Annotated in this window: 100 protein-coding genes and 1 tRNA gene; 52 read left to right on the top strand and 49 right to left on the bottom strand. The window is 62.7% G+C overall.

Annotation, left to right across the window (positions count from 1 at the left end; genetic code table 11):
- Window positions 1-143: 143 nt before the first annotated feature.
- The 3 genes from PJK54_RS06380 to PJK54_RS06370 form a co-directional block, all read right to left on the bottom strand.
- On the bottom strand, window positions 144-1,973 hold the full coding sequence (locus tag PJK54_RS06380) for a SulP family inorganic anion transporter (RefSeq protein ID WP_271302494.1): 1,830 nt from the start codon (window positions 1,971-1,973) through the stop codon (window positions 144-146).
- Window positions 1,966-3,279 (bottom strand): NAD(P)/FAD-dependent oxidoreductase, encoded by a 1,314-nt coding sequence (locus PJK54_RS06375; RefSeq protein WP_271302493.1) that lies wholly within the window; start codon window positions 3,277-3,279, stop codon window positions 1,966-1,968. Before PJK54_RS06375 ends, PJK54_RS06380 begins: the two co-directional genes overlap by 8 nt.
- Before the next feature lie 79 nt (window positions 3,280-3,358).
- Window positions 3,359-4,237: an MBL fold metallo-hydrolase gene (locus PJK54_RS06370; RefSeq protein ID WP_084208568.1), complete on the bottom strand. Its 879-nt coding sequence runs from the start codon at window positions 4,235-4,237 to the stop codon at window positions 3,359-3,361.
- Between the two features lie 233 nt (window positions 4,238-4,470).
- Here PJK54_RS06370 and PJK54_RS06365 point away from each other — a divergent pair, with 233 nt between their 5' ends.
- From PJK54_RS06365 to PJK54_RS06315, 11 genes are all read left to right on the top strand, one after another.
- Window positions 4,471-5,943, top strand: a complete 1,473-nt coding sequence (locus tag PJK54_RS06365; RefSeq protein WP_271302492.1) for a sugar porter family MFS transporter — start codon at window positions 4,471-4,473, stop codon at window positions 5,941-5,943.
- A 388-nt stretch (window positions 5,944-6,331) separates the two neighbouring features.
- A complete protein-coding gene (locus PJK54_RS06360) occupies window positions 6,332-7,333 on the top strand; it encodes a substrate-binding domain-containing protein (protein WP_191237092.1) in 1,002 nt (333 codons plus the stop codon).
- Window positions 7,334-7,388: 55 nt separating this feature from the next.
- The gene (locus tag PJK54_RS06355; protein WP_271302491.1) at window positions 7,389-8,657 is read left to right on the top strand and encodes an extracellular solute-binding protein; all 1,269 of its coding nucleotides are present in this window, start codon (window positions 7,389-7,391) and stop codon (window positions 8,655-8,657) included.
- A gap of 196 nt (window positions 8,658-8,853) precedes the next feature.
- Window positions 8,854-9,702: a carbohydrate ABC transporter permease gene (locus tag PJK54_RS06350; protein WP_271302490.1), complete on the top strand. Its 849-nt coding sequence runs from the start codon at window positions 8,854-8,856 to the stop codon at window positions 9,700-9,702.
- The gene (locus PJK54_RS06345; RefSeq protein ID WP_218015162.1) at window positions 9,702-10,607 is read left to right on the top strand and encodes a carbohydrate ABC transporter permease; all 906 of its coding nucleotides are present in this window, start codon (window positions 9,702-9,704) and stop codon (window positions 10,605-10,607) included. The genes PJK54_RS06350 and PJK54_RS06345 overlap by 1 nt, the downstream gene beginning before the upstream one ends.
- A gap of 87 nt (window positions 10,608-10,694) precedes the next feature.
- Window positions 10,695-11,720, top strand: coding sequence for an ABC transporter ATP-binding protein (locus PJK54_RS06340; RefSeq protein WP_271302489.1), 1,026 nt, complete (start codon window positions 10,695-10,697; stop codon window positions 11,718-11,720).
- A gap of 109 nt (window positions 11,721-11,829) precedes the next feature.
- Window positions 11,830-13,173 carry an MGH1-like glycoside hydrolase domain-containing protein gene (locus tag PJK54_RS06335; RefSeq protein ID WP_271302488.1) on the top strand — a complete coding sequence of 448 codons (1,344 nt, stop codon included), beginning with the start codon at window positions 11,830-11,832 and terminating at the stop codon, window positions 13,171-13,173.
- Window positions 13,173-14,471 carry an AGE family epimerase/isomerase gene (locus PJK54_RS06330; protein WP_333781909.1) on the top strand — a complete coding sequence of 433 codons (1,299 nt, stop codon included), beginning with the start codon at window positions 13,173-13,175 and terminating at the stop codon, window positions 14,469-14,471. The genes PJK54_RS06335 and PJK54_RS06330 overlap by 1 nt, the downstream gene beginning before the upstream one ends.
- Window positions 14,472-14,819: 348 nt before the next feature.
- Window positions 14,820-16,115 carry a DUF3100 domain-containing protein gene (locus tag PJK54_RS06325; RefSeq protein ID WP_271302487.1) on the top strand — a complete coding sequence of 432 codons (1,296 nt, stop codon included), beginning with the start codon at window positions 14,820-14,822 and terminating at the stop codon, window positions 16,113-16,115.
- Window positions 16,116-16,199: 84 nt separating this feature from the next.
- Complete coding sequence (locus PJK54_RS06320) at window positions 16,200-17,360, top strand: M20 aminoacylase family protein (protein WP_271302486.1); 1,161 nt, start codon at window positions 16,200-16,202, stop codon at window positions 17,358-17,360.
- Between the two features lie 119 nt (window positions 17,361-17,479).
- Window positions 17,480-18,562: an NAD(P)-dependent oxidoreductase gene (locus PJK54_RS06315; protein ID WP_271302485.1), complete on the top strand. Its 1,083-nt coding sequence runs from the start codon at window positions 17,480-17,482 to the stop codon at window positions 18,560-18,562.
- A 50-nt stretch (window positions 18,563-18,612) separates the two neighbouring features.
- On the opposite strand, the gene PJK54_RS06310 is transcribed toward PJK54_RS06315, so the two are convergent.
- Window positions 18,613-19,533 carry a LysR family transcriptional regulator gene (locus PJK54_RS06310; RefSeq protein ID WP_077375953.1) on the bottom strand — a complete coding sequence of 307 codons (921 nt, stop codon included), beginning with the start codon at window positions 19,531-19,533 and terminating at the stop codon, window positions 18,613-18,615.
- A 440-nt stretch (window positions 19,534-19,973) separates the two neighbouring features.
- Here PJK54_RS06310 and arfB point away from each other — a divergent pair, with 440 nt between their 5' ends.
- The 4 genes from arfB to PJK54_RS06290 all read left to right on the top strand — a co-directional run bounded on the left by arfB (window position 19,974) and on the right by PJK54_RS06290 (window position 21,938).
- The gene (gene arfB, locus PJK54_RS06305) at window positions 19,974-20,387 is read left to right on the top strand and encodes an alternative ribosome rescue aminoacyl-tRNA hydrolase ArfB (RefSeq protein WP_077375950.1); all 414 of its coding nucleotides are present in this window, start codon (window positions 19,974-19,976) and stop codon (window positions 20,385-20,387) included.
- Between the two features lie 105 nt (window positions 20,388-20,492).
- On the top strand, window positions 20,493-21,200 hold the full coding sequence (locus PJK54_RS06300) for an SIMPL domain-containing protein (RefSeq protein ID WP_136939380.1): 708 nt from the start codon (window positions 20,493-20,495) through the stop codon (window positions 21,198-21,200).
- A gap of 73 nt (window positions 21,201-21,273) precedes the next feature.
- On the top strand, window positions 21,274-21,576 hold the full coding sequence (locus tag PJK54_RS06295) for a winged helix-turn-helix domain-containing protein (RefSeq protein ID WP_077375943.1): 303 nt from the start codon (window positions 21,274-21,276) through the stop codon (window positions 21,574-21,576).
- A gap of 83 nt (window positions 21,577-21,659) precedes the next feature.
- Window positions 21,660-21,938, top strand: a complete 279-nt coding sequence (locus PJK54_RS06290; RefSeq protein ID WP_271302484.1) for a hypothetical protein — start codon at window positions 21,660-21,662, stop codon at window positions 21,936-21,938.
- A gap of 101 nt (window positions 21,939-22,039) precedes the next feature.
- On the opposite strand, the gene PJK54_RS06285 is transcribed toward PJK54_RS06290, so the two are convergent.
- From PJK54_RS06285 to PJK54_RS06275, 3 genes are all read right to left on the bottom strand, one after another.
- Window positions 22,040-22,375, bottom strand: coding sequence for a hypothetical protein (locus tag PJK54_RS06285; protein WP_084208556.1), 336 nt, complete (start codon window positions 22,373-22,375; stop codon window positions 22,040-22,042).
- A 349-nt stretch (window positions 22,376-22,724) separates the two neighbouring features.
- Window positions 22,725-23,141 (bottom strand): DUF1090 family protein, encoded by a 417-nt coding sequence (locus PJK54_RS06280; protein WP_271302483.1) that lies wholly within the window; start codon window positions 23,139-23,141, stop codon window positions 22,725-22,727.
- Window positions 23,142-23,573: 432 nt separating this feature from the next.
- A tRNA-Pro gene (locus PJK54_RS06275) sits at window positions 23,574-23,650 on the bottom strand.
- Between the two features lie 211 nt (window positions 23,651-23,861).
- Here PJK54_RS06275 and PJK54_RS06270 point away from each other — a divergent pair.
- Both PJK54_RS06270 and PJK54_RS06265 read left to right on the top strand, forming a co-directional pair.
- Window positions 23,862-24,137, top strand: a complete 276-nt coding sequence (locus PJK54_RS06270; RefSeq protein WP_271302482.1) for a hypothetical protein — start codon at window positions 23,862-23,864, stop codon at window positions 24,135-24,137.
- Between the two features lie 318 nt (window positions 24,138-24,455).
- Window positions 24,456-25,559 (top strand): GGDEF domain-containing protein, encoded by a 1,104-nt coding sequence (locus PJK54_RS06265; protein WP_271302481.1) that lies wholly within the window; start codon window positions 24,456-24,458, stop codon window positions 25,557-25,559.
- Between the two features lie 192 nt (window positions 25,560-25,751).
- Here the strand turns inward: PJK54_RS06265 and PJK54_RS06260 are convergent, their stop codons facing one another.
- The 4 genes from PJK54_RS06260 to PJK54_RS06245 all read right to left on the bottom strand — a co-directional run bounded on the left by PJK54_RS06260 (window position 25,752) and on the right by PJK54_RS06245 (window position 31,020).
- Complete coding sequence (locus PJK54_RS06260; protein ID WP_077375924.1) at window positions 25,752-26,291, bottom strand: YaeQ family protein; 540 nt, start codon at window positions 26,289-26,291, stop codon at window positions 25,752-25,754.
- Window positions 26,292-26,451: 160 nt separating this feature from the next.
- The gene (gene mtnK, locus PJK54_RS06255; RefSeq protein WP_271302480.1) at window positions 26,452-27,702 is read right to left on the bottom strand and encodes an S-methyl-5-thioribose kinase; all 1,251 of its coding nucleotides are present in this window, start codon (window positions 27,700-27,702) and stop codon (window positions 26,452-26,454) included.
- A 213-nt stretch (window positions 27,703-27,915) separates the two neighbouring features.
- Window positions 27,916-29,343, bottom strand: coding sequence for a cardiolipin synthase (gene cls, locus PJK54_RS06250; protein ID WP_077375918.1), 1,428 nt, complete (start codon window positions 29,341-29,343; stop codon window positions 27,916-27,918).
- 171 nt (window positions 29,344-29,514) lie between these two features.
- Window positions 29,515-31,020 (bottom strand): fumarate hydratase, encoded by a 1,506-nt coding sequence (locus PJK54_RS06245; protein ID WP_077375915.1) that lies wholly within the window; start codon window positions 31,018-31,020, stop codon window positions 29,515-29,517.
- Window positions 31,021-31,396: 376 nt separating this feature from the next.
- On the opposite strand from PJK54_RS06245, the gene PJK54_RS06240 reads away from it, so the two are divergent.
- Together PJK54_RS06240 and PJK54_RS06235 are read left to right on the top strand one after the other, a co-directional pair.
- Window positions 31,397-32,245: an N-acetylmuramoyl-L-alanine amidase gene (locus tag PJK54_RS06240; RefSeq protein WP_271302479.1), complete on the top strand. Its 849-nt coding sequence runs from the start codon at window positions 31,397-31,399 to the stop codon at window positions 32,243-32,245.
- A 207-nt stretch (window positions 32,246-32,452) separates the two neighbouring features.
- Window positions 32,453-32,812, top strand: coding sequence for a hypothetical protein (locus PJK54_RS06235; RefSeq protein ID WP_136939375.1), 360 nt, complete (start codon window positions 32,453-32,455; stop codon window positions 32,810-32,812).
- A 127-nt stretch (window positions 32,813-32,939) separates the two neighbouring features.
- Here the strand turns inward: PJK54_RS06235 and PJK54_RS06230 are convergent, their stop codons facing one another.
- From PJK54_RS06230 to PJK54_RS06195, 8 genes are all read right to left on the bottom strand, one after another.
- Window positions 32,940-33,641 (bottom strand): ABC transporter ATP-binding protein, encoded by a 702-nt coding sequence (locus PJK54_RS06230; protein ID WP_084209692.1) that lies wholly within the window; start codon window positions 33,639-33,641, stop codon window positions 32,940-32,942.
- 74 nt (window positions 33,642-33,715) lie between these two features.
- Window positions 33,716-34,471: a high-affinity branched-chain amino acid ABC transporter ATP-binding protein LivG gene (livG, locus tag PJK54_RS06225; RefSeq protein WP_084209691.1), complete on the bottom strand. Its 756-nt coding sequence runs from the start codon at window positions 34,469-34,471 to the stop codon at window positions 33,716-33,718.
- Window positions 34,472-34,553: 82 nt separating this feature from the next.
- The gene (locus tag PJK54_RS06220; RefSeq protein WP_077375907.1) at window positions 34,554-35,879 is read right to left on the bottom strand and encodes a high-affinity branched-chain amino acid ABC transporter permease LivM; all 1,326 of its coding nucleotides are present in this window, start codon (window positions 35,877-35,879) and stop codon (window positions 34,554-34,556) included.
- Window positions 35,879-36,799 carry a high-affinity branched-chain amino acid ABC transporter permease LivH gene (gene livH / locus PJK54_RS06215; protein WP_043336883.1) on the bottom strand — a complete coding sequence of 307 codons (921 nt, stop codon included), beginning with the start codon at window positions 36,797-36,799 and terminating at the stop codon, window positions 35,879-35,881. Before livH ends, PJK54_RS06220 begins: the two co-directional genes overlap by 1 nt.
- Window positions 36,800-37,059: 260 nt before the next feature.
- A complete protein-coding gene (locus PJK54_RS06210) occupies window positions 37,060-38,160 on the bottom strand; it encodes a branched-chain amino acid ABC transporter substrate-binding protein (RefSeq protein ID WP_442870673.1) in 1,101 nt (366 codons plus the stop codon).
- 654 nt (window positions 38,161-38,814) lie between these two features.
- Window positions 38,815-40,842: an excinuclease ABC subunit UvrB gene (gene uvrB, locus PJK54_RS06205; protein ID WP_077375901.1), complete on the bottom strand. Its 2,028-nt coding sequence runs from the start codon at window positions 40,840-40,842 to the stop codon at window positions 38,815-38,817.
- A gap of 74 nt (window positions 40,843-40,916) precedes the next feature.
- Window positions 40,917-41,351, bottom strand: a complete 435-nt coding sequence (locus PJK54_RS06200; protein ID WP_077375898.1) for an OsmC family protein — start codon at window positions 41,349-41,351, stop codon at window positions 40,917-40,919.
- A gap of 62 nt (window positions 41,352-41,413) precedes the next feature.
- Window positions 41,414-41,605 (bottom strand): hypothetical protein, encoded by a 192-nt coding sequence (locus tag PJK54_RS06195; RefSeq protein WP_077375895.1) that lies wholly within the window; start codon window positions 41,603-41,605, stop codon window positions 41,414-41,416.
- A gap of 272 nt (window positions 41,606-41,877) precedes the next feature.
- Here PJK54_RS06195 and ygfZ point away from each other — a divergent pair, with 272 nt between their 5' ends.
- Window positions 41,878-42,951, top strand: coding sequence for a CAF17-like 4Fe-4S cluster assembly/insertion protein YgfZ (gene ygfZ / locus PJK54_RS06190; protein ID WP_271302477.1), 1,074 nt, complete (start codon window positions 41,878-41,880; stop codon window positions 42,949-42,951).
- A 241-nt stretch (window positions 42,952-43,192) separates the two neighbouring features.
- On the opposite strand, the gene PJK54_RS06185 is transcribed toward ygfZ, so the two are convergent.
- From PJK54_RS06185 to PJK54_RS06165, 5 genes are all read right to left on the bottom strand, one after another.
- Complete coding sequence (locus PJK54_RS06185) at window positions 43,193-45,961, bottom strand: EAL domain-containing protein (protein WP_271302476.1); 2,769 nt, start codon at window positions 45,959-45,961, stop codon at window positions 43,193-43,195.
- A 121-nt stretch (window positions 45,962-46,082) separates the two neighbouring features.
- The gene (locus PJK54_RS06180) at window positions 46,083-46,850 is read right to left on the bottom strand and encodes a TatD family hydrolase (RefSeq protein ID WP_271302475.1); all 768 of its coding nucleotides are present in this window, start codon (window positions 46,848-46,850) and stop codon (window positions 46,083-46,085) included.
- A gap of 135 nt (window positions 46,851-46,985) precedes the next feature.
- Complete coding sequence (gene mscL / locus PJK54_RS06175; RefSeq protein ID WP_077375883.1) at window positions 46,986-47,468, bottom strand: large conductance mechanosensitive channel protein MscL; 483 nt, start codon at window positions 47,466-47,468, stop codon at window positions 46,986-46,988.
- Window positions 47,469-47,783: 315 nt separating this feature from the next.
- Window positions 47,784-49,373 (bottom strand): peptide chain release factor 3, encoded by a 1,590-nt coding sequence (locus PJK54_RS06170; protein ID WP_077375880.1) that lies wholly within the window; start codon window positions 49,371-49,373, stop codon window positions 47,784-47,786.
- Window positions 49,374-49,507: 134 nt separating this feature from the next.
- The gene (locus tag PJK54_RS06165) at window positions 49,508-49,975 is read right to left on the bottom strand and encodes a MerR family DNA-binding protein (protein ID WP_240499718.1); all 468 of its coding nucleotides are present in this window, start codon (window positions 49,973-49,975) and stop codon (window positions 49,508-49,510) included.
- Window positions 49,976-50,097: 122 nt separating this feature from the next.
- Between PJK54_RS06165 and PJK54_RS06160 the strand changes: the two genes are divergently transcribed.
- Window positions 50,098-50,883 carry a cation transporter gene (locus tag PJK54_RS06160; RefSeq protein WP_271302474.1) on the top strand — a complete coding sequence of 262 codons (786 nt, stop codon included), beginning with the start codon at window positions 50,098-50,100 and terminating at the stop codon, window positions 50,881-50,883.
- Between the two features lie 139 nt (window positions 50,884-51,022).
- On the opposite strand, the gene maiA is transcribed toward PJK54_RS06160, so the two are convergent.
- From maiA to hmgA, 3 genes are all read right to left on the bottom strand, one after another.
- A complete protein-coding gene (gene maiA / locus PJK54_RS06155; protein ID WP_271302599.1) occupies window positions 51,023-51,673 on the bottom strand; it encodes a maleylacetoacetate isomerase in 651 nt (216 codons plus the stop codon).
- Between the two features lie 145 nt (window positions 51,674-51,818).
- The gene (locus tag PJK54_RS06150) at window positions 51,819-52,838 is read right to left on the bottom strand and encodes a fumarylacetoacetate hydrolase family protein (RefSeq protein WP_271302473.1); all 1,020 of its coding nucleotides are present in this window, start codon (window positions 52,836-52,838) and stop codon (window positions 51,819-51,821) included.
- A 75-nt stretch (window positions 52,839-52,913) separates the two neighbouring features.
- Window positions 52,914-54,227, bottom strand: a complete 1,314-nt coding sequence (gene hmgA, locus PJK54_RS06145; RefSeq protein WP_271302472.1) for a homogentisate 1,2-dioxygenase — start codon at window positions 54,225-54,227, stop codon at window positions 52,914-52,916.
- 247 nt (window positions 54,228-54,474) lie between these two features.
- Here hmgA and PJK54_RS06140 point away from each other — a divergent pair, with 247 nt between their 5' ends.
- From PJK54_RS06140 to PJK54_RS06120, 5 genes are all read left to right on the top strand, one after another.
- Complete coding sequence (locus tag PJK54_RS06140; protein WP_271302471.1) at window positions 54,475-54,993, top strand: MarR family winged helix-turn-helix transcriptional regulator; 519 nt, start codon at window positions 54,475-54,477, stop codon at window positions 54,991-54,993.
- Window positions 54,994-55,110: 117 nt separating this feature from the next.
- Window positions 55,111-55,278: a DUF2256 domain-containing protein gene (locus PJK54_RS06135; protein WP_077375858.1), complete on the top strand. Its 168-nt coding sequence runs from the start codon at window positions 55,111-55,113 to the stop codon at window positions 55,276-55,278.
- The gene (locus PJK54_RS06130) at window positions 55,265-56,833 is read left to right on the top strand and encodes a DASH family cryptochrome (protein WP_271302470.1); all 1,569 of its coding nucleotides are present in this window, start codon (window positions 55,265-55,267) and stop codon (window positions 56,831-56,833) included. Before PJK54_RS06135 ends, PJK54_RS06130 begins: the two co-directional genes overlap by 14 nt.
- Window positions 56,834-56,946: 113 nt before the next feature.
- Window positions 56,947-58,218: an ATP-binding protein gene (locus tag PJK54_RS06125; RefSeq protein ID WP_084208537.1), complete on the top strand. Its 1,272-nt coding sequence runs from the start codon at window positions 56,947-56,949 to the stop codon at window positions 58,216-58,218.
- A gap of 31 nt (window positions 58,219-58,249) precedes the next feature.
- A complete protein-coding gene (locus PJK54_RS06120) occupies window positions 58,250-58,786 on the top strand; it encodes a response regulator transcription factor (RefSeq protein WP_371861073.1) in 537 nt (178 codons plus the stop codon).
- Here PJK54_RS06120 and PJK54_RS06115 read toward each other — a convergent pair.
- From PJK54_RS06115 to PJK54_RS06085, 7 genes are all read right to left on the bottom strand, one after another.
- Entirely contained in the window at window positions 58,783-59,571 is a 789-nt protein-coding gene (locus PJK54_RS06115) for an enoyl-CoA hydratase-related protein (RefSeq protein ID WP_271302469.1), read from the bottom strand. The genes PJK54_RS06120 and PJK54_RS06115 overlap by 4 nt on opposite strands.
- A gap of 304 nt (window positions 59,572-59,875) precedes the next feature.
- Window positions 59,876-60,649: a 3-hydroxybutyrate dehydrogenase gene (locus PJK54_RS06110; RefSeq protein WP_271302468.1), complete on the bottom strand. Its 774-nt coding sequence runs from the start codon at window positions 60,647-60,649 to the stop codon at window positions 59,876-59,878.
- 245 nt (window positions 60,650-60,894) lie between these two features.
- A complete protein-coding gene (locus tag PJK54_RS06105; RefSeq protein ID WP_271302467.1) occupies window positions 60,895-62,322 on the bottom strand; it encodes an ATP-binding protein in 1,428 nt (475 codons plus the stop codon).
- Entirely contained in the window at window positions 62,319-62,981 is a 663-nt protein-coding gene (locus PJK54_RS06100) for a response regulator (RefSeq protein WP_077375836.1), read from the bottom strand. The genes PJK54_RS06105 and PJK54_RS06100 overlap by 4 nt, the downstream gene beginning before the upstream one ends.
- Window positions 62,982-63,078: 97 nt before the next feature.
- Complete coding sequence (locus PJK54_RS06095) at window positions 63,079-63,963, bottom strand: hypothetical protein (protein ID WP_084208533.1); 885 nt, start codon at window positions 63,961-63,963, stop codon at window positions 63,079-63,081.
- Window positions 63,964-64,126: 163 nt separating this feature from the next.
- Entirely contained in the window at window positions 64,127-64,855 is a 729-nt protein-coding gene (locus PJK54_RS06090) for an LrgB family protein (protein ID WP_084208532.1), read from the bottom strand.
- Window positions 64,852-65,346, bottom strand: coding sequence for a CidA/LrgA family protein (locus tag PJK54_RS06085; protein WP_084208531.1), 495 nt, complete (start codon window positions 65,344-65,346; stop codon window positions 64,852-64,854). Before PJK54_RS06085 ends, PJK54_RS06090 begins: the two co-directional genes overlap by 4 nt.
- 255 nt (window positions 65,347-65,601) lie before the next feature.
- Between PJK54_RS06085 and PJK54_RS06080 the strand changes: the two genes are divergently transcribed.
- On the top strand, window positions 65,602-68,778 hold the full coding sequence (locus tag PJK54_RS06080) for an EAL domain-containing protein (protein WP_271302466.1): 3,177 nt from the start codon (window positions 65,602-65,604) through the stop codon (window positions 68,776-68,778).
- Window positions 68,779-68,962: 184 nt separating this feature from the next.
- Here the strand turns inward: PJK54_RS06080 and PJK54_RS06075 are convergent, their stop codons facing one another.
- A complete protein-coding gene (locus PJK54_RS06075; protein ID WP_271302465.1) occupies window positions 68,963-69,403 on the bottom strand; it encodes an arsenate reductase/protein-tyrosine-phosphatase family protein in 441 nt (146 codons plus the stop codon).
- 345 nt (window positions 69,404-69,748) lie between these two features.
- Here PJK54_RS06075 and PJK54_RS06070 point away from each other — a divergent pair, with 345 nt between their 5' ends.
- Window positions 69,749-71,131: an NAD-dependent succinate-semialdehyde dehydrogenase gene (locus PJK54_RS06070; protein WP_271302464.1), complete on the top strand. Its 1,383-nt coding sequence runs from the start codon at window positions 69,749-69,751 to the stop codon at window positions 71,129-71,131.
- Window positions 71,132-71,318: 187 nt separating this feature from the next.
- Here PJK54_RS06070 and PJK54_RS06065 read toward each other — a convergent pair whose 3' ends face one another.
- A complete protein-coding gene (locus PJK54_RS06065; protein ID WP_240704330.1) occupies window positions 71,319-72,158 on the bottom strand; it encodes a cation diffusion facilitator family transporter in 840 nt (279 codons plus the stop codon).
- A gap of 362 nt (window positions 72,159-72,520) precedes the next feature.
- On the opposite strand from PJK54_RS06065, the gene PJK54_RS06060 reads away from it, so the two are divergent.
- The 3 genes from PJK54_RS06060 to PJK54_RS06050 all read left to right on the top strand — a co-directional run bounded on the left by PJK54_RS06060 (window position 72,521) and on the right by PJK54_RS06050 (window position 75,321).
- The gene (locus PJK54_RS06060; protein ID WP_271302463.1) at window positions 72,521-73,450 is read left to right on the top strand and encodes a DMT family transporter; all 930 of its coding nucleotides are present in this window, start codon (window positions 72,521-72,523) and stop codon (window positions 73,448-73,450) included.
- Window positions 73,451-73,544: 94 nt separating this feature from the next.
- Entirely contained in the window at window positions 73,545-74,651 is a 1,107-nt protein-coding gene (locus PJK54_RS06055; RefSeq protein ID WP_271302462.1) for an endonuclease/exonuclease/phosphatase family protein, read from the top strand.
- A gap of 169 nt (window positions 74,652-74,820) precedes the next feature.
- The gene (locus PJK54_RS06050; protein ID WP_077377281.1) at window positions 74,821-75,321 is read left to right on the top strand and encodes a DUF1456 family protein; all 501 of its coding nucleotides are present in this window, start codon (window positions 74,821-74,823) and stop codon (window positions 75,319-75,321) included.
- A 107-nt stretch (window positions 75,322-75,428) separates the two neighbouring features.
- Here the strand turns inward: PJK54_RS06050 and PJK54_RS06045 are convergent, their stop codons facing one another.
- Both PJK54_RS06045 and PJK54_RS06040 read right to left on the bottom strand, forming a co-directional pair.
- Window positions 75,429-76,292: a PA4780 family RIO1-like protein kinase gene (locus tag PJK54_RS06045; protein ID WP_084208521.1), complete on the bottom strand. Its 864-nt coding sequence runs from the start codon at window positions 76,290-76,292 to the stop codon at window positions 75,429-75,431.
- Between the two features lie 150 nt (window positions 76,293-76,442).
- On the bottom strand, window positions 76,443-77,513 hold the full coding sequence (locus tag PJK54_RS06040; RefSeq protein WP_077375804.1) for an NAD(P)-dependent alcohol dehydrogenase: 1,071 nt from the start codon (window positions 77,511-77,513) through the stop codon (window positions 76,443-76,445).
- 18 nt (window positions 77,514-77,531) lie between these two features.
- Here PJK54_RS06040 and PJK54_RS17870 point away from each other — a divergent pair, with 18 nt between their 5' ends.
- The 3 genes from PJK54_RS17870 to PJK54_RS06025 all read left to right on the top strand — a co-directional run bounded on the left by PJK54_RS17870 (window position 77,532) and on the right by PJK54_RS06025 (window position 80,393).
- Window positions 77,532-77,966, top strand: a complete 435-nt coding sequence (locus PJK54_RS17870) for a hypothetical protein (protein WP_271302461.1) — start codon at window positions 77,532-77,534, stop codon at window positions 77,964-77,966.
- 404 nt (window positions 77,967-78,370) lie between these two features.
- Window positions 78,371-78,865, top strand: a complete 495-nt coding sequence (locus PJK54_RS06030) for a LabA-like NYN domain-containing protein (protein WP_271302460.1) — start codon at window positions 78,371-78,373, stop codon at window positions 78,863-78,865.
- Between the two features lie 175 nt (window positions 78,866-79,040).
- Window positions 79,041-80,393, top strand: a complete 1,353-nt coding sequence (locus tag PJK54_RS06025) for an MFS transporter (RefSeq protein ID WP_271302459.1) — start codon at window positions 79,041-79,043, stop codon at window positions 80,391-80,393.
- A gap of 195 nt (window positions 80,394-80,588) precedes the next feature.
- Here the strand turns inward: PJK54_RS06025 and PJK54_RS06020 are convergent, their stop codons facing one another.
- A complete protein-coding gene (locus tag PJK54_RS06020; RefSeq protein WP_271302458.1) occupies window positions 80,589-81,359 on the bottom strand; it encodes a UTRA domain-containing protein in 771 nt (256 codons plus the stop codon).
- A 567-nt stretch (window positions 81,360-81,926) separates the two neighbouring features.
- Between PJK54_RS06020 and PJK54_RS06015 the strand changes: the two genes are divergently transcribed.
- From PJK54_RS06015 to PJK54_RS05985, 7 genes are all read left to right on the top strand, one after another.
- Window positions 81,927-83,015, top strand: a complete 1,089-nt coding sequence (locus PJK54_RS06015) for an ABC transporter substrate-binding protein (protein ID WP_240704327.1) — start codon at window positions 81,927-81,929, stop codon at window positions 83,013-83,015.
- 92 nt (window positions 83,016-83,107) lie between these two features.
- Window positions 83,108-83,932 carry an alkaline phosphatase family protein gene (locus tag PJK54_RS06010; RefSeq protein ID WP_084208519.1) on the top strand — a complete coding sequence of 275 codons (825 nt, stop codon included), beginning with the start codon at window positions 83,108-83,110 and terminating at the stop codon, window positions 83,930-83,932.
- Window positions 83,932-84,780 (top strand): ABC transporter permease, encoded by an 849-nt coding sequence (locus PJK54_RS06005; RefSeq protein ID WP_271302598.1) that lies wholly within the window; start codon window positions 83,932-83,934, stop codon window positions 84,778-84,780. Before PJK54_RS06010 ends, PJK54_RS06005 begins: the two co-directional genes overlap by 1 nt.
- On the top strand, window positions 84,764-85,729 hold the full coding sequence (locus tag PJK54_RS06000) for an ABC transporter permease (RefSeq protein WP_271302457.1): 966 nt from the start codon (window positions 84,764-84,766) through the stop codon (window positions 85,727-85,729). Before PJK54_RS06005 ends, PJK54_RS06000 begins: the two co-directional genes overlap by 17 nt.
- A complete protein-coding gene (locus tag PJK54_RS05995; protein ID WP_077375785.1) occupies window positions 85,729-86,928 on the top strand; it encodes an ABC transporter ATP-binding protein in 1,200 nt (399 codons plus the stop codon). Before PJK54_RS06000 ends, PJK54_RS05995 begins: the two co-directional genes overlap by 1 nt.
- Before the next feature lie 7 nt (window positions 86,929-86,935).
- On the top strand, window positions 86,936-87,637 hold the full coding sequence (locus PJK54_RS05990; protein ID WP_271302456.1) for an HAD family hydrolase: 702 nt from the start codon (window positions 86,936-86,938) through the stop codon (window positions 87,635-87,637).
- 91 nt (window positions 87,638-87,728) lie between these two features.
- Entirely contained in the window at window positions 87,729-88,985 is a 1,257-nt protein-coding gene (locus PJK54_RS05985; protein WP_191237134.1) for a GAK system CofD-like protein, read from the top strand.
- A gap of 118 nt (window positions 88,986-89,103) precedes the next feature.
- On the opposite strand, the gene chrA is transcribed toward PJK54_RS05985, so the two are convergent.
- From chrA to PJK54_RS05965, 4 genes are all read right to left on the bottom strand, one after another.
- A complete protein-coding gene (gene chrA / locus PJK54_RS05980) occupies window positions 89,104-90,327 on the bottom strand; it encodes a chromate efflux transporter (protein ID WP_271302455.1) in 1,224 nt (407 codons plus the stop codon).
- 154 nt (window positions 90,328-90,481) lie between these two features.
- Window positions 90,482-91,801 (bottom strand): organoarsenical effux MFS transporter ArsJ, encoded by a 1,320-nt coding sequence (gene arsJ, locus PJK54_RS05975; RefSeq protein WP_271302454.1) that lies wholly within the window; start codon window positions 91,799-91,801, stop codon window positions 90,482-90,484.
- A gap of 1 nt (window position 91,802) precedes the next feature.
- Window positions 91,803-92,906 carry an ArsJ-associated glyceraldehyde-3-phosphate dehydrogenase gene (locus PJK54_RS05970; protein ID WP_271302453.1) on the bottom strand — a complete coding sequence of 368 codons (1,104 nt, stop codon included), beginning with the start codon at window positions 92,904-92,906 and terminating at the stop codon, window positions 91,803-91,805.
- 104 nt (window positions 92,907-93,010) lie between these two features.
- Window positions 93,011-93,460, bottom strand: coding sequence for an ArsR family transcriptional regulator (locus PJK54_RS05965; RefSeq protein ID WP_271302452.1), 450 nt, complete (start codon window positions 93,458-93,460; stop codon window positions 93,011-93,013).
- Window positions 93,461-93,850: 390 nt separating this feature from the next.
- On the opposite strand from PJK54_RS05965, the gene trxA reads away from it, so the two are divergent.
- The 6 genes from trxA (at window position 93,851) to dkgB (ending at window position 99,968) form a co-directional block, all read left to right on the top strand.
- A complete protein-coding gene (trxA, locus tag PJK54_RS05960; protein ID WP_077375765.1) occupies window positions 93,851-94,174 on the top strand; it encodes a thioredoxin in 324 nt (107 codons plus the stop codon).
- A gap of 192 nt (window positions 94,175-94,366) precedes the next feature.
- Window positions 94,367-95,485: an L-dopachrome tautomerase-related protein gene (locus PJK54_RS05955; protein WP_271302451.1), complete on the top strand. Its 1,119-nt coding sequence runs from the start codon at window positions 94,367-94,369 to the stop codon at window positions 95,483-95,485.
- 212 nt (window positions 95,486-95,697) lie between these two features.
- Window positions 95,698-96,879: an MFS transporter gene (locus PJK54_RS05950; protein ID WP_024952175.1), complete on the top strand. Its 1,182-nt coding sequence runs from the start codon at window positions 95,698-95,700 to the stop codon at window positions 96,877-96,879.
- A gap of 108 nt (window positions 96,880-96,987) precedes the next feature.
- Window positions 96,988-97,902, top strand: coding sequence for a TIGR03571 family LLM class oxidoreductase (locus PJK54_RS05945; RefSeq protein WP_271302450.1), 915 nt, complete (start codon window positions 96,988-96,990; stop codon window positions 97,900-97,902).
- Window positions 97,903-97,975: 73 nt separating this feature from the next.
- Complete coding sequence (locus PJK54_RS05940) at window positions 97,976-98,986, top strand: alcohol dehydrogenase catalytic domain-containing protein (RefSeq protein WP_271302449.1); 1,011 nt, start codon at window positions 97,976-97,978, stop codon at window positions 98,984-98,986.
- A 175-nt stretch (window positions 98,987-99,161) separates the two neighbouring features.
- Window positions 99,162-99,968 (top strand): 2,5-didehydrogluconate reductase DkgB, encoded by an 807-nt coding sequence (gene dkgB, locus PJK54_RS05935; protein ID WP_141392489.1) that lies wholly within the window; start codon window positions 99,162-99,164, stop codon window positions 99,966-99,968.
- Window positions 99,969-100,090: 122 nt separating this feature from the next.
- Here dkgB and cydC read toward each other — a convergent pair whose 3' ends face one another.
- From cydC to PJK54_RS05905, 6 genes are all read right to left on the bottom strand, one after another.
- Entirely contained in the window at window positions 100,091-101,806 is a 1,716-nt protein-coding gene (cydC, locus tag PJK54_RS05930; RefSeq protein ID WP_271302448.1) for a thiol reductant ABC exporter subunit CydC, read from the bottom strand.
- The gene (gene cydD / locus PJK54_RS05925) at window positions 101,787-103,436 is read right to left on the bottom strand and encodes a thiol reductant ABC exporter subunit CydD (RefSeq protein ID WP_271302597.1); all 1,650 of its coding nucleotides are present in this window, start codon (window positions 103,434-103,436) and stop codon (window positions 101,787-101,789) included. Before cydD ends, cydC begins: the two co-directional genes overlap by 20 nt.
- Window positions 103,391-103,582, bottom strand: coding sequence for a hypothetical protein (locus tag PJK54_RS17865; protein ID WP_442870672.1), 192 nt, complete (start codon window positions 103,580-103,582; stop codon window positions 103,391-103,393). Before PJK54_RS17865 ends, cydD begins: the two co-directional genes overlap by 46 nt.
- Before the next feature lie 26 nt (window positions 103,583-103,608).
- Window positions 103,609-104,607 (bottom strand): cytochrome d ubiquinol oxidase subunit II, encoded by a 999-nt coding sequence (gene cydB, locus PJK54_RS05915; protein WP_077375744.1) that lies wholly within the window; start codon window positions 104,605-104,607, stop codon window positions 103,609-103,611.
- A gap of 4 nt (window positions 104,608-104,611) precedes the next feature.
- The gene (locus PJK54_RS05910) at window positions 104,612-106,018 is read right to left on the bottom strand and encodes a cytochrome ubiquinol oxidase subunit I (protein ID WP_271302446.1); all 1,407 of its coding nucleotides are present in this window, start codon (window positions 106,016-106,018) and stop codon (window positions 104,612-104,614) included.
- A 626-nt stretch (window positions 106,019-106,644) separates the two neighbouring features.
- Window positions 106,645-107,928 (bottom strand): pyridoxal phosphate-dependent aminotransferase, encoded by a 1,284-nt coding sequence (locus PJK54_RS05905; protein WP_240499708.1) that lies wholly within the window; start codon window positions 107,926-107,928, stop codon window positions 106,645-106,647.
- Window positions 107,929-108,453: 525 nt separating this feature from the next.
- Between PJK54_RS05905 and PJK54_RS05900 the strand changes: the two genes are divergently transcribed.
- The 5 genes from PJK54_RS05900 (at window position 108,454) to PJK54_RS05880 (ending at window position 114,812) form a co-directional block, all read left to right on the top strand.
- Window positions 108,454-110,646, top strand: a complete 2,193-nt coding sequence (locus PJK54_RS05900) for a TonB-dependent siderophore receptor (protein WP_271302445.1) — start codon at window positions 108,454-108,456, stop codon at window positions 110,644-110,646.
- A 129-nt stretch (window positions 110,647-110,775) separates the two neighbouring features.
- Window positions 110,776-111,840 (top strand): iron-siderophore ABC transporter substrate-binding protein, encoded by a 1,065-nt coding sequence (locus PJK54_RS05895; protein WP_271302444.1) that lies wholly within the window; start codon window positions 110,776-110,778, stop codon window positions 111,838-111,840.
- A complete protein-coding gene (locus PJK54_RS05890; RefSeq protein WP_271302443.1) occupies window positions 111,800-112,852 on the top strand; it encodes a FecCD family ABC transporter permease in 1,053 nt (350 codons plus the stop codon). The genes PJK54_RS05895 and PJK54_RS05890 overlap by 41 nt, the downstream gene beginning before the upstream one ends.
- Window positions 112,849-114,006 carry a FecCD family ABC transporter permease gene (locus tag PJK54_RS05885; RefSeq protein ID WP_271302442.1) on the top strand — a complete coding sequence of 386 codons (1,158 nt, stop codon included), beginning with the start codon at window positions 112,849-112,851 and terminating at the stop codon, window positions 114,004-114,006. The genes PJK54_RS05890 and PJK54_RS05885 overlap by 4 nt, the downstream gene beginning before the upstream one ends.
- Entirely contained in the window at window positions 114,003-114,812 is an 810-nt protein-coding gene (locus PJK54_RS05880; RefSeq protein ID WP_271302441.1) for an ABC transporter ATP-binding protein, read from the top strand. Before PJK54_RS05885 ends, PJK54_RS05880 begins: the two co-directional genes overlap by 4 nt.
- Window positions 114,813-115,343 lie beyond the last annotated feature (531 nt).

Here is a 115,343-nt window from a genome sequence, read left to right as displayed (position 1 = left end):
GAGCGTCTTGCCTGATCAGATGACGAAAACGCCCCGCCTCGGCAATCCCCGAGGCGGGGCGTTTTCATTCACCTTTTTACTTCACCACTTTTCCTTTACGGCTTCCCTTCACGGCTTTCCCATGAAACCAGCGCCTGCTCCTATCAGCCGGCCGCCGCCGTCTGGCTGACCCCATCCCGTGCGCAGCACTGGCCACAATGGCTGCCGTGGATGCTCAGCGCCTGCCAGGCATCGAAGGTGCTCAGATAGATCTCGCCGCCGAGATTGACCGGCAGTTCAGAGCGCTTGAGGCGGTCCATCACCGGGCCCTTCACTTCGCTCAGATGCAGCGACACCCCGGCTGCCGTCAGGCGTTCATTGATGACCTCCAGGCTTTCCAGCGCGGAGGCATCGATCAGGTTGACCGCCTGGCAGGCCAGCACCAGATGCCTGAGCGACGGCTGCTGTGCCACCAACGCCAGCACGGTGTCTTCCAGATAGCGCGCATTGGCGAAATACAGGCTCTCATCGATGCGCAGTATCGCCAGCTCCGGGTCGGTCTCGACCTCATGTCGCTCGACATTGCGAAAGTGCTCACTGCCCGGCACGCGTCCGACCAGCGCACTGTGCGGCTGGCTGGTGCGCTTGAGATAGAGCCCCAGTGACACGAGGATGCCGACGATGATGCCGCTCTCCACCCCCTGCACGAGGGTGATGATCAGCGTGATCATCAGGGCCGCCCCATCGCCCTTCGAGTAGCGGAAGGTGCGCCTGATTGCCGCGAGGTCGATCAGACTGCTGGTGGCGACGATGATGATGGCCGCCAGCGTCGCGCGTGGCAGCCACGCCAGCCAGTCCGTCAACCACAGACTGGCGAGCAGAATGCCGATGGCCGTGAAGGCCCCCGCCAGTGGCGTGGCCGCCCCGGCATCGAAGTTGACCACCGAGCGCGACAGCCCGCCCGAGATCGGCATGCCGCCGCTGACGCCTGCACCCATGTTGGAGAGCCCCAGCGCGATCAGCTCCTTGTCGGGGTCGATGCGCTGACGCCGACGCGCGGCGAGAGTCTGCGCCAGTGCCAGCGACTCGACGAAGCCGACCACGCTGATCAACAGCGCCGACACCAGCAGTCCCGACCAGTCATTGCTGACAAGGGACGGCAGGCTCAGGGTGGGCAAGCCGCCGGGCACGCTGCCGACCAGTGCCATACCCTGCTCGCCAAGCCGCAGGCCCCAGGCCAGCAGACTGGACAGGATGACGGCGAGGATCGGCGTGGTCTTGCACAGCATGCCCGCCGCGCTCTCGCGCATCCCGAGGGCCATCAGGCCCTGCTTGAGATGACGACGCGCCAGCGTCAGGGCGGCCCAGCAGCCCAGCCCGAGGGCCAGTGTCGGCCAATGCACGCCGGCCCCTTGCGGCAATGACAGCCACGACTCCCCCATCTCGAGCAGATTGCCGCCACTCAGGCGCAGGCCGCTCATGGGCCCGAGCTGGCTGGCGATGATCAGGACACCGGAGGCCGTCATGAACCCGGAGATCACCGGGTGGCTGATGAAATTCACCAGCGCCCCCAACCGCAACAGCCCCATCGCCACCAGCATGGCCCCGGAGATGAGCGCCAGCAGCAGCGCAGCGGCGAGCATCTCGGGCGTCGAGAGCGCGGCACCATCGGCACCGCTCATGCCTGCGATGGCGGACGCCGTCATCAACGAGATGATCGCCACCGGCCCGACAGCCAGCGTGCTGCTGGTGCCGAACAGCGCATACAGCACCAGCGGCAACATGCTGGCATACAGGCCGACCTGCGCCGGCAGCCCCGCCAGCAGCGCATAGGCGAGTGCCTGCGGCACCAGCATGACACTGACGATCACCGCCGCCAGCAGATCTCGCCCAAGACTCTGGCGATCATACTGGGCAAGCCAACCCGCCAGCGGCAGCCAGCGGGCCAGCGCGCCGCGCGAGCGTGCGTTGGTCAGCTCGGGCGGCTCAGACATCGCGTGACGCCGGACGCGCCAGCCACTCATGGCCCTTGAGCATCAGGTTCCAGTAGATGAACGGCAGGCCACGTGCCTTGAGCTGCCAGGCCAGACGCGTCGGGCGGGTACCGTCATTGAGCCACTTGGGGAAGGTCGGCTGCAGCTCACCGCCGTAGCCGAATTCCGCCAGCACGATGCGTCCGTTCTCCACCGTCAGCGGGCAGGAGCCATAGCCACGATAGCCCACCGCCAGCGAGTCGCCGGCCAGGGTCGCGAGCAGATTCTCCACCACCACCGGCGCCTGCTTGCGCACGGCCGCGGCGGTCTTGGCGTTCGAGGTGCCGCTGATATCTCCCAGACCGAAGATGTCGGGATGGGTGATGTGCTGCAGGGTCTCGGGTTCAAGCTCCAGCCAGCCAGCGGCGTTGGCAAGCCCCGAGTCCTTGATCAAGGCCGGCGCCTTCTGGGGCGGTACCACATGCAGCATGTCGAAGGACTGCTCGACGATCTGCGGCTCACCGCCTTCCTCGGCCGCCGCCACCTCGAAGCGCGCCGTCTGCGCTTCCCCATCCACGGCGATCAGACGCTGATGGAACTGCACCTCGATGCCATAGCCCTTCACGGCCTCTTCCAGCGCAGGCACATAGGCCGGCACGCCGAACATCACGCCCCCGGCGTTGTGGAAGGTGACCTCCAGCTGACCGAGCACATCTTCACGCTGCCAGTGATCGCAGGACAGATACATCGCCTTCTGGGGGGCGCCCGCACACTTGATCGGCATCGGTGGCTGGGTGAACAGCGCACGACCGCTGCGCAGGGACTGCACCAGCTGCCAGGTGTAAGGCGCGAGATCATAGCGGTAATTGGAGGTGACGCCATTCTTGCCCAGGGTCTCTTCGAGGCCTTCGATGGCTGCCCAGTCCAGCTCAAGCCCGATGGCCACCACCAGACGCTCATAGCGAAGCTTGCGCCCATCCCCCAGCGTGACCTCATGCGCATCCGCGTCGATGCCCACCACGGACTCGCGATACCAGTGCACGCCCTTGGGCATCACCGTGGACATCGACCGGCGAGTGGACTCCGGGGTGAAGATCCCGCCGCCGACCATCGTCCAGCCCGGCTGGTAGCTGTGCTGCTCCGATGGCTCGACGATGGCGATATCCATGCCGGCCTGACGCTTGAGCAGGCTGGCTGCCACGGCAATCCCGCCGGCCCCTCCTCCCAGAATCACCACCTTGTGAGCATTGGGGGGCACCGTGACGGTCGTCTCGCCCCTGGTTGCTGGTGACGGTGATGAGACTGAATCGCTGGCGGGATTGTTCATCCGTGACTCCTTGAAAAGAAAATTGGCATAGACACGTAAGAAGTCTACGTCATTTATTTACCTGTGCAGGCGGCGAGGGTCAGAAACGATTGAGCGGAATCTTGAGATAAGCCTGATCATTGGCGTCCTCAGGCGGCATCTGGCCGGCCCGCATGTTGACCTGGACCGCCGGCAGCATCAGGCGCGGCATGCCAAGCCCGGCATCGCGCTTCGAACGCATGGCCACGAAGGCCGCTTCATCAATCCCGGTGTGCACGTGGATATTGTGCTGGCGCTGCTCCCCGACCGTGGTCTCACAACAGAAGCCCTCGCGCCCTTCGGCGGAATAGTCGTGACACAGATACAGGCGGGTGCTGTCAGGCAGAGCCAGTACCTTGTGGATCGAGCGGTACAGGGTGCGCGCATCACCGCCGGGGAAATCACAGCGCGCGGTGCCGTAATCGGGCATGAACAGCGTATCGCCGACGAAGACGGCGTCACCGATCACATAGCTCACGCAGGCCGGCGTATGGCCCGGCGTATGCAGCACGCGGCATTCAAGCCCGCCGATGGCCAGGCTGTCGCCCTCTTCCAGCAAGCGGTCGAACTGACGTCCGTCACGCGCGAACCCCGCCTCGGCCGCGAAGATGTCCGCAAAGATGTCCTGCACCTCACGGATACGTGCCCCGATCGCCAGCTGGCAATCAAGCTTGTCTTTCAGGTAGGCGGCGGCCGACAGGTGGTCGGCATGGACGTGGGTCTCGAGAATCCATTCCACCTCCAGCGACTCGTCCGCGATGTGGGCCAGCAGGGCATCCGCCGACTGCGTGGTGGTGCGGGCTGCGGGGTAATCGAAATCCAGTACCGGATCAATGATCGCGCAACGCCGGGAGTGCGGGTCACGCACCAGATGCGTGAAGGTATTGCTGTCTTCGTCGAAGAAGCTCTCGACATGGGGCTGCAGTGTCGGGGTTGCCATCCTTCGGCCTCCTGAGTCAATCAAGGGTGAATGGACCTCAGCCTACGCCTGTCCGGGCGCGAACGCAAAAATAGAATAACGATAAAACCATTTGGAATAACGGTAGCTCCTAATTGATAACCTATTGATATCAGACATCAAAAAAGGCACGTGACGGTGCCTCGGATATCGCCAGGCGCGCCTCTCACCCTAAGGTATAGCGGATAAACGATATCGCTCACGTTAGGCTATTATTGTCAGGTGACACGATTCACCTATACACTCTTGAACGATTAACCTCCGCGAATCGCTGTCTTTCCTTCACGCCTCATTGGATGAGCTACGCCATGCCACGCATTCTTCAATGGTCGATCACGGTCGCTCTCGCCGGCTTCCTGTTCGGCTTCGATACCGCTGTCATCTCAGGTGCGGACACCTCTCTGCAGAGCCAGTGGGGTCTCAGCGACCTCATGCACGGCCTGGTCATCATGTCGATGGCACTGTGGGGCACGGTCATCGGCGCCATCTTCGGCAACTGGCCGACAGATCACTTCGGCCGCCGCGCGACCCTGATCGGGATCGGGATCCTCTATCTGGTCTCGGCGCTGGGCTCGGCGCTGGCCACCGACCCCTACCTGTTCTCGTTCTTCCGCCTGCTGGGGGGTCTGGGTGTCGGCGCGTCCTCCGTGGCTGCGCCCATCTACATCTCCGAGATCGCCCCCCGCGAGCGCCGGGGCGCGCTGGTCGGGCTCTACCAGTTCAACGTGGTATTCGGGATCGTGATCGCCTTCGTCTCCAACTACTTCATCGGCTTCATGGACGGCGAGAACTGGCGCTGGATGCTGGGGGTGGAAGCCGTGCCGGCCGCGCTCTACCTGCTGATGATCTGCAAGGTACCGCGCAGCCCGCGCTGGTTGATCCTCAAGCGCAATGACGAGGCGGCCGCCGCCGAGATCATCCGACTGATCAACCCCAAGGCCGACATCGCCGAGGAAATCGCCATCATCCGTGGCACGGAAAGCGAGGAAAGTGCCAAGCAGCACACCCGCCTGTTCGCCTGGCGCTATCGTCTGCCGATCCTGTTCGCCTTCCTGATCGCGGCCTTCAATCAGCTCTCCGGCATCAACTTCATCATCTACTACGCGCCGCGCATTCTGGCCGAGGCGCAGCTGGAATCGAGCGCCGCCCTGCTCTCGACGGCCGGGATCGGGGTCATCAATCTGGTCTTCACCATGCTGGGGATGTCACTGATCGACAAGCTGGGCCGCCGTACCCTGATCCTGATCGGCTCGGCCGGCTATCTACTGTCGCTGTGCCTGATCGCCTGGGCCTTCCATCTCGAGGACTTCTCCGCCATGGGCGGCTATGGCGTGCCGGTGCTGCTGGGCGTGTTCATCGCGGCGCATGCCATGAGTCAGGGCACGGTGATCTGGGTGTTCATCTCCGAGATCTTCCCCAACAAGGTACGCGCCATGGGCCAGTCCTTCGGCAGCTCCGTACACTGGATCTTCGCGGCCCTGATCGCGTTGCTGATGCCGACCATCCTCAGCCAGTTCAGCGGTGGGCCGGTGTTCGCCTTCTTCGCCTTCATGATGCTGCTGCAGCTGATCTTCGTGCTGTTCTTCATGCCCGAGACCAAGGGTGTCTCGCTTGAGGAGCTTCAGGGCCGCCTGGTTCGTCCCACCCGACGCGAGCAGGCCGCAGCGCTCGAACCCCAGAGCCGCTGACCCCGCGACGGCCCGCCTCTCGGCTGACACATGCCATCCCCACGACGCCCCGCTCTGCGGGGCGTTCTCGTTGCTGCCCTCTTGATTGCCCTCTTGATTGCCCTCTTGATTGCCCTCTTGGTTGCCCTCTTCAGCTCCCTCGTCAGTACCTTCTTCAGCCCCTTTGAGTAACCGGTTCACGATGTCGTGAAACGTTCAATCAGCGTGTCATCAGCGCCAACGCAACAGTCAGGCGCAACGTCTGAAAATTACGAATCATTACCGACATATCCTTTGGTATCGAAAGCATTGCGGGGGCGCCAAATTTAGTGAAATGATCCATCCGAAACGTTTCGGAAGATGCTTTCCAGCGATTTCACGCCCAGACACCTTGCCAGAGGCCTGCACCATGCCACCGAAGATCACGCTGAAATATCTCGCCACTGAACTGGGGCTCTCGGTGACCACCGTCTCTCGCGCCCTGGGGGGGTTCGAGGATGTCAGCGTAGCGACGCGTGAACGAGTCCAGGCCTTCGCCAACGACGTGGGCTATCAACCCAACCAGAGCGCACGCCGACTGAAGACCGGCCGCACCTCCTCGGTGGGCTACATCATGAACGGCGCCCAGGGCGACTTTCGTGACCAGTTCAACACCCGCCTGCTGGTGGCGCTGGGGCAGGCACTGCACGATGCCGCACCGGAGCACGACCTCATCGTCACCACGGTGCCGGAAGACCGCGACGAGCTGGAGACCTACAAGCGTTTCATCGATGGCGGCAAGGTGGACTCCTTCGTGGTGGCGCGTACCTGCATCCAGGACCCGCGCGTCGATTTCCTGCTCGACAGCGGTGTCCCCTTCGTCACCCACGGTCGCACCGGCCGCGCCGACGAGCACGACTGGGTCGACATCAATGCCGCCGATGGTTTCCTGCGCGCCACTCGCCATCTGATCCAGCAGGGACATCGCAACATCCTGTTCCTCAACTTCTTCAGCGATCTCTATACCGCGGTGGAGCGTGAGACCGGCTATCTGCAGGCCATGCGCGAGGCCAGCCTCGCCCCCAGCTCGCGCCATTGCCCCCACGGTTACGCCAGCGCCTATCAGGTCGCCAGAGAGGTGCTGGCGAGTGCCGATGCCCCCACCGCCTTCGTGTGTGCCAGCGACATCTTCGCCTACGGGGTGATGGAAGCCGTCAGCGAGAGCGGGCGGGCGCCCGGCCGGGATATCGCCATCATCGGGGCGGACAACCTGCCACCGCTGATGTACCAGCAGCCCAGCCTGAGCACGCTGGACATCTCCTTCGAGACCGTAAGCCAGGCGCTGATCGAGCTGGTACTGGCCCCGCGAGAGGGTGTGCCACGCCACCGCTGTTTCGATTACGAGCTTCTGCTGCGCGATACCACTGGCTGACGCGCCGCCCGTGAACGCTGCCTCTTCATCCCACTACCCGCCCCGGGAGACACCCATGCGCAAGATGCCGACCGCCCTCGCCGTGATGGCACTGTTGGGCAGCACCTCCGCCCTCGCTGACCTCACCTTCTTCAGCACCCAGGCAAGGCCGCTGGAAGAAGCCCAGCAGATGCGCGAGATCGCCCTGGCACCCTACGCCGAGTCCATCGATTACATGCCGCAGGAAACCGGTACCTTCCTGTCACGACTGGAGGCGGAGAAGTCGAGTCCCGAAGGCGCGCTGGACCTGCTCGGCGGCCTGCATGGCGAGCTGGGCTCGCTGACGCCCGGCATTCTCGCGCCACTGGATACGCTGGCAAGCACGCTCAAGGACAAGGGCATCAGCGAGCAATACCTGACGCTGGGCAAGCTGGGCGGCGAGCAGCAGCGCTACATCCCCTGGATGCAGGCCACCTACATCATGGCGGCCAATCGCAAGGCGCTGCCCTACCTGCCCGAAGGCGCGGATCTCGAGGCACTGAGCTATGACGAGCTGCTGGCCTGGGGGCGCAATCTCGAGACCGCCACCGGCCAGCCCAAGCTGGGCTTCCCGGCCGGTCGCAAGGGGCTGATCCACCGCTTCCTGGAAGGCTATCTCTACCCGTCCTTCACCCATTCGGTGGTGCGCGAGTTCCGCAGCGCCGATGCCGTGGCCATGTGGCAGAAGTTCCGCGAGATCTGGGCGGTGACCAATCCACGCTCCACCGCCTACGGCTTCATGCAGGAACCGCTGCTCAATGGTGAGGTATGGGTGGCGTTCGATCACACCGCGCGCCTCAAGGATGCCTTCAACAAGCGTCCCGATGACTTCGTGGCCTTCCCGGCACCGGCAGGCCCCAGCGGTCGCGGCTACATGCCGGTGGTGGCAGGGCTGGCGATGCCGGCCAATGCCTCCGACCCCGCAGCCAGTCGCAAGCTGATCCGCTATCTGATGACGCCCGAGGCCCAGATTCGCACCCTGCGCGCCACCAACTTCTTCCCCGTGGTCACCGCTGAATTGCCCGATGATCTGCCCGCCAGCATTCGCATGTCCGGCAAGGCGGTGGCGACACAGTCTTCCGCCGAGGATGCCGTGCTCTCGCTGCTGCCCAGCGGCCTGGGGCAACAGGCGGGCCTGTTCAACAAGATCTACCGCGATGCCTTCGTGCAGATCGTGCTGCGCGACGCCGACATCGAGGAGACGCTGGATATTCTCGCGCCGCGCCTGCAGACGCTGATCGACACCGCAGGGGCCAGCTGCTGGCTGCCGGACACGCCCAGCGACGGCCCCTGCCCGGTCAAGTAATTCGCTCACTCGAGCCGTCGCTCGACAGCACCGACAGAACGCAACACTCGCAACACTCGCAACACTTGCAACACAAGCAGCAGCAACGGCACCCCTCGACGGGTCGCCATGACGGTACGCCAACCCCTGTCATGCCGACCCGGTGCCACGAAACCCTTCCGACACGCCATCACAACAACGTCAAAGGTGAGCAAAGATGAAGCACGATCGCTGGCTACCTTATTACCTGATCGCCCCCAGCCTGCTGTTCATGGGCGCCTTCTTCCTCTACCCCTTTCTGGAGATCTTCGCCCAGGCCTTCACCCAGCCTGACGGCGGCGTGAGCCTCGCCAACTTCACGCGCATCTATCAGGACTTCAATTTCTGGCCCTCGCTCAAGAACACCCTGCTGCTCACCGGTGTCGTGGTGCCGGTCCAGCTGGTGCTGGCCATCGGCATGGCGCTGATGGTCACAAAGATGAACAAGGGGCGCGACAGCATCCTCTACATCTGGACCATCCCGCTGGGCATCTCCGATCTGGCCGCCGGCATCATCTGGCTGGCGATCCTGGAGCAGTTCGGGTTTCTCAACAGCTTCTTGAGCGCGGTCAGCGTGATCGATGCGCCAACCTCGTGGCTCAACTATCAGAACGCCTTCGCGCTGTTCCTGGCGGTGGTGGTCGCGGAAATCTGGCGCGGCACCGCCATCGTGCTGGTGATCCTGGTGTCGGGCATGGGGCTGATCCCCAAGGAATATGACGAGGCTGGTCAGGTGTTCGGCGCCAGCTACTGGCAGCGCCTGTGGAAGATCACCCTGCCGATGCTGCGCCCGAGCATCCAGTCGGCACTGATCCTGCGCACCCTGCTGGCACTGGAAGTCTTCGCAGTGGTGATGATGTTGGGCGGCAGCGACATGCCGGTACTGATGAGCGAGACCTTCGACTGGCAGTTCCTCTATCAGCAGACCGGCGCCGCCTCCGCCTACGCGGTGTTGATCATGCTGATCTCGGTGATCATCACCGGCTGCTACCTCAAGTTCCTCAACGTTCCGAAGGAGGCACGCTGATGAAATCCACGACATCCGAGGCCATCATGCCGGCTCCCGTGTCTTCTCGTTCCGATTCCCAGGCCCCGGCGCAGGCGCAGAGCGCACACAAGCCACGCCGTCATGACATGGCTTGGAAATGGCTGTTCCGTGCCGGTGTCGCGATTCTGGTGCTGTGGGTGCTGGTGCCCATCGCCCTGCTGATGCTCAACAGTGTCAGCACCCCGGAACAGATCAGCGGCTGGCCCAAGACCCTGACCCCGGCGCTGAGCTTCGAGACCCTCGACTTCTTCTGGCACTACCAGGGCGTGATCAGTGCGCTGGGCAACTCGCTGCTGGCCGCCGCCTTCACGATGGTGATCGCCATCGTGCTCGGCGCTCCCGCCGGATATGCGCTGGCCCGCTTCGTGTTTCCGGGCATGAACGCCTTTCGTCTGGTCATCATCCTGTCGCGGGCCTTCCCGATGCCGCTGCTGGCGCTGCCGCTGGCCGTCATCTTCATCCAGGTGGGCATCGATGACTCCATCCTGGGTCTGGCGATGGTCCACGCCACCCTGGCACTGCCCTTCGCGGTGCTGATCACCTCGAGCCTGTTCATGGGCATTCCGGTGGAACTCGAGGAAGCCGCCTGGCTGATGGGGTGCAATCGTTGGCAGGCCTTCCGCCGCGTGGTGCTGCCGCTGGCCGCGCCGGGCATCACCGCCTCTGCGGTATTCGCCTTCGTGATCTCGTGGAACGAGGTGTTCGCCTCGGCGATTCTCACCGTCGAGAACCGCACCCTGACGGCCTTTCTGGTCCAGAGCCTTTCCGAGTCGCCCGCCGAGATCAAATACGCCGGCGGCCTGATCCTGGTCGTCCCGGCGCTGCTGTTCCTGTTCGCGATCCGCAAGTACCTGTTCAGCATGTGGGGCATTTCCAACCGCTAGCGTACGGCCCTTCAACCGGCCAATGCATGACGACGGCTGTCACCTGTCCATCCAGCGCCGTCGCTCACGATTACAAGGAGTCCGACCATGTCAGCCATCCAGATCAGTGCCGTACGCAAGCAGTTCGGCAAGCAGGAAATCCTCAAGTCCATCGATCTCGAGATCCGTGACAAGGAATTCACCGTGCTGCTTGGCCCGTCCGGCTGCGGCAAGTCCACCCTGCTGCGCATCATCGCGGGGCTGGAGTACGAGAGCAGCGGCTCGATCCGCATCGGCGAGCGTGAGATCACCTCACTGGCACCGCGGGATCGCCGCATCGCGATGGTGTTCCAGAACTACGCCGTCTTCCCGCACATGACGGTGGCGGAGAACATCGCCTTCGGCCTGCGCGTGCGCAAGGACAGCGAAGCGCACATCCAGCGCAAGGTGAAGGAAACCGCCGAGCTGATGCACATCGAGGACCGTCTGGATCACTACTCCGGCCAGCTCTCCGGCGGTCAGCGTCAGCGGGTCGCGGTCGCGCGTGCCCTGGCGATGGAACCGGAAGTGCTGCTGATGGATGAGCCGCTCTCGAATCTGGATGCGCTGCTGCGCCTGGAGATGCGCGCCGAGCTCAAGACCATCCTCGCCGCCTCCGACACCACCACCATCTACGTGACCCATGATCAGGTCGAGGCCATGAGCCTGGCCGACCGCATCGCGGTCATGAAGGGGGGCCAGATCGAGCAGTACGCGCCGCCCTCCGAGATCTACCACTACCCGGCGACCGAATTCGTCGGCAGTTTCATTGGCAATCCACCGATGAACTTCATCGCCCCGGATGCACGCTGGCACCAGGCCGCTCCGGCTACCAGCCAGATCCACAGGTGCGGTATCCGCCCCGAGGACTTCGAGGTGCGTTTCGAGCCCACCGAGGACTTCGCGCCGGTCCGTGTGCTGGTCACGGAGCTGCTGGGCTCCCACAAGCAGCTGACTGCTCGCTTCGGGGACGAGATGCTGCGCGTCAACGTACCGAGTGACCTGGAGATCGCCAATGGCAGTGACATCCACATCAGGCCGCTGGCCGAGAAGATGCGCTTCTATGACCACAGCGGCCAGCTGATGTCGGCGTGAGGCGTGTTGATCCTCTTCGACCCGACATTTGACCCCGAGCCTTTGATTGCGAACCTTTGATCCAGAACCTTTGATTTCGAACCTGTCATCCCGAACGGAGCCGACTTACATGAATGCCAAGCTCGACGCGCTCAGCGCTCACGACGTTCTCAAGCTCAACGATCTGGGCGGCTACACCGTCCCCACGCGTGGCCTCTACCCCTTCCAGTGGAACTGGGATGCCGCCATCACCGCGCTGGGCTGGCTGGCCGCCGGTGACGAGGCACGCGCCTGGCGTGAGATCGAGCGTCTGCTGGAAGGCCAGTGGGACAACGGCATGGTGCCGCACATCGTCTTCCACGGTGACGCGGAAACCTACTTCCCGGGGCCGGAAGTCTGGGGCGTTAAGCGCAGCCCGGCGACCAGCGCCATCTCCCAGCCACCGGTGCTGGCCAGCGTCATGAAGCTGCTGTTCGAGGAAGGCCGTGACCACCGGCTTGCCGAGGAGAAACTGGCCGCCACCCTGCCTGGCGTCATCCGCTATCACCTGTGGTTCTACCGCGACCGTGATCCGGAACATACCGGCCGCGTGTGCAGCTATCACCCCTGGGAGTCCGGCATGGACAACAGCCCCCAGTGGGATGGCCCGCTGGCTGGCGTGCCGCCGGTCGATGCCGAATACGTGCGTCGCGATACGGGGCTGGTCGACCCGTCCGAGCGCCCGCACAAGTACGAATATGATCGTTACATCTATCTGGTGAAGTTCTTCCAGGAGAACGAGCACGACGCCGAGGTGCTGTATCGCGACTGCCCGTACCGCGTCGAGGACATCAGCCTGATCTCCATCCTGCACCGTGGCACGCGCGACCTGATCGCGCTGTGCGAAGAGGATGCCGCCGGGCTTGGCCTGGTCAACACCCACGGCGAGGCGCTTTACAGCCTCAAGCAGTCGCTGGCGCGCACCGAGGAAGGCGTGCAGGCGCTGTGGAGCGATGAGCTGGGCTGCTTCCTGAGCCGCGATGCGCGCGCCAACGTGCTGCTTGAGCACGTCACCACCGCCGGTATCCTGCCGCTGTTCGCCGGGGTCGCCAGCGGTGCCCAGGCGCAGCGCATGGGCGGCTTGCTCGAGGACTGGCTGGAACAGGCGCCCTTCGGTGTCGCCTCCACCCACCCGGCCAGCACCCGCTTCGAACCCAAGCGCTACTGGCGCGGGCCGAGCTGGCTGCACATCAACTGGATGCTGGCCATCGGCTGTGAGGAATATGGCATGTCCCGCGAGGCCGACCGGATCAAGCAGGCCAGCCAGCAGTGCATCGCGGCGGCAGGCTACTATGAATACTTCAATTCGGTGACCGGCGAAGGCTGTGGCGGTCGCGACTTCTCCTGGACGGCAGCGATGGACCTCTACTGGCTCAACCCGCTGGAGAGCTTCACTGCCAGCAAGGCGGCGTCCGGCGTCGAGGAGGTCTCCTGATGACTCAGCACGCCTCTCAGCAAACTTCTCAGCAACAGCCTCAACAAGCCTCTCCACTGGCGCAGGCGCCGCAGAAGGCACCGCTGACACGGCAGGCAGTGCCGCCCATGCCGGCAACGTTCGCCAGCCGCGGCTTTCTGGACACGCATATCCGCTCGATCATGGACTTCTATCTGCCGCGCGCGGTGGATCAGGAACGCGGCGGCTACTTCCAGGCGTATCGTGATGACGGCAGCGTGTATGCACCCGCAGCGCGTCATCTGGTCAGCAGCACGCGGATGATCTTCAACTTCGCGATGGAATATCTGCGCACCGGTGACCAGACGTGTCTGGCCGCGACCCGTCATGGCATCGATTATCTGCGCGAGGTGCATCTCGATCCGCAGACCGGTGGTTACCTGTGGTCGCTGAGCGAGCAAGGCGAGGCGGATCATACCAACCAGTGCTACGGACTGGCCTTCGTGATGCTGGCCTACGCGACGGCCTGGCGCGCCGGTATCGAGGAGGCCCGCGGCTGGCTGGACGAGACCCACGCCCTGATGGAGCAGCATTTCTGGTCGGAGCATCACGGTCTGTACGCCGATGAAGCCAGTGCCGACTGGCAGACACTGTCTGACTACCGTGGCCAGAACGCCAACATGCACGCCTGTGAAGCCATGCTGGCCGCCTTTGAAGCCACGAATGACGAACGCTATCTGGAGCGGGCCATGACCCTGGCCCGCAACATCTGCCAGCGTCAGGCCGCCAAGGCCGATGGCCTGATCTGGGAGCATTACGATCGCGACTGGAACGTCGACTGGGACTACAACCGCGACGACCCCAAGAACCTCTACCGCCCGTGGGGCTTCCAGCCGGGCCACCTGACCGAATGGGCCAAGCTGCTGCTGCTGCTCAAGCGTCACCGCGATGACGACTGGCTGCTGCCGACCGCGAAGCGTCTGTTCGATACCGCGATGGATCTGGCCTGGGACGGCGAACGTGGTGGGCTCTACTACGGCTTCGCGCCGGATGGCACCATCTGCGACGACGAGAAGTACTTCTGGGTGCAGGCCGAGAGCCTGGTGGCCGCAGCGCTGCTGAACGAGGCCACCGGCGAGTCGCACTACGCCGAGTGGTATGAACGCCTGTGGGGCTACGCCTGGCAGCACTTCATCGACCATCGCTACGGCGCCTGGTATCGCCTGCTGAATGCCGACAACCAACGCTTCGATGATCTCAAGAGCTCGCCCGGGGCCAAGTGTGACTACCACAGCCTCGGCGCCTGCCATGAGCTGCTGCGCGTGATCACGGACGACTGAGCCCTGTCGCACTGCGACTGCACCACCCGACACCTCGCCCTGTGCGGGGTGTCCTCGTATGAGGAGAGCCTTCTCTACCCATCGCCGTCCGCCAGCATGCTCTATTTATTCGCACACCTATCATGTTTCTTTAGCGCGCCGCTCGTGACAATACTGAAACCCGCTGATCGCTCCACCAGAGGGCGACAGGCTCGGGGTCTCCCCGAGGCGGTGCCCGTGTCTGAGACGTCGTCACGACACAAGCGCGCACTGGACAGGAAGGCGCCTCACAAGTCGTTGCTATTCAAGCAGTTCTTACAAAAGAAGTTACTACACAAGAAGTCACTACAATAACAAGCGGAGTCCCACATGCCCCTCGCTCAACTCCTGGACTGGCGGTTGCATCTGCTGGTCGTGGTGCTATCTCTCGGCGCCGAACTGATCGGTATCCTCAAGTTCCCCCTCGGCCCCGGCACCCTGCTGCTGTTGCCCCTGTTCTATGCCTTCATTGCGGCCGTGCTGTGCAATCCGCACCTGTTCAGCGGCACGAAACGTGTCATCCCGCCGGTGATCAGCGCGGCGGCAGGGCCGGTCATCCTGCTGTCGATCATGCCGTTCATCGCCCGCTTCGGCTCCACCATCGGCCCGGCCATCGAGCAACTGATCTCGGCAGGTCCGGCGCTGATCCTGCAGGAGCTGGGCAATCTGGGCACCATGCTGATCGCGATGCCGATCGCGGTCGTGGTGCTCAAGATGGGCCGTGAGGCGATCGGCGCGACCTACTCCATCGCGCGGGAACCCAATATCGCGATCATCTCCGACAAATACGGCCTCAAGGGCCCGGAAGGTGTCGGCGTGATGGGCGTCTATGTGGTGGGTACCATGTTTGGCACCCTGTGGTTCGCGCTGATGGCGGGCTACCTGACCTCACTGGATATCTTCGACCCGCGTGCGCTGGCCATGGCCTGCGGTGTCGGCAGTGGCAGCATGGTGGCGGCGTGTTCCGGCGCCATCGCCGGTGCCCTGCCGGAGATGGGCGAGGAGCTGTTGGCCTTCGCCGGCGCCAGCAACCTGCTGACCTATGCCACCGGCCTCTACGTGTCCCTGTTCATCGCCCTGCCGGTCGCCGAGCGCCTGTTCACCTTCTTCAGCCGCAAGCGGGCCGGTGACAATGGCGCCATGAATGACGAGGAAGCCACGCTTGCCTCCGAGGCGCTGGCCGAAGATCGCCCGGAGAACCAGCTGGGCAAGACGGCACTGGTGGTCGCGGCCGTCTGCGTGGTCGGCTGGGTGGTCAACACCATCAACGGTGCCAGCCTGATCGACGCCGCCCCCGGCATGCTGATCCTCTACGTGATGACCATGCTCGGCCTTGGCGTCGCACGCCTGATGCCCTTCTATCTGCCGGCCATCGCCTGGGTGTCACTGGTCAGCATTCTGATGACACTGCCATGGTTCCCGGGCAGCGGCTGGATCACCGAGCAGCTGAGCTTCGTCAACTTCCTCGCCATCGTCACGCCGGTACTCGGCTACGCGGGTCTGGCGCTGAGCAAGCGCGAGTTCAGCATGTTCCGCCAGGCTGGCTGGAAGCTGGTGATCATCTCGCTGCTGGTCTTCACAGGCACCTATATCGGCTCGGCGGTCGTGGCTCAGGCACTGCTCTGATCACACGGGCTTCGCACGTTGCTCAACCCTTCTCAACACATTCAAGCCGGCACTCCAGGGTGCCGGTTTCCACAGGAATTCAGCATGCAACTACCCGAGAACATCGACGAGGCACTGCTGCGCAGCTGGCGTCATGAGTTTCATCAGCATCCCGAGACGGCCTTCGAGGAGCACCGCACCTCGGCGCGCGTCGCCGAGATCCTGCGTGCGGCGGGTCTCGAGGTCACCACCGGACTTGCCGAGACCGGCGTGGTGGCGGTGCTGGATGGCAATCTGGGGCCGGGACGTACCATCGGTCTGCGTGCCGACATGGACGCGCTGGATGTCACCGAGGCCAACGCCGTCTCACATTGCTCGCACACACCCGGCAAGATGCATGCCTGTGGCCACGACGGCCATACCACCATGCTGCTGGGCGCGGCCTGTACGCTGGCGCGTGATCCGGACTTCGCCGGGCGCGTGGTGTTCGTGTTCCAGCCCGCCGAGGAAAACGAAGGCGGCGGACGCCGCATGGTCGAGGATGGCCTGTTCGAGCAGTTCCCGATGGAGGCCATCTACGGCCTGCACAACTGGCCGGGACTGGCGCTGGGCGAAGCCGCCGTGCATGACGAGGCGGTGATGGCGGCCTTCGATGTCTTCACCCTGACCTTGAACGGTCATGGCTGTCATGCGGCCATGCCGCATCTGGGCAAGGACACCATCCTGGCGGCCTGCCAGCTGGTGACCCAGCTTCAGGGGCTGATCAGCCGCGAGACGCCGGCCCACAAGACCGCGATTCTCAGCATCACCCAGTTCCATGCCGGCGATGCCTTCAACGTGATGCCGGAAGTGGTCGAGCTGCGTGGCACTCTGCGCTGTTTCGACCCGGCACTGCGGGCGCACCTGCAGCAGCGCTTCCATGATGCCGTCGATGCCATGGCGACCTTCCATGGCCTCAAGGTCGAGTTCGACTATCAGCCACGCTACCCGGCGACCCTCAATACTCCGGGACACGCCGAACGCTGTGCCAATGTCCTGGCGCAACTGCCCGGCATCCAGAAGGTCCATCGCGATCTGCCACCCTCCATGGCCTCGGAAGACTTCGCCTATCTGCTGCAAGAGTGCCCCGGCGCCTATATCTGGCTGGGCAACGGCGAGGACAGCGCCTCACTGCACAACCCCAACTACGACTTCAACGACGCTGCCACCCCCATCGGGGTCAGCTATTGGACGTCACTGGTGCGCGAGTTGCTGACGCGCGATTGATGGCCACATGCCCTTGGCGGCAAGCGCGATGCGGATGACGTCGCCAGGCGCGGCGTTGAACTTGATCAAGGACCATCGCAATCTACACAGTGTCATGACTCTGGTGAGGAAGGAGCGACATGAAAATCAGCGTGATCGGCAGGGAAGCCATTGGCGCACGGAGCCGTACGGCGCTCTCAAGGGCAGGGTTTGAGGTGGCGGGCGAAGTGGCAGACCAGGTGACGGATCAAGCGACGGACGAAGTGGCAGACAAGGTGACGGCCGAGACGGTGGAGCAACGCTGCCACGCGCCTCATGAGCAGAGCGAGGCCGAGCGGTGGTTCGATACGCATGCACGGCCGCGTGAGCGATTCACCAGCGAGGTCTACCTGCTGGCGCTGGCAACCTCCCAACAGGTGCAGAAGGTACTGACCGGCAAGGAAGGCCTGCTGCGACTGGCACCGCCGGGCAGTGTCATCGTCGATCTCTGCCGGGGCGATGTAAACATCAGCCGTGAGCTGGCCGTGCAGACCCGGCTGGCTGGCCATCACTGGCTGGAAGCGGCTTCCAGTCGCGACCCTCGCGATGAGAGCGAAGGCCATCTCACGCTGCTGGTCGGCGGTGATGACGCCACCGTGCAACGCATGACGCCCCTGCTCGAGGCCATCGCTACCCGGCACCTGCACGTCGGGGATGCCGGCTGTGGGCATGCGGCCGTGCTGGCCAATGACTATCTCCACGCCGCCCATCTCATCACCACGGCAGAGGCGATCGCGATGGCCTATCGCGCCGGGGTGCGGCCTCACGCCTGCATCGATGCCATCAATCTGGGGGCCGGCCGCAGCGCCGTCAGCGAGGTGAATTTCCCGCGCTGGGTGCTGCCGGGAGATTATGATTCCGGTATCTCCACCGGTGCCCTGCGCCGCGATCTGCGCCTGGCGCGCAGCTACGTGACCACTCTCAAGCTGCCTTCCGGGCTGATGAAGGCGGTCTTCGATCGCTGGCAACCACCCGAACTGTGCCCGGCGGATGAAGATGACATCCATCATCTGTGTGATCGCTGGCTCAGTGATATTCCCGCTCAACTGCGTCACACCTCATCACCTGCCACCGACGCCCCGAGCACGCCGACCGACGCCGGGGCGCCTCGCTCATCAGGTCGCGATGCCTCGGCGCCGGGCAGGGTGACGGATGGCTCCCGGCCGCCTGCCGAAAAAGCCTGAGCCCACCCCCATCGTGGGCTGACGCGTCTTATCTTCGCCCCCCGACAGGCCTACTCCTGACGGGGGCCACTGAAGGCCGTGATCCAGCGCTCCAGGTGGCGCAGAAGTTGCAGACTGGCCCGTGGCATGCGCCGTCCGATCCGCGTGATGATGTGGGCGCGTGCCTGGCGAAAGGCGCTGCATTCCACATCACGAGCGATCAATACGCCCTCCTCCAGCTCGCGCGCAGCCGCGAAGGCCGGCAGCAGCGTGATGCACAGCTCCGAGCGTGCGGCCTGCTTGAGCACTTCCATGGAATTGGTCTGCATCACCATGTGGGGACGTACGCCCGCGTCACGAAAGCCGTCATCCATCAGCTGACGCACTCCATGGGTGGGGCCCCACAACGCCATGGGATGCGCTGCCACCTCTTCCAGGGTCAGCGCGTGGTTCACCGCCGCCAGCGGATGCTCCGGGGACATCATCGCCACCAGCGGTTGTGGGCTTGAATGCCAGAAGCGCAATTGAGGGTGCACGCGTTCGTGGTACATCAGGCCGATATCCGCCTCATCCTCGACCACACGGTCGATGATGCTCTGCATGCTGCCGGTATTGACCTTGAGGGTGATCCCCGGGTACTGCGATCGGAAGGCGCGCAGGGGGATGTTGACGAGATCGCCTACGAAGCCTTCGCCGATGATCAGGCGAATCTCGCCGGTTTCCAGCCGCTGGTAGGCATCCAGACGCTCACCGAAGCTTTGATCCAACTGTTCGCGCTGCTGAATGTAGTCCAGCAGCATCTCGCCCACTCGTGTCGGCTGTACGCCATCACGGGTTCGCTCGATGAGCGTGGCGGCCATCGCCTCTTCCAGCAATCCGATCTGGCGACTGACCGCTGACGGCGCGATATCCAGACGAGCGGCGGCCTGCCGGATCGACCCCGCTTCAATGGTGACCTGAAAATAGACGAGGCGTTGATGCGGAATATCCATGAGTGAACGCTGCGCAAGAGGTTGAACTGAGGCCAGACATCCCGCATGTCCATGACCCTACGGAGAAACGTCTCGAGGGCCACGACCCGATGCCTTGACGTCGCGGGGACTGGAAAGCACGCTCGAGAAGAGCGCTTGACACGAGAAGGACTCACGTGGATGCAGAGGCCGGCTATCAGCCGCCCGGCGGTCAGCGACTCCTGCCTCACTACGCAACAGCGTACCAGATACATGCCCGAGAAAGCGGAGTGAGTGTCGCCTGCCGTGATATCTTCGCAACCAGATTGTGCCAGACGAGGATATTCCCCTCTCGGCTGACTCTGTCGGCCGACTCTGCCGGCCGACACTCGGGTGATTCTGAAGCCCGACGTTGATTGCGGTAACATGACCCCACGGCCGCGACAGATTCGATGCGGCTCCCCACGACAAGGAGATATGCCATGTTGACCATCTCCAGTTCGGTGACACTGGCGGATTGGGAAATCGACCTCACCCAGATTCGTGCTCAGGGCAATGGCGGCCAGAACGTCAACAAGGTGGCGTCAGCCGTCCACCTGCGGTTTGACGTGCAACGCTCCACCCTGCCCTCGTTCTACAAGGAACGCCTGATGCAGTTGTCGGATCAACGCATCAGCAAGGACGGCATCATCATCATCAAGGCCCAGAGCCATCGCACCCTTGAACTCAACAAGGAAGATGCTCTGGCACGCCTCAAGGCGCTGATCCTCGATGCCGTCAAGGTACAGAAGGCACGCCGCGCCACTCGCCCCAGCAAGGGCGCCAAACGGCGGCGAGTCGACAGCAAGACTCGCAAGGGCAAGATCAAGGCGATGCGCGGCAAGGTTCAGGACTGATCCGGCGCCCACGGCGGATCGACACATTCAGCGCTGATCGGCAGGCTCGAGGCTTGATCAGACAGGCTCGGCAACGGGCCTTTCACCTCTCAAGGAAGATGTGACATGCGCACTCTCGCAAGCTCACTGGTATTGGGCGGCCTGCTGGCCGTGGGGATGGTCTGGAGTGGCAGCTATCTCAAGGAAGCGGCACAGGTCTGGGAGGCGTCCAACCGGGTGGTGACGGTCAAGGGCCTGGCGGAGCGCGACGTCAAGGCAGACCTGGCTCTCTGGCCACTGCATTTCAGCGTCAATGCCAACCACCTGTCCGACCTGCACGAGGCGCTGGCTGACGATGAACGCAAGATTCGCGACTTTCTCACCGCACGCGGCTTCCCGCCCGAGCAGATCAGCGTGACGTCACCGCAGGTAACCGACCTGCATGCCAATAGCTACAACGCCCAGCGCCCTGACGAGCGCTACCGCGCCGAGGCCACGGTACTGGTGCGCTCGCCCGAGGTGGATCTCGTCAAGCAGAGCGCTTCCCGTACCGGCGAACTGGTGCGTGAAGGCATTCTGCTGTCGGCGGACTATGCCTACCGCACCGAATTCCTGTTCACGGGGCTTGCCGCTCTCAAGCCGGAGATGATCGCGGCAGCCACCGCGGATGCACGGCGTGCCGCGCAACAGTTCGCCGAGGATTCCGGCAGCCAGGTGGGGCATATCAAGCATGCAAGCCAGGGCTATTTCTCGATCTCGGATCTCGACAGCTATACCCCCGACATCAAGCAGGTCAGGGTCGTCACCACCATCGACTACACGCTCAGTCACTGACCTCCCGGCGGGCGGGCGATCGCCCTCGCCGCTCCTTATCGCCTTTTATGATTTCCTCGACAGCGGAGCCTGCATGTCCGACACCGTTCTCAGCAAGACCCAGACCAGCTTCTATCGTCGCCTGTTCGTGGCGCATCTCATCGCCCACGAGATCGCCAGCGTGCCGGACATCATCGAGGCCACCGGCATGCCGAGGCGCACCGCCCAGGACACCATCTCGGCACTTGCCGAACTCGAGATTGTCTGTGAATTCCAGCATGCGGAAGGTCAACGTCACAACATCGGTCACTACGTGATTCGGGACTGGGGGCCAATCAATGCCCAATGGGTCGCCGACAACGCCGCACGACTGCAACGAGTGCTGGGCTACGCGTGATTGATCGCCGCGCGCGATTCGATGCACTGCTGACGCTGGGCGTCTGCACGATATGGCAGAGTCATTCTGGAGGGAGTTGAGACATGTTGACGGCGGACATCTGGACAAGCGCTCTCGAGCACGCCGTCATCGCCGTGATCATCCAGCTGATGCTCTGGCCAGTCTTCACGCTGTGGTCGTCTGGCGCCATTGCGGTCGCCATCTTTCTGGGCCGGGAAATTGCCCAGAACGAGTACAAGGGGGGTGGCCCCAAGGCAGTGGCCTGGGATCATGGCCTGGACGTGGCCCTGCCGCTGGTGTCATGCGTGATCTGCGCGACACTGGTGCAGGCTGCAAGACATTGGCGCAGGCGCTCTGCCTGAGCCGGAACGGCTGTGTCAGCCCCGCCTCGATACCGCTGCCCCGGCATCGAGTCATCCTGCCTGTACCGCAATTCCCATGTGCACGTCTGAGGCACGCACTCTCAGCCAGAGTACGCCACTGGGGATACCTCGACCTGACGCTTCCTGCGTCGGATCGGGTGCTGCGCACGACTCTTGAGATACTCCGCCAGCGTCTTCGGCTCGATGCTGGGATGCTGATATACGTAATCCTCCGTGATGATCGACAGGAATTCGGCACTGCGTGCCCCCGCGACCTCTATCCCCAGCACGAAGTCCTGTCCCTGATGCACCTCGAACAGAAAGTTGGGGGCTTGCGCCGCACAGGTCCTTGCCACGTAGCCATCCCCCAGACTTTCCTTGAGGATGGAACGCTCCGGGTTGAACCGACTCTCCATGTAAATGTTAACCGTTTTCATTCTCACCTCCCTTGAAGGCAAGCCAGTATATACTAGAAATCTAATACTCACAGCATCAAGAAAGCCATGCGAGCATGACCCGGCCTCGCAGATCGAGCCTTTCTTGATCTTGATCAATAATCGCAATAACTCAGCAATATCAATATGTTGAAACGATATAACACGACCGGATGCAAGCCCTGACCCACTCTCGCTCACCGTATCAGATGCTCATGTCCTTTCATCTCGCGACAAAAGAAGAGGCCAACCGAACTCTCGGCTGGCCTCTATCTGGACTCTGGTCGGGACACTGGCGGACGAGGACGTCAAACCGGCTCATGTCTCTCTCATGTCTCTCTTATGACAACGATCAAAGACTTCCATTGCCAGCCAATTCACCTCTCGCCTCGCTCAGTGCTTTCTGGGCTTCCGTCAATTTCTTCTCTTTCTTGTCCTTGTCACCATCCGACAAGGCGTCTTCCAGCTCCTGTCGACGCTCCCCGACCTCCTCCTCCCTTTCGCGGATCTCCTGCTCTCTTTCCTTGTGCAAGGTGGATTCATCACAGCCATTTTTCACAGCCGCGAGCGCTTTCTTCAAGCCTTCCACCTTATGGGCATTTCCCTGCGCATTGGCATCCTCCAGCTCCTGCTTGATCGAATCTGCCTTGTCCTGACAACCAGTCACGAGTTCTGGAGAGGCCGCGGACACGGAAGATGCCAAGGCACTCAGCCCCATGGCAATCAATGGCAATGCGATAGCTCGGCCGAGGGTAGCGTCTCTGGACATGATCTTTTCCTGGGTGGGGGGTCTCGACCCACCAGTACCGTAATCGCTAATAGAAGACAAGCGAGAAGCACTGTCACGAGTTGACTGACAGCCAGCCATTGCACCTGGAAACCACAGAACCTGGAGACCGGCATCCATGCCCGTGCACCGATAGCCCCTTGAACCAGCAAAAGATCGTCAGCAAGCGAGCAAGGACGAAATCATGACAATAAAGTAGAACGGCAGGACGCGAGGACGAGAGCAGAAGGATAGCGCTCGAGAAAGGACAACGGACCATGAGCGCTGGCAGCGCTCTGAAAGAACGCAAAGAAGCCAGCTCAATGAGCTGGCTTCTTTGCAACGATGACCGAATGAACTGGGATCATATAGGGATCATCGTTCGGAATTCAGAGGCTTTCAAGCGAATGAAAATCTTCTGAACCCCTTCAATTCTGGTCGGGACGACAGGATTCGAACCTGCGACCTCTGCAACCCCATTGCAGCGCGCTACCAAGCTGCGCCACGTCCCGACTTCGTCCTTGAAAGGCTTCCCCCTCAAGACGAGACGTAATGTACCGCATTGATCTCAAAAAGAAAAGCCCGATATGAACATTTCTTGTCATTCGTCGCGCAAGCGCGTGACTCGCGACCCGTGACACTCCGGAAAAGATTGAATTCTCCCATGGGACGAACCATGTTCTAGTCATGACCCCATCAGTACCACTTGATAGGAAGGATGACATGGCGAACGTTCATTTCACTCTCACGACGCACCTGAAGAACGGGCAAACCGTCAGCGGCGACCCGATCAAGGTCAGTGCCAGTAGCACGCCGCAAACGGGCAACACGATACAGAAAGGGGACTGGCCGGCACTGGACGCCCTGTCACCCAACTTCCCCGTCACCGTCACGAAAGTGGAAGAAGATGATGACGGCAACACCCTCGTGGCACTTACCGAGTCGGACAAGCCTGACCCCTCGGACCCGGACAGCTATCACTATACGCCGTGGAAATAGCCTCGGACAGGCAGCCACACGAGAAAAGATGCATCGGCCAGCCATTGGCAGTATCGTCCAAACAGCATGAGGACTATCTCATGAAAGCCGAGCCTGTCGCCGGGCCACTGCTGCCCTGCCGCCTGTCATCGAGGAAGGCGGCCCCTGAGGCGATGGTGAGTCACGCTCCCCGCACAGGCGAGAAACGTTGGGGCACAGTGAAACCGGAAACGGCTTTCCTCGAGTAGGCTGACACTGAACAACGACCAACGTCACATGAGCCTTCATCATCAGCCGATGCCTGAAGCATCCGACTGGCCCAATGACCGTCGAGGTACCATGACTCGTCTTGCAAAAATGGTAGGCACCAGCTGGCGCTGGTTGGTTGGCGAGAATGGCTCCGCACGACAGATTCTGCACCACGGGTTTCTGGTATCCGCCGTTTTTATCGGCCTGTTTTCCGCTGTCTTCAACTATCTGATGAAGCTGACGGTCCCCGCGTACAGCGTGGCGCTTGCCGTCATCAGTCTGATGGTCATGGTGATGTGGTATCGCTCACGTTTCCACGGGGAGTTCAGCCGCATGTCCTGGCTGTTCTGCACGCTGGTGACCTTCGTGATGCTGCCGGGCAACTGGGTCTTCAATCACGGCGCCTCGGGCCCGACACTGCTGTTCTATCTCATGGCCGCCGCCTACGTGCTGGGGGTTCTCCCGCCGGACCGTCTGCGTCGTGGCGTCATCATCAGCGGCCTGATGCTGATGCCCTGGATTCTGCTGTGGGGGGAGATGGCCAACCCGCAACTGGTCTCCTCCTACGCGAGTACCGCGATGCGCAGCCTGGACATGGGGGTCAGCTATACCCTGGCGTTCGGACTGCTGAGCCTCGTGATCGCCGGTTATGCCAAGCGCATTCGAGAGGAGCGTGATCTGGCTCGCGCCTATGCAAAGAAGCTTGAACGCCTGAGCCGACTGGACAGTCTGACCGGACTCTACAATCACCGCACCATCCATGAACACGCCGAACACCACCTCAGCGGACGCGACATCAGCTGTCTGCTGATCTGTGATCTGGATCACTTCAAGCAGATCAATGATGCCCACGGCCACCCCTACGGCGACCAGGTCCTGGCGCACTTCTCGATGCACATCCAGACGTTGAGCCGAGAATACTCAGGCAAGGCCGGGCGTTATGGGGGAGAGGAATTCATGATCCTGCTGCCGGGCAATCTTGCCGTGGCCCGAGAATTCGATCGCCAGTTGCGTGAAAGCTGTGAGGCGTCTCCCCTGGCCCACGGCGTGATCCGTTTCAGTACCGGGGTCAGTGAACGGCGCCATCCGGATACCCTCAGCAGCTGGGTACAACGCAGCGACGAGGCGCTCTACCACGCCAAGGCCAGCGGCCGTGATCAACTCATCGTCGATCACGACATCAGCATGGTGTGAGGCCAGGTTTCTCCGGCAGTCAGACTTGCCTGCGTTGCAAGCCGTCCGCCACGATTCGCCCCCTACGATTTATCCCCTACGATTCGCCCTCTACGAGACAGCCCCCGCATATCAAGATTTGCGGGGGCTGTCTCGTGGTATCTGACCTGAAGGTTCAGGGGCAGTCAGCCAATGCCGCGAACGGCATGCCGCTCAGCGCTCCCCTTTCAGCCACTCCAGATTGATCTCGTGCTGACCATTGTCATCTGTGATGAAGATGGTGCCCTCGGAGATCATCATGGTCCACTTGATGTTGCGTGGCAGGGATTCGGTGATGGCGTCCAGTGCGCCCTCAGGAACCGCGGCAATGCTAAGATTGGACAATCCAGCCACTGCCGGCACCACCTTGGTTTCCCAGACGCGCAGGCTACCGTAGGCGAGCAGCGAGGTGCGCTCGGTGCGGCGCGAACACCAGGTCAGGCGCTCGGCATCCGGCTGGCCCACCTCGATCCAGTGCAGCACGCGGCCATCCAGACTCTTCTCCCACAGCGCCGGTTCATCGACGTCTGACAGACCACGCCCGAATGCGATGTTCTCGCTGTACCACAGCGCATGGCCCAACAGGCGAACACACAGACGCAGCTCGGTTTCAGAGGGGTGACGGGCAACGGTAAAACGCAGGGTCTCGTAGACACCACGATCAAGGTCGGTCAGCGAGAGATCAACCTTGTAAGGCGTGGAAGACAGGGCCATGAAAGTCTCTTATTGAAAAGCGGATGCTCAGCAGGATATCTCCCGCCAGCGACCCACGCAGCCAGGACAAGCCTGACTGCGTGGCGATGAAAGCGCAGAGTCTACCCTAGCCGGCGCCGCAACGCTTGTGACGAGCGTCAAAGCCCTGACGCCGCATGCCTCACCCCAGCAGACGCGCGACCACGCCATCCGCCGCCGCGAGGTCTTCCAGCGACTCACGCGCAAGGATGAGCTCACGCCCGAGTGCCAGGGCACGGCGCTCGGCACGCGCCCGCACGGCATCATCGTTGATCGACTCAAGCTCCAGCACGTGCGCAAGCCCGATGGTGCGACGAATCAACTCACAGCCCGCATAACCCAACGCATCACGCAGGATACGGCTCAGCAATCGTTCCGCCACCCCGGGTGCCGCGAAGCTGGCATCCGACGTGTGGGCGGCCTGCTCACGATACTCGCGGGCAAAGCTTTCCCAACTGGCGACCGCCTGGGCACGCAACTGCGCCACGTAGTCACGCCTGTCGCCCTCCTCACCCTCGAGTTCGGTATGCGCGCAGGCTGCCAGCCACAGCGCCGCCAGCCAGCTGCCGATATCGAAGCCCGCCGGACCGAAGAAGCCGAATTCCGGGTCGATGACCTTGGTACTGTCTTCACGCACGAAGATCGATCCCGCATGCAGGTCGCCATGCAGCAGTGCTTCGGGCGCGGACAGGAAGTGCTGCTTGAGCTCCGCCACTTCCACTTTGAGTGCCGCGTCCTGCCACAGGGCTTCGGCATCCGCGCGCAGCGCCGGATTGATGCTGTTGCGCTCGTGATCGCAGAAAGGATCCACGAAGAACAGGTCTTCGGTGATCTTGCATTGATCGGGATTGGTGAAGCGCGCGACGCGCGCCTTCTTGTCGTGGGCATCGAGTGCCAGATCACTGCTGCGATAGAGCGTCGTGGCCAGAAAATGCCCCATCTGCTGACCCAGCTGCGGCAGTGACGCACGCTCCAGGAAGGCGTGTCGCAGATTGCGGTGATCGCCGATATCTTCCATCACGATCGCCGAGCGGGCTTCCTCGAAGTGATAGAGCGCCGGCACCAGTTCAGGCGCGCAACCGGCCTCGAACTGCAGCGTCTCGGCCTCGATGCGCACCCGCACCAGCGACAGCGGCCAGCTTTCGCCGATGATGCGCACCCAGGGCAGCCCCTGCTTGACGATCACCGAGGTTGAGCGGTCCGGCGTGCAGACGCGATAGACATAGTTGATGTTGCCATCGCCGATCTCCTCGACCTGAAGCTCACTGGCCATAGTGAAGGCAGGCAACTGATCGCCGACATGCAGGCGTGCAAAGGCGATCACATCCGCGTCATCGCGAAATTGATACTCGATGGAAGGTGCCTGGCTGGCGTGAGGGTCTTGAACGGTCATGGCAGGTCTCAGCGCGGAATCATGAAGCCGCCGTCCTAGATGCCCTCGCCAATGCATGGCGAGAGAAGCATCCAGGCTCTCAGTTTATTCTAAAAAGAAATAAACAGGCGATCAGTTATAGCGAGAAGATGCCTGTAATGGCCACGAATGACAAGACCTGCCGAGTGAGTTTCGTTCAACTCGGCAGGCGGCAGGTTCATGCAGTGCGCGGGGTCACTGGATCGGGGCCAGCAGATAGGCCGCCCGCGACACCAGCTTGCGCCACATGGGCCGCGCCTCCAGCTCCTCGCAGCTGATCTCGCGACAATGACGGAAGTCCTCCTCGAGCATGGCCTCCACCTCTGCCGCGAACTGGTGATCCGGCACGAAGGCCGTGACCTCGAAGTTCAGACGGAAGGAGCGATTGTCGAGGTTGACCGTCCCGATGGTCGCCGTGTGACTGTCCATCAACATCACCTTCTGATGCAGAAAGCCCGGCTGATAGCGGAAGACGCGCACGCCCGAGCGAATCATGTCGGAGAGGAACGAGAAGGCCGACAGGAACACCAGCAGATGATCGGGACGTTCGGGGATCATCACCCGCACATCCACGCCTCTCAGCGCTGCCAGCTTCAAGGCATCCTGCACGCCCTGGTCCGGCACGAAATAGGGGCTGGTGATCCAGATGCGGCTGACCGAGGAATGGATGGCCTGCTGAACCAGCAGACTGGCTGTCTCGCGACGGTCCGCCGGGCCGGAAGGCACGATCACCACGTGCTGACATTCTTCACAGCTGATGCGCGGCTCCCACTCCAGCGACAGCACCTCGCCAGTCGCCCAGTGCCAGTCCTCCCAAAAGGCCTCCTGCAGCCCCATCACGCTGGGTCCTTCCAGCTTGAGGTGAGTATCGCGCCAGGCGCCGTAGCGCTCGGAATGGCCCAGATACTCATTGCCCACATTCAGTCCGCCGACAAAGCCCACTCGGCCGTCGATGACGGTGATCTTGCGGTGATTGCGGAAGTTGATCTGGAAGCGGTGCCGCCAGCCCCGCGAAGAGTTGAAGGCACTCACCTCGCAGCCGGATTCCAGCAGATCATTGAGGTACCCATCCGGCAGCTTGCGCGAGCCGATCTCGTCATACAGGAAACAGACCCGCACGCCACGTTCGGCACGCTTCATTAGTGCCTGCTTGAGCCGTACACCGAGCTCGTCATTCCGCACGATGAAGAACTGGATGAGGATGTAATCCTCGGCCGCCTTGATGGCCGCGAACAGGGCATCGAACGTCTCCTCGCCATTGATCAACAGCTTGGCGCGATTGCCGGTGGTTACCGGCATCATCGCCAGACGTTCGATGGCATCCAGGTGCGTGGGGTTGCCGCCCAGCGGACGCGAGAGCCAGGGGGAGAGCTTGGGACGGAAACGCATCAAGACGCGTCGCATCGTCGAGTCACGCTCCTCGCGGGCACTGACATAGCCATAGAAACGGGGACGCCCGAATACCCAGTAAAGCGGCAGGGCGACGTAGGGGAAGGTCAGCAGACACAGAATCCAGGCAATCGCACCCTGTGAGGTACGACTGGACATCAGGGCCATGACGGCGGTCATCGCACCCAGAATGTGACTGCTCAACAGCAGAAAGCCAAGTAACCAGGCGGTCATTGCAGCTCCATTGCAGGCGTCAGGGTCGCCAGATTATGCCACAGCTGCGCTGGCAACGATGCCTCGGCGTGGCAGAGTCCAGATGCGCAGAACCCCGCCGATGTCATGACACGGGCGGGGTTCCTGGCTCATGTCCTCACGGACATGACGTGCACATCACGCAGACGGCCTTCAGGCGCGACTGGCGATGATTTCCTTCCACTTGGCCGGGCCGGTCTGGTGCACGGAGACACCTGCACTATCGACCGCCACGGTGACCGGCATGTCCTCGACCTCGAACTCGTAGATCGCTTCCATCCCCAGGTCTTCAAACGCCAGCACGCGGGACTTCTTGATCGCCTGGGCGACCAGGTAGGCGGCGCCGCCGACCGCCATCAGGTAGCTGGACTTGTTGTCACGGATGGCGTCGATCGCGGTCGGGCCACGCTCGGCCTTGCCGACCATGCCCAACAGGCCGGTCTCTTCCAGCAGCGTACGCGTGAACTTGTCCATGCGGGTCGCGGTGGTCGGGCCAGCCGGACCGACGACTTCGTCACGGATCGGATCGACCGGGCCGACGTAGTAGATGAAGCGACCTTTCAGGTCCACCGGCAGCTGCTCGCCGCGTGCCAGCATCTCGGTCATGCGCTTGTGGGCCGCATCACGCCCGGTCAGCAGCTTGCCGTTGAGCAGCAGGGTGTCGCCCGGCTGCCAGCTCTGTACTTCCTCGGGCGTCACGGTGTCGAGGTTGACGCGCTTGACGCTGTCGCCCGCTTCACGGGTGATTTCCGGCCAGTCCTCGAGTTTCGGTGCCGGCAGCTCTGCCGCGCCGCTGCCATCCAGAGTGAAGTGCACGTGACGGGTCGCCGCACAGTTCGGGATGATCGCCACCGGCTTGTTGGCCGCGTGGGTCGGGTAATCCATGACCTTGATGTCGAGCACGGTGGTCAGACCGCCGAGGCCCTGTGCGCCGACACCCGTCGCGTTGACCTTCTCGAACAGCTCGAGACGGATCTCTTCGGCACGGTTGGAGGCACCACGCTTCTGCAGTTCCTGGATATCGATCGGCTCGAGCAGGGATTCCTTGGCCAGCTGCATCGCCTTCTCGGCGGTACCGCCGATGCCGATACCCAGCATGCCGGGCGGACACCAGCCAGCGCCCATCTTCGGAATCTGTTCCAGCACCCAGTCGACCACGGAGTCGGACGGGTTGAGCATCGCGAACTTGGACTTGGCTTCGCTGCCGCCGCCCTTGGCCGCGACGTGGATCTCGACGGTATCCCCAGGCACCAGCTTGTGGTGGATGATGGCCGGCGTGTTGTCCTTGGTGTTGGCACGCTTGCCGTCCGGGTCTGCCAGCACGGAGGCGCGCAGCACGTTGTCCGGCAGCAGATAGGCGCGGCGAACGCCTTCGTTGACCATGTCATCCAGGCTCATCTCGGCCTCGAAGCGCACGTTCATGCCGACATGGACGAAGACGGTGACGATACCGGTGTCCTGACAGATGGGACGATGACCCAGGGCACACATCCGGGAGTTGATCAGAATCTGCGCGATGGCATCCTTGGCGGCAGGATTCTCTTCACGCTCGTACGCCGCGTTCATGGCGTCGATGAAGTCCTTCGGATGGTAGTAGGAGATGTACTGCAGCGCGTCGGCGACGCTCTGGATCAGGTCATCCTGGCGGATCACGGTCATCAGGATCGGCTCCTCAAGGGCAAGCGATGGAAAAGACAGGCACACTGGCGCCCAGGGCGTCAGGCCGATTACTGTTGTCAGGGACAGAAATCGCGCCACCATGGGGCGGGCGCCGGGTCAGGTGGCCGGGATTATACCTCAAGCGAGCACGCGGCGGCAGAGCGAATCCTGCAACCCGCATGTCAGGACATCCCAGCTCATCCAGCGCAAATGTCGGGCATGGAGACTGCCATCATGCCCCGCGCGATGACCCCCGATTCACTGCCACCTCTTCACTGCCACTTCCCCTCGCGAGCGACTCATGACATCAGGCTTCAACGCGTTTCGCCCTCTCACCTGCTTGACGATAGCCTCGCTGACGCTGCTGTCGGGCTGCATGCAGCATTCCCGGTCGGACACTGACGAGGCCTCGGGAAGTTATCAGCGGATGGAGGCCAGCACCGAGAGTCAAAGCAATTCTCGCGTGCGCCACCTGGTACTGCATTACACCGATGATGATCTTACAGGCTCTCTGATCAGCCTTACCGGCGCTGACGTCAGCGCGCATTACCTGCTCTCGGCACCTGCAGATGGCGAAGCGCTTCCCCGTGTCTACCCGCTGGTGTCAGAGAACCGCCGCGCCTGGCACGCCGGCATCAGCCAGTGGGGTGAACGCGGCCACCTCAACGACACCTCCATCGGCATCGAGATGGTCAATGCCGGGCCCGAAGCGCTCACGCCCCTGGCACCCGGGCAGACGGAGACCCGAGCTTCCGGCGTGGCAAGGCGCTGGTCCCCTGATCGCCACTTCGCGGCCTGGAACGATCAGCAGATCGCGGCCTTGATCGCGCTGGCCTCCCCCATTGTGCACCGCCATGACATCAAGGCGGTGGATGTCGTCGGACACTCCGACATCGCCCCGGACCGCAAGACCGACCCGGGCCCGCGCTTCCCCTGGCGCCGTCTGCATGAAGCCGGCATCGGGGCCTGGCCACGGGATGCCGACGTCAGCTGCTTTCGACGACAGATGGCCAGCGATGGACTGCCCGCGGAGAAGACCTTGATCGCGGCGCTCGCCCACTATGGTTATCCAGTGGAGGCCGAGCGGCCCTGGATGGCGATCGCCGCGTTTCAGGCACACTTTCGCCCCGGGGCCATCAGTGGCCAGTTTGATGCGGAAAGCGCCGCGATCCTGCTGGCCCTCAACACGCGCTATCGCCAATCGACGCCCTGTCAGGCCCGGTGAACCGGGGAATTTCCGTCATCCAATCGTCATTCATCTGTCACATTGCTGCCGCAGCATCGACACTTCCCTGACACCTGGAGCGGTGTTGCATGGCACTTTGCCAACGGCCGTCTACTCTGGGTACAGACATGACCAGAGAGGGTCATGGATCCACACGCTTGCGACTGGCGAGGAGACGCCGGAACCCCCATTCCAATGAGGTTCATCATGGCTGATAACATTCTCAGTGCAGTACCTGATACGGCAGCAGACATGACAACACCCGCCACATCCCCCGGCGCGCTCGGATTCGTCGTCTGTGATGACAAGCGCATCTATGGGGCAGGCATGAGCGAAGAGGACTGCCTCGACAATGCCCTTGAATGCCTGTGTGGCTACTGTGAACGCAGCGCGCTCAAGAAGATGCTGGAACTGTGTCAATCCGGTGTGCGCTATCCGCTGCGCCAGCTTCCGGCCAGCCAGGCCTGCGTCAGCAATTGCCAGGTCTCCGGCCCTACCGATCATTATCGTATCCATGACGGCGTCGCCTATGCTCCGGAAGAATTCGTGACACCTCTCTCGGCGTAAACCACTCGCGACATCCATCGCGTCCTCAAGAAAGCGCCCCTGCCACCGAGGGTTCAGTGACAGGGGCGCGTTCTGTTGCATTGCCTTCCTCCGGTGAGACGCGACAGCGAATCACGTGCCAGACCTCTCAGCCGCCAAGATAGGCGCGGCGGACCTCGTCATTGGCCAGCAGCGCCTTGCCGCTGTCCGCCAGCACGACACGTCCGTGTTCCAGCACATAGCCGCGATCGGCGATCGACAGGGCGCGATGCGCATTCTGCTCCACCAGGAAGATGGTGGTGCCCTGCTCACGCAGCTGCTCGACGATCTCGAAGATCTGCCCGATCACGATGGGTGCCAGCCCCAGCGAAGGCTCATCCAGCAACAACAGCCGCGGCCGACTCATCAGGGCACGCCCGATGGCCAGCATCTGCTGCTCGCCACCGGACATGGTGCCGCCGCGCTGATGGAAGCGCTCCTTGAGGCGCGGGAAGAGCCCCAGCACATGCTCGATGCTGCGTTCGTTCTCCTCCTTGCTCTGGTAATAGCCGCCCATGGCGAGATTCTCCTCCACCGTCATGCCGGTGAAGATGCGGCGACCTTCGGGCACCACCGACAGCCCACCGCGCATCACGCGCGCCGTGGGTGTGCCGGTGATCTCCTCGCCCTCGAACCACACCCGCCCGCTGGTCGGACGCGGATCGCCACAGATCGACATCAAAAGCGTCGTCTTGCCGGCGCCGTTGGCACCGATCAACGTCACGATCTCGCCCTGCCCCACGGCCAGCGAGACATCATTGAGTGCCTGCACCGGCCCGTAATGTGTCGTCAGATGCTCGAGCGCCAGCATGGCATCCCGCGGCGCAAGTGCCTCGCTGGCAGGCACGGTCTCTGGCATGACTGCATCAACATGCTCACTCATGCTCATTCCTCCCCCAGATAGGCCTTGATCACGGCATCGTTGCGTCGAATGTCATCCGGGCAGCCATCCGCCAGCGGCTGACCCTGATTGACCACGTAGATGTGATCCGAGATGCCCATCACCAGACTCATGTCGTGTTCGATCAACAGCACCGAGATGCCCTCATCGCGGGTCAGGCTGACGATCAGATCATCGAGATCCCGGGTCTCGTTGGGGTTGAGGCCGGCCGCCGGCTCATCCAGCATCAGCAGCCGTGGCCTGGCCACCATGCATCGCGCGATCTCGAGTCGCCGCTGCTGCCCATAGGCCAGATTGCCGGCCTCGCGATTGGCGAATTCGAGCAGACCGACACGCTCCAGCCAGTCACCGGCATGCTGCATCAGCGCCTTTTCACTGCGACGATAGCCCGGCGTCTTGAACAGGCCCTTGAGGAGGTTGCGTTCGGCGTGCATGTGCTGCGCCACCAGCAGGTTCTCGATGACCGTCATCTCCTTGAACAGCCGCACGTTCTGGAAGGTGCGTACCATGCCAGCCTGGGCGATCCGGTACCCCGGCAGGCGATGCATGGCGCGATTCTGGAAATATACCTCGCCGCCGGTGGGCTGATAGAAGCCGGAAATGCAGTTGAAGACGGTGGTCTTGCCCGCGCCATTCGGCCCGATGACTGACACCACCTCGCCCGGATGTACCTGAAGCGTCACGCCGTCCACGGCCTTGAGGCCACCGAACTGCATGGTGAGATCACGTACGTCCAGCAGCGGTGCCCCGCCCTCGGCGCGTGCCTGGCGGTGTGAGGAAGCGGCTGGCGCCTCATTGTCGAATGCTTGCTTGTCATGTGCGTCAGCCACGGTCGAGCTCCATCTGCGGTCGTTTGAGCGGCACCAGGCCTTGAGGACGCCACACCATCATCAGCACCATCATCAGCCCGAACAGCAACATGCGATATTCATTGAACTCACGGGCCAGCTCCGGCAACAGCGTCATGGCGATCGCCGCCAGGATGACGCCCAGCTGGGAGCCCATTCCGCCCAGCACCACGATGGCGAGAATGATCGCCGACTCGATGAAGGTGAAAGACTCGGGACTGATGAAGCCCTGACGCGCGGCGAAGAAGGCACCGGCGAAGCCCGCGAAACTCGCCCCGATCGTGAAGGCCGAGAGCTTGATGCCGGTGGGATTCATGCCCAGTGAACGGCAGGCGATGTCATCCTCGCGCAGCGCCTCCCACGCCCGCCCGATGGGCATGCGCAACAGCCGATAGATCACGAACAGCGTGATCAGCACCAGGATCAAGGCCAGCAGGTACAGATAGATCACCTTGAAGGCCGGGTCGTAGTCGATGCCGAAGAACTCATGGAAGGCGATGTTGCCCTCATCGGCTCGCCGCGAGAACTCGAGATTGAAGAAGGTCGGCTTGGGTATGCGCGCGATGCCATTCGGGCCGCCGGTCAGCTCCGTCCAGTTGTTGAGCAGGATACGGATGATCTCGCCGAAGCCCAGCGTCACGATGGCCAGGTAGTCACCCCGCAGCCGCAGCACGGGGAAGCCGAGCAGATAGCCGAACAGCGCCGTCATCAACCCCGCGATGGGCAGCGCTTCCCAGAAGCTGAAGCCCAGGTAGCTATTGAGCAGTGCGTAGGTATAGGCACCGACCGCATAGAAGCCCACGTAACCGAGATCCAACAGTCCCGCGAGACCCACCACCACGTTGAGCCCCAGGCCCAGCATGATGTAGATCAGCGTCAGGGTCGCGAGATCCACCGCCGAGCGGTTGGACAGAAACGGGAAGATCAGCAGCGCACCAATGGCCAGCATGATCCACAGCTGACGCTTCTGACCGCTCATCACGTCGGGGACGCGGAAACGTGATGGCTTGCGGGTACGCGCACGCCATTCCTCGATCTGTGGCCGCACCAGCTGGTGCAGGAAGACGGCCAGTGACGCGGCTAGCAACCAGCCCCAGGTGTCCATGCCCATCAAGCGTACCGTGGTGGTGATACCGGTGGACTCGAGCTGCACCCCCAGTACCGAGCCACCCAGCACGAGAGTCAACACGGCGGCCGCAAGTGCCGACCACCAGGGACGACGATAGGAGGGCTGTGGCGGAATCGTCTCGGCGGGCGAGGTGCCCGCTGTCTTCAGAGTCTGTTTCGCAAGCTTGGGCATCAGATCTTCTCCACTTCGGGCTTGCCGAGAATCCCGGAGGGACGGAACAGCAGAATCAGGATCAGCAGTCCGAAGGCCACCACGTCCTTGTATTCCGTGGACAGATAGCCGCCGGTCAGCGCCTCCGCGACGCCCAGCAGCAGGCCACCCAGCATCGCGCCGGGGATACTGCCGATACCGCCCAGCACCGCCGCCGTGAACGCCTTGAGCCCGGCCAGGAAGCCGATGTAGGGATTGACCACGCCGTAGTACATGCCGAGCAGCAGTCCCGCCACGGCGGCAAGCGCCGCCCCGATCACGAAGGTCATCGAGATGATCATGTCGGTATTGATGCCCAGCAGACGCGCCATGCCGGCATCCTGGGAGCAGGCACGACAGGCACGCCCCAGGCGCGAGCGCGAGATGAACGACGACAGCAGCAGCATGCACACCAGCGTGACGCTGAAGATGATCACCTGCATGTAGGACAGATTGACCGCGAAGCTTTCCAGCCCGAACTCCCAACCGCCCGGGATCAGGCTGGAGATCGCCATGTCCCGCGAGCCCTGGGCCAGACGCATGTAGTTCTGCAGGAAGATCGACATGCCGATCGCCGAGATCAGCGCGATCAGACGCTTGGAGCCTCGCACCGGGCGATAGGCCACCCGCTCCACGGCGAAACCGTAGGCACAGGACACCAGCACCGCCACTAGCAAGGCGGCCGCCATCAGAAAGAAGGGGTTGGCGATGCCCAGCATGCCCAGCGCCGCGATGACGATGAAGGTCACGTAGGTGCCGATCATGTAGATCTCGCCGTGGGCGAAATTGATCATGCCGATGATGCCGTAGACCATCGTGTAGCCGATGGCGATCAAGGCATAGGTACTGCCGATGGTCAGGCCATTGATGACCTGCTGCAGAAAGTAGAGGATGTCTTCCATTGAAACGACCCTTGGCCGCGACAGTGATCGGCTTGTGGCCGGAGACTGTCAGGGAAATGCCGCATGCGCGACGACGACGGGAAGGCACGGCGATGTTGCATCGCCATGAACTCGACCGAACGGAGAGGCCCGCCATGCCAAGCGGCATGACGGGACAGCGTGTCGGCATTGATCCACCGGGCCTCATGACAGGTCACGAGACCGCAGCGAGTGCTGATATCAGCCGCTGATCAATGTACCGCTGATCAACGTGCTGCTGATCAATGTGCCGCTTCGCTCTTGGTACCGTCCGCGTGCCAGTTGTAGACGACGAAGTTGAAGTCCTTCAGATCGCCCTTCTCATCGTATTCGACCTTGCCGATGGGCGTGTCGAAGCTGTTGGCCTTGAGATATTCGGCGACATCATAGGGGTCGGTGGAGTCGGCGCCCTTGATGCCATCGGCGATCAGCTCCACTGCGGTGTAGGCGGGCATGACGAACGGACCGGAGGGGTCCTGCTCCTTGTCCTTGAAGGCCGCGACCAGATCCGCGTTCTTCGGGTCATTCTCGAAGGCCGGCGGCAGTGTCACGTACAGACCTTCCGAGGCCTGGCCGGCAATCTTGGAAATGTCCGGATTCCCGACCCCTTCCGGCCCCATGAAGGGCGCGTCGAAGCCCAGCTCACGCGATTGACGCAGCAAGAGGCCCAGCTCCGGGTGATAGCCGCCGTAGTAGACGAAGTCGACGTTCTCCTTCTTGAGCTTGGAGATCAGCGCCGAGAAATCCTTGTCACCCGCCGTGATGCCCTCGAACAGCACCACATCGATACCCGCTTCCTCGACGGTATCGCGCACGCCGGTGGCGATACCCTCCCCGTACTGCTGCTTGTCGTGGATCACGGCCATGTGCTTGGGCTTGATCGTCTCGGCGATATAGCGCCCCGCAACCGGCCCCTGCAGCGAGTCCAGACCGATGGTGCGGAAGACCAGCACATAGCCCTGCTCGGTGATGGTCGGACTGGTGGACGCCGCCGTGATCATCATCACCCCTTCCTCGGCATAGATGTCCGAGGCCGGTTGCGTCGCGCTGGAGCACAGGTGGCCGATCACGTACTGGACGCCGTCATTGACGATCTGGTTGGCGACCGCCACCGCCTGCTTGGGATCACAGGCGTCGTCGTATTTCACGCCCTTGAGCATCTCGCCGTCGACGCCGCCGGCGGCATTGATCCGCTCGATGGCCATCTCGGCACCGATGAACTGCATGTCACCGTACTGGGCGACCGGCCCCGTGACCGGGCCTGCCATGGCGATGGTGATATCTGCCTGAGCCTGGGTGGACATCGCCGCGGCGATACCGAGAGCGAGAAGAGACCTGCGCATCATGATGAGAATTCCTGTTCCCGATTATTGTTGTACTACGGCCGGGCAGACCTGACGGGTGCCTTGCGGCAGCATTGCGCTGCCCCAAAAAGGACTGGCGACAATCGCTGTCATTCGCTGACCTTGTCCGCCGCCGCCAGCCATCAGGCAGGCGACTCGCGACGCCAGGAATGCCTTGAAAGCATTATTGGCAGCAGCGAATACGCATGTAAAGCGACCGTTTGAGCGCTCATGAATGCAGGCCAAGGCCCCACCAATAGCGAAAAAGACTGTGCTTTCCATTCTGGCCAGACAATCGTTGGCATTGACGATGAAAGCCAGTCATTGGCGTATGTGAAGACGCAGTTGACAGGAATTCCCTCTTCACTTGCACCATCAGGTCGCATTGCTGCACCCACCCCGGCTACGCCCAAGGTTGTAGGAAAAGCAATCCTGCCGCCCTCCCGAGGCAACCGGTCGCCCCTGAGCCATGCACTGAGCTGCAATATGATGATCTGCGACGCAATAGACAAGATAACGGGATAAACTGCTGATAGCACCTCCCCGTCAGATACCCGCCAGGCCTGTACGCCACGCGCCCGACGATGGGTGACATCGTCGGGCGCGCAGGGTCATGCCTTTAGCAACGCGAGTGCTGGGGGATGGAGAGTTGCGTCAGCCCAGCGCGAGCAGGCGGTTGCGCACGTCATTGATCTGATCGCGCAGTCGACCGGCTTCCTCGAATTCGAGATTCTTGGCCGCCGCGAACATGGCATCTTCCAGTCGGCTGATTTCCTTCTCGAGTGCCTGAGGGCCTTGAGCCGCCAGAGCCGCATAGTCCGGCGTCTCTTCCGCCACCTGTCGCTCGTTGCCCTTGCGACGACTGCTCTTGCGTCCCGGTGCCTGGGCACCTTCCATGATATCCGCCACCGATTTGGTGATGGTACGCGGCGTGATGCCGTGCTCTTCATTGAAGGCCATCTGCTTCTCACGGCGGCGCTCCGTCTCGGCTATCGCACGCTGCATGGAATCGGTGATGCGATCGCCATACAGAATGGCCTTGCCGTTGGCGTTGCGTGCCGCACGGCCGATGGTCTGGATCAGGGAGCGCTCGGAGCGCAAAAAGCCCTCCTTGTCGGAATCCAGGATCGCCACCAGCGAGACTTCCGGGATATCAAGGCCCTCACGCAGCAGGTTGATGCCGACCAGCACATCAAACTTGCCAAGGCGCAGATCCCGGATGATCTCGACGCGCTCGACGGTGTCGATATCCGAGTGCAGATAGCGCACCCGAACATCGTGCTCTCCCAGATACTCGGTCAGGTCTTCCGCCATGCGCTTGGTCAGCGTGGTGATCAGAACGCGCTCACCGACCTCGGTGCGCGCCTTGATCTCGGAGAGCACGTCATCGACCTGGGTCGAGGCAGAGCGTACCTCGATGACCGGATCAAGCAGCCCCGTGGGACGGACGACCTGCTCCACCACCTGCCCGGCATGCTCTTCTTCATAGGTACCGGGCGTCGCCGAGACGAAGACGGTCTGGGGCAGGATGCTTTCCCACTCCTCGAATTTCATCGGACGATTGTCCAGCGCCGACGGCAGACGGAAGCCGTATTCGACCAGCGTCTCCTTGCGTGAACGGTCACCGCGATACATCCCGCCGACCTGAGGCACGCTGACGTGGGACTCGTCGATGAAGACCAGCGCGTCCTTGGGCAGGTAATCGAAGAAGGTCGGCGGCGCATTGCCGGGGTCACGCCCGGACAGATAGCGCGAGTAGTTCTCGATGCCGTTGCAGTAGCCCAGCTCCATCATCATCTCGATGTCGTAGAGGGTACGCTGCTCCAGACGCTGCGCCTCGACCAGCTTGTCGTGCTTGCGCAGGTAATCGAGGCGCTCGACCAGCTCTTCCTTGATGTGATCGACCGCGGCGACGATGGTCTCGCGCGGCGTCACGTAGTGGCTCTTGGGGTAGATGGTCATGCGCGGCACCGACTCGGCCACTTCACCGGTCAACGGATCGAACAGCCGGATGGAGTCGATCTCGTCATCGAACAGCTCGACACGCACGGCCTGCTCCTCGGAGTCCGCCGGGAAGATGTCGATCACGTCGCCGCGCACCCGATAGGTACCGCGCCGGAAATCCATGTCGTTGCGGGTGTACTGCAGCTCCGCCAGGCGCCTGAGGAAGCCGCGTTGGTCGATCTGCTCACCACGATTGAAGTGCAGACGCATCTTCAGGTACTGATCCGGGTCACCCAGGCCGTAGATCGCCGAGACGGAGACCACGATGATCGCATCGCGCCGCTCCAGCAGCGCCTTGGTCGCCGACAGGCGCATCTGCTCGATGTGGTCGTTGATCGAGGCGTCCTTCTCGATGAAGGTATCCGAGGACGCGACATAGGCTTCGGGCTGGTAATAATCGTAATAGGAGACGAAGTACTCGACGGCGTTGTCAGGGAAGAACGACTTGAACTCGCCATAGAGCTGGGCTGCCAACGTCTTGTTGGGAGCCATCACGATCGCGGGGCGCTGCAGACGCTCCACGATGTTGGCGACGGTGAACGTCTTGCCCGAGCCGGTCACACCCAGAAGCGTCTGATGCGCAAGACCCGCTTCCAGGCCAGTGATCAGCTTCTCGATGGCAGCCGGTTGATCACCGGCTGGCTTGAACTTGGAATTGATGCGAAATGGTTTGCTCATGCGCTCTCAATGGTGGCGGTCATGCCGCTCTTCAACTGACGGTGGCGGCCAGACTTGCGAAAGGACACCGCGCCCTACTCGGGTGATATCTCGCGACTCGTCACACTGACCCGGGTGCTGGTCATCAGTCGATGGATGGGGCAACGCTCGGAAATCTCGAGCAGGCGCTGACGCGTCGCCTCATCGAGTTCCGCACCATCCTCGGCCTGGAAGTGCATGCTGACGCTCAGACGATACTCCGCGTTCTCACCTGCGCGACGCTCATCACTGTCATCACGGTCCACCGTGGTCACGATGGACGCGAGTGGCAGCCCCTTGCGCCGCGCATACATCAACACGGTGATCGACTTGCAGGCACCCAGCGAGAGATCAAAGTAGTCGTGCGGGTCCGGCGCACTGTCCTCGCCACCCACCACGGTGGGCACATCCACCAGCAGTTCCTCGAAGCTCGCGACCTGAACCCGATGGACGAAGCTGCCAGCCTTGCGGGTAATCACCTCGATGCTCATGCACTACCTCCTTGTCGTGGACTCTCGCGAGACGCATCCAAGCCTGCTGGCGAGCAAAGCGCTCACTTCACCTTGTAACCCGCCTTCTCGACGGTCTTGACCACGGCGTCATACCGCACCTGCCCTTCGACCTCGGCAAAGCCACGCCCGACCTCGGCCTCCTTGACCCCGTCCATCATCATCAAGGCAGTGGTGACCTTGTTGACATCCTTGACGCTCTCGACACCGATCAATGTAAGGGAAAAGCTGGCCATCTCGTGATTCCTGTCTCGCTGGATAAAAAGGATCGCAGGCGCGATCAAATCGCTAAGAATACCACGTTTGACGAGGGCTCCCCCATGCATGCCAGCGAGTCGCCTCAGGCTTTCATGCCAGTGGATGCCCCCGAAAGATGCCGTGTTGCCCTGCAGGGGGCTGACAGCTGACCACTGCCGCGTGACAATGCCTGCATCGAATGTACCGCTGGCAATTCTCAGGCATTGAACCGCCTGCGGCGGACCCCTCCTTTGCGACAGGATAGCGCGACATGACTGACTTCAAGACCCTGATGCAAGCCCACGGCTTTCACGCGACACAGGAGGGCAAGCTTGCCCCCGAGTCGCCGCTTGCCCCCGAGACCGATGGCGCTGGGAGTCTCACGCCCCTCTCCTGCTTCGAGGTACTCGCGGTCAATGGCGCGGATGGTGAGCGCTTTCTCCAGGGACAGACCTCGCAGCAGCTTGCGCTGGTGGATGGCTCACTCGCTCCGCTGACCGCCTTCTGCACTCCCAAGGGGCGGATTCTGGCGATGGCCCAGCTGATGCGTCTCAGCGAGGATTGCCTGTGGCTGCTGATGCCGACGGGCACGGCGGAGCCCCTGCGCGCGCACCTTGCCAAGTTCGCGCCCTTCTACAAGGTGAGCCTCGAGGTCCGGGAGGGTAGCGTGGTCGTGGGGCTCACGGGAGAGCCCGCCCTGACCCGGGCGGCCGAGCAACTGGCCGACGCTGCCTCCTCACAGCACACCGCGCTTGGCCCGCATGATTTTGCCATGCTGGCAACCTCGGATGCCGTGCTTGCCCGCCAGCCGGGGGCAGAGACGGTACGAGGCGTACTGGTCGGCTCTGATGCGCAGGTGACCCGACTCAGCCATGCACTGCTCGATGGCGGCATCAACACCGGTGACGAGAATCACTGGGCGCGCGAGGACATTCGTGCCGGCCTGCAGTGGGTGGACTCGGAGCAGACGGATGCCTGGCTGCCGCAGATGCTCAACCTGGAAGCGCTGGCGGCCATCAGCTTCAAGAAGGGGTGCTATACCGGTCAGGAAGTCGTGGCCCGCGCCCACTTCCGTGGTCAGGTCAAGAAGCGCCTGCAGCGTCTGACGGCGGAGCCGGTCACTCCTCTGCCGCACCCGGGCGGCGAGGTGGTCTCGCCAGAAGGCAAGGCCATGGGTGAGATCCTGCGGGTCGCCAACAATGCCGATGGCAGCCTGGAAGTGCTGGCGGTGGTGAGCCTGCGCGATGAGGAAGCCCCCCTGACCCTCGAGACTGGGGAGCCCTTGCACCGCGCCCCGCTGCCCTATCCGCTGGAACGACGTGACCCGGAACAGCTCAAGGCATGAACTTGAAGGCGTGAACTTTAAGGCGTGAACTTGAGACATGAGCACCAGGCAGCGCTGCCAGCCGTGACACGGACGCCACGGCTGGCCTGGATAGCCGCCTGCGGCGTCATGACAGACAGGCCCCGGCGAAGCGATTCGTCGGGGCCTGTCTGTATCAATACCTGGCTGTATCAGAGGCTGACCTTGGCAGCATCCGGCTGAGTCAAGGCCTGGGCATCTCGAAGCGGGAGAGCCGAGACCGCTAGCCCGCTTCGCCAGTGACGCTGGCCGGCAACCAGTGCTTGCCGGCCTTGAGATGCTGGATCAGTTGCTCGGACGGCAGGGGACGCGAGTAGAGATAGCCCTGATGAAGATGACAGCCGCGTGCCAGAAGCGCCGTGCGTTGCTCAGGGGTCTCGATACCCTCCGCCACCACGGCCAGATGGAAGGCCTCCCCCAGTCCCAGCATCGCATCAATCATCGCCCGCCCCTTGTCGGTATCCATCGCGACCACGAATTGCCGGTCGATCTTCACCTTGTCGAACGGCAGTTGCTGCAATTGCGACAGGGACGAGTACCCGGTCCCGAAGTCATCCAGTGCCAGGGCGACACCCTGTGAGCGAATGCGCTGGAAGAGGATGGCCAGACTCTGGATATCTTCCGGCAGCTGACTCTCCACCAGCTCGATGGTCAGTTGGCGACACAGCTCAGGCCGCTGGAACAGCCTCTTGAGATCCGCCAGAAATCGCTCGTCCATCATGTGTCTGACCGTGACATTGACGCTGAGATGCAGCGCATGACCGGCGTCATGCACACGGATCAGGGTGGCAATGCTCTCCTTGATGACCCAGCGCCCCAGGGCCACATCGAGGTTGGCGGATTCGATGATCGGCATGAAGTCGCCGGAGCCCAGCAGACCATGCTCCGGATGCTGCCAACGCACCAGCGCCTCGGAAAGCACGAGGGATCCATCCCGTCCATCGACGATCGGCTGCAGATGAAGCCGCAGCTGGTCCTGCTGCAATCCCTCGACGAATTCCGCTTCGAGCTGCTTGAGACGCCTGACTTCTCGTTCGGCCTCTTCATCGAAGAAGTGCCACTCGCGATTGAGCTGAAGCGTGTCGTGCAATGCGCGCTCACAGCGGTAGACCAGCGCATCCATCTGCTCACCATCCTCGGGAAAGCGACTGATGCCGAGGCTGGGCAGCAGATAGATATCCTCGCCGTTGAGCGACACCTTGTGACGTACCGCCACCAGCAGCATATCCAGCCAGCCGCAGATGCCGCCCCGCGCGGCCTCGAGCAGCCGTCGTGGCACCATGATCAAGAGACGATCCGTCTCCAGACGTGCGACATGGCCTGATGTGCCAAGCAAGGGGTCCAGTCGACGTTGCAGCAACTCCAGCTGGCGATTGCCCGCCTCCGGCCCCGCATGCTCATAGAGCTCCTGCAGCCCGCCGATACGCAATGCCATCAGCACGAAACCATCAAGCCCCGAGACACGACCCAACTGATCGATACGCAGCTTGATCAAGCGCAGCATGCCTTCACGACTCAATAGCCCGGTGTCGGTATCCGTCTCGCGCTCCTGCAGCACCTGCTGCTGGAGCAGCAAGCGCTCCTGCTCCAGTCCACGAATGATCAAGGCATTCAGGGTTCTGTCCAGCACCGGCATCATCAGGCTTTCCTCCAGCGCCTGACCACGACTGGCGACCAGCAGCAGCTCGCTGCGACCGGGATGCGGCGAGACGGAATAGCCCAGCAGCTGGGTCGCCCCGAGACGCTGACACAGCAGTTGGGCACTCTCCTCGGTGGACGCGTCCACATTCGTGGCACGATTGGCCACGATCCGCCCGGCCGGCAATCGCCACAGAGGGTCACGCCGCAACGAGACACTACTCAACCATTCCCGTTCATCACGACTCTCGACGATCAGGTAACCTGCGTTGGGGTTGCCCACCTCGCGCCGATAGATGATGACTTCTGCTCCCGTCATCTCTCGTACCCGACGCAGATAGCCGGACAAGGTAGCCAAGGCGTGCTGGGGATTGTGCGCTTCATGCGGCAATGCCAGAAACCGCTCGTTCAGGGCAAGATGCTGCTCAAGCTGAGCTTCATGCTGCAGGCCCTGCGCTGCCCAATCTCGACGACGGCGCTGATCGCGCCACAGCATGCCGCCTGTCGCGATACTCGCCAACACGATGATCAGGCTCAAGGCCCCCAAGGGCGCTCCCAATTGCCTGAGCATCGCGGAGACGTCATCTGCATCCTGCCAGCAGGCCATGGCAGCATGCTCATCGAAGCGCTTCATGGCCGGCAGGTCGCTACAGACGAGAGCGGTTTCCCCGCTCATCTGGCGTGACTGACTGACGACTTCGAGTCTTTCCACTCCCAGGGAAGCGGATGATTCGCTGAGCAGCTCCGGGCGCATGGGGACCCCGAACACCAGCATGCCCTGCTCTTCCCGTGAAGGAAGCGCGTCTTCATCCGCATAGAGCCCATGCACGCCCACCAGCCAGGCCCGCCCGTTCAGCACCATCCAGGCGATGACGGATCGCGTCGGGGTCTGGCGAGCCTTCTCGATCAAGGGGGCCATGGCGCGGCGCCACGCAAGCGGCTGAGCCCCCTGCCAATCATCGGACTCAAGCCCCGGACGTCGCTCCTGCCAGACAGCGGCCTTGCCATTTCCTCTGATGGCCCCGACGAGATGGATCCCCGTATTGATTGAGAACTCGGGCCCGTACATGTAGTCCAGCCACTCAGGGTTCGGGGCAGGCAAACGCAGGAACTCCTCGGTGGCCTCTTGCCAATCACCATGCTCGCGCAACTGACCTTCCAGGGCTCGCTGGCTGGCCTGGGCCCACATGGTGACGCGCTGACGCGCCGCATCCTGCTCTCCTGCTCGCAGTTGCTGTATCTGACTGATGCCCAGCCAGGCGGTGGCAAGAACAGAGGCAATCAGCAGAAGCGGTATCAGCCACAGACGATGGCGGGGCTCCCGGGGCGGGCCTTGCCTCAAGGAGGCGCGCACGGACTTGTCAGAATCCGGTCGCGGATGAGCAGACGTTCTACGAGGCATTGAGTTACCGATGATGACGCGATCTCCTGAATCCCGTGGCACAGTGCTGCCGAGGTGCTGGGTTCAGTCTAGATCAGGCGCTCAGTTGAAGAATACGCTGCACGGTGCGGCTGGTCGTCTCGCTGATGGCCTCCAGAGTGGACTCACGCAGCGACGCCACACTCCTTGCCACCTCCGCCACCCTGGCCGGTTCATTGCGTTGCCCCTGAAAGCCCTGCAATGGCATGTCGGGGCTGTCGGTCTCCAGCACGAAGCCATCCTCCGGCAGTGACGCCACGACTCCCCGCAGTTTGCGGGCACGCGGGTAGGTCACGCTGCCGCCCAGCCCCAGCACGAAACCGAGCTCGAGAAAGCGCTCAGCCTGAACCTGACTGCCCGCAAAGGCATGAATGATGCCGCCCCGGGTGAGGCGCGCGTTCTTGAGCCGCTTGGCCACTTCGTCATTGGCACGCACGCAATGCACGATGACAGGCAGGGAGAATTCGCGTGCCATGCTCAGCTGGGCCTCGAACAGCTGCCATTGGGCGTCATGATCGTCCAGTCGCGCATCGAAGCCGCATTCGCCCAACGCGACGATGTCGCCAGCATGCTGATCGAGGGCCTGATGAAGCGCCGCCAGCGCGCTCTCGCCATGCTCGGACAGAAAATAGGGATGCAGCCCCAGGGCACCGAAGATACGCGGGGATGACTGCACGAGTTCCAGCACGTCCGCGAAGCTGGCCACCGTGGTGGATGGCACCACGAACCTCGACACACTCTCATTCACGGCGCGCGCGATGACCGCGTCACGATCCTGATCGAAGACGGGAAAATCCAGATGGCAATGGCTGTCGATCAACATGCAATATCCCGGTGATGGTCGTACTGCCATCGTGCTATATCAGCCAGTGACAGACAAACGAAGGGACCGGCCTGATGGCCGGTCCCTTCGTTTGTCGATGTCGCTCTGTCAGCCATCATGACTGGCAAAGCTGGCCTAGGCCGCCTCCACCGGCGCTACCGGCGCCAACTCGGAGGTGCAATGGCCACAACGGGTCGCCGCCAGCGGCACCTTGGAAAGACAGTACGGGCAGTCCTTGTCGGTGATCTCTTCCGGCGCTTCTTCGGCTTCCTTCTTGAGCTTGTTGATCTGACGTATCAACACGAAGACGGCCAGCGCCACCAGCGCGAAGCTGATGATGGCATTGATGAACAGCCCATAGTTCAGTGTCACGGCCCCCGCATCCCTCGCAGCCTCCAGACTGACATAGGGAGCCGCCTGAGCCCCTTCCTTGAGCACGAAGAAGAAGTTGGAGAAATCGACGCCCCCGATCAAGAGTCCGATCAAGGGATTGAGCATGTCACCCACCAGACTCTTCACGATCAGCGTGAACGCCCCCCCGATGATGATGCCCACCGCCATGTCGACGACATTGCCCTTGACCGCGAAATCGCGGAATTCCTTCATGAAACCGGCCATAGCCCCACCTCCTGATGATTGTTGTTGTCCTGTCGCGACCGACGCGTCCCTTTGGGTCATGCGTCTGTCAGGCCAAGGCATGCGCCCTGTGACTGCCTGCGTCGCTGGCCATCCCCATGTCTTTCGCAAGGGAGTATGCGGCCAAAGTCATCGATCTTGAGTTGGTGTGGCTAACGCTTGAGGACACGTTCAACCCGAAAGCACGAACGCCGCCCCTAGGGGCGGCGTTCGCATCAATCCTGAATCGGTCAGGGGGCCTCGGAGATGGCCTCGTCAGGCACCAGAGCCACTCGGGCATCCCCCCCCTGAACCGTATCAATGCTCGCGGGTGGCGCGGAAGGTGATGTCCGGCCAACGCTCCTGCGTCAACTGCAGGTTGACGCGAGTCGGCGCGATGTAGGTCAGGAAGCCACCACCATCGTAGGCGAGATTGGCGCTGGCCTTGCGCTTGAAGTCCTCAAGCATCTTGGTGTCATCGCAATAGATCCAGCGCGCCGTCTGCACGTTCACCGCTTCATACATGCACTCGACCTTGTACTCTTCCTTCAGACGGTGAGCGACCACATCGAACTGCAGGGTGCCCACGGCGCCCACGATCAGGTCATTGTTGTCGAACGGCTGGAAGACCTGGGTCGCGCCCTCTTCGGAAAGCTGCTGCAGGCCTTTCTGCAGCGCCTTCATCTTCAGCGGGTCCTTCAGGCGTACCCGCTTGAACAGTTCCGGCGCGAAGTGAGGGATGCCGGTGAAGCGCATGTCTTCCCCCATGGTGAAGGTATCGCCGATCTGGATGGTGCCGTGGTTGTGCAGACCGATGATGTCACCCGGCCAGGCCTCTTCCACGTGGGAGCGGTCCGCCGCCATGAAGGTCAGGGCGTCAGGAATCTTGACGTCCTTGTTGATGCGCACGTGACGCATCTTCATGTTCTTCTCGTACTTGCCGGAACAGACGCGCAGGAAGGCCACGCGGTCACGGTGTTTCGGGTCCATGTTAGCCTGGATCTTGAACACAAAGCCGGTGAAGCGCTCGTCATGGGCCGTGACTTCACGGGTATCGGTATCACGCGACTGGGGCGGCGGCGCGTATTCGACGAAGCCATCCAGCATCTCGCGTACGCCGAAGTTGCCCATGGCGGTCCCGAAGTAGACCGGCGTCAGATCACCGCGACGATAGGCCTCGAGATCGAATTCGTGAGAGGCGCCGCGCACCAGCTCGACTTCCATGCTCAGTTCTTCGATGAGATCTTCGCCCAGCACTTCAATAGCTTCTGGGCTGTCGAGGCCCTTGATGCGCACGTCATCGGGGATGCGGTTGCCCTGGCCCTGCTTGTAGAGATGGATCTCGTCATTGAGCAGGTGATAGACCCCCTTGAAACCCTTGCCGACGCCGATCGGCCAGGTCATCGGGGCACACTGGATGTTGAGGACCGTCTCGACTTCATCCATCACCTCGATGGGATCACGCGTCTCGCGGTCCATCTTGTTGACGAAGGTCAGGATCGGCGTGGTGCGCAGGCGACAGACTTCCATCAGCTTGATGGTACGGTCCTCGACACCCTTGGCACCGTCAATGACCATCAGCGCCGAGTCGACGGCCGTCAGCGTCCGGTAGGTATCTTCCGAGAAGTCCTCGTGCCCGGGCGTATCCAGCAGATTGACCATGCGGTCCTTGTAGGGGAACTGCATCACGGAGGTGGTCACGGAGATGCCACGCTCCTGCTCCATCTTCATCCAGTCGGAGGTCGCGTGGCGATCGGCCCGCTTGCTCTTGACCGAGCCGGCCATCTGGATGGCATTCCCGAACAGCAGCAGCTTCTCGGTGATGGTGGTCTTGCCCGCATCCGGGTGAGAGATGATGGCGAATGTACGGCGAACATCCGCCGCCTTGGCAATCTGGGAATCTGACATGGGCTGAAAGGCATCCGGCTCGACGTGAGGCACGCCGCGCGCACTGTTAGGTGAATAGCAGAACGAAACGAATGGCGCGCATTGTAGCGGCTGGCGAGGCTCGGCAACAGAGGCGGGCCCATCTCACTCGACAATCACTCCTCTGTCTCCGCGACGGCCGACAAGCGCTCGACGATACGGCATTGCGCGATCACTCCCCCGGCACAACAGTGTGTCAGACGTTGCAATTCCTCTTCCATGGCAGCGAGATCTCGCTGGCGCTGCTGTACCTCGGCCAGCTGCGCCTCGATACGCGCATCGACCTGATGACACGGCAACGCCTGCTGATCCGCCAGCCCCAGCAAGGCGCGGATATCATCCAGCGAAAACCCCAGCCGCCGACAGCGGCGGATGAAGGTCAACCGCCGCAGTTGCGTACTGCCATACTCGCGATACCCGTTGGCGGCCCGCCGCGTCGGAGACAACAGGCCCTGCTTCTCGTAATAGCGGATCGTCACCGCCTGAACGTCAGAGGCGCTGGCCAGCTGACCGATGCTCATTGCCGCCTCACCGTGTGATGAAGGATGCGCCGTACCTTCCTGAGCAGACTCTCTGGCAGTCATCGATGGCTCCTCCTCTCGCGATATGTTGCATGTCGATGCATCAGCCGTTTCGTCAGCCGACTTGACCTTATAGTCACTATAACCTCCATGCTGTCAGCAACACGACAGGAGGCCAAGACCCCATGAAAAGCTGTTGCGAAAGCAAATCCGGCGAACTGGCAGAGCTCAGAGCCTCTCAGGGCAAGGTGTTGAAGATTCTGCTGGCACTGAATGCCAGCATGTTCTTCGTCGAATTCACCGCCGCCTGGTGGCTGGGCTCCACCGCCCTGCTGGGGGATTCCCTCGACATGTTCGGCGATGCCAGCGTCTACGCCCTGACCCTCTATGTCCTGCACCGCAGCGTGCGTGAACGTGCATTGAGCGCAATGGTCAAAGGCATCGTGATGCTGGCGCTGGGCCTGATCGTCCTTGGCGAGGCAGGGCATCAGGCCCTCCATGGCGTCGCCCCAGCCGCCCACGGCATGGGTGCCTTCGCCCTGCTGGCACTGGCCGTCAATCTCGTGTGCTTCGGCCTGCTGTGGCGCTTCAAGTCGGATGATCTGAACATGCGCTCCACCTGGCTGTGCTCACGCAATGACATCATCGCCAATATCTCGGTCTTCGGGGCCGCGATACTGGTGGGCTGGACAGGCTCTCGCTGGCCGGACGTGCTGCTGGGCGCTGCGATCGCCGCACTCTTCCTGCAATCCGCCTGGCAGGTGATTCGCGATGCACGAGTTGAGCTGCGCGAGGCGAAACAGGCCACAGCAGACCCGCAGGCATCAGACAAGCAGGCAGCCAGCGATCAGGCATCGTCCTGCGCCACCCGCAGCTGTTGTGCATCGCCCACGGCTGCCACCGTGGTCGAACAGTCCCCCGCCAGCGGCTGCTGTTCCGGCAAGGGCGGTGGTGGAAACACCTCTATCTGACACGACTCAGGTGGCATTCCCGCCGCTCTGCCCAGCCACTGACATGCCGTCGAATGCCATCATCCGCGTGCAGTCCGCCTGAAACGACAGCGCCCCGTCGAGCTCGACGGGGCGCTTTAGTGTCTGGATATCGCCAAGGTCAGGGGGCCGGAGAGTCGGGTTGACGCTCAGGATGCGCCTGCTGGAAAGCGTCCAGTGACTGGCAGGCCGCCTCGATAGCCAGAATCCTCGGGTAATCCTCGAGTTCACACTCGAAGCGGCGCGCATTGTAGAGCTGGGGCATCAGGCAGGCATCTGCCATGCCCGGGCTATCGCCATGGCAGAAGCGCCCTGCACTTTCCGCCAGCAACACTTCCAGGCGTGTGAAACCCTCGGCCACCCAGTGGCGGTACCACTCAAGGCGCTGCGCCTGGGTGACCTCAAGGCAATCTGTCAGATAATTGAGCACGCGCGGATTGTTGAGCGGATGCATCTCGCAGGCCATGAACTGGCACAGTGAGCGCACCTTCGCACGCGCCTCCGGCGTTGAGGGCAGCAGCGCCGGCGCGGGCCAGCGCTCCTCCAGATATTCCATGATCGCGAGCGACTGGGTCAGGGCCGCAGATGTTTCCGTATCTCCCACCATCAGGGTCGGTACCAGACCCTGGGGATTGATGGCCAGATACTCCTCGCTGCGCTGTTCGCCCTTGAGAAGGTTGACCGGCACCTGAGCGACCTCAATCCCCTTGAGCGCCAGCGCGATTCTTACTCGATAGCTAGTAGATGAACGGTAATAGCCATACAGACTCATTGAACTCATGCTGCACTCCCCTGTGACGCGGCTGGAAGCCGGCCGCTCATTCGCACTGCCTCGCACCCAGTTGGCTTGAGGCTTACCGGCACACGACGTCTTCCCGAGACGTGTCTTCGAGAAACTCTGCCTGATGAGGCCGCCTTCAGGCGTCCAACGGCGTCACCTGCTGATCAATGGCGCCGAAGATGCTCTGGCCATCGCGATCGAGCATCTCGATGCGGATACGATCACCGAAACGCATGAAGGGCGTGCGAATCTCATCGAACAGGATCTTCTCGACCATGCGCACCTCCGCCAGACAGCTGTAGCCCACGCCCCCTTCGCTGATCGGCTTACCGGGCCCGCCATCCTTGCCGGGATTGGATACGGTGCCGGAACCGATGATCGCGCCGGCCCCCAGCGGGCGAGTCTTGGCGGCATGCGCCACCAGCTGCGGGAAACTGAAGATCATGTCTGGCCCGGACTCTGGCTCACCGAACGTCTCACCATTGAGATGCACGCTCAGCGGCAGATGCACGCGCCCCTGCTGCCAGGCATCCCCCAGCTCATCCGGCGTCACGGCGATGGGCGAGAAGCTAGACGACGGCTTGGCCTGAAAGAAGCCGAAGCCCTTGGCCAGCTCACCGGGGATCAACCCACGCAGACTGACGTCATTGACCAGCATCACAAGGCGGATGTGGCTCTCGGCCTGCTCCGGACTGACCTGCATCGGCACATCGTCAGTGATGACGGCGATCTCGCCTTCGAAATCGATGCCATGCTCCTCACTGACACACACGATATCGGCGTTGGGGGCCAGGAAGCTGTCGCTGCCGCCCTGATACATCAGCGGGTCGTGCCAGAAGGTCTCGGGCATCTCGGCGCCGCGTGCCTGACGCACCAGCTGGACATGATTCAGATACGCCGAGCCATCCGCCCATTGATAACTGCGTGGCAGCGGCGAATGCAGAGTCTTCATGTCCAGATCGAACGTATCAGCCAAGGTGCCATCATTGAGCGCTGCGTAACGCTTCTCGAGCGCTGGCGCCAGCGAAGCCCAGTCCTCCAGCAGCGCCTGCAGCGTCGTGGCGACATCCGCGACCTTCACGGCGCGGGTCAGATCACGCGAGACCAGCAGCAGTGTTCCATCGCGGGAACCATCCTGGTGAGTGGCGAATTTCATGACTGCCTCCTTGAGAAGCTTGAGAGATGAGAGAACGTGGGTAGTCCAGAGCGGGATGACAGGCACATGCCAATCTCAGCGCTTTCGGGGAGTGAAATGAGACGCCAACCCCTGCCAGACCGAGCCGTAGTCGCGCTGACGAGCGCTCGACGACAGGGCCTGTGGGGTGGGCTGGAACAGATAGCGACTCTCGAACATGAAGGCGAGCGTATTGCCCTGATAGCGGGGGGCGAGTTCCGCCTGAGTGGCGGCCTCGAAGGTGGCAGCGTCAGGGCCATGCGGGGTCATGGCGTTATGCAGACTCGCGCCTCCCGGGCGGAAGCCTTCGCGCTTGGCGTCATATTCACCATGGATCAGTCCCATCAGTTCGCTCATCAGATTGCGATGGAAATATGGGGGGCGAAAGGTGTTCTCGGCGACCATCCAGCGCGGCGGGAAGATCACGAAGTCGAGATTGGCAACCCCGGCGGTGTCCGATGGTGATGTCAGCACGGTGAAGATCGAGGGGTCCGGATGATCGAAGCTGACCGTGTTGAGGGTATTGAAGGTCGCCAGATCATATTTGTAGGGCGCGTAGTTGCCATGCCAGGCCACGACATCCAGTGGCGAATGATCTAGACTCGCGCACCAGAAACGCCCGCCGAACTTGGCCACCAGCGTGAAATCACCGGCTTCGTCCTCGAAACGCGCCGAAGGTGCGAGGAAATCACGCGGGTTGGCCAGCCCATTGCTGCCGATGGGCCCCAGAGAGGGCAACTCGAGAGGCGCGCCATAGTTCTCGGCCACATAGCCTCGACAGCCCTCCGCGTGCCCCGCCAGCGGATTGAGCTGGAACTTGATACCGCGCGGAATCACCACGATCTCGCCGCTGGCGACTTCCAGCAGGCCCAGCTCGCTGCGCACCTCGATGGCACCCTGTTGCGGCACGATCAGCAATTCGCCGTCGGCATTGTAGAAAAAGCGCTGCTGCATGCCGCGAGAGAAGGCATAGAGGTGCGTGGCACAGCCCTGCTGCGCCTGGGCATCTCCATTGACCGCCAGCGTGATCAGGCCGTCCAGAAAGTCCCCTATCGAGCATGTGATGGGGTCCCAGCGCATCGGATTGGGGTCCGGCACTCTCTCGGCCAACGGTGCAGTGGCGACCTGCGGCATCTCCATGGGCTGGTAGGCGCCCTGCACGACCGAGGGCCGAATGCGGTAAAGCCAGCTGCGTAGGTTGTGACTGCGCGGTGCCGTGAAGGCCGAGCCGCTCAACTGCTCCGCGTAAAGGCCGTAGGGGCAACGCTGGGGAGAGTTCTGGCCCTGCGGCAAGGCGCCAGGCAACGCCTCGGTGGAGACATGATTACGAAAACCGGCGTGATAATGGCACTCAGCGTTGCGCTCGCGCATGACGATTCATCTCCTTGTGGGCTCGCGGCTCCTGAAGATCTGGGGCATCCACGGCACGACATACCGCCAACGCCCTAAATAGTTACATATGAAACCATATAGGCAGACCCACACGCTGGCAATCGCCGTATTACTAGACTTTTGTCTTGCTCGCTCTCGAAGGTGGTAACATCGGCAACCTGATTCACCTGAAACGTTTCAATGCGACTCAGTATGCCAACCCTCTCACCGAGTCAGGTAACTTTCGATGCAACGCACTGATGACACTCCCGAAGCTCGCGATGCCCTTGACGGGGAACCCCCACAGGACACACCCCGCTGCGAGCTGGATCTTGACCAGTTCCTGCCCTATCGCCTCAACCGTCTGGCAGAGCGAACCAGTGAGGCGCTGTTCATCCGTTATGGTGAGCGCTTCGCCATCAATGTCGCCGAGTGGCGTCTGCTGGCCTGGCTGAGCCGTGGCTCGCCATTGACGGCCCGGGAAATCAGTCAACGGACTCATATGGACAAGGTGCGCGTCTCTCGGGCCGTCAAATCTCTGGAAAGCCGTAAACTGATCCTGCGCCGGCCGAGCGAGCAGGATCAGCGTGCGCAGTTGCTCGCCCTCACCGCCGAGGGTGAGGCCATGCTCGCTGAGCTGATCCCCGAGGCCCGCCGCTTCGAGGATGAGTTGCTGAGCGCCGTCAATGCACGCCAATACCGGGATCTGCTGCTCACCATGCAGACCCTGGAGCGTCAATTGGATCAGCTGCCAGGCAACGACTGAGACTCGCGGGAGGCAGCAGGTGCGCCACCTTGTGCCCCATGAGATTCTCGACAGGACACTCGCACTTCGTACAAGTATGGTATAAATCACGTACTGGTTTCATGGAGTCGTCCCCGCATGCATCGCAAACCGCACCTGCCAAGCAAGTTGTGTCAGACCTGTCAGCGCCCCTTCACATGGCGCAAGAAGTGGCAGGACTGCTGGGAAGACGTACGTCACTGCAGTCAACGCTGCCGACGCAATGCGCGTCAGGCAGCCCGGGAGACACACCATGACCAGCACTGATACCTGGCTTGTCTGGCTGGACGATGACCTGCGTCTCGATGACAACCCCCTGTGGCAGGCCGCGCTCGAGGAACACCCGGCGCACCTGCTGTTGGTATACATCCTGCCGGAGACGACCTTCCAGCCCGTAGGCAGTGTCAGCCCTGATGTTGCCAGGCTGCAGCCACTCAGCCTCGCACGTCAGCGCTTCCTGCTGGAGAGCCTCGAATCCCTGCAGGCAGGGCTTCAGACCCTGGGCAGTGATCTGCTGATCCTCCAGGGTGACGCTGCACATCTGATACCCGAACTCGCCAGGCAGCATGCGTGCCGAGGCGTCATCGCGCGACGCGCCACAGGTCTGGTGGAGCGACGCCAGCAGCAGGCAGTGGCCGCCAGCTGTCGCCTGCGGCAGGTCAATAGCGGCTTGCTCCTGGACGAGGACGACCTGCCCTTCACGCTCAGTGAGCTTCCTGAAACCTTCAGCGCCTTTCGTCGCAAGCTGAAAAAGGCCTATCCGGATATCCAGGCCATGCCCGCTCCGATGGCGGCGCCTTGCGCGCTGCCGAGCTGGCCGGAACAGGCGCCGCGTGGCATGCAGGGCAGCGCCAGACGACTCCATGCAGCCAGGGACTGGCAGAGCGACCCGCGGGGAGAGCATGCCTTCCTTGGGGGTGAGCCCGCAGCGCTGCAGAGACTCGAGCATTATCTGAGTCCTGAACATGCCGGCCAGTACAAGACCACCCGCAATCGCCTCAGCGGGGCAGATTTCTCGACCCGTTTCTCTGCCTGGCTGGCACTGGGGTGTCTCTCACCACGACGCATACTCGACAGATTGCACACCTTCCAGAAGACACTGCCTGAGCTCTGCGAGACCCCACAGGCGGCGTTCAAGGACAGCGACTGGATTCGCGTCGAGCTCTTGTGGCGGGAGTACTTTCATTGGGATACCCGCCAGCTGGGGAGACAGGTCTTTCTGGCAGGCAGGCCCGGTACAGACTCGCTGCGGCACGAGGCGTGCGCTGCGATACCGGATGCGCTTGCACGCTGGCAGGCCGGAATGACCGGCGTGCCCTGGGTGGATGCCGGCATGCGCGAGCTGGCCGCCACCGGCTGGCTGAGCAACCGCATGCGCCAGAACGTGGCAAGCTATCTGATCAAGGATCTTGGCGTGGACTGGCGGCTGGGTGCCGCCTGGTTCGAGCATCAGCTACTGGATCATGATGTCGCGTCCAACTGGGGCAACTGGCGCTACCTGGCAGGCGTGGGACGCGACCCGCGTGCGGACCGTCATTTCAACATGATGAAGCAGGCTCGCCAGCACGACCCGCTCGGCCATCACGTCACCCGCTGGATACCCGAACTGGAAACGCTGCCGGCCGGCATGCAACGCCATGCTCCCTGGATTACCTGGTCATTTCGCGTGACGCCCGGGGCGTCGGGAGGCATCAACGGGACGACGCAGTCCGGCTACCCGCGCCAGCCCTTGCACCTTGTCGATGCCTGGCAGCCCCATCTCAGCGACGTCACACCGACACGTGTGAAGCCATGGCTGAGTGGTTCCTTCGAACGGGGCTGAGAGGAGACTGTCAGCGGACACAAGCCGTCGGGCCACTGACGCTAACTGGCCGTCAGGACTGCACTTTACCGGCCTTATTCACTATCATGGCCGCATTCCTTGCAGGAGTCGTCATGAATCAGCCGCTACCGCCGCCACTGTCCACACCGCACCGCAATCTCATTCGTCTGACCATCGCGCGCGGCATCACCTGGACAGGCTTCCTGATCCTGATCATCTTCGGGATCGAGATCATCGGCTTTCAGCTCAATGTCCTCCCCGTCATCTCGATCATCATCGCGATGGGCCTGGTCAATGTCGCTAGCTGGTGGCGTCTGGGTCAGACGCATCCGGTCACTGACACCGAGAACCTGCTGCATCTACTGGTGGATATCGCCGGTCTGACGATGCTGTTCTTCAATACCGGCGGCTCCACCAACCCCTTCGTGCCCTACTATCTGGTGCCGGTGACCATGGCGGCCGCCACCTTGCCCTGGCGCTATGCCTGGATCATCGCGGCCGTCGGCATGGGCTGTTACAGCTTCCTGATGGTGTTCTACGAACCCGTCCCGCAGCTGGCCACCTACGAACTCGGCGGGCGCATCAGTCTGCACGTCATCGGCATGTGGCTGAACTTCGGCCTGTCGGCATCGCTGGTGACCTATTTCATCTTCAAGATGGCTCATGCCCTGCGCACGCGAGACCAGGCGTTGTCCACCACACGAGAAGCGGCTCTGCGCAGCGAACAGGTACTGGCAGTCGCCAGCCAGGCCGCCGGCACCGCGCACGAACTAGGCACCCCGCTCTCGACCATGGCGGTGCTGTTGAGCGAGATGCGCGAGGATGCCAAGGACAAGAACGACCCGCAGCTGGAGGAGGATCTCGCACTGCTGCGCAGCCAGGTCGACACCTGCAAGCAGCGCCTGCAAGCGATGGTGGCCGCGGCCGACCGTCGTCGCATGGAGCAGCCCCAGGCGCTCAACGCTGCACGCTGGCTGGAGGAAATCGTGCAGCGCTGGCTGGTGGTACGCCCGGATGTGCAACATAGCGTCGAAGTGGATGCCTCCGCCCGCAAGGCTCAGATCCTGGTCGATACCACGCTTGAGCAGGCGCTGATGAACCTGCTCAACAATGCCGCGGATGCCTGCCCCGATGACATCGAGATCACCCTGGAACGGCGGGATGACGAGGTCACCATCGACATTCGTGACCATGGTGCAGGCGTTCCCATGGCGGTCGCGGACCAGCTCGGTGAGACCTTCATCTCCACCAAATCCAAGGGGATGGGCATCGGCCTGTTCCTGACCCACGCCACCATCAATCGTTTCGGTGGTGGCGTCAGCCTGTACAACCACGAAGACGGCGGCACCTTGACGGAAGTGCGCCTCCCTCTTTATCTGAACTGATGGCGGCAAAGACCGCCCAAGTGAGCCCCTGATGAGCGAAGAAACCCGACTGCTGATCATCGACGATGACGAATTCTTCTGCCAGGTGACGGCACGTGCCATGACACGCCGCGGCTATGCCGTGGAGGTTGCCCGGGACGAGGCACAGGCGCTGAGTATCGCGCGCAGCCATCGCCCCGAGCTGATCACGCTGGATCTGAAGCTCGAACAGAGCTCCGGCCTCAAGCTGTTGCCCGAGCTGATCGCCTTGTTGCCGGAAGCACGCATCGTGGTGCTGACGGGCTACTCCAGCATTGCCACGGCAGTGGAAGCCATCAAGCTGGGTGCCGTGAACTACCTGTGCAAGCCCGCCGATGCCGACGAGATACTTCACGCCTTCAAGCGCGAGGGAGGTGATCCGGAAGCCGAGATCTCCGACAACCCGCCCTCGGTCAATCGCCTGACCTGGGAACACATCCAGAAGGTGCTCAACGAGCACGACGGCAACATCTCTTCCACGGCTCGCGCCCTGGGGATGCACCGCCGCACGCTGCAGCGCAAACTGCAGAAGCGACCGGTAAAGCGCTAGCGCTTCATTCGGGTCAGCAGGGCCGCCACGGCAGCATGATGCTCCGGATCCTGATGGCATTGGCCCTGAAAACTGGCACACAGATCCAGGAAGTCGTCCAACCGCATCTCGGGGGCACGACGCATCAGACGCTTGGTCAGCCGTGTCGCCTGACGCGGCTGACCCGCCATCTGGCGTGCCATCTCCAGGGCGCGTGTCATCAGGTCCTTCTCTGCACAGACTTCCAGCACGATCCCCAGTGCCAGCGCTTCCTGCGCCGAGACGATACGCCCGCTGAAGGTCAGCTCACAGGCACGCTGATAGCCGATCAGACGCTGCAGCAGCCAGGCGCCCCCATCGCCGGGGATCAACCCCAGCGACAGGAACGTCTCGCCGAAACGTGCCTGGTCACTGGCCAGGCGAATGTCACACATGTTGGCGAGATCAAAGCCGGCCCCGATGGCCGGACCATTGACCGCCGCGATCACGGGCACCTCGATGCCCAGCACCGCAGGTGTCATTCGCTGGATACCGCGGCGATAGCGCGCCGCGACCTCGGCGGCATCTCCAGCAAAATCCCCCTTTCGCTGCGCCATGTCCTGCACATTGCCTCCGGCAGAGAAGGCGCTGCCCTCGCCGGTGATCACCAGGGCACCCACGCTGTCACAGCCATTGACCCATTCGGCCACTGCCAGCAGATCCTCCACCAGCGCAGTCCCCGTCAGGGCATTGCGCACGTCGTGACGGGCGAAGGTCATGACGGCGACACCGTGCTCGAGACTGAGGTGACTGTCGACAAGGGGCACGGGTGCAGCCGTTGACCTCTGCCGGGCGCAGCAGGCGTCAGTGGAATCGCGTGGGGATGAGATGGCGTCGTGAGTAGCGTCGTGAGTCGTGTCATGTGGCGAAGCGGTCATGGCGGATTCCTGGCGTCATCGATGGCCGTCACGAGCGAGGGTCCTCAAGGGGGGCCTGTCGGCTCGCGCATACGAGAAGACCCTTGTCCTCCGTCAGCGTCATGCGGCGGGAGAGACAAGGGCCTGTCGGTCTTGCCGGTGGTTCACGCAGCGGGCAGGCGGGCTGCCGACCCCACGCGAGGCGTCACGCGACTTACTGTGCCGTCCAGCCGAGATCCATGTTGAAACTGGAGCCCGTCACCGAGCCTGCCTTGTCGGAGGCCAGCCACACCGCCATGTCAGCGACTTCGGCGGGGTCGATCATGCGCTTGATGGCGGCCCCCTTGAGCATGATCTTCTCGATCACCTCATCCTCGGGCATGTCATTGAGCCTGGCCTGCTCGGCGATCTGCTTGTCGACCAGCGGAGTGCGCACATACGCCGGGCAGATGGCATTGGCCGTGATACCACTCTCGCCGCCTTCCAGTGCCGCCGTCCTGGTCAGCCCCATCAGACCATGCTTGGCGCTGACATAGGCCGCCTTGCCGGGCGAGGCGACATGCGCGTGAATGGAGGCCATGTTGACGATGCGGCCATATCCATTCTTCTCCATGTGCGGCCAGGCCGCCTGAATCAGCGTGAAAGGTGCCGTCAGCATCAGCGCGATGATCTGATCCCACTTGGCCTGCGGGAACTCCTTGATGCGCTCGACGTGCTGGATACCGGCATTGTTGACCAGGATATCCAGGCGACCGAAGCGTGACACCGCTTCCTCGACAGCGGCCCGACATTGCTCGCCATCCGTCAGGTCTGCCTTGAAGAATGCAGCGCCTGCCTTGTCGGCGACCTCTGCCCCATCGTCACTGAAATCCACGGCAAGGACCTGATGACCGGCCTCGCACATCGCTTCCATGATGGCGGCGCCGATACCACTGGCAGTCCCCGTGACAAGGGCGACGCGGGTCGGGGCTGACTGTTGTTCACTCATGAAGGTCTCCTTCGGGCTGATGTCATGCCGCAGGAATGCCCAGCCCCAGACAGGGACCGGGTGGCATCGGATGCTGCTCTGCAACATATAGTGAAGATAGCGCTAATAAAGCCACCTTCGCCACCCGACCATCGCCTTGTTGGCCTGCCGGCGACAGCATGCATGGCGTTGAACCGCCTGAAGCCTGCATACCAGAGCCGTGATGCAACTTGCGCAACCGCCAGGGCGCAGCATGCAACGCGGGCTCAGCCGAAGTGCAATCGAGCTGACAGACCGGGCGACGCCGCACTCCCCAGCGGACTGTCATCCAGGGTCAGTTCCGCACCCAGACGCTCGGCCAGTTCATCGACGATCGAAAGGCCCAGCCCTGACCCCGAGGTGTTCTGCCCCGCCAGACGCACGAAGCGCTCCCGGACCCGCTGACGCTCACGGGGCGGAATGCCGGGGCCGGTATCCATGACTTCCATGATCAGACCATCGCCGAGAGAGGTCTCGCGGCGCCGAATGCTCAAACGCACTTCCCCCCCCTCAGGCGTATAGCGCAGCGCGTTGTCGAGAAGATTGCGCAGCAGCACATAGAGGCCGTTCTCGTGGCTGATCAACTGCGCATCGGGCGTGACGTCGACGGACATCCCGACGCCACGCTGGCGCGCCATGGGGCCGAGATCCCGCGCAAGTTCATGCGCCAGATGCCCGAGATCGACGTGACTGCGCGGCACCTCGGCACCACTCTCCAGCCGCGACAGCGTCAGCAGTTGCTCCACGACACGCGTCATGCGATTGACACCATCGACGATCATGCGCGCCGAACGCCGCGAGTTCTCATCGGTGGCATCCGCCTCGACATTCTGGGCATGCACCTTGATGCCGGCCAGGGGCGTTCTCAACTCGTGTGCCGCATTGGCAGTGAAGCGACGCTCCTTGTCGAGCGTGTCGGCCAAGCGTCTCAGCAAGCCGTTGAGCGCATCCACCATCCCGCGAATCTCGTCCGGCGCCTCACTGGCATCAAGTGGCTCTAGATAGCCGGGCTGACGGGCAGTGATCTGTCGGCTGATGCGCAGCACGGGACGGAATCCCCGAGAGACGGCGACACCGATCAGCAAGGCGATCACGAGCAGCCCGACCACCAGCGCCAGCACGTTGTGCAGTGCGATCTGCCCCGTCAATTCATCTCGTACGTCTTCCCGCTGAGCGGCCGTGACCCAGATGCCGCTGTCAGGGAAATACAGCGTGAAGGTGAACCAGTCGTGATGATCCGTGTGCTGCTTGGCATAGCCGGGCAACGGCAGATAGTCGAGCATGACCGAGGGAGTGGAGAGCCCCAGCAAGGGCTGACCGAGTGCATCCCACATCTGGAAGACCAGCTTGTCTTCATAGACATGACCGAGGGGCGACTTCTCGTGCCCATCCGCGAAGCTCAGGGATGGCGGTCGCAGACTGAACTGCCCCGAGGTCATCTCCTGAAGCCTTTGCTGACGCGCCACCGGCGACAGCGAGGCCAGCTCGGATTGATAGAGGCGGCCCAGCATGCGGGCATTCTGGGCCAGCTGTGCATCGAACAGCTCATCGATCTGCTCACGGGCATCGAAGTAGCTCCAGGTGGCAGCTGCCCCCAGCACGATGACCACCCCCCCGATGAGGCTGCGCCGCAGAAAACTGCGTATCGACTTCACGCGGACTCACCCAGTCGATAGCCGACCCCGCGTACGGTCTTCACCACGCCGGCCCCGAATTTGCGGCGAAGATGATGCACATGCACCTCGATGACATTGCTTTCCACATCCCCATCCCAACCATATAACTGCTCGACGAGCTGGTCCCGACTGAAGACACGACTGGGATGGAGGAGAAGAAACTCCAGCAGATCGAATTCGCGCCGCCCCAGCGTCACCTCGGCGCCGGCCAGGGTGACGGAACGACCGGCCTGATCAATGCTCAGGGCCCCCAGTTGCAGGCATCCGTTGGCCTGACCCGCATGACGCCTGACCAGCGCGCGCAATCGGGCCACCAGCTCGGCAATGTCAAAGGGCTTGACCAGATAATCATCCGCCCCGTTGTCCAGGCCACGCACTCGGTCACTGATATCATCTCGTGCCGTCAGAATCAGCACCGGCAGAGTGTGGCCCCGACGGCGCAGCGCGGTCAGCACCTCGAGACCGTCCATGTCCGGCAAGCCAAGATCCAGCACCAGGACATCAAAGGAGGAATGCTTGAGAGTGGCCACGACATCGCCCCCCACCCGCAACCATTCACTGCTCATGCCTTCACGACTCAAGGCATGACCGATACCTTCACCCAACAGTGGATCATCTTCCACGAGCAGCACGCGCATGGGGTCTCCTGATGACAAGCGATACGTGAGAGGGAACAGGGGATATCCCATGCCCCACTGATGACAGATGACGAGAGCGGGATGGCAGCATCATCGACTAGGCGCGATTCCCGGCTCTCTCCGCCCATGGCCTTTGCAAGCCCCATCCCCTGCCCCGTCGTCTTGCGCCGAGGACAGCGCGGCGCTCCTGGCGGCGAAACACGATGCGTTGAAGCGCTTCGCGAATGGCCTCCAGGCCCGAGTCCAGCATGCGTTCCGGTTGGCCGAGAATGCGGCGCAATGCCCAGCCACCTCGAAGTCTCATGCGAGCCAACGCCCCCGGTGCTCGCAACAGGCAAAGCGGATACACCATCTGCTCGACCTGACGCTCGATGCTGATGGGGTGGCATCCTTGATGCCGCGCCAGTTGCATCAGTAGCGGGGACTCTTCCCCGGTGATCAGAGGGGGAACGTGAAGCCTGACATGCTGGTGGGCACAGGCGGAGACCGGGGCGAACAAGTGGCCATCCGGCTGCAGTATGAACTCGACCAATTCCTCCCGCCCCGCCGTGACAAGAGAGGCCGAGAGACATTCCAGTACCCGCTGGCGCACGCCAGGCTGCCAGCCAGAGCCATGCAGAACATGCATGGCACGCCCGGCCTCCAGCTGCCACTCACCATCACCCGGCAAGCTCACCAGGGTGTGAGGACGCGACGCGGGCGTGATACTGAGCAGCTGCTCACACAGCGACTCGCCGGTGACGTCCGAGACGGCGAGGGTCAGACAGCGATGCCGTTGCCCCAGAGGAGTCGGCAGCAGCTGGCACAGAAGCGCGAGATCATCTCCCGGGCGCTCCACCAGTGTCAGCGTGGCGCCATGGCCCGCCAGCTGCCAGCATATCTCCCGGCAACTCGAGGCCATGGGCGCTTCGACGAGCAAGCGATGACCGGCCAGCCGAGAACTTTCGACAGAACCACCACGGGAGCGAAACGGACGGTACATGGCAACATCCTTGGTCGGGGCATCGTCGATTCGACCATGCCAGGCTGAATGACCTACACGATGCCGACCAACGCTTAACGAAAGATTAAGCAGCGACTCTTTCCTTGCCGTCTGACGGAAGAATTGATGTCCCTTGCCGGCGCCAGACGCCGATGCCCGAAGTTTACAACCCGAACAGATGGACCAGCGGCGGCAGAATGAAGGCCGTCAGGAGTCCCGTCAGTCCCATGGACATGCCCGCGAAGGCACCGGCCAGGGTGCTGAGTGAAGAGAAGCAGTAAGCCGTGCCGATCCCATGGGCAGACAGGCCCATGGTAAAGCCCTTGACGGTATCATCACGCGCACCTGATAGCCGCAGCATCAGCGGACCGATCACACAACCAAGCGTCCCGGTCAACAACACCAGTCCTGCCGTGAGTGAGGGAATGCCGCCGAGTTTTTCCGCGATCCCCATGGCGATCGGCGAGGTCACCGACTTGGGTGCCAGGCTCAGCGCCACCGGTGTATGCGCCCCCAGGACCAGTGCCAGACCGAGCGTGGTGGTCACTGCAGTGGTGATGCCGACGCAACAGGCCGTCAGCAGAGGCCAGAGCATCTGCTTGACGCGGTCAAGATGATCGAACAGCGGCACCGCCAGTGCCACCGTCGCCGGCCCCAACAGGAAGTGAATGAACTGGGCGCCTTCGAAATAGGTCGCGTAGTCGGTATCCGTCAGCCAGAGAAAGCCGATGATCAAGGCAATCGACACCAGCACCGGATGGGCAAGAGACGCGCCACGAGCCAGGCGGTTGATCACGGTCGCCAGCAGAAAGGCCGCCAGCGTCAGCAACAGGTGCAGCAGCGGAGAGGCACTGAGATAGACCCAGAGAGCATCCAGAGGGGCGAGATTCACTGTTCCCCTCCCTTGCCGGCCACCGGGCCTTGCAAAGATGAACGACGATCTATCAGCCGCTGCAACAGCCAGGCTGTCACGAACTGCGTCACGGCGATGGACACCACCAGGGTCACCGCGATGGCGAGCAGGTCCTGAGCGATGAGGTCCAGATGCACCATGACCCCGACGCCTGCCGGGACGAACAACAGCGAGAGATGTGCCAGCAGGCCATTGCTGGCAAGCCTGAGACTGCCGGGCACTCGTTCACGCAACATGGCGCGGAGCAGCTGACGTTGACCGGCATCGTTGTCCGAGATGCGTACGGCGTCACCTTCCCTGTCCGGCGACGGTATCAATCGCTTGCGCAGACGGCCACGCACCATCAGCGCCAGCAGCAGGATCAGCATGCCCAGTACCGGTCCAGGCACCGGCAATACGAGGGCACGTCCCAGCACCTCGCCCACGAACTGACATGTCAGCAGAATGCAGAACCCCTTGATCAACTCCATCTCCGGCCAGTCTCCCCCATCAAGGCACTCATCTGACGTGCGGTAAAAGGCCGAATTGTGCCATAGATGCCCAATCACGGCACGGTGATACCGGGCCGTACCCGCCATGGGCTCGACGTGAGCTGCATGGCGCAGCCCTGGATGCACGTCGAAAGCCCGGCAGTGGCGGCAACGCTGGCTTATGGTAGTGTTCTGACTCGACTGAACCGCTACCTTCTCCGGCAAGGACACGCCTACGCGATGCCAGAATCCTTGATGCTTGATACTTCCATCACTTCGGAATGGGTCGAGACACTTCGACGCGAAGAGGACCATCAGGCCCGCATGCTGCTGGAGCTGGCAGCAGATCTCGCCGGGACTCCCCTCGCCTTGATCAGCTTGCGCAACGCACGTCATCTCAAGCGTTGGGTAAGCCTGGACGACAGCATTCCCGATACCCTTCCGCTGCACGATAGCCTGTGTGGTCTGGCCGTCATCAAGGGAAGGCCTCTGGTGACGCGCGATGCCTATCAGCATGCTGAACTGCGCGATACCTGTTCGGTGAAGGGGGATGGCATACGCTTCTATATCGGACTGCCACTGCATGATGCCACTGGCGCTGTGGTCGGATGCATGAGCATGTTCGACACCTCTCCACGCCAGTCGCTGCCCGACGATGACACCTTGGCGCGGCTTGATCAGCTCGCTGGAATGATCAGCGAGGCGCTGAAGCGCCTCATGCAGAGTGCCCAGCTCAGTGCAGCCTTGCGCGACAGCTATACCCGCGCCAACTGGATACTGCGCAGCATTTCCGATGGCATCATCGAATGGCAGCTAGGCAATGAACGCCTGACGATATCACCACGCCTGGAAATGCAGCTGGGCTACAGCGCCGGAACCCTGGACAGCCGACTCGAGGCGCTGCATGAAAGAGTCGCCCCCGAGATGCGCGAAGAGTTCCAGGCGCTTCTCGCGATACAGCGCCTGCAGGAAACCCCGTTCAGCATTGAACTGCGCATCCGCACCCGCCAGGGAGACTACCGCTGGTTCAAGTTGCGTGCGCAGTTCCAAGTGCGTGATGACGCGCCCTATCGTTTCATCGGCTCTCTGCTCGACATCCATCAGCAGCACATGGCCGCCGTGGCACAGGCCGACAAGCTATGTCGCTACGAACGTCAGCAGGCCGTGCTGATACGACTCGGCAACGCCCACCATGCCGAGGGCGCTCGGCTCGAAGATCTGATGCCATGGATCTGCCAGCAGGTGGCGGATGCCCTGCAGGTACGCAAGGTCAGCTTCTGGAAGATGAATCCCGAGGGAACCCGGCTGTCACTGAGTCATGTACACGACGGTGAACTGCCTGCCCCGCACGATGCGACCTCTCGGGCATACCCCCGAGAGCTGTGTGACAGCCAGCTGGGAGAGTATTTCACCGCCCTGAAATCCGAGCGCATCCTGGCGATCAGCGATACCCAGCAGGCCAGCAGTGGGCTGTTGTTCAATGGCTATTTCAGCACGGACCTCCAGGCAATTCTCGATAGCCCCGTGCGCATCTCCGGCAAGATTCGCGGGGTGATCTGTTGCACGGAGTGTGGCGGTCCACGCGAATGGGCGGAGGATGAGCTCGCCTTCCTGAGCTCGGCCTGTGATCACGTCTCACAGCTTGCCACCGAGCTTGAGCGTCACGCGACCCAGGAGCGACTGCGTGCCAGCGAGCGTCGCTATCGCGCCACCTTCGAGCACTCCGCCGTCGGGATGGCGCACATGTCCAAGGCGGGCCAGTTGTTGAGGGTCAACCAGCGACTCGAGGACATCCTCGGCTACCCGAGCACCACGCTCGAGGGCTGCTATATCCGCGAACTGATCGAGCCGGAAGACCTGGCATCGCTGCAACGACGCCACCTTGCCTTGATCGAGGGCGGTATCAGTCACTTCACCCAACGCTGCCGCTTCCTTCATGCACGGGGCAACACGGTGCATGCCGACGTCAGCGTCTCCTCCGTCGATACCACCCCGGTGCAGGACGGCTATACGCTGGTCGCTCTGGTCGACAAGACCCATAGTCACACCATGTCCCAGCGACTGATCCATGAAGCCAACCATGACAGCCTGACAGGGCTTCTGAACCGCGCCGCCTTCCGTCGCAGATTGACGCAGTTCTGTGACGTAGTGCGCGAGGACCACTCGCAACATTGCCTGGCCTATATCGATCTTGATCAATTCAAGGTCGTCAATGATACCTGCGGACATTCCGCGGGCGATGCCCTGTTGATCCAGCTGGTTGACGTCATCGGCAATGATCTACGCCCACAGGATCTTCTGGCCCGTCTCGGGGGCGACGAATTCGGTCTGTTGATGCCCGGCATGACACTGGACGAAGCGGAACCGCTGCTGGAGCGACTGCGCCAGAGCGTGGCCAATTTCCGATTCATGTGGGACGACAAGCTGTTCAGCGTCAGCGCCAGTATCGGCCTGGTCAGCATCAGCAACGGCCAGAGTGATCCGCATCATCTGCTCAGCGCTGCCGATGCCGCCTGTTATGAAGCGAAGGACGCTGGGCGCAACCGCGTGCATCGCCATAGCGTGAGCGGAGACGAAGTCACTCAGCGGATGGAGGAAATGCACTGGGTCGCCGAAATCACCGCCGCGGTGGAAGCGCAACGTCTCGTGCTCTATCACCAGCCCATCGCCAGCACACGCACCAGGCCGGGCACCCCTGATGAGCAGCACTATGAAGTGCTGGTGCGCATGCTGGGGCGTGACGGCAGCATCATCGCCCCCGGGGCCTTCCTGCCCGCGGCAGAGCGTTATGGGCTAGCTGCCACCATCGATGAATACGTCATCCGGCATTATCTGGCCTGGCTGCAGTCGCAACCTGCCCACCTGGCCAGCCTGACACGGGTGTCGCTCAACCTCTCGGGCCACTCCATCAGCAGTCCCAATTTCCGCGACATGCTGGTCAGCCTGGTACGTGACAGCGGGATTCCCGGCCACAAGCTGTGTTTCGAGATTACGGAAAGCGTGGCCATCACTCGCCTGGGCGATGCTCGCACCTTCTTCGATACCCTGGGAGAGCTGGGGTGCTACTTCGCACTGGATGATTTTGGCAGCGGCGTATCGTCCTTCGGGTATCTCAAGAGCCTGCCGGTGAATTATCTCAAGATCGATGGTGCCTTCATTCGTGACATGGACACCAATCGTGTCTCCTACGCCATCGCGCGCGCCATCGCCGAGGTGGCCCGCGAAATGGGCATGCAGACCATCGCGGAATTCGTTGGCAGCGAGGAGGTACTGGCATGCGTGACGTCCATCGGGGTCGACCACGTCCAGGGCTATGCCATCGGCAAGCCTTCCCCGCTGGTGGCAGAAAACTCGACGCTGGCTCACAAGGCTTGTGTGATGACATCGCAAGGCATCGCCAACAACCGCCCGGGGACGCAGCTCACGTCTTGAGCGACGCTAACGATCACGCTCGCTGTGGTCCTTTCGATATCATGTGGCAGCCCTCGACACGGCCCCTCTCTCATGAAGGCGGAGTCTGGACGAACCTATAAAAGAGACTGACCGCATGGCAATCAGTCTCTTCGTCAGGGTTGTATAGATGCTTGTTCAGACATCAGCAAGAACTAGACCTTGGTTACGATAGTTTCTTCACCCACAGCGCCGCAGCGTCCACGAGTTTCTGGTGCGCGTGCCGGAAGGCCTCTTCACTCTTGCGATAGGGATCCGGAATCTCTTCGCCCTGCCCCCCCGCCAGCCAGCGGCCGAACATCATCGTCTTGCCACTGACTTGCGGGGCCATCTGGTTGATGGCACGACGATGACCATCGCTCATGACCAGAATCAGATCCGCCGCCGTCAATATCTCGACCGATACCTGCCGCGCACGATGCCCATCAACCTCCAGACCGGACTCGAGAGCGAATCTAGCCGCCGTGGGTTCGACAGGATGATCGACCAATGCGCCCACACCCGCCGAGTGAACCGTCTTGCCCGGCAACGCTTGCTTCAGCAGTGCCTCACCGACCGGACTGCGACAGATATTGCCGGTACACACCACCAGAATATTGTTGAACACGCTGACTTCCTCTTCCTTGTGACGCTTGCACTCATGTCGATGGCCCGGGGGGAGATGCTTACCCGCGTCCGGACACCAGAGGGACATTGTCGCATGCCGGCAGCCCGTGCGGCAGGCTTGCGAGGCTCGATGGACGCAGCCTGTGACGTTTCAAGGGGGACGCGCGTGCTCGAATGGCAACACTGAGATGACGCCAGATCGATCACCTCGGCTCTTGAAGGTCAGCGACGGCATCTCCAGTTCTTGTCGCGTAGCCAATGAGGTGGCTGATCCAAGGTCGATGTCGCTCATGTGATATCTGCCGCTCGGCCACTCGCTGAACCAGCACCCAAATAGGGAGGCAAGATGAGCAACAAGACACTGACCGCGACCAATCCGGCCAATGACAAGGTTCTCAATGAATACGCCACGCTGAGCAAGGACGAGGTTCAGCAGAAACTGGAACAGATGCGCAATGCCTATCCGCAATATCGTCAGCTCTCGCTGGAAGAACGTGCGAAACGTCTGCACGCACTGGCAGACCTGATAGATCAGCGCCAGCAGGACATTGCCACCTTGATCGCCCATGAGATGGGCAAGCCGTATCAGCAGGGCATCAGCGAGACGCAGATCTCCTCCAGCATCGCGCGTTTCTACGCCGACAACCTGCCCACGTTGATGGAAACCGAGCAGCGCGACGTCGAGGGTGCCGTCAGAGCGAAGATCGTCAAGGACCCCATCGGCGCAGTGCTGGGCGTGATGCCGTGGAACTATCCGCTCTATCAGGTCATCCGCTTCGCGACCCCGGCACTGGCAGGTGGCAACGTCTGCCTGATGAAGCATGCCTCCAACGTCCCGGGTTGCGCTGAGCTGATCACCCAGCTGTTCCACGAGGCCGGTTTCGAAGATGGCGTCTTCACCTGGCTGCCGGTGGGCTCGGAGATGATCGAAGACATCATCAATGATCCTGTCGTGCAGGGCGTGACCCTCACCGGCAGCGAAGAGGCAGGCCGCAAGGTCGCCGAGCAGGCCGGTGCGGCGCTGAAGCCCAGCGTGCTGGAACTGGGGGGTATCGATCCGTTGATCGTGCTGGATGACGCCGACATCGAGCGCGCGGTGGATCTCGCCATCGCCGGACGCTTCGACAATACCGGCCAGAGCTGTGCCGCCTCCAAGCGCTTGATCGTCGACAAGTCAATCGCCGAGGACTTCTCCAGACGTCTGATCGAGAAAGTGAAGGACATGCGCATGGATGACCCGCTCAGCGAAGGGGTCGATATCGGTCCGATGTCACGCAAGGACCTGCGCGATGACCTGCATGATCAGGTGCAGCGTGCCATCAAGGCTGGCGCCAAGCTGGAATGCGGTGGCGAAATTCCGGATCGCGAGGGTGCCTGGTATCCGCCGACGGTGCTGACCAACGTCACCCAGGGCAATCCAGCCTTCAATGAAGAGCTGTTCGGCCCGGTCGCTTCCGTGGTGGTCGCGGACAACGAGGCACATGCCATCGAGCTCGCCAACGACTGCCCCTACGGTCTGGGCAGCACGGTGGTGGCCAAGGACGACGAGCGCGGCGAGCGTGTCTCGCGTCAGCTGGAAGCCGGCATGAGCTTCGTCAATCGCCCGACCACGCCCTTCGCCCAACTGCCCTTCGGCGGTGTCAAAGGCAGCGGCTATGGTCGTGAGCAAAGCGAATATGGCTTCGGTGCCTTCATGAACATCCGCACCGTCTATGTCGCCAAGCACTGAGGTGACACGTCATCGACGTCCTTGAGCACTGAGCTCTCGAGGCATCGATGTCGCGACGTCAGGCAGCCCATGGGCTGCAATCAACAACGCCCCGCTTTTCAGCGGGGCGTCTTGCGTCAGAAGGCTCCCAGGCTCTGCACGAGCGCCGGCATCAATTATCCTGTCTGCGTGCCGTCAGCCGTCTCCATCAACGAGACACGCAGCCCTGCAGACAGGCTTCGCCTTCCAGCTGCACCGTGACGTGCGAGATCGCATGGGTATCGAGCAGATAGGCCTGGACCCGCTCAAGCACCTCGCCGGGAATGCCGGTATCGGCCACCACCACATGCAGGCTGGCAACCGGGGATTGAGGCGTCAGGCCCCACAGATGGAGATCATGCACACCATCCACTCCCTCCAGTGTCAGTAGACCCGCCTGGATTTCCTCGTGGTCAAGTTGCTCCGGCGTCCCTTCCAGCAAGGTATGCGCCGAGCGTTTCACCAGCGACCAGGCACCGCGCAGTATCAGTACCGCTGCGAGCATCGACAGCAACGGGTCGGCCTGATTCCAGCCGGTGGTCATGATGACCAGCGAGGCAATGATGGCCGCCACGGAACCCAGCAGGTCGCCCATGACATGCAGCAGGGCGCCGCGGAGATTGAGATTGTCCTGATCTCCCTTGTGCAATATCCAGAATGCCGCGATGTTGACGACAAGTCCGAGCACGGCAATCGCCAGCATCGGCCCTGCCAGCACCTCAGACGGCAGCCACAGGCGCTTGAGGGCAGCCATCACGATCGCGACCCCGATGACCAGCAATGTCAGGCCATTGACGAACGCGGCGAGCACCTGAAAACGCGCATAGCCGAAGGTCAGCTTGCGGGTCGCTGCGCGATGTCCGAGGCGAAACGCTCCCCACGCCAATGCCAGCGACACGGTATCACTGAGCATATGGCCGGCGTCCGCCAGCAAGGCCAGAGAGCCCGCCACCAGTCCACCGACGACTTCCGCCAGCATGAACCCGCCGGTCAGCCACATCGCCAGCATGACCCGCCTTTCGCTGTCAGCAGTCACTTCAGGTGCATGGTCATGATGTCCATGACCATGTGAATGACCGTGTGAATGACCATGCGCATGTACGTGTCCGGATTCATGCCCATGATCTTTCGATGTCGTGTCCTGCGACGATGTCGCCATCCAGCCTCCTGACCACCATTCCTGCATTCGTGAAAAGCCGCGAGATCAATCGCTGCAACGCTATCGATTTCCTCTGCATTAGGCTTATCCTGCCACGGAATTCAAGCTCCATTGTTGAATTTGCAAGTTCCGATATATGACAGCACCGCCTGTATCAGCTTGTTAGGATAGAGATCAGACATTCCCATGCCCAAAGGAACCGACGCCACCCCATGAGCACCACTACCGAGACGACGCCTTCCCGCTCGCCTTTCAAGGCCGATCTGTTGCTTCTGCTGGTCACCATCATCGCCGCCGCAGGCTGGATCTTCTCCAAGGAAGCCATGGCCGGGATGCCCCCGCTACTGTTCATCGGCAGCCGCTTCCTGCTGGCAGGCCTCATCCTGGCGATCTTCGACGCTCGCTCGCTGAGACAGCTCTCCACTACTCGCAAGCTGCGCGCCAGTGGAGTCGGCATCCTGTTTGGCGGTGCCATGGCCTGCTGGTCATTGGGGGTGGCACTGTCCGAGCAGCTCGGCGTGATCGCGTTCATCAACAGTTTCGGGATTCTGATGGTACCGGTGCTCGCCCGCCTGCTGTTCAAGGACAGGCCGCCGATGAGCACCTGGATCGCCCTGCCCACCGCCCTGCTCGGTTTCGCGCTGTTGGGCATGGGACAACCCGGCGCTACGGAAAGCTTTCATATTGAACCGGCACAATGGCTCATCTTCGGGGCTGCCTGCCTGTTCGCCCTGGTGTTCAACTTCAATTCACGTCTGGTGCGCAATATCCCGGCCCTGCCGCTGACTGCCATCCAGCTGATGACCACCGGCGTCACCTGCCTGGTGCTGTCGGCCATCAGCGAAAGCTGGCCGGCCGGTATCAGTCTCGACATCCTGAGCTGGTTTCTGGCCAGCACTCTGATCGCCAGCACCCTGCGTTTCTTCCTGCAGATTTACGCACAGAGCCTGACTACGCCCAGCCATGCCTCGGTCATCCTGATGCTCGAAGCGGTCTGGGCAGCCCTGATGTCGGCGGCCTGGTTCGGAGAGCGCATGACCCTGATCCAGATGACAGGCTGCGGACTGATCTTCATGGCCCTGCTGATCAATCGCTGGCAATGGATCGCGCGTCTCTGGCGTCAGCGACGGGTTGCCTCGTGAGTAAAGCGTCCTGACTTGAGTGTCAGGCATGTCGCCACCATGTCTGACGCTTGAGCGTTTGATTTCCCGCCCCATTCCTGTCACCGGAGCCCCCATGACCCCCACGCTACTCGGCGTACTCACGCTGCTGATGGCAGCCTTCACCCTGCTGCCACTCACGCGCCTGCGGCATTGGTCCGTCCGCATCATGGACTTTCCCCGCCTGCAGCTGGCGGTACTCTGGGCGGCCCTGCTGGTGGCCGACCTTCTCGTTGGCGAGCTCGCGACAGGGCTGCGACTGACGCTGGCTTTCATCGCACTGGCAGGGCTCATCTACCAGGCGCAATGGATCATTCCCTACACCCGGCTCGCCCGCTGTGAATCGGGCGTCGCGCAGCACAGTGACCCCGCACGTCATGTGCGTCTGTTGACCGCCAACGTGCTGACCAGCAACCACGACAGTGACGCCCTGCTGGCGATCGTCAGGCGCGAGCAACCCGACGTTCTCGTCACCCTGGAGTCCGATGGCTGGTGGGAAAGCCGCCTAGATGTCCTGGAGGGAGATGAGCCGGAGCATGGCTACCGGCATACGCTCAAGTGCCCGCTGGACAACCTCTACGGTATGCATGTCTATTCTCGTCTGCCCCTGCACGACGCCTGCATCGACTACCTGGTTGAAGATGACGTGCCCTCGATGCATGCCCATCTGGAGCTCAAGAGCGGCGATCGCATACGCGCTCATTTCCTGCATCCCGCACCGCCCAGCCCGACCGAAAACGAGGAGTCCAGTGAACGAGACGCGGAGCTTGTCATCGTGGCCAAGAGCGTGGCCGAGAGCGAGCAGCCCATCATCGTGACGGGAGATCTCAACGACGTGGCCTGGTCTCGCACCACACGCCTGTTCCGCAAACTGTCCGGCCTGCTGGACCCACGCGTCGGCCGTGGCATGTTCAATACCTTCCATGCCAGCATTCCCTTGCTGCGCTGGCCGTTGGACCACCTCTTCCATAGCCGGCATTTCAGCGTGGTGCGCGTGGCTCGCATGGAAGCCTTCGGCTCCGATCATTTCCCGCTGCTGACGGAGCTGGCACTGACCCCGAACCAGAAGACGAATCACGCCGATGAAAGGCCCGAGCCTGACGCGGAGGATCACGCCGAAGCACGCGAGACCGCAGAAGAGGAAGACGTCAGTCATCAGGATGTCCCGACGCCCGGGCGTTGATCACCGAAGTCGGCTCGCGGCTCTGCCTGCCGCCCTGTCTGCCCCCCCCGGCCGGGAAGCGCCGGGATGGAGCGGCACCCCACCCTGATCTGGTATGCTGCGCGCCATTGACGCCATGCATGGCGCGCCACGCAACTTCAAGACATCCTCAAAGACCGGACCCACGCCCGTGACCAACAACGACATCATCCGTCGCCTGCGCTACGCACTCAATCTCTCCGACAGCGACATGATCAACACCTTCGCCGCCGCCGACCACGAAGTCACCCGCGCCCAGGTCAGTGACTGGCTCAAGCGCGATGACGACGATGCCCAGCAGCGCATCAAGGACATCGATCTGGCCAGCTTCCTCAATGGCCTGATCAACGTGCGCCGGGGCAAGCGCGAGGGTGCTCAGCCCGCACCGGAAAAGCGTCTCGACAACAATCTGATCCTGCGCAAGCTCAAGATCGCCTTCGAGCTCAAGGACGATGACATGCTGGATCTGCTGGCGCTGGCCGGTTTCGAGATGATCACCAAGTCGGAACTGTCCGCCTTCTTCCGCAAGCCGGACCATCGCCACTACCGCGAATGCAAGGACCAGATCCTGCGCAATCTGCTCAAGGGCATCGAGCTGCGTCACCGTCGCCACGACCCGGAGACCGAGCAGCACGCCGTCGACCCCGCCTGAAGCCTCCGCCAGCCAGACACGACAACGCCGCTTCGTCGTGAAGCGGCGTTGTCGTGTCTCAAGGCATCATCACCGGGCCTGATGTCCGGCGCCCACCCGTTCAGCATCTAATCATCATCGCCGTCTTCGGCACTCTTCAGACGCGCCTTGCGTTCCTGCTCCTCTTCCATGGCGGCCATGATGTTCTCGAGCAGCGCATCCACGTCCGGTGCCTCGGGGTCATCCTCGAAGAGACCCGTCAGCTCGACATCCGGGTCCATGTCACCGGCCTCGAACAATGCCCATATCTCATCAGCGTAGCGAGTCTGGGCAAGTTCCGGAGCGAACATCGCGTAGTAGGCAGTGATGTTGGCGACATCGCGCGCCAGCATGCTCTTGGCATTGTTGTTGGCCGCTGCGTCCACCGCCTGCGGAAGATCGATGATCACCGGGCCGTAGTCATCGACCAGCACATTGAACTCGGACAGATCCCCGTGCACCAGGCCGGCATGCAACATGCGAACGATATAATGCATCATCAAGGCGTGGTCTTCACGCGCCTGCTCCGCCGACATCGAGACATCATTGAGGCGCGGTGCCACATTGCCATCGTCGTCGGTGACCAGCTCCATCAGCAGCACACCGTCAAAGCAGCCGTATGGCTGAGGCACGCGCACACCGGCATCGGCCAGACGATAGAGGGCATCCACCTCGGCGTTCTGCCAGGCGGCTTCCTGCTGATCGCGTCCGAAACCGGAGCCCTTCTCCATCGCCCGCTGACGACGGCTGTTGCGTACCTTGCGGCCTTCCTGGTAGAGCACGGCCTGCTTGAAGCTGCGCTGGGCAGCATCCTTGTAGACCTTGGCGCAGCGAATCTCTTCTCCGCAGCGCACCACGTAGACCGAGGCTTCCTTGCCACTCATCAAGGGGCGAAGCACTTCATCGACCAGTCCGTCATCTATGAGCGGCTGGATTCTCTTTGGCGTTTTCATCGCGTTCTTATACGCGTTTTCGCCTCGATCGGGAATCACCCCATCACAATTTTGTGACATGACAGACGCGAAAGCCCCCGGCATCCAGAAGGATACCGGGGGCTTTTTTCATGCCACCACACCAGACCTGGCATGGTATGACGACAGGTGTCAGGCGTTCTTCAAGCTCTGCATGTCGATGACAAAGCGGTATTTCACCTTGCCCTGCTGCATGCGCTCCCACGCCTCGTTGATATTCTGGATGTCGATCATCTCAATATCGCAGGTGATGTCATGCTCGGCACAGTAATCGAGCACTTCCTGGGTCTCCGGCATGCCGCCGATCAGCGAGCCCGCCAGCACGCGACGCTTCATGACCAGATTGCCGCCCTGCAGTGCGGGGTCCACCTCCTGTACCAGCCCGACGAGAATATGGGTACCGTCGTACTTCAGGGTATTGAGGTAGGGGTTGAGATCGTGCGGCACCGGTACCGTATCGAGCAGGAAATCGAAGGTTTCGGTCGCGGCGGCCATCTGCTCATCGTCGCTCGACACGATGACGTGATCGACGCCATTCTCGCGCGCTTCCGCTACCTTGGCTTCACTGCGCGTGAACAGGGTGACTTCACAGCCCATCGCCTTGGCGAACTTGATCCCCATGTGGCCCAGGCCACCCATGCCGATCACGCCGACCTTGTCGCCGGACTTCACGCCGTAGTGGCGCAGCGGAGAATAGGTCGTGACACCGGCACACAGCAGCGGCGCGGCCACCGCCGGGTCCAGCTTGTCAGGGATGGACACCACGAAGCGCTCGCTGACGACGATCCTGTCGGAATAGCCGCCTTGCGTGAGGCTGCCATCGTGGCGATCCGGGCTGCCGTAGGTCATGGTCATGCCCTCGAGGCAGTATTGCTCGAGCCCCTCGTGACAAGCGCTGCACTCACGGCAGGAATCTACCATGCAGCCGACACCGACCATGTCACCCACCTTGTACTGGCTGACATCATCGCCGACCTGGGTGACTCGCCCGACGATCTCGTGACCCGGCACGATGGGATACTGGGTGAAGCCCCAGTCATTGCGACCGACGTGCAGGTCCGAATGACACACACCGCAATACAGGATCTCGATGGCTACATCATCCGGGCGCGGCTGACGACGCTCGAAATTCCATGGCGCCAGATCGGCGGAATCAGACTTGAGTGCGTAGCTTCGGGTGTTGCCGTCAAAGGTGTTCGCCATGCCAGCTCTCCTTGCATCATGAAAAGTATCAACGTGAAGAAGGAGATGTCGCCGCCTGGATCACTTTTCAACGCCCTGACTCCCTGTCTGCTGGCATCTCTGTGTTGGTGTGATCGCAACAGCGCCGCTGTCGTCTCACGACATCACGAACATATCACGCAGCGAAATCACCACTTCTTAATTACTTCTGACGCGATCAAGCAGGAAAAACGCAGTCGTGTTATCATGCCCTTCCACCCCTCACGTCTCGGAACGGAGTCCCGCATGGCCAACACTCGTACTGCTGCCAAGAAGAAAGCACCCGCTGCTGTTGAAACATCCGCCTCGCTGGAAGCCCAGATGCAAGCCTTCCTCGATCGTGGCGGCAAGGTTGAAGTGATTGAATCCGGCGTCAGCGGTCAGATCATCGGCCACAAGCCGACCAAGCCCTCCAATCCCGCTGCCGGCAACTGATGCTTCCATCAGGCCCAGACTCGGCCTGATCGTGGCAAGCTGTCAGAAGATCGCCAGCCGCTGCTCGCCATGATTGGCAGCGGCCGGTCTCTGCCCTCCTCTCGAGATGGCGCTGCCTGGAACAGCTCTGCTTTCAACAGCTCTGCTTTCAACCGATAGCGCCAGACAGGTCAGGGTAGACAGGTCAGAGAAAGACAGATCCGCTCTCATTGCATGGTGTCAGCAGCACAAGCACTCATCGTCGGAGCCAGGCGCAATGCCTGAGTCATCCCGCGACACCTGAACGACTCCCACGCCGCACGCGCCTCCAGTACCTGCCTGCTCTGTTTCAGGCACATCATTCAGCCTTCCGGTCCCTGTGACAGCCAATGTCGAACTCTCCCACGCCCGCAATCCAATCGTCCTTGCTGACATCCGACTCGCCCACGCGCCTCGCCGTCTTCATCGATGTCCAGAATATCTATTACACCACCCGCGACACCTTTGGCCGGCAATTCGATTACCGCCGACTGTGGGCCGAGCTGGAATCCCTAGGCAGCATCACGCATGCCTACGCCTATGCGATTGACCGTGGCGACCCCAAGCAGCAGCAATTCCAGCAACGCCTGCGTGAGATAGGGTTCGAGATCAAGCTCAAACCCTTCATCCAGCGAGGAGATGGCTCGGCCAAGGGTGACTGGGATGTCGGCATCACGATCGATGTGATGGAAGCCGCCCCCGACGTCGACGAGATCATTCTCGCCTCCGGCGATGGTGACTTCGCCCTGCTGCTAGAGCATGTCGCAGCGCGCCATGCCGTCACGACGCGTGTCTACGGCGTCGAGGCACTCACTGCCCTCGCCCTGATGCGCAGCGCTGATCACTTCCGCGAGATAGATGACACGCTGCTGATGCGCTGAAATCTCGCGTCAACTGCCAGAAGATGACCTTCTGTCGCATCAAACATTAATGATGTCGCATTCAACACGCTCGAGAGAAATTGAGTTGCGCAGGATGAAGGATCCAGGCCCCACGCCAGACGATGCCCTCTTCGAGAAGGCCTTACGGTGGGCCTAACCTTCGCGGAGTCCTCTGATGAATAACAACAACATGTCTGACAGCAGTGCGGTATCACCTGCCACGCTCCGGCGTGTCCTTGCTGCTTCTACCATCGGCAATTTCATCGAATGGTTCGACTTTGCCATCTACGGCTTCATGGCAGTGATCATCTCGCAACATTTCTTCCCGCAAGGCGATCCAACCCTCGCCCTGATCCAGACCTTTGCCGTCTTTGCCGTCTCCTTTGCACTGCGCCCACTAGGCGGCATCTTCTTCGGCACTCTGGGGGATCGCATCGGTCGCAAGAATGTGCTGGCCATCACCATCATCATGATGGCAAGCGCCACCGCCTTGATCGGCCTGCTGCCGACCTATCAGAGTATCGGCTTGCTGGCACCGCTATTGTTGACCCTGGCTCGCTGTGCCCAAGGTTTCTCGGCAGGCGGTGAATATGCCGGTGCGTGCGCCTTCGTGATGGAGCACGCGCCCGATGACAAGCGCGGATGGTATGGAAGCTTCATCCCCGTCTCGACCTTCAGCGCCTTCGCGACAGCCGCAGCGCTCGGGCTTGGCCTGAACAGCCTGGTATCGGAAGCGACCATGCAGGAATGGGGCTGGCGTGTCCCCTTCCTGATCGCCGCGCCATTGGGCCTGATCGGCTTGTACATGCGTCTCAAGCTGGATGACTCACCTGCCTTCCGTTTGGTCCAGCAAGAGCACAACGCCACCAGCGCTCCGCTCATGGAAACGCTGACTATCCACGGCAGTACCATCATCAGCTTGATGGCATTCATCTCTGCCACCGCGCTGTCGTTCTACATGTTCAGCACCTATTTCGCGACCTACATGCAGGTGGCAGGAGGAGCCTCGCGCCAGACCGCCCTTCTGGCCAGCCTCGGTGCTCTCATGATGGCAGCTCTGTTGTGCCCTGTGGCTGGCTACTACTCGGATCTGGTCGGTAGGCGCAATACGATCATCACCGCTTGCGCCAGCCTCGCCATTGCCGTCTTCCCCGCGTATTCACTCGCTGCCAGCGGCACCTTGTGGGCCTCGATGCTCGGTGCGTCATTGATGGCAGTCGGCGCAGTCTTGTGCGGCGTGGTCACCGCCTCGCTGCTCTCGGAACAGTTTCCCACTCGTGTGCGCTATACCGCTTCGGCACTCAGCTATAACGTGGCCTATACGATCTTCGGCGGCACCGCACCGCTGGTTGCCACTTGGCTCATCGACTTGAGCGGCAACCATCTGGCACCCGCCTGGTACTTGATCGCGATAGCTGGAGTCGCCTTGATCGGTGGTCTCAGACTGCCTGAGACGAGTGGCATTTCCCTTGCCGACATGTCGAAGCCCCCTGCTTCCAGTAAATCTGCACCTCTGCCGACGGCATGAGCCGGAAGCTGTCAACTGAACCCACAAGCCTCGCAGGATTGCCACGCACCCACTGATGTCACGCCCAGATCGCTACTGGATGAGGTCATTACCACAACGCCCGCAAGCCTTCCCGTCAGAGGAGGACTTGCGGGCGTTTTCGTCGAGTTGAAGGAAAGTCCCGGACACTGGTGGCGTATGTCGCAAGATTGCCCTCTAGCGTTGTGGTGCGGCGGATAACGTCAACTCGATGGCATCGTGACGCCAGTGTTCATCATCGCAGTCCACTGCACGGCCATTCTGATCGAAGTTGATCCGCGTGATGCGCTGCGCCGGGCTACCCGGTGCCGCATTCAGGGCGACGGCCGTCTCGGCGTCGAACACGCTGGAGGCCAACTCGAAGCTCACGCGCCGGATGCGAATGGCGTACTGGTGAAGGTAGAGCGTGGTCAGCGAATGCGCCGAGAGATCGAAATCGAGAATGCCGGGGAAGCAGTCGCGTCGCAGGTGATGACAGACGTGCAGCACCCGCCGGCCATCGATGCGCCGCACTCGCGTGATGCGATAGACCCCGGCGCCCCGTGCAATTCCCAGACGCTGGGCGATAACCTCATCAGCGGGAACTTCCTGAGCGGCCAGCACCTCGGTGGAAGCGACCCGCTGCTGCGACTGCACCATCTCGTGAAAAGGCAGACATGCCAGCAGGTCATACCTGAGGCGCGGCGGCGAGACGAACCAGCCCCGGCGGTTCTCGCGATAGATTCTCCCTTCCGCTTCCAGCTGCAGCAAGGCATCTCGCAAGGTGACCCGTGTGGTGCCGAACCGCTCGATCATCTCACGCTCGGACGGCAGACGCTGCGAGGCATGCAGCGGCGCTGCTTCAAGATGGTTCAGCAGCCTGCCCTTGAGCCCGGTGACGGGCAAATCCGCCGTGCACGTCAGGGAAGTTGCGTCGTCACCTGTGGGCTCGATCGATGATGAAGGCATGCGAAGTTCCTGAAAGATAACGAAAGAGAGCGATTTCTGGCGAGTCACTTGCATGTCATCCAAGGTGTCCATCATGACAAGGCCCGAGAATCGCGATCGCTGTGGTCTAGTGTAGACGTAGCCAGACGAGTCAGCCCACGCTCGCCGAGCATCATGACACAGGCATGACGATCCGGTGACAGCACAAGGCCATCCTGTGTGATGCGCGTGAGAATCCGAGGCGGATGCCTATCATCGGGACACGCTCTCATGCAGGGAATTGTCAGAAAATCAGCCGGCACCACGCAGCGTTGCGTCAAAACATGTACCGCTGATGGCTGATGGCTGATGGCTCATTGCCACGACACTGACATAGTGACGACACGCGACTGTCACAACCGCTGCGTAAAGTCATGTCAGCCCCGAGACTGAACTAGACCACAGAAATTGAGGTGGCAGATCTCGAGGAAGACTACGCAGGACAAGAACCAGCTTAGACCCCATCTCGCCTGCCTGCTCGCCTCGGCGACTCGCTGGCCAGGAATGCACTCTCGCATCCGTTAATTACCCCGTCTGGGAGGATTGTCATTGAAGTCGTTCACCGCTACCTCGCCCCGTACCGCCGGCCTGATGGTCTCGGCCCTCATGGCCACCCTGCTGAGCAGCGCCTCAGTCAGTGCCGCTGAAGTGCCGGACGCACTGCTCAAGGCCGCCCAGGCAGAAGGCCGCGTCGACAGCGTCGGCATGCCGGACAGCTGGGCCAACTGGAAGGACACCTGGGCAGACCTCGAGTCGAAGTATTCCATCGCGCACAGCGATACCGACATGAGCTCCGCCGAGGAAGTCGCCAAGTTCAAGGCCGAAGGCGAGAACGCCACGGCAGATATCGGTGACGTGGGCTTCGCCTTCGGCCCCATCGCGGTCAAGCAGGGCGTGACTCAAGCCTACAAGCCGACCACCTGGGACGAGATTCCCGACTGGGCCAAGGATGAAGATGGCGAATGGATGCTGGGCTACACCGGCACCATCTCCCTGATGATCAACAAGACACTCGTCAGTGAAGATCAGCGCCCCGCTTCCTTCGCGGATCTCGCCAATGGCGATTACAAGGTCTCCGTCGGCGCGGTCGGCAAGGCGTCCCAGGCCAACAACGCCATCCTGGCCGCAGCCTTCGCCAATGGCGGCAGCGAGTCAGACCTGACGCCGGGTCTGGAAGTGTTCGCCGAACTGGCCCGCCAGGGACGCCTGTCACTGGCCGAGCCGAGCATCGCCAACCTGGAGAAGGGCGAGGTGGAGGTCGCACTGCTGTGGGACTTCAACGCGCTCAACTATCGCGATCAGATCAACCGCGACACCTTCGAGGTGGTCATCCCCTCGGATGCCTCCGTCACCTCGGGCTACGCCACCATCATCAACAAGCATGCCGCTCACCCGAACGCCGCCAAGCTGGCACGTGAGTACATCCTGTCAGATGCCGGCCAGCTGAACCTGGCGGCAGGTTACGCCCGCCCGATCCGTGCCGAGCACCTGACCCTGCCGGAAGACATCGCCGCCAAGCTGCTGCCCAACGAGCAGTACGCCAATGCCCGCCCGGTACAGGACTTCGCCGGCTGGGAAGCCAGTGCCCGACAGCTGCCGCGTCAGTGGCAGTCCCAGGTACTGATCCACCAGCAGTGACCCCCGGCCTCTGTCCAGAGCGGATAGAGCGCGCACCATCCTGACAGACGGCACCGTCCACACGGTGCCGTCTTGAGCTTCACGGAGTCTTCATGTCCCAGCGTGTCATTCTTGTCGTGCTCGATGGCCTCAACCATGCCGTGGGCCGGCATGCCATGGGCTATCTGAGCGCCCTGGTCGAGGCCGGTCGCGGGCAGTACCAGTCGCTGGAGTGCGAACTGCCAGCGATGTCGCGACCTCTCTATGAGTGCCTGTTGACCGGTGATCTGCCCGTCGACTCCGGCATCGTCAACAATGGCATCGTGCGACGCTCGCGTGGCGTGAGCCTGTTCGATCTCGCCAGTCAGCAGGGCCGACGCACCGCGGCAGCCGCCTATCACTGGGTCAGCGAACTCTACGTCGCCGCCCCCTTCGTGCCGGCCAGACACCGGTTGCTCGACAATCCCGAATCCGCCATCCAGGCGGGCATCTTCTACTGGCAGGATCACTACCCGGACGACCACGTCTTCAGCGATGCCGAGATGCTGAGACTGCGTCACGACCCGGACTTCCTGCTGGTGCACAGCATGAACATCGATGACGCCGGCCATCGCCACGGCGGTGAGTCCGCGCAATATCGCAATGCGGCGCGTCATGCCGATGTCGCCTTGGCCGACTACCTACCCTGCTGGCTCGAGGCCGGCTATCAGGTGATGGTCACCGCCGATCACGGCATGAACGCCGACCGCTCACATTCCGGCCTTCTCGAAGAAGAGCGCCGTGTGCCGCTCTGGACCTTCGGCAGCGCCTTCGCCCGCAGCCCCGCCCGCAACCTTCGCCAGCGCGAGCTCTGCGGCACCCTGGCAAGCGTGCTGGGACTGGAGCACGACAAGGCCAGCAACACATCCCTGCTGGCAGGCCCTGGAGGGGACGCGTGATGCCGACATTCCTCAGGCGAGTGCTGACCAGTCCCGCGATGTGGCTGCTGCCCTTCGCCATCCTTTTCTTCGCCTTCCAGATCGCCCCGCTGATCTGGGTGATGATCAGCGCCTTCAAGACCCCCGCAGGCTGGGGGCTGGCCAATTTTCAGGAAATCGCCACCTCCCCCTTCTTCCGCCAGGCCATCGGCCGCAGTCTCGAGATCTCGCTGATGTCCAGCGTGCTGGGACTGGCGATCGCCGCCATGACCTGTCACAGCATGCACCGCTGCGGGCCGGGCCTGACGCGCGCGATGATCGCCTTCACCAACATGACCAGCAACTTCGCCGGCGTGCCGCTGGCTTTCGCCTTCATCATCCTGATGGGGGCCAACGGCATGCTGACCTTGATGCTGGAGCGCCTGGGCATCATCGATGACTTCAATCTCTATTCACGCACCGGCCTGATCGTCATCTACACCTGGTTCCAGATCCCGCTGGGCATCCTGCTGCTCTACCCGGCCTTCAGCACGCTCAAGGGCGAGTGGCGCGAAGCCGCCAGCCTGCTCGGCGCCAACCGTCTGGCCTACTGGCAGCACATCGGCCTGCCCGTGCTCTGGCCGTCGCTGGCTGGCACGCTCACCGTACTGTTCGCCAATGCCATGGGCGCCTATGCCACCGTCTATGCGCTGGTGAACACCAGCTACAACCTGATGACCATCCGCATCGCCAATCTGGTCTCCGGCGACCTCTTCCTGCAGCCGGAACTGGCCAGCGCACTGGCGATGGTACTGGTGGTCATTCTCGTCATCGTCACGCTGATCCAGCAGTGGCTCATGCGCAGGAGCTACCATGTCACTTCCCGCTGAACTGCCGTATCGCCATGGCAAGCCGTTGCTGCCCAGCCTGATGGCGCGTCTGCGCGGGCTCAATCCCTACAGCGTGGTGGTGGGCAGCGTCTTCACGCTGCTGGCACTGCCGCTGGTGGCCACGCTGTTCTACGCCCTTGCCACCCGCTGGGGCGCCAGCCTCACGCCCGATGGCCTGACGGTGAAGTGGTTTCTGGAGCTGTGGACGACCCCCCGCTTTCTCGCCGCATTCGGGCGCTCCCTGCTGGTCGCCGTCGGCGCCCTGATCCTGTCACTGCTGTTGATCGTGCCGGTGGTCTTCCTGGCCCATACCCGCTATCCGCGCCTGGATGGCTGGATGAATGGCCTGATCCTGCTGCCCTTCGCCGTGCCACCCATCGTGTCCTCGGTCGGTCTGCTGCAGCTGTATGCCGGCGGCCCACTGCCGATCATCGGCACGCCCTGGATCCTGATTCCCACCTATTTCACCATCGTGCTGCCCTTCATGTACCGAGCGCTGGCCAACAGCCTGCGAGCGCTGGATGTGGCATCGCTGATGGAAGCCGCCCAGTTGCTGGGCGCCAGCCCGCTGCAGGCCTTCTTCCAGGTGGTCCTGCCCAATATCCGGGTCGGCATCCAGATCGCCGTCTTCCTGGCCTTCTCGTTTCTGGCCGGTGAATTCGTGTTCGCCAACATGCTGGTCGGCACCCGTTTCGAGACGCTGCAGGTCTACCTGAACAACATTCGCGGGGCCAGCGGCCACTTCACCAGTGCGCTGGTCATCACGCTGTTCGTGTTCACCCTGATTCTCACCTGGCTGGGCAACCGCCAGCCCGCCGAGCAGGCGATGCCGGAAGATGACCCCGAGGAGGCGCTGGCCACCGCCATGACGGGAGGTCTGCCCGCCACGCCCGCGAAAGCTGGCCCTGCCGCCCCCCATTCCCGTACCGATTCACGAGGGCACCGCTGATGCTTGCCACCGATATCCCGCAGACCCACTCTCGCCACGACAGCGATGGCCTGCTGACCAGCGCGTTGCGTGAACAGGCCGCCGACCAGCAGTACCTGACGCTCAAGGGCCTGGCCAAGCGTTTCGGCAAGACGCGCGTGTTCTCCGACATCGATGCCGAGATCGCCCGTGGCGAGTTCATCACCCTGCTCGGGCCCTCTGGCTGCGGAAAATCCACCCTGCTGCGCGCCATTGCCGGGCTCAACGACGTGGACAGCGGCGAGATCATCGTCGATGGTCACGACATCACCCGTCTGCCGCCCCAGCGGCGCGGCATCGGCATGGTCTTCCAGCACTATGCGCTGTTCCCCAACATGCGCGTGGCGGACAACGTCGCCTTCGGCCTGCGCATGAAGAAGGTGCGCCCCGAGGAGCGCGAGCGCCGCGTCACGGAAGTGCTGCGACTGGTGGAGCTGACCGACCAGGCACAGCGCTATCCACATCAGCTGTCCGGTGGCCAGCGACAACGCGTGGCACTGGCGCGCGCGCTGGTGGTCGAGCCCCAGATCCTGCTGCTCGATGAGCCGCTCTCGGCGCTGGATGCGCGCATCCGCCGTCATCTGCGCGATCAGATTCGCGACATCCAGAAGAGTCTCGGCCTCACCACCCTGTTCGTCACCCACGATCAGGAAGAGGCCTTGCTGCTCTCGGATCGCATCTTCCTGATGCATCAGGGCAGCATTCTCCAGCAGGGCAACGCAGCATCGCTCTACACCCGACCGGTAGACGCCACGGCCGCAGGCTTCATGGGCCATTACAATCTGATCGGCAGCGAGCTTGCCCGCCCCCTGCTCGGCTATCTGTGCGATAGCCCGCAGGTCGCATTGCGGCCGGAGGCGCTCTATCTGCAGCCGGATAAGATGACACGCCCCCTCCTCCCCGGGCACCTGGAGGCTGGCCTCGACTTCCCGCTCCAGCCATTGCCGGCCAATGTGGGGCCAGCGCTGCCCGGCGTCATCCTGCGCCATCAATTGTTGGGCAACATCGTGCGCTACGAGGTGGATTGTCAGGGACTGCGTCTCAACGTCGATGTGCTCAACCGCAGTGCCCGCCAGCTGCTGCCCGACCATCTGCGCGTGCAGGTGCATGCCGATCTCGACGAAATCCAGGCGCTGGGCACGCACGACACTGGCGACAGGTCACGGGTGGCGAATGGGTGAAATGCACATGAGTGAAGCGCCTGGGGGGGAAGTGCGCGGGCTGGCCATCTTCGATCTCGATGACACCCTGCTGGATGGCGACGCCACGGGGCTATGGACCGAGTGGCTGATCCAGCTGGGCTGGATCACGGACCCCGAGCGATACCGCTCCATCTGGACGCAACAGATGGCAGACTACGCCACGGGCCGACTCGACATGGAAGCGCACCTGAGCCATCTGCTCTCCCCGCTGGCCGGTCGCACCGTCAGTGAAGTCGAGGCCGAGGTGGGCACCTTCCTCGATACCGAACTGCTGCCGCGCCTCTACCGTGAGGGTCGCGAGCGCATCGCATGGCATCGTGATCAGGGCCATCAGGTCGTGATCATCTCGGCCTCGACAGCCCAGCTGGTGGCACCGCTGGCAGAGCGACTGGCATTGGATGCCGCGCTGGCGACTCGCCTGGAGGTCAAGGATGGCTGCTACACGGGACGCGCCCGGGGCATCCGTACCTTCCGCGATGGCAAGCTTGCGGCCTTGACGCACTGGCTGGCAGAGCATCTCGGCCCCGATGGACACAGCCTCCCCACCTGGGGCTATTCGGATTCACGCAATGATCTGGCGTTGCTGGAGTTCGTCGATCACCCGCATGCGGTCTGTGCCGACCCGACCCTGGAAGCCATCGCCACGCAGCGCCACTGGCCGCGCCTGCGTTGGCAAGGTTACGACTGAGGGACTGAGCGCTTTCACTCCCGAAACAGGCGACGACTGACGCAAAAAAAGGCACTCTATGCCCAAGACGAAAGGCAAAGGAAGCCGCAACATGGCAGAGGTCAGGGTCAGTCGGACCGCAAGGGTCCCGGATCCATTACGCGTCAGGCGTTATCACAAGGCACCGGAGGTCGGCCCCCGTGTGCTGTTCTTCAGCGGCGGCACGGCGCTGACGGGCATCTCGCGCACCCTGACGCGCTATACCCATCACAGCATCCATCTGGTGACGCCCTTCGATTCCGGTGGCAGCTCCGCCAAGCTGCGTGATGCCTTCTCGATGCCGGCCATCGGCGACCTTCGCTCACGCCTGATGGCGCTGGCCGATGACAGCGTGCTGGGGCACCCGGAGATCTACCGGTTGTTCACGCACCGTCTGCCTGCCGAAGCACGCCCGGAGATGCTGCAGGCCACTCTGCGGGAACTGGCGGCGGGCCGTCATCCGCTCAGCATGGCCGTGGCGGAGCCCATGCGCACGCTCATCTGTCATCAGCTGGGCTTTCTGATCGAGGCCATGCCGGCAGGCTTCGATCTGCGCGGCGCCAGCATCGGCAATCTGATCATCGCCGGCGGCTACCTGAACCATCATGAGCAGCTCGACCAGATCATCTTCCTGTTCTCCAAGCTGGTGCATGTACGCGGGACGGTGCGCGCCATCATCAATGCCGACTGCCATCTGGCCGTCACCCTGGAAGATGGGCGCAGAATCATCGGCCAGCACCAGATCACCGGCAAGGAAGTCGCGCCACTGGAGAGCCCGATCGCGCGCATTCAGCTGGTCGAGGCCAGTGCGAAGGACAATACGACGGACAGCACCACAGAGCGAGACACGCACAATGACGGCGGTGCCATCGTGCCCGTGCGGCCTGCGCTGCACCTCAACAACCGTCAGCTGATCGATTCCGCGGAACTGATCTGCTTTCCGCCGGGCAGTTTCTACTCCAGCGTCATCGCCAACCTGCTGCCCAGCGGGGTGGGACGCGCGATACTGGCCAACCCCTGTCCCAAGGTCTACATCCCCAACTGCAGTCCGGACCCGGAGCAGACCGGCAAGACACTCGAGCAACTGGTCGCGACCCTGATCGAGACCCTGTGTGCGGACCTGGATGTCTCACGCAACGACTGCCCCAACGAGCATCTGCTCAACATCGTGCTGCTGGACAGTCAGCGTGGCGACTACCCCGGCGGCGTCTCCGTCCCCGCGCTGGAGCGCATGGGGCTGACCGTGATCGACACTCGCCTGATCAGCGAGCAGAGCGCGCCCTACTACGACAACGAACTGCTGGTCACCGCCCTGCTGTCACTGGTATGACGACCGCCACGCGCCGCCTGGCATGACAACCGCCTCGTATGAACAGAACGCCCCCGCCTGCCAGCTGGCAGACGGGGGCGTTCGTTTTTCAGGCTGTGCTCTGAACGGGAGGCCAGGCTTACATCACCCCACGTACCGCCCCGAGAATCACCATCGCCAGCACCAGCTTCCAGGGTGCCAGCGCGAAGCGGGTCAGCGCGATGAAGGCCGCCAACGCGATGACGACGTCCAGACGACTCAGCACACTGGTGGTCCACAAGGGGTCATACAGCGCCATGCCCAGCACGCCGACGACCGCCGCATTGGCGCCCGCGAGCGCAGCGCGTGCTGCGGGCCGTGCACGCAGGCGCCCCCACAGGGGTGCCACGCCGATCAACAGCAGAATCCCCGGCAGGAAGAGACTCAACAGCGCAATGATGGCGCCGAGCACTGCCGAATCCCCGCCCACCTGGGCCATGCCCGCTCCCAGCCAGGCGGCGAAGGTGAACAGTGGCCCCGGCACCGCCTGCGCGGCCCCATAGCCGGTGAGAAAGGTATCGGCCGCGATACGCCCCGTCTCGACGGTGGAGGCCTCCAGCAGCGGCAGCACCACATGCCCGCCCCCGAATACCAGCGCCCCGGCACGGTAGAAGATCTCGACCAGACTGCCGGAGGCCAGCAGCGGCAGCGCGATCAACAGCGCGAAGAAGGCGATCAGACAGGCGCGAGCCAGGCGCGTCGAGACCGGCAGCGACAGCCCCGCTGCCCCCGCCTGCTGGCCAACAAGGGCCGCACTGTCATCACGACACAGCAGGCTGCCGAGCACTGCACCCATCGCGATCACCCCGACCTGCGCCCAGGCGACCTGCGTCCAGGCGACCTGCGCCAGCGCCAGGCCCAGCATGGCCAACAGCGCCAGCCCGGCGCGTCGTCGGTCCGGGCACAGCGTGCGCGCCATGCCCCAGATCGCCTGGGCAACGACCGCCACCGCCACCAGCTTCAAGGCGTGGATCACCCCGGAAGCCAGCGGCCCTTCGAGGCTGGCCGCCACCAGCGCCAATGCCAGCAGTGCCAGCGCAGACGGTAAGGTGAAGCCGACCCAGGCAAGCACCCCACCCATCACTCCGCCACCACGCACCATGCCCAGTGCAAAGCCGACCTGACTGCTGGCCGGCCCCGGCAGGAACTGGCACAGCGCGACCAGCTCGGCGTAGGCCGTATCACCCAGCCAGCCGCGCCGGCGGACCAGCTCCGCGTGGAAATAGCCCAGGTGCGCGACCGGCCCGCCGAAGCTGGTCATCCCCAGCGTGAGGAAGGTGAGCAGCACGTCCCGATATCGCTCGCGAGAGGATACGGCGGTCACACCGTCGGCCTCGTGCGGCGCCTGCCTGGTTGAAACACGATCGTGACTGGATGACATGTGGCGTCTCTGTAGAAGGTGGCGCTGGGTGCATGGACAGGCGTCGGGGGATCAGGAAGTGATCCCTCAGGCGACACCTTGCAAGGTACTCAGGTACTCAGGTACTGCCGGCAGGCGAATCGGATGTTGCGTGTGACTCCTGCGGCAAGGCAAGGGCCATCACGGTACTCGCCGCCACCAATCCGGCCGACCACCACAGGCAGGCTTCCAGCCCATAGGCCTGATAGAGCCAACCGGACAGCAAGGTGCCCAACAGACGCCCCATGGCATTGGCCATGTAATAGAAACCGACATCCATCGACACGCCTTCACTGCGCGCGAAGCGCACGATCAGATAGCTGTGCCAGCTGGAATTGACCGCAAAGACGGCCCCGAATACCAACAGGCCGATGATCAACCATTCCAGTGGCGCCAACCCCAACAGGATGGCACCACTGATATCGGCCGCCTGTGGCGCATCCAGCGGCAGGCTGGCCATCAGCGCCGGCAGCAGTGCCAGGCCGGCCGCCAGCGACACCGTGACCCAGCGGACGCCGGTGGCGCCGTTCAAGCGGCGTGAGAGCGGACCGGTGATGCGCGGCGCCTGGGTCTGGACACCGCCATAGCCGATCACCCAGGCGGCCATGAGTACGCCGACCGTCCAGAAATGCCAGCCATGCACCTCGGCCAGATACACCGGCAAGGCCACCACGAACCAGACGTCACGTGCCGAGAACAGGCACAGCCGAGCCGCCGAGAGCACATTGACCGCTCGCGAGGTCGAGAACATCTCACGGAATGCCGGCTTGCGACTGGCCTTGCTCTGCCCCAGTGATGCCGACAGCTTGCGCAGTGACAGCACCAGTACGCCTGCCAGCATCAGCCACATGGCCATGACGGTGCCCTGGAAGCCGATGAGACTGAGCGCCGCCCCGCCCAGGAAGAAGCCCAGTCCCTTGAGCGCATTCTTGGAGCCGGTGAGCAACGCGACCCAGCGATACAGCGCGCTCTGCGATTCCTCCACCGGCTGCCCCTTGGGCACCAGCACCTTGATGGCGCTCTTGGCGCTCATCTTGTTGAGGTCCTTGGCGATGCCGGACAGCGCCTGGGCGATCATCACCCAGATGACCGTCAGCATGGGTTCCGGCACCAGCAGCATGCCGAGCGCCACCAGCTGCATCGCAAGCCCCGCATTCATGGTGCGATTGAGGCCGAGCCGTGCCCCGAGCCAGCCGCCGACCAGATTGGTGACGACACCGAAGGCCTCGTAGAACAGGAACAGCATCGCCACGTCCAGCGCCGAATAGCCCAGCGAGTGGAAGTGCAGCACCACCAGCATGCGCAGCGCGCCATCGGTCAACGTGAAGGCCCAGTAACTCCCCGTCACCAGCAGGTACTGGCGCACCTCATGGGGCAGCTCTCGCAAGCGGGCAAGCATGTCAGCGCTCCTGTGTGCTGGCGTCGGTCAGATCACCCAGGCCGACTTTCAGTGCCAGTTCCGCGGTGCGATTGGCGTAGCCCCATTCGTTGTCGTACCAGGCGTACAGCTTGAGCTGGGTCCCCGCGACCACCATGGTCGAGAGCGCATCGATGATGCTGGAGCGGGAATCGGTACGGAAATCGATCGACACCAGCGGGGGTGTCTCATACCCCAGCACCCCGGAAAGCTCGCCTTTTGCCGCAGTTTGCAGCGCCTGATTGACCTCCTCCACCGTCACTTCGCGATCGAGCTCGAACACCATGTCGGTGAGAGAGGCATTGGCTAGCGGCACGCGAATGGCGTGGCCGTTCAGGCGGCCTTCCAGCTCCGGGAAGATGGCGCTGATCGCCTTGGCGGAGCCGGTGGTCGTCGGAATCAGGCTCATGCCGCAGGCCCGCGCACGGCGCAGATCCTTGTGCGGCGCATCCAGAATCGTCTGGGTATTGGTGATGTCGTGCACGGTGGTCATGGAGCCATGGCGAATGCCGAACTGCTCCTGAATCACCTTGATCACCGGCGCCAGACAGTTGGTGGTACAGCTAGCCGCCGTCACGATGCGATGCGTCTGGGCATCATAGAGATGATCGTTCACGCCCATGACGATATTGAGTACGCCCGCTTCCTTGACCGGCGCGGAGACCACGACACGCGCCACGCCCTGTTCAAGATAGGCATTGAGCACCTCGGTGCTCTTCTTCTTGCCGGAAGCCTCGATCACCACATCGCAGCCCGACCAGTCGGTGTCACCGATCTCACGCTGGCAGGAGAACGCCGTGCGCTGACCATCGATGATGATGCTCTCATCGTCACTGGTGATTCCCACGCCCGGCGACCACTGGCCATGCACGGAATCGAATTCCAGCAGATGGGCGAAGGTCGCGGCATCGCCACCCGGGTCATTGATGCGCACCACGTCCAGCGCGACATCCTCGCGCAGCTTCCACAGCGCGCGCAGCGCAAGCCGGCCGATACGGCCGAAGCCATTGATGCCGATTCGCAGAGGTGGCAGACCAGCGGGCAGCGTCAGTGAAGCGCTGTAGGACGGAGCATCATGAGCAGGCATCGTAATTTCCTCGTGAGGGTCAATGTGGGATCAGGGGTGTGACGTGTTTCAGGCGGGGGGCTGGGCAGACGCCTCCCTGCCTGCGATGGATAGGGGCAGGCGCGTCATTCGGCGCAGCGCTCGGGACGATTGGGCATGGCTACCAGCCACTGACGCCAGCGCGCCACCTCCTCCTGCTGTGCCTCGCAGGCCGCCATCAGGATCGCGTGCCGCCAGCCCTGCATGGCGGGGCTCAGCCGGTAATACACCCACTGGCCGCGTCGCTCGCTGCTCAGGAGTCCGCAGTCGCGCAGCTGTGCGAGATGGCGCGAGACCTTGGGCTGCGAGATGCCGGGGCGCTCTCCACCTGCGTGGGGCGTCTCGTGTGCCGGCATGTCCTGCTCACGCCGCTCCAGCAGCCAGATCAGCTCGCAGACACACAATTCTCCCGTCTCGCTCAGCAATTGCATGATGGTCAAGCGGGTATCTTCGGCCAGACATTTGAATATCCCCAACGGGGTCAGGGAAGCGGCAGCGCCATCCTCCAGCGCCGCATCGCGACTTGACAACTTCATGACAGCTTCCTTGGGCAGAGTGCGAGAGACGCGAGATCGGTGACGATCTGATATATGAAAAATCATATATACGTTTTTCCATATATCAAGTGACATTCTCATGTCAGGCGCGTGACGGCGTGCATGTCTCACTGATGTCACACGCTGGCGTCACTCGCTGGGCTCGTTCGGTATCAGAACGGAAGAGAAGAGAAGAGAAGACAGGCGGAAAATCCTCCTCGCCAGCGGTCGCCGCAAGCCCTCACTGTTGCTTGATCGGCACGCATATGTTTCTGCTGACATGAGAGAATGCGCTTGCGAACGAAAGTCCCGGGGCGTTAATGTGTGCCCATCCGGCACGTGCGGTGCCAATCTGAATCACGCATCCTCAGGGATGCACAGGAGAGTCAAATGGCTGATTTTGCGCAAGTGGTAGACAGCAACTACACCCAAGAAGTCATCGAGAGCGAGCAGCCGGTGCTGGTGAAGTTCTGGGCGCCGTGGTGCGGCCCGTGCAAGATGCTCGACCCGATCGTCGAATCCATCGCCGAAGAACAGGGTGACGCCCTCAAGGTCGTTGCCATCAATGTCGACGATGCACCGGATCTCGCCGCTCAGAATGGCGTCCGCGGCCTGCCGACCATCGCCCTGTTCAAGTCCGGCGAGAAGATCGAAGCCCTGACCGGCGTGCAGCCGAAGGAAAACTTCGATGCCATGATCGCGCGTCACGCCTGATCACATCAGCGCCGGATCTGCCCGGCCTCGAAAACGCCCTCTCGCAGGGCGTTTTTTTTGGACAACACTGTGACTTGCGTTACCCTACCTGTTTGATTTCATTGATAATTGTAGGCGATGAAACATGCCGTCTCCCGAAACGAGACGCTGAAGACGACCGTCACAACCGCCTCACCAGACAAGGAAGCATTGATGCACAACGCCGTCCGTTCGACCCGATATCTGGGCGTGTTCGCCCTGCTCTCAGGCCTGCTGACGGGCTGCGCCACCGGCCATTCCACCCTGCCCGCCACCACCTCGTCCCTCAAACCCGGCCCGGCCTACGGTGAGATGCGCTCGGTGGCCGTGATGCAGATACGTCCCGGCAACGTCGCCGTGACACCCGCTGGACGAGTCTTCGCGACCATCCACCCGATGGATGGCGATCACGACGTGCAGCTGGTCGAGATCACCGGACAGAACAGCTATCGTGCCTGGCCCTCACCCGCCTTCCAGACCCACGCCGGCCGCTACAGCGACGCCACCATCGACTCCCCGCTGGGCATCTATCAGGACGGCCAGGGAGGCCTTTGGATCACCGACATGGGCCTGCATCTGGGCAAGACCCGCCTGTGGGGCTTCGACATTGCCTCGGGCAAGCTGATCACCAAGCTGACCCTGCCCACTGATATCGCCCCTGAAGGCAGCTTCGTGCAGGACCTGGCAGTGGATCGCAGTCGCGGCGTGGCGTATCTGGACGATATCGCCAACCCGGGCCTGATCACCGTCGATCTGGCCTCCGGCGAGGCGTCCCGATTCAGCCAACACGCCGCACTGCAAGCCGAGCCAGACGCCACCCTGAAGATCGATGGCCGTGACATCCCGTTCAATGGCAAGCCTGCCAAGGTGGGCGTCGACCCGATCACTTTGTCCGGCGATGGCGAGACGGTCTTCTTCGGTGCCATGACCGGCCACAGCTGGTACAGCGTCCCGGCCAGACTGCTGCGTGAAGGTGCCGATCACGACACCATTGCCGCCGCCATCACGCGCGTCGGCGACAAGCCCATCTCGGACGGTGCGGATACCGCCGGGGGCATCCACTACTTCACCAACCTCAATCAGCATGGGCTGGATGTGCTGGGGGCCGACGGCAAACTGACGCCACTGGTCCGCGACGAGCGCCTCGACTGGCCGGATGGCGTGCGCATGGCCGCTGACGGCTGGCTGTATGTCACCGTCAATCAGCTGGACAGCACGCCGCCCTTCGCAGGCGGAGAGGACGAGGGTCAGCCGCCCTACCATATCTACAAGGTCTGGCCGACGGACGACTGAGCCAGCAGCCTCTCGACACGACAACGCCCGTGCTCCTTCAGTGGAGTGCGGGCGTTGTCGTGTTGGTCCCCTAAACGGCGGAGGCCATGTCCACACGCGGATATTTTCAATAATCACAAAGGTCTTTTGCGAATCACTCCGTTTATCGCAAAACTCAACCACGGCAGACTGCACAGCATCCAAGACCCACCCATTGCTGATGGAGAACTGCCATGCCTCTTGCCCTGCTGGCGCTGACGTTGAGCGCCTTTGCCATCGGGACCACCGAATTCGTGATCGTCGGACTGGTGCCCACCATCGCTCAGGATCTGAGCGTCTCTCTGCCTTCCGCTGGCCTGCTGGTCAGCCTGTATGCCGTCGGTGTCGCCATCGGTGCCCCCGTGCTGACCGCCCTGACCGGCCGCTTCAATCGCAAGCTGGTGCTGCTGGGACTGATGGCACTGTTCATCGCCGGCAACCTGCTGGCCTGGCAGGCACCCAGCTACAGCTCGCTGATCACGGCGCGTATCCTGACCGGCCTCGCCCACGGGGTGTTCTTCTCCATCGGCTCCACCATCGCGACAAGCCTGGTGAGCAAGGACAAGGAAGCCAGTGCGATCGCCATCATGTTCACCGGCCTGACCGTGGCACTGGTCACCGGCGTGCCGCTGGGCACCTGGATCGGCCAGCACTTCGGCTGGCGCGCCACCTTCCTCGTGGTCTCGGTGCTCGGCGTGCTGGCATTGATCGGCAGCGCCATCCTAGTGCCCAACAATCTCAAGAAGAACGTACCGGCCACCTTCGCCCAACAGCTCAAGGTGCTGACCCATCCGCGCCTGCTGCTGGTCTACCTGATCACCATTCTCGGCTACGGCGGCACCTTCACGGCCTTCACCTATCTGGCCCCGCTGCTGCAGGACGTCAGTGGCTTCAATGAAGGCGCCATCAGTCTGATCATGCTGGTCTACGGTGTCTCGGTGGCCATCGGCAACATCCAGGGCGGCAAGCTGGCTGACCGCATGGGCCCGATTCGCGCCCTGACCCTGATCTTCGGTGGCCTGATCGTCATCCTCGGCGTGCTGACCTTCACTGCCGCCAACCCGATCACGGCCGTGATCACCATCCTGATCTGGGGTGCCTTCGCCTTCGGCAACGTGCCGGGACTGCAGGTCTACGTCGTGCAGCAGGCCGAACGCTTCGTGCCGCAGGCCGTTGACGTGGCCTCCGGCCTCAACATCGCGGCCTTCAACATCGGCATCGCGCTGGGCTCCATCGTCGGCGGCCAGGTGGTCTCCGGGATGGCCCTGACTGACACCGCCTGGATCGGCGCGCTGATCGTCACCGCCGCCCTGCTGCTGACCCTGCTGGCCGGTCGCCTCGACAAGCGTCACGCGTCTTCCATCGCGACCGCCTGATCCGCCCTGCAGCCTCCCGCCATCACGACGTGCTCCCGATTCCGACAGCTCAGCCTGCTGGCTCGGGGGCACCGTCGTCTACCCACCTGCTTGCTGAAGGAGTCCACCATGATCTCCCCGACCCGCCCGCTGGATCGCCTCACCCAGGGCCCCCTGACCCTCGGCGTCGAACTGCCCCTGGACAATGACTGGGTGCGCACTGACAGAGCCCCCTCCACACCCTTCGGCGTCCCTGACATGCGGGCCCATGCCGAGCTGATCGGCCAGGTCGACAGACTCGGCTTCCGCGCCGCCTGGCTGCGTGACGTGCCGCTGTTTGATCCCGCCTTCGGCGATGCCGGCCAAGTCTTCGAGCTGTTCACCTATCTGGGCTATCTGGCCAGTCACACCGACAACCTGCTGCTGGGCACTGCCGCCGCGGTGCTGCCGCTGCGCCAGCCGTGGCTGGTGAAAAAGGCCGCCGCCAGCGTGCAGGCCCTGAGCGGAGACCGCCTGCTGCTGGGTGTCGCCAGTGGCGACCGACCGGCGGAATACCCGCTGTTCGGTGAGGAGTTCTCCACCCGCGGTGCCGCCTTCCGCCACGCGGTGGACGTCATCAAGGGCCAGGCGGATGACGCCTTGCGCGACGGTCAGGCCATCCTGCCTGCCGCGACGCGTCCGCCGCTGTTGAGCGCCGGGCTCTCCCAGCAGACGCCCGAGTGGATCGGTCGCGAGATGGACGGCTGGCTGGCCTACCCGGGCACGCCACAGGATCACATCCGCCGCGTGGCACTCTGGCGTCAGGTCGCCGGCGACAAGCCCTACGTCAGTTTCATCCACCTCAATCTGGAAGACGACCCGCACGCCCCGGTGCGTCGTCATCGCTTCGGGTTGTCGAGTGGCCGCCTTGCCCTCATGGAAGAACTGTCAGCCATGCAGGATGCCGGAGTGAATCACATCGGCTTCCATCTGCGTCGCAATCGCCGCCCGCTCACGGAAACCCTCGAGGAACTGGGCCGTGAGGTACTGCCGCACTTTTCATGAGGGCTGACGGGTCGCACTGACCTGCCCCCACCATGGCGGAAAGGATTCACCGTTCATGCTTGAAGGAGATCCCATGTCAGATTCCACGGAAACCACCACCCCGCAAGACATCCGTCACGGCACCACCAGAGCGCCCGCCTGGGTATGGCAGGGGCCGGGAGAGCCTGAGGCGCTCGAGCAGACAGAGGTGGACATCGGCGCACCGGGAGACGACGAGGTACTGGTCGCCACGCGTGCCATCGGCCTCAATCCCGTCGACTGGAAGTTCATGGCGATGGACAGCGAGCTGTGGCAAGCCGGTCAGATTCCCGGGGTCGATGCCTCGGGTGAGGTGATCGCCTGCGGCGCGAATGTCACCCACGTCTCCCCGGGAGACCGCATCGCGGTCCACACCACCCTGGCGGGGCCGGGGACCTTCAGCAAGCGTCTGCGGGTTCCGGCGCGAGCCGTGATGCGCCTGCCCGTTACCCTGGGCTTCAATGACGCCGCCGCCTTCCCCTGCCCGGCGCTGACCGCATGGCTCGCCATCGAGAAGCTGCCCGTCAAGGCCGGGCGACGCCTGCTGATCACCGGTGCCTCCGGCAGCGTGGGCCGCTGGCTGATCCAGCTGGCCCGACAGCGCGACTTCCACGTCATCGCCGTCGCCTCCGAGAAGCGCCACGCGGACCTCAAGGCGCTGGGCGCCGACGAGACCCTGACGGACGCCGAGCAGCTGGACGCCCCGGTCTACGCCGTGATCGATACCGTCAATGGGGATCACGCCCGCAAGATGACCCGCCACCTGGGGGCCAACGCCCATATCGTCTGTATCCAGGACCGTCTGGAGCAGGCGGCCGCGCCGGCCTTCGATCGCGCCATCTCGCAACACGAAGTCGCACTCGGGGCACTGCACTGGGCGGGTGACGATGAGGACTGGTCACGCCTGGTCGCGGCGGGGGAAGGTCTGCTCGAAGCGATCGCCGATGGCACCCTGAACCAGCCGGCGCCCTGCATCGAATCATTCACGGCGCTGCCAGCCTGCCTTGCCGAGCTGAAGTGTGGCGAACGCCGAGCGCTGAAATTCGTGATCACGGCCAACGAATGAGCGGAAAGGCAGAAGGCACGCGGCCTGGGTGCCATTGTTGCGACAGTGGCACAGGACTGATGCAGCGTCGCGTGGTTGTCATGTCGCTGATCAAGCCCCAGTCATGAGGGGAACACACATGGATACGCGCCCTTCACTGCACCAGACATCGGGCGCGCTCAACAGGAGTTTTTGCATGTCGACTACCCTACCGAATCCCGGCTTTGGCACCTTCCGTCTCGAGGGTGAGACGCTGCGTGACAGCTTAAATACCGCACTGGACACCGGCTATCGCCACATTGATACCGCCCAGTTCTATGGCAACGAAGCGGAAGTCGGACAGATCATCGCTGACAGCAAGGTGCCGCGCGAAGAGCTCTTCATCACCACCAAGATCTGGCACGACCGCCTGGTGCCGGGTGACATGGAGAAGAGTGTCGAGGAGAGCCTGGAACGCCTGCAGACCGATCACGTCGACCTGCTGCTCATCCATTGGCCGTCGCCGAACGATGAAGTGCCGATGGAAGATTACCTGCCGGTACTGGCCAAGCTGAAGGCAGCGGGCAAGGCACGCCACATCGGGGTGTCCAACTTCACCTGCGAACAACTGGAACGTGCCGTGGGCATCGTGGGGCGTGACGAGCTGCTCACCAACCAGGTCGAGGTCCACCCGTTCCTGCAAAACCGCAAGGTGATCGACAAGTGCCACGAGCTGGGCATCGAAGTCACTGCCTTCATGCCGCTGGCAGTCGGCAAGGTGATGGACGATGACACCCTCAAGGCCATCGCCGAACGTCATGACGCCAGCCCGGCGCAGATCGCCCTGGCATGGCTCAAGATGCAGGACATCGTCACCTTCCCGTCCTCCACCAAGGCGAAGAATATCAAGAGCAACTTCGAGGCCTTCTCCATGTCACTGACCGGTGAAGACATGGCGAAGATCGCCGAGCTGGATCGCGGTGAGCGCATCGCCAACCCGGACTTCGCCCCTGACTGGGACTGATGGCCCTCAGGCCTGTGCCTGATGCCGCGTCAGAGAAATGAAAAGGCCTCCCTCGGGAGGCCTTTTGCGTTGCTGTCCATGGATACTGGCCGACAGACTTCGACGCCGCGGCCGGCAATCGCTCAATCCTTTAGCCGCCAGACACGAGTGATGCTCTGCGTACCGGGACGCGGCGATGCCAGGTCATGCTCATGCAGCAGATAGATCACCGTACGCGCCTTGAACCAGCCCTCCAGACGCTGTGCCATGCGCTGTGCCGTGCGCGCATCCAGCCCGGAGAAGGGTTCATCCAGAATCAGCAGCCCCGGATCCGTCAGTACCAGGCGCGCCAGTCCCAGGCGCCGCGCCTGCCCGCCCGAGACCTGCCGACCGCCCTCTCCCACTCGGGTGGCAAGGCCCTGAGGCAGTTGCGCCACCCATTCGGCGAGATCTACCGCCTCCAGTGCCTGCCAGACATCCTCATCACTGGCCTGACGCGCACCCAGCCGCAGGTTGTCGGCAAGGCTGGCATCCAGCAATTCCACCTGTTGGGTCAGGCATCCCACGGCATGGGCCAGTGACTCGGGCGAGCAGGCGTCGATGGGCTGTCCGTTGAGCGTGATGCTGCCGCTCTGCAGCCGAGTCTGGCCAGTCAGCAAGGCCGCCAGCGTGGACTTGCCGGAGCCGGAAGCACCGCAGATGGCCATCTGGGTGCCGGGGGTGATCTCGAGGGTCATCTCGTCAAGCGCCTCGAACCAGGCACCGGGATAGCGCCACGACACCTGCTGGATCTGCACCTGCACGGCACCGCTGGCCAGGGTCTGCCGACCTTCCAGCGGCCGCGTGGCGGAGGACAGCTCATTGAGTCGCTCGGCAGCGCCCAGGGTAGCACCGGCCTGAGTGAAGGCCGCCGGCAATCCCGCCAGGCCCTCACTCAAGGCCATGGCCGCCAGCGGCAGCATGACCATCACCGCCGGCGTCAGTCGCTCATCCGTCATTCCCTGCATGGCGGCCGCCAGCAACAGCAACCACGACAGGCCGATCACCAGACTGGCCAGGCCATTGCCGATGGCCGTGATCACCGCCAGTCGCCACTGATCTCTCAACAGGCGGGTCTCGATCTCATCCAGGCGCTGACGGGCACTGCCCAGCGCCGCATAGGCCTCAAGCTCCGCCTGACCACGCAACGTCTCCATCAGCGCCGAGCGCAACGACTCCAATGTCGTGACGCGCCGCCGACTGGCCACCAGCCCCCAGCGCGCCTGCCCCAGCGTCAGCCAGGCCCAGCCCAGCACCAGGAACCCCGCCAGCCACGCCGCCGTTGTCGGCAGCCAGACAGCGACCAGCGCCACCAGCACCGCGATCAGACCCAGCGCCATCAGTGGCGGAGCCGCCAGACGCAGGTAGAGCGCATCCAGGGTGTCGATATCCGCGGTGAGGCGATTGAGCCAATCACTGGAGCGCCGCGCCGCCACCCGCGCGGGGTCCATCGTCACCAGTGCGGCGAAGGCCGTGCCGCGCAGGCTGGCCAGCAGACGCAGGATGGTGTCGTGGTTGTAAAGCCGCTCCAGATAGCGCGACACGGTGCGCGAGACGGCGAACAGCCGAATGCCGCTGCCCGGGGTGTAGACATCCAGCGTCATGCCCGCACCGGCGGCCAGCGCAGCCCCCGTCAGGGCGGAGGCGGTGATGAACCAGCCGGAAACCGCCAGCAGGCCGAGCGCCGAACAGGCCGTCAGCATCATCAGCACCACGCCGAGTATCAGACGGCGACGGTATTGATCATGCAGGCGCCACCAGGGGGCCAGACGCGTGAGCGCCTCGCGCAGGGTCACGCCGTCAGTCTCGGGATGCGTCACGCTCGTCCTCCTGTTGGCTTGTCGCCGTGGCTGTCATTGGCAGGATTCTCCCCTCCTCCAGCACCAGATGGCGCGTCGCCATGGCGATCAGCGCCCGATGGTGGGTCGCGATCACCAGGGTCCGCCCTTGAGCGCTCAGCCACTCGAAGCCCGCGATCAGATAACGTTCCGTCTCGGCATCCAGACTGGCGGTGGGCTCATCGAGCAGCACCAGCGAGGCATCGCTCAGAAACACCCGCGCCAGCGCCAGCCGCTGTGCCTGCCCACCGGACAGCCCGCGCCCGCCTTCGCCGAGCGGTGTCGCGATGCCTTGCGGCAAGGCGGCAAGCTCGGCCTTGAGCCCTGCGCGCTCAAGCGCGGTGATGATCTCGGCGTCACTGGCCTGCGGCGCGGTGATACGCAGATTGTCGGCGAGACTGCCCTGCATCAGCAGCGGACGTTGATCCATCCAGGCCAGACGCGTGGCGGGGGCTATCTGACGCTGCCCGCTGTCCGGTGCGACGAATCCGGCCATCACCTGAAGCAGCGTCGACTTGCCCGCCCCGGAGGCCCCGCTGACGACCAGCACCTCGCCCTGCCTCAGCGCCAGCTCCAGCGGGCCCAGTACCTGCCCGCGCTCGGGGTGGCTCAGATGGACATCCGTCAGACACATCAGCTCGCCCGTCGCGTCTGGGCGGGCATCGGCGTGACGAGACGGCGCCATGTCGGCAGCCTCGAGAATCTCCATCAGAGTCTCGGAGGCGGCCAGCGCCGAGGCGCGATCATGGTAGAACTGCGACAGGGTTCTCAGCGGCTGGAAGAACTCGGGGGCCAGCAGCAGGATCACCAGCGCACTGAAGAGGGTCAGCTCATCGGCTGGCCCGATGGGAATGTCACCAAGCAGGCCGAAGCCGATGTAGATGGCGACCACGGCGATGGACACCGAGGCAAAGAACTCCAGCACCGCGGATGACAGGAAGGCGAGCCGCAAGGTGCGCAGGCTACGCTTGCGGTAGTCATCGGCCACCAGCGTCACCTCGCGGGTCGCCAGCTCCCCCAGTCCGAACAGGCGCAGGGTGGTGATGGCGCGCACGCGATCCACGAAGTGGCGCGACAGCCGCGCGACCGCCTGGAACTGGTCACGATTGAGCGACTCGGCCCCCATGCCGACCAGCGCCATGAACAGCGGTATCAGTGGCGCGGTCAGCGCCAACAGGATGGCCGCCAGCCAGTCCAGACTGACCACGATGGCCAGAATCAGCAGCGGCGTGATCACCACCAGACGCATCTGCACATGAAAGCGCGCGAAGTAGCCTTCCAGGGCTTCCACCTGCTCCACCCAGCGCTGGGCGAGATCGGCGCTGTGATACTGGGCGGCGCGCACCGGCCCCAGCGTCTCGAGTGCCGTCAGTACCTCGCCACGAATGGCCTGTCGCAGTCGCTGGCTGGCACGCTGGGCCAGCAGCTCCTGACCACCACTCGCCAGCACCCGCGCACCCAGCAACCCCAGCAGGCCGATGAAGGGCCACCACAGCGCCCCCAATGACTCGGGATGCTCGATGGCTTCGGTGATCACCCAGGCCGTCAGTACCAACTGGGCGACCGTCAGGATACCCGCCACGACCCCGGACAAGGCCGCAAACCCAAGCAGGCGACGCTCTCGCGTCGCCTGCTGTCGGAGCCATCTGCCTGCCTGGCGTCGTTCCCGGGTGCTCCGGTCAAGCGTGCCCCGGTCAAGCGTGCCCCGGTCAGGCGTGACCCGGTCTGGCGTGACCCGGTCTGGCGTGACCCGGTCAGCCTTGCCGACCGGGGCCTTGAGTGACTCAGTGATAGCCGACCCCCTGTACCTTGCCGCGGAACACCCAGTAGCTCCAGGCGGTGTAGCCCAGCACCATCGGAATGACGAACAGCACGCCCAGCAGCAGGAACAGCTGCGACTCCGGCGCGGAGGCCGCGTCCCACAGGGTGATGTCCGGCGGCACCAGATACGGCCACTTGCTGAAGATCAGCCCCAGATAGGTGAACAGGAACAGTCCCAGCGTCGCGACGAAGGGCTGCCCTTCCTGACGCTTGTTGACCGCCCGCCAGATCAGCGCCGCACAGCACAGCGCCAGCACCGGGAAGACCCAGAACACGCCCAGATGGTCGAACCAGCGTTCCCGCACATACTCATCCACAAACGGCGTGTAGAGGCTGATGACCGCGAAGCCCACCAGTACGGCGATCAGCAGCTTCGGCGTGATGCGATAGGCCCATTCCTGTACCTCACCCTCGCTCTTCATGATGGTCCAGGTGGCGCCCAGCAGCGCATACCCCGCCACCAGCGCAAGCCCAGTGATCACGGTGAACGGTGACAGCCAGTCGAAGGCGCCGCCCACGTAGACATGCCCTTCGGTGGCGAAGCCCTGGATGTAGGCACCGACCACCACGCCCTGACAGAAGGTCGCCAGGAAGGAGCCGCCGCTGAAGGCGATGTTCCACCAGTGACGATTGCGCGAGGACTTGAAGCGGAACTCGAAGGCAATCCCCCGGAAGATCAGCCCCGCCAGCATCAGGAAGACCCCCAGATACAGCGCCGGCAGCAGGATGGTGTAGACCGCCGGGAAGGCCGCCAGCAGCCCGGCCCCGCCCAGCACCAGCCAGGTCTCGTTGCCGTCCCAGATAGGCGCGACCGAGTTCATCATCACGTCACGGGCGTGCTCATCGGGTGCGAAGGGGTACAGGATGCCCACCCCCAGATCGAAGCCATCCATCAGGATGTACATCATGACGCCGAAGCCGATGATCAGCGCCCAGATCATTGTCAGATTGATCATTTCCATCAGCTCAACTCCTTACCGTGCGGCTGGCATCATCGTCCAGACTCTCGTGCGCGGCGGACAGCGGGCGCATCGCGGTCTCGACATCGTCATGGGGCAGTTCCGGTTGCATGCCACCACGGATGACGCGGGTCAGGTAGTAACTGCCGGTCACGAAGACCACCAGATAGACCAGGAAATAGCCGATCAGCGTGGTAAGCACCATCCAGCCGGTGAGTGACGGCGTGACGGCCTCCTGCTGGGTCATCATCTCGTAGACCAGCCACGGCGAGCGCCCGGCCTCGGTCACGAACCACCCCGCCAGCACGGCGAAGAACGGCGCGACGGACATCAGACGCAACGTCTGCAGGAAGGGGCGCGAGCGATAGAGCTTGCCATTGCGGCGCAGGAAGACACCGATGAAGGCCACGGCGATCATCAAGAGCCCCATCGCCACCATCACACGGAACGACCAGAACACGAACCACACCGGCGGCTGCTTGTCAGGTGCGACCTCCTTGAGCCCCGGCACCACGCCATCGGGGTCGTGGGTCAGGATCAGACTGGCCAGCTTCGGGATCGCGATCTCGAAGTGGTTCATCTGCGCCTCCTTGTCCGGCCAGGCGAACAGCAGGAGCGGCGCGCCCGACTGGGTCTCCCAGTTGCCTTCCATCGCGGCGACCTTGGTCGGCTGATGCTCCAGCGTGTTGATGCCGTGCATGTCACCCACCACCGCCTGCGCCGGTGCCAGCACCAGCAGCAGCCACATGCACATGGACAGCGCACGCTTGTTGGCGTCGACATCGCGCCCGATCAGCAGATACCAGGCACTCACCCCCGCCACCACGAAGCCACCGGTCAGGAAGGAGGCGATCGCCATGTGGGCGAAGCGATACGGCAGGGAGGCATTGAAGATGGCAGCGGCCCAATCCTTGACGAAGAAGTGGCCGTCCACCATCTCCACTCCCGCCGGTGTCTGCATCCAGCTGTTGGTGGAGAGAATCCAGAAGGCGGAGATGAAGGTGCCCAGCGCCACCATCAGGGCCGCGAACAGATGGACCCCTTCCGGCACCTTGCCACGCCCGAACAGCAGCACGCCGAGGAAGCCTGCCTCAAGGAAGAACGCCGTCACCACCTCATAGCTGAGCATCGGCCCGATGAAGTTGGAGCTGGCATAACTGAAGTTGCTCCAGTTGGTGCCGAACTGGAAGGCCATCACGATGCCCGAGACCACCCCCATGGCGAACACGACGGCGAACACCTTCACCCAGAAGGCGGCAAGTCGGTCCCAGGCGGCATTGCCGGTCTTGTAATAAAGACCGTGCAACAAGGCGACATAGGAAGCCAATCCGATGGTGAACACCGGAAAGACGGCGTGGAATGACACGACAAATCCGAACTGTATTCGCGACAGGATCACGGGATCCAGTTCCATGGGCAACTCCTCACGATAACGATCATCAGGATGGCTGGGCATGTTCCTTCTGGCGGGAACTTGTCCGACAGCGGTTTCAAGTTGTTGACGCATCGAGGGCGGAAAGATCTCTCGGAGATATCCCACATCGAAAGAGAAATGATCCGGCACTCACGAGGTCATGAGTCCAAGCATAGAAGTCTGGCAGGTCGGTGTCGCATAGCATGTTGTCGCAGGACAAATTGCCGCAGCGACCCGATGCCCCATATAGAAAAACTCAATAGGACGGTCTTCTCGCAATATTTGACCATGAACATTGCCTCAGGCGGCAAGCTCTCCTTGATCGCTCATCGCCATGATGAGCGCCTGCAGGCCTTCACGACTTGATCCATATCAAGCGCTGAGTTGAATCAGCGCAAGTGGGAATGTTGTGGGAATAATCTGGGATGTGAAAGCAAGTACAAGAGCGAATAACGGCGAAGCGCTTTGCGACAGAGAAACGGGGTCAAGATAATGTGGAGGTTTAGAACAGAGAAGCAGGTCACGCGAGAACCGAGCGAACCATACCGAACACATCGAGACACCTGATTGCCGGGGTGTCTCGATGCATGCCGGTTTCTGCTGGCTTCAGCAAGAGCCGATGCGGATCACACCACGCCTTTCGCCTTCATCTCGCGCAACACGGCTGACACGTAGTGCATTTCCGCCGGGGTGCCCAGCGACATGCGACACCAGCCGTCTGCCGGCGGGAAGGCACGGCCGATCAACACATGACGCGCCTTCATGTCCGCCTGGAATTCCTTGAGCGGCCTGGAAATGCGATGGAAGACGAAGTTGGTCTGACTGGGCAGATACTCCCAGCCCAGCTCATCGAGCGTCGCGGTGAAGATGGCACGCGCTTCGTCGTTGCTCTGCTTGCTGTGGGCCAGAAACTCCGGTGACTGCATCGAGGCCGTCGCCGCCATGACCCCGGGGTAGGACAATGTCATGGCGTCATCTTCCACGTAATGCGAGACATGCTCGAGACGCTCGGCGTCGCCCACCGCATAGCCGACCCGCAGCCCCGCCATGGCGTGGATCTTGGAGAAGGTCTTGAGCACCAGCACGTTCTTCGCGCCCCCCGCCACCAGACTGTCCGCAGAGCGGAAGGCCGGGTCATTGACGAATTCGGCATAGGCCTCATCGATGATGAACAACGTGTCGGAGCGGCTGGCATTGACCCAGGCGTAGAGCGCATCGCTGGAGATGATGGTCGAGGTCGGGTTGTTGGGATTCACCAGATAGACGATGGACGGGCCGGCGTGGTCCGCCACGGCCTGCTGCATGTCAGAGAGCTTGAACGACCAGTCCTCACGCGAGGATGGCACCTTGTTGATCGCCAGATCATAGAAGCCGGCGTACAAGGCACCATCGCCGTAGGTGAGTTCCGGGATGACCAGCTGAGTGTCCGGGGTCGCATGCGCCAGCACACTGGCCCGAATCGCATCGGATGAGCCCGGCGTGAACAGCACGCTTTCAGGGGTCACCTTGTGATGCGTCGCCACCAGTGACTGCAACTTGCCCATGTGGGCGAAGGGATAACGATTGGAATGCGCGATGGACGCCGAGGCCGCACGCTGCGCCGAGGGGGCCATGCCGAGGGCATTCTCGTTGTAGTTGAGTCGCACCGGCGCCTTGGCGGAAGGCGTGAGCGTGGCCGCCGTCGCGGGGGCCTCCTTGGCGAAAGCCTGCGGAATGCCGGGGAGGAACTGTCCGAGGGCCGCGCCGGCAAGCGCTGCGCCACTCATGCCCAAAAAGCCGCGCCGTGAGGGAGACGCCGGCCGCGCCTTGCGCGCCGTCTCGCCGGCGCCCGGCCCTGTCATGCCTTGCTCATGAAGGCTCTGCTGTGGCCCAACCGCCTCTGCTACCACCGCCTCTGAAACGTCAGTCATGTCATGTCCTTGTCGTTATATTTATTGATACTTTATGAGCAAAACCAACATATAAGACTTTCGTAAGCCTCACAATCCATCACGCGGTTGCGCCGCCGTAACCCGATGCCCCGCTTCTCGCAACGCCGCCAGGGGCCACTGCCGGCGGGCATGTCTTTTCCTTGCCTCTTTTCCTTTCCCTTGCCCTTTTTCCCTTGCCCTTTTTCCCTTGCCCTTTATCAGCGAGCCGCTTTTCGCCGGCCGCTTTTCGCCGGCTCTTCCCTCGCACTTCTCTTCAGTACCTATCCAGCACCTCTCCAGCACCTCTCCAGCACCTCTCCAGCGACTTTCTTCAATGCCTCCCTTCAGTTCTTCTCAGCAATTCTTCTCACCAACGCCGGCAGCATGGGCATCAACGCGCGAAAAGTTCCTCGATTCGTGCAAAGTCTGGCGCTGCGCAAAGGTTTTCTGGCATTTCGCAAAACATCGACCGCTCCTCACAGTGAATAATAATCATTCTTATAAAAGCACTCAGGGAACGCCAACGTGTCACATCCATCCGCGCCATCTGCACTGCCGCTTTCACGACTGACCCTCGCCATCGCGCTGGCTAGCGCTGCATCTCCCAGCCTGGTGTCGGCTGACGAGACGCGTGAGCTACAAGCCATGACCATCGTCGGTGAAGCGCAGACCTCCACCACCGAGTTGACCCGTGACTACACGGTCGGCGCCAGTACCCGCGCCAATGGCCTGACGCTGTCACCGCGCGAGACACCGCAGTCGATCAGCTTCCTGACCCGCCAGCAGATGGAGGATGAGGCGCTCACCAGCACCACGGAAGCCGTCAACCGCCTGCCGGGGGTGTCCTCCAATCGTCTCGATGGCACGCGCACCAACTTCCAGTCGCGCGGCTACTCGATCCGCAATTTCCAGTTCGATGGTCAGCAGAGCAACACCAGCAGCTTCTGGCCCTTCGGTGACGCCGAGTGGGACACCGCCATCTATGACCGCGTCGAGGTGATTCGCGGGGCCACCGGCCTGGTGACCGGGGTGGGCGATCCCTCCGCCACCGTCAACTTCGTGCGCAAGAAGCCGCTGGAGGAAGCCGCCGCCAGCGTGACAGGCGCCGTGGGCAGCTGGGACCGCCGCCGTGGTGTGGTGGATGTCAGCACGCCGCTGGATGACGCCGGCAAGGTCGGCGTGCGCTTCGTGGCCGCCAAGGACCGCTCAGAAAGCTTCATGGATGACGTGGAGAATGACCGCGAGACCCTCTACGGGGTGATCGCCGCGGAACTGACACCGGATACCGAACTGAATGTCGGCGTCGAATACCAGCGCTACGACCAGGACGGCGCCTATCTAGGCGTGCCGCTCTACTACACCGACGGCTCGCGGACTGATTTCGATCAGTCAGTCGCCAACAATACCGAGTGGGCCCACTTCTTTACCGAGAACACGCGTGGCTTCGCGGACCTGACCCACTACTTCGCCAATGGCTGGAAGGCGACCGCCGCCTACAGCCACGGCGACGCCAATTACGGGCTGACCTACAACTACCGTGGCGGTTACGTCGACCGTGACAACGGCATCCTCTACTACGACACCAACCGCCAGGTGCCCACCGGCTCCTATCTGCTGGACTACCGCGGAGACCGGACCCAGAAGAACCTCAACCTGAGCGCCGAAGGTCCCTTCGAGCTGTTCGGTCGCGAGCATCAGCTGGGCTTCGGCTATATGCAGCTGAAGGAAGAGTACGAGATCTGGAGTCGCACTCCAGCGAGCAGCGTGCCGGCGCTGGGCAGCTTCACCGATCGTGACGACCCGGCGCTGGCCGAACCCGAATGGGGCGAGTGGGGCCTGAGCGATGACACCGAGACCAGGCAGGAAGGCTTCTACGCCGTCACGCGTTTCTCGCTGGCAGACCCCGTGCATCTGATCCTCGGTGCCCGCCTGACGGATTGGGAGATCGACCAGGACTACCGCGGTGAGCGCAGCTATGAGTACAACGACGAGTTCACGCCCTATGCCGGCCTGATCGTCGATATCACCGACAACCTCACCGCCTACACGAGCTACACGCAGATCTTCAACACCCAGAGTGAGCGTGCCCCCGATGGCGCCCTGCTCGATCCGCTGGAAGGCACCAGCTATGAAGCGGGCCTGAAGGCCGAGCTGTTCAATGACCGCGCTGACGTGTCCTTCGCCGTCTTCCGCAGCGAGCAGGACAATCTGGCCGTCGAGATCCCCGGCGTCTATGTCGCGGGCACCACCGATCAGGCCTACACCGAATCCGACGGCGCGGTGGTGGAAGGGTTCGAGCTGGAAGTGGCCGGTGAAGTCGCCCCGGGCATCAACCTCTCCGCCAGCTACGCGCTGGTGGATGCCGAGGATTCCGATGGCACCCAGCTCAATACCAGCTATCCACGCCAGCAGGCCAAGGTCTACGCCACCTGGCAGCTGCCCGGTGACTGGTCACGCCTGACCCTGGGCGCCGGCGGCACCTGGCAGGGCGGCACCTATCGTGACGCCGATACCCCGACCGGCACCGCCAAGGTCGGTCAGGGCGATGTCTTCCTGGCCAACGCCATGGCGCGCTATCGCATCAATGACCACTTCAGCACCCAGCTCAACGTCTCCAACCTCTTCGATGAGGAGTACTACACCCAGCAAGGCTTCTACAGCCAGTACCTCTATGGTGCGCCGCGCAGTGCCCTGCTGAGCATGACCTACGACTTCTGAGGACAGGCGCGTCATTTCTCATGGCCAGCCCTTCCGATGGCCAGCCTTTCCTCTGGACAGCCTTTCCTCTGGACAGCCCCTCAGGTGCAGGGGCTGTCATCCGCGATCCGATTGAAAAAGGATTCTCCCTTGCGACTCACACGACTTTCCTGCGCCATTGGCCTGGCCATCATGGCCGCCAGTCTCGTGCCTGCCGCCCAGGCACAGGCATCAGCGACATCTCACGCTGACACCCCCTCCACGGCATCCGCGTCTGACGCCTCGGCAGCGGCAGGGCACGCCCAGCACTACCCGATCACCCTCCAGCACGCCTTCGGCACGACGGTCATCGAGGAAAAGCCGCAGCGCATCGCCACCGTCGCCTGGGCCAATCATGAGGTGCCGCTGGCACTCGGCGTGGTACCGGTGGGCTTTCCGCGCCAGGCCTTCGGGGATGACGACGATGACGGCATGATGCCGTGGGTCAAGGCGCGCCTGGAGGAGCTTGACGCCGGCGAGTACACGCTGTTCGACGAGGGCGATGGCATCGATTTCGAAGCGGTGGCCGCCAGCCAGCCGGACGTCATCCTGGCGGCCTATTCCGGCATGAGCGAGGCCGACTATCAGACACTGAGCAAGGTCGCGCCGGTGGTGGCACGTCCGGGGCCGCGCTGGTCCTCCAGCTGGCGCGACATGATCCGCCACGACAGTGCCGGCATGGGCATGGCCACCGAGGGTGAGGCGCTGATCGAGCGTCTCGAGGCCCGGATCGCCGAGAACATCGCGGATCATCCCGAGATCCAGGGCAAGTCGATCATCGTGATCAGCCACATCGACCCCACCAATCTGAGCCGCATCGCCTTCTACAACGACAACGATGCCCGAGTGCGCTTCTTCCACGAGCTGGGCATGGCCTCGCCGCCATTCGTCAGCGAGACCGCCGTCGAGGGTCGCTTTGCCGGTCAGATCAGCGCCGAGCGCCTCGATGAGCTGGCCGATGTCGATATCGTGCTGACCTACGGTGGCCAGCCGCTGATCGACCGCCTCAACGAGCATCTGCTGACCTCCCGCCTGCCCGCCATCCAGCAGGACGCCGTGGTGCTGCTGGAGAACGGCCCGATGGGCACTGCCGCCAACCCCACACCTCTCTCGATTCCCTGGGTACTTGACGACTATGTTGACCAGCTGTCCGTCGCCGCCCGCAAGGGCGAGTGATCTCACGCCGCTATCGGCCAGCCGTCAGCGGCGCTGGCTGGGCACCCTGCTGCTGTGGCTGGCGCTGTGTGCAAGCCTCGCCCTGTCGGTGGCCTTCGGTGCGCGGGTGACCCACTGGGCCGACATCACGGGGCTGCTGGACGGCTCGCTGGATTCGATGGCCGAGGCCGCCGTGGCCAGCCGCCTGCCGCGCACCCTGCTGGCCATGCTGGCCGGGGCGGCGCTGGGCGTGTCGGGCGCCGTGATGCAGGGTCTGACCCGCAACCCGCTGGCAGACCCGGGGCTGCTCGGCGTCAATGCCGGGGCGGCGCTCGCCGTGGTAATCGGCATCGCCTGGTTCGGCATCCAGCAGGCCAGCGACTATCTGTGGCTGGCCATTCTCGGGGCGGGGCTGAGTGCCGTGGTGGTCTATCTGATCGCCAGCCTCGGGCGTGGCGGGGCAACCCCGCTGCGCCTGGCACTCGCCGGGGCCGTCATCTCCGCGGCGCTGAGCTCTCTGAGCACGGCCATCATCCTGCCGCGCGCCGACATCGGCGGGCTGATCCAGTCCTGGTTGATCGGCGGTGTCGGCGGCGCGACCTGGGCACAGATCACCCCGGCGCTGCCCTTCCTGCTCAGCGGCCTGCTGATCTGCGGGCTCTCGGCGCGCCGACTCAACCTGCTGGCGCTCGGCGATGACATGGCCAGCGGGCTGGGCGAACGCGTGGCGCGGGTGCGGGTGATGGCGGCACTGGGCGCGATTCTGCTATGTGGTGGCATCACCGCGGTATGTGGCCCCATCGCCTTCGTCGGGCTGGTGGTGCCGCATGTCTGTCGCCTGATGGCGGGCAGCGATTACCGCTGGATTCTGCCGCTCTCGGCGCTGGCCGGTGCCCTGCTGCTGATCTCGGCGGACATTCTCGGACGTCTGATCGCACGCCCCGCCGAACTGGACGTGGGCATCATGACGGCGCTGGTCGGCGCACCGTTCTTCATCTGGATCGTCCGTCGCCACAAGGTGAAATCACTGTGAGCCCTCTCCTGCCTGACGCCTCGTCTGCGATTCATCCCACCTCGCGTGCCACCCTGACGCGCCTGCGGCGTGCCCGACAGCGTCAGCGCCGCCTCACCCTCTGGGGATTGCTGGCCGTGGTGCTCGCCGTCTTCAGCCTGGTCCTGATGCAGGGACAGCGCTTCATTCCCCCACTCACGGTGCTTCAGGTACTGCTGGGCGAGAACGTGCCGGGGGCCAGCTTCATCATCACCGAGCTGCGCCTGCCGCGTGCGCTGGTCGCAATTCTCGCGGGCTGCTGCTTCGGACTGGGCGGCGCCGCCTTTCAGGCCATGCTCCGCAATCCGCTGGCCAGTCCGGACATCATCGGCATCAGTGCCGGCGCCAGCACGGCGGCGGTATTCGCCATCGTGATGCTGTCGCTGAGCGGCACGCTGGTGTCATTGCTGGCGATTGCCGCCTCGCTTGGCGTGGCGCTGCTGATCTACACCCTCTCCTGGCGCAAGGGAGTGGCCGGGGCACGACTGATACTGGTCGGTATCGGACTGGGCGCCATGCTGCAGAGCATCACCGCCTATCTGCTGACGCAGGCGCCCAGCTGGTCATTGCAGGAAGCGCTGCGCTGGATGACCGGCAGCCTCAACAGCATCACCCTGAGTCAGCTACCACCACTTGCCGTGGCACTGGGCCTGCTGGGCAGCTTGCTGTTGATGATGAGCCGGCATCTGGACGTCATGCGCATGGGCGATGACATGGCCAGCGGTCTCGGCGTGCGGCTCTCGCTCACGCGCTTCATCATCATTCTCTCGGCGGTCGGGCTGGTCGCCTGCGCCACGGCGGTGGTCGGCCCGGTGGCCTTCGTCGCCTTCGTCAGCGGGCCCATCGCGACGCGCCTGTTCCGGCGGCGCGGCTCCATGCTGATCCCGGCCGCCCTGATCGGGGCATTGTTGATGCTGGTCGCGGACTTCATCGGCCAGTTCCTGCTGCCTGCGCGCTATCCGGTGGGCGTGGTGACAGGCGTGCTGGGCGCACCGGTGCTGCTGTTGCTGCTGATGCGGGAACATCAGGGTCCCGGCCCCTCAGGGCGCAGACAACGACGCGGCAGGCAGCCGACGCCGCCATCTTCCTCCTCCGCCCCTCACCGCCCGTCATCTCAGCGAGTCGTTTCCTCATGACCCACCCTTCCCTGTGCGTGAATGGCCTGACGGCAGGCTATGCCGAGCGGCCGGTGCTCGAGTCGATAGACCTCGACATCGCTCCGGGCGAGATCACCGTGATCGTCGGCGCCAATGCCTGCGGCAAATCCACCCTGCTGCGCACGCTCTCGCGCCTGCTGCCTCCCTCGCGGGGCGAGGTGCTGCTGGATGGCAAGTCGATCCACCGCCTGCCGGCACGCCAACTGGCCCGCCAGCTGGGGCTGCTGTCCCAGTCACCGATCGCCCCGGAAGGCATCACGGTGCTGGATCTTGTCAGCCGAGGGCGGCATCCGCATCAAGGGCTGTTCCAGCGCTGGACGCGTGACGATGACACCGCGGTGCTGGCAGCCCTCAACGCCACCGACACCGCCGCACTCGCCGAACGCGCGGTGGATGAACTCTCCGGCGGCCAGCGTCAGCGTGTCTGGATTGCCATGGCGCTCGCCCAGCAGACGGACATTCTGCTGCTGGATGAGCCCACCACCTTCCTCGACATCAATCATCAGGTGGAAGTGCTCGACCTGCTGACGGACCTCAACCACGCTCGCGGCACCACCATCGTGATGGTGCTGCATGAACTGAACCTGGCCGCACGTTACGCGGATGTACTGATCGCCATGTCAGACGGCCAGATTCATGCCAGTGGCCCGCCCGAGCAGGTACTCACACGCGAGATGGTCAAGGAGGTGTTCGGGCTGGAAAGCCACATCACCCCGGACCCCGTCACCGGCAAGCCGATGATGGTGCCCGTCGGGCGTCATGGGATGAAAGCCAAGAAATACTGAAAACTCAGTCATGATGCTCGCGGGCAAAGAAAAGTGACCTGCCCCATGTAAAAAAGGCAGGTCATGGAAGTCCATTGGCCGGAACTTGAGAGCACCAGCTACAAGCGACACTTCACCAGCTAAACACTGTGGGTGCCCGGCAGGTACCGACCCAACGCTACCCAGCAACTGCCGCCCCACTCATGCCCAGGACACCACGACGCGAACGCGATGAGGGGGAGTCCTTCTCAACCGCCTGAACCACAGAAGACTCCTGCAGATCCGTCTCGACTACGTCTGTCATCGTGTGTCCTTTGTCTGTCGCCGCTGCCCTTCTCCCTCATGTGAAGCCACACGGGGAATCGAGAGCAAGCCGTTGTTTTTGTATGTCCCAAGAAAGCACTCACAGCGCATAAGACTTTGATGACAGGTACAACGGATCGACGCGCCGGAACGCGCAACCATGCGCCGCGGCAATGGCAACTCTGTACAAAGAGCTAGGAAAGGGGCTTCTTGCTATTAATAAAATGACGAAATAACCTGCAAAGAGAC

The sequence above is a fragment of the Cobetia sp. MMG027 genome (assembly GCF_027947415.1).
In the GTDB taxonomy this organism is placed as follows: Bacteria; Pseudomonadota; Gammaproteobacteria; order Pseudomonadales; family Halomonadaceae; genus Cobetia; species Cobetia marina.
This window is presented reverse-complemented; position numbering and strand designations above follow the sequence as displayed.

What these genes read in the sequence shown, in the direction of transcription:
- PJK54_RS06380 (WP_271302494.1), bottom strand. Translation starts at nt 1,973, where the DNA reads ATGTCTGAGCCGCCCGAGCTGACCAACGCACGCTCGCGCGGCGCGCTG.
- PJK54_RS06375 (WP_271302493.1), bottom strand. Translation starts at nt 3,279, where the DNA reads ATGAACAATCCCGCCAGCGATTCAGTCTCATCACCGTCACCAGCAACC.
- PJK54_RS06370 (WP_084208568.1), bottom strand. Translation starts at nt 4,237, where the DNA reads ATGGCAACCCCGACACTGCAGCCCCATGTCGAGAGCTTCTTCGACGAA.
- PJK54_RS06360 (WP_191237092.1), top strand. Translation starts at nt 6,332, where the DNA reads ATGCCACCGAAGATCACGCTGAAATATCTCGCCACTGAACTGGGGCTC.
- PJK54_RS06355 (WP_271302491.1), top strand. Translation starts at nt 7,389, where the DNA reads ATGCGCAAGATGCCGACCGCCCTCGCCGTGATGGCACTGTTGGGCAGC.
- PJK54_RS06350 (WP_271302490.1), top strand. Translation starts at nt 8,854, where the DNA reads ATGAAGCACGATCGCTGGCTACCTTATTACCTGATCGCCCCCAGCCTG.
- PJK54_RS06345 (WP_218015162.1), top strand. Translation starts at nt 9,702, where the DNA reads ATGAAATCCACGACATCCGAGGCCATCATGCCGGCTCCCGTGTCTTCT.
- PJK54_RS06340 (WP_271302489.1), top strand. Translation starts at nt 10,695, where the DNA reads ATGTCAGCCATCCAGATCAGTGCCGTACGCAAGCAGTTCGGCAAGCAG.
- PJK54_RS06335 (WP_271302488.1), top strand. Translation starts at nt 11,830, where the DNA reads ATGAATGCCAAGCTCGACGCGCTCAGCGCTCACGACGTTCTCAAGCTC.
- PJK54_RS06330 (WP_333781909.1), top strand. Translation starts at nt 13,173, where the DNA reads ATGACTCAGCACGCCTCTCAGCAAACTTCTCAGCAACAGCCTCAACAA.
- PJK54_RS06325 (WP_271302487.1), top strand. Translation starts at nt 14,820, where the DNA reads ATGCCCCTCGCTCAACTCCTGGACTGGCGGTTGCATCTGCTGGTCGTG.
- PJK54_RS06320 (WP_271302486.1), top strand. Translation starts at nt 16,200, where the DNA reads ATGCAACTACCCGAGAACATCGACGAGGCACTGCTGCGCAGCTGGCGT.
- PJK54_RS06315 (WP_271302485.1), top strand. Translation starts at nt 17,480, where the DNA reads ATGAAAATCAGCGTGATCGGCAGGGAAGCCATTGGCGCACGGAGCCGT.
- PJK54_RS06310 (WP_077375953.1), bottom strand. Translation starts at nt 19,533, where the DNA reads ATGGATATTCCGCATCAACGCCTCGTCTATTTTCAGGTCACCATTGAA.
- arfB (WP_077375950.1), top strand. Translation starts at nt 19,974, where the DNA reads ATGTTGACCATCTCCAGTTCGGTGACACTGGCGGATTGGGAAATCGAC.
- PJK54_RS06300 (WP_136939380.1), top strand. Translation starts at nt 20,493, where the DNA reads ATGCGCACTCTCGCAAGCTCACTGGTATTGGGCGGCCTGCTGGCCGTG.
- PJK54_RS06295 (WP_077375943.1), top strand. Translation starts at nt 21,274, where the DNA reads ATGTCCGACACCGTTCTCAGCAAGACCCAGACCAGCTTCTATCGTCGC.
- PJK54_RS06290 (WP_271302484.1), top strand. Translation starts at nt 21,660, where the DNA reads ATGTTGACGGCGGACATCTGGACAAGCGCTCTCGAGCACGCCGTCATC.
- PJK54_RS06285 (WP_084208556.1), bottom strand. Translation starts at nt 22,375, where the DNA reads ATGAAAACGGTTAACATTTACATGGAGAGTCGGTTCAACCCGGAGCGT.
- PJK54_RS06280 (WP_271302483.1), bottom strand. Translation starts at nt 23,141, where the DNA reads ATGTCCAGAGACGCTACCCTCGGCCGAGCTATCGCATTGCCATTGATT.
- PJK54_RS06270 (WP_271302482.1), top strand. Translation starts at nt 23,862, where the DNA reads ATGGCGAACGTTCATTTCACTCTCACGACGCACCTGAAGAACGGGCAA.
- PJK54_RS06265 (WP_271302481.1), top strand. Translation starts at nt 24,456, where the DNA reads ATGACTCGTCTTGCAAAAATGGTAGGCACCAGCTGGCGCTGGTTGGTT.
- PJK54_RS06260 (WP_077375924.1), bottom strand. Translation starts at nt 26,291, where the DNA reads ATGGCCCTGTCTTCCACGCCTTACAAGGTTGATCTCTCGCTGACCGAC.
- mtnK (WP_271302480.1), bottom strand. Translation starts at nt 27,702, where the DNA reads ATGACCGTTCAAGACCCTCACGCCAGCCAGGCACCTTCCATCGAGTAT.
- cls (WP_077375918.1), bottom strand. Translation starts at nt 29,343, where the DNA reads ATGACCGCCTGGTTACTTGGCTTTCTGCTGTTGAGCAGTCACATTCTG.
- PJK54_RS06245 (WP_077375915.1), bottom strand. Translation starts at nt 31,020, where the DNA reads ATGACCGTGATCCGCCAGGATGACCTGATCCAGAGCGTCGCCGACGCG.
- PJK54_RS06240 (WP_271302479.1), top strand. Translation starts at nt 31,397, where the DNA reads ATGCAGCATTCCCGGTCGGACACTGACGAGGCCTCGGGAAGTTATCAG.
- PJK54_RS06235 (WP_136939375.1), top strand. Translation starts at nt 32,453, where the DNA reads ATGGCTGATAACATTCTCAGTGCAGTACCTGATACGGCAGCAGACATG.
- PJK54_RS06230 (WP_084209692.1), bottom strand. Translation starts at nt 33,641, where the DNA reads ATGCTGGCGCTCGAGCATCTGACGACACATTACGGGCCGGTGCAGGCA.
- PJK54_RS06220 (WP_077375907.1), bottom strand. Translation starts at nt 35,879, where the DNA reads ATGCCCAAGCTTGCGAAACAGACTCTGAAGACAGCGGGCACCTCGCCC.
- livH (WP_043336883.1), bottom strand. Translation starts at nt 36,799, where the DNA reads ATGGAAGACATCCTCTACTTTCTGCAGCAGGTCATCAATGGCCTGACC.
- PJK54_RS06210 (WP_442870673.1), bottom strand. Translation starts at nt 38,160, where the DNA reads ATGCGCAGGTCTCTTCTCGCTCTCGGTATCGCCGCGGCGATGTCCACC.
- uvrB (WP_077375901.1), bottom strand. Translation starts at nt 40,842, where the DNA reads ATGAGCAAACCATTTCGCATCAATTCCAAGTTCAAGCCAGCCGGTGAT.
- PJK54_RS06200 (WP_077375898.1), bottom strand. Translation starts at nt 41,351, where the DNA reads ATGAGCATCGAGGTGATTACCCGCAAGGCTGGCAGCTTCGTCCATCGG.
- PJK54_RS06195 (WP_077375895.1), bottom strand. Translation starts at nt 41,605, where the DNA reads ATGGCCAGCTTTTCCCTTACATTGATCGGTGTCGAGAGCGTCAAGGAT.
- ygfZ (WP_271302477.1), top strand. Translation starts at nt 41,878, where the DNA reads ATGACTGACTTCAAGACCCTGATGCAAGCCCACGGCTTTCACGCGACA.
- PJK54_RS06180 (WP_271302475.1), bottom strand. Translation starts at nt 46,850, where the DNA reads ATGTTGATCGACAGCCATTGCCATCTGGATTTTCCCGTCTTCGATCAG.
- mscL (WP_077375883.1), bottom strand. Translation starts at nt 47,468, where the DNA reads ATGGCCGGTTTCATGAAGGAATTCCGCGATTTCGCGGTCAAGGGCAAT.
- PJK54_RS06170 (WP_077375880.1), bottom strand. Translation starts at nt 49,373, where the DNA reads ATGTCAGATTCCCAGATTGCCAAGGCGGCGGATGTTCGCCGTACATTC.
- PJK54_RS06165 (WP_240499718.1), bottom strand. Translation starts at nt 49,975, where the DNA reads ATGACTGCCAGAGAGTCTGCTCAGGAAGGTACGGCGCATCCTTCATCA.
- PJK54_RS06160 (WP_271302474.1), top strand. Translation starts at nt 50,098, where the DNA reads ATGAAAAGCTGTTGCGAAAGCAAATCCGGCGAACTGGCAGAGCTCAGA.
- maiA (WP_271302599.1), bottom strand. Translation starts at nt 51,673, where the DNA reads ATGAGTCTGTATGGCTATTACCGTTCATCTACTAGCTATCGAGTAAGA.
- PJK54_RS06150 (WP_271302473.1), bottom strand. Translation starts at nt 52,838, where the DNA reads ATGAAATTCGCCACTCACCAGGATGGTTCCCGCGATGGAACACTGCTG.
- hmgA (WP_271302472.1), bottom strand. Translation starts at nt 54,227, where the DNA reads ATGCGCGAGCGCAACGCTGAGTGCCATTATCACGCCGGTTTTCGTAAT.
- PJK54_RS06140 (WP_271302471.1), top strand. Translation starts at nt 54,475, where the DNA reads ATGCAACGCACTGATGACACTCCCGAAGCTCGCGATGCCCTTGACGGG.
- PJK54_RS06135 (WP_077375858.1), top strand. Translation starts at nt 55,111, where the DNA reads ATGCATCGCAAACCGCACCTGCCAAGCAAGTTGTGTCAGACCTGTCAG.
- PJK54_RS06130 (WP_271302470.1), top strand. Translation starts at nt 55,265, where the DNA reads ATGACCAGCACTGATACCTGGCTTGTCTGGCTGGACGATGACCTGCGT.
- PJK54_RS06125 (WP_084208537.1), top strand. Translation starts at nt 56,947, where the DNA reads ATGAATCAGCCGCTACCGCCGCCACTGTCCACACCGCACCGCAATCTC.
- PJK54_RS06120 (WP_371861073.1), top strand. Translation starts at nt 58,250, where the DNA reads ATGAGCGAAGAAACCCGACTGCTGATCATCGACGATGACGAATTCTTC.
- PJK54_RS06110 (WP_271302468.1), bottom strand. Translation starts at nt 60,649, where the DNA reads ATGAGTGAACAACAGTCAGCCCCGACCCGCGTCGCCCTTGTCACGGGG.
- PJK54_RS06100 (WP_077375836.1), bottom strand. Translation starts at nt 62,981, where the DNA reads ATGCGCGTGCTGCTCGTGGAAGATGATCCACTGTTGGGTGAAGGTATC.
- PJK54_RS06095 (WP_084208533.1), bottom strand. Translation starts at nt 63,963, where the DNA reads ATGTACCGTCCGTTTCGCTCCCGTGGTGGTTCTGTCGAAAGTTCTCGG.
- PJK54_RS06085 (WP_084208531.1), bottom strand. Translation starts at nt 65,346, where the DNA reads ATGGAGTTGATCAAGGGGTTCTGCATTCTGCTGACATGTCAGTTCGTG.
- PJK54_RS06080 (WP_271302466.1), top strand. Translation starts at nt 65,602, where the DNA reads ATGCTTGATACTTCCATCACTTCGGAATGGGTCGAGACACTTCGACGC.
- PJK54_RS06070 (WP_271302464.1), top strand. Translation starts at nt 69,749, where the DNA reads ATGAGCAACAAGACACTGACCGCGACCAATCCGGCCAATGACAAGGTT.
- PJK54_RS06065 (WP_240704330.1), bottom strand. Translation starts at nt 72,158, where the DNA reads ATGCTGGCGATGTGGCTGACCGGCGGGTTCATGCTGGCGGAAGTCGTC.
- PJK54_RS06060 (WP_271302463.1), top strand. Translation starts at nt 72,521, where the DNA reads ATGAGCACCACTACCGAGACGACGCCTTCCCGCTCGCCTTTCAAGGCC.
- PJK54_RS06055 (WP_271302462.1), top strand. Translation starts at nt 73,545, where the DNA reads ATGACCCCCACGCTACTCGGCGTACTCACGCTGCTGATGGCAGCCTTC.
- PJK54_RS06045 (WP_084208521.1), bottom strand. Translation starts at nt 76,292, where the DNA reads ATGAAAACGCCAAAGAGAATCCAGCCGCTCATAGATGACGGACTGGTC.
- PJK54_RS06040 (WP_077375804.1), bottom strand. Translation starts at nt 77,513, where the DNA reads ATGGCGAACACCTTTGACGGCAACACCCGAAGCTACGCACTCAAGTCT.
- PJK54_RS17870 (WP_271302461.1), top strand. Translation starts at nt 77,532, where the DNA reads ATGAAAAGTATCAACGTGAAGAAGGAGATGTCGCCGCCTGGATCACTT.
- PJK54_RS06025 (WP_271302459.1), top strand. Translation starts at nt 79,041, where the DNA reads ATGAATAACAACAACATGTCTGACAGCAGTGCGGTATCACCTGCCACG.
- PJK54_RS06020 (WP_271302458.1), bottom strand. Translation starts at nt 81,359, where the DNA reads ATGCCTTCATCATCGATCGAGCCCACAGGTGACGACGCAACTTCCCTG.
- PJK54_RS06010 (WP_084208519.1), top strand. Translation starts at nt 83,108, where the DNA reads ATGTCCCAGCGTGTCATTCTTGTCGTGCTCGATGGCCTCAACCATGCC.
- PJK54_RS06005 (WP_271302598.1), top strand. Translation starts at nt 83,932, where the DNA reads ATGCCGACATTCCTCAGGCGAGTGCTGACCAGTCCCGCGATGTGGCTG.
- PJK54_RS06000 (WP_271302457.1), top strand. Translation starts at nt 84,764, where the DNA reads ATGTCACTTCCCGCTGAACTGCCGTATCGCCATGGCAAGCCGTTGCTG.
- PJK54_RS05995 (WP_077375785.1), top strand. Translation starts at nt 85,729, where the DNA reads ATGCTTGCCACCGATATCCCGCAGACCCACTCTCGCCACGACAGCGAT.
- PJK54_RS05990 (WP_271302456.1), top strand. Translation starts at nt 86,936, where the DNA reads ATGAGTGAAGCGCCTGGGGGGGAAGTGCGCGGGCTGGCCATCTTCGAT.
- PJK54_RS05985 (WP_191237134.1), top strand. Translation starts at nt 87,729, where the DNA reads ATGGCAGAGGTCAGGGTCAGTCGGACCGCAAGGGTCCCGGATCCATTA.
- arsJ (WP_271302454.1), bottom strand. Translation starts at nt 91,801, where the DNA reads ATGCTTGCCCGCTTGCGAGAGCTGCCCCATGAGGTGCGCCAGTACCTG.
- PJK54_RS05970 (WP_271302453.1), bottom strand. Translation starts at nt 92,906, where the DNA reads ATGCCTGCTCATGATGCTCCGTCCTACAGCGCTTCACTGACGCTGCCC.
- PJK54_RS05965 (WP_271302452.1), bottom strand. Translation starts at nt 93,460, where the DNA reads ATGAAGTTGTCAAGTCGCGATGCGGCGCTGGAGGATGGCGCTGCCGCT.
- trxA (WP_077375765.1), top strand. Translation starts at nt 93,851, where the DNA reads ATGGCTGATTTTGCGCAAGTGGTAGACAGCAACTACACCCAAGAAGTC.
- PJK54_RS05955 (WP_271302451.1), top strand. Translation starts at nt 94,367, where the DNA reads ATGCACAACGCCGTCCGTTCGACCCGATATCTGGGCGTGTTCGCCCTG.
- PJK54_RS05950 (WP_024952175.1), top strand. Translation starts at nt 95,698, where the DNA reads ATGCCTCTTGCCCTGCTGGCGCTGACGTTGAGCGCCTTTGCCATCGGG.
- PJK54_RS05945 (WP_271302450.1), top strand. Translation starts at nt 96,988, where the DNA reads ATGATCTCCCCGACCCGCCCGCTGGATCGCCTCACCCAGGGCCCCCTG.
- PJK54_RS05940 (WP_271302449.1), top strand. Translation starts at nt 97,976, where the DNA reads ATGTCAGATTCCACGGAAACCACCACCCCGCAAGACATCCGTCACGGC.
- dkgB (WP_141392489.1), top strand. Translation starts at nt 99,162, where the DNA reads ATGTCGACTACCCTACCGAATCCCGGCTTTGGCACCTTCCGTCTCGAG.
- cydB (WP_077375744.1), bottom strand. Translation starts at nt 104,607, where the DNA reads ATGGAAATGATCAATCTGACAATGATCTGGGCGCTGATCATCGGCTTC.
- PJK54_RS05910 (WP_271302446.1), bottom strand. Translation starts at nt 106,018, where the DNA reads ATGGAACTGGATCCCGTGATCCTGTCGCGAATACAGTTCGGATTTGTC.
- PJK54_RS05905 (WP_240499708.1), bottom strand. Translation starts at nt 107,928, where the DNA reads ATGACTGACGTTTCAGAGGCGGTGGTAGCAGAGGCGGTTGGGCCACAG.
- PJK54_RS05890 (WP_271302443.1), top strand. Translation starts at nt 111,800, where the DNA reads ATGTTGACCAGCTGTCCGTCGCCGCCCGCAAGGGCGAGTGATCTCACG.
- PJK54_RS05880 (WP_271302441.1), top strand. Translation starts at nt 114,003, where the DNA reads ATGACCCACCCTTCCCTGTGCGTGAATGGCCTGACGGCAGGCTATGCC.